The 114,549-nt window shown below is 60.1% G+C and carries 102 protein-coding genes, 1 tRNA gene, 1 pseudogene and 2 riboswitches (2 of these 106 only partly in view); of the genes and pseudogenes, 54 read left to right on the top strand and 50 right to left on the bottom strand.

Annotated elements, in window-relative coordinates; all coding sequences use genetic code 11:
• From BM267_RS03920 to BM267_RS03910, 3 genes are all read right to left on the bottom strand, one after another.
• Positions 1-648, bottom strand: partial view of a DUF6351 family protein gene (locus BM267_RS03920; RefSeq protein ID WP_083392366.1) — the 5' end (the start) only. The gene continues 1,743 nt to the left of window position 1, outside the view; 648 of the gene's 2,391 nt are visible here — the first part of the coding sequence; it begins with the start codon at positions 646-648; its stop codon lies off the left edge, out of view.
• A 114-nt stretch (positions 649-762) separates the two neighbouring features.
• Positions 763-2,211 carry an aminotransferase-like domain-containing protein gene (locus BM267_RS03915; RefSeq protein WP_218144699.1) on the bottom strand — a complete coding sequence of 483 codons (1,449 nt, stop codon included), beginning with the start codon at positions 2,209-2,211 and terminating at the stop codon, positions 763-765.
• An 89-nt stretch (positions 2,212-2,300) separates the two neighbouring features.
• Positions 2,301-2,819, bottom strand: a complete 519-nt coding sequence (locus BM267_RS03910) for a GspH/FimT family pseudopilin (protein ID WP_074777766.1) — start codon at positions 2,817-2,819, stop codon at positions 2,301-2,303.
• 252 nt (positions 2,820-3,071) lie between these two features.
• Here BM267_RS03910 and BM267_RS03905 point away from each other — a divergent pair, with 252 nt between their 5' ends.
• On the top strand, positions 3,072-5,387 hold the full coding sequence (locus BM267_RS03905; RefSeq protein ID WP_074777768.1) for a putative bifunctional diguanylate cyclase/phosphodiesterase: 2,316 nt from the start codon (positions 3,072-3,074) through the stop codon (positions 5,385-5,387).
• Positions 5,384-6,256 (top strand): phosphate/phosphite/phosphonate ABC transporter substrate-binding protein, encoded by an 873-nt coding sequence (locus tag BM267_RS03900; protein ID WP_074777770.1) that lies wholly within the window; start codon positions 5,384-5,386, stop codon positions 6,254-6,256. The genes BM267_RS03905 and BM267_RS03900 overlap by 4 nt, the downstream gene beginning before the upstream one ends.
• Before the next feature lie 4 nt (positions 6,257-6,260).
• Here the strand turns inward: BM267_RS03900 and trmA are convergent.
• Both trmA and BM267_RS03890 read right to left on the bottom strand, forming a co-directional pair.
• A pseudogene (trmA, locus tag BM267_RS03895) lies at positions 6,261-7,343 on the bottom strand (tRNA (uridine(54)-C5)-methyltransferase TrmA); the annotation flags it as partial.
• Positions 7,343-8,635, bottom strand: a complete 1,293-nt coding sequence (locus BM267_RS03890) for an NCS2 family permease (protein WP_036989460.1) — start codon at positions 8,633-8,635, stop codon at positions 7,343-7,345. The pseudogene trmA and the gene BM267_RS03890, both read right to left, overlap by 1 nt.
• Before the next feature lie 181 nt (positions 8,636-8,816).
• Here BM267_RS03890 and BM267_RS03885 point away from each other — a divergent pair, with 181 nt between their 5' ends.
• Positions 8,817-9,431: an FKBP-type peptidyl-prolyl cis-trans isomerase gene (locus BM267_RS03885; RefSeq protein WP_074777774.1), complete on the top strand. Its 615-nt coding sequence runs from the start codon at positions 8,817-8,819 to the stop codon at positions 9,429-9,431.
• A 79-nt stretch (positions 9,432-9,510) separates the two neighbouring features.
• Here the strand turns inward: BM267_RS03885 and BM267_RS03880 are convergent, their stop codons facing one another.
• On the bottom strand, positions 9,511-10,479 hold the full coding sequence (locus BM267_RS03880) for a polyprenyl synthetase family protein (protein ID WP_036989462.1): 969 nt from the start codon (positions 10,477-10,479) through the stop codon (positions 9,511-9,513).
• A gap of 285 nt (positions 10,480-10,764) precedes the next feature.
• Here BM267_RS03880 and rplU point away from each other — a divergent pair, with 285 nt between their 5' ends.
• The 4 genes from rplU (at position 10,765) to proB (ending at position 13,801) form a co-directional block, all read left to right on the top strand.
• Positions 10,765-11,076 carry a 50S ribosomal protein L21 gene (rplU, locus tag BM267_RS03875; RefSeq protein WP_036989463.1) on the top strand — a complete coding sequence of 104 codons (312 nt, stop codon included), beginning with the start codon at positions 10,765-10,767 and terminating at the stop codon, positions 11,074-11,076.
• Positions 11,077-11,095: 19 nt separating this feature from the next.
• Positions 11,096-11,353, top strand: coding sequence for a 50S ribosomal protein L27 (gene rpmA / locus BM267_RS03870; protein WP_036989464.1), 258 nt, complete (start codon positions 11,096-11,098; stop codon positions 11,351-11,353).
• Between the two features lie 104 nt (positions 11,354-11,457).
• Positions 11,458-12,666: an Obg family GTPase CgtA gene (gene cgtA, locus BM267_RS03865; protein ID WP_036989465.1), complete on the top strand. Its 1,209-nt coding sequence runs from the start codon at positions 11,458-11,460 to the stop codon at positions 12,664-12,666.
• A 16-nt stretch (positions 12,667-12,682) separates the two neighbouring features.
• Positions 12,683-13,801, top strand: coding sequence for a glutamate 5-kinase (proB, locus tag BM267_RS03860; RefSeq protein ID WP_036989466.1), 1,119 nt, complete (start codon positions 12,683-12,685; stop codon positions 13,799-13,801).
• 120 nt (positions 13,802-13,921) lie between these two features.
• Here proB and rpsT read toward each other — a convergent pair whose 3' ends face one another.
• Positions 13,922-14,194: a 30S ribosomal protein S20 gene (gene rpsT, locus BM267_RS03855; protein WP_036989467.1), complete on the bottom strand. Its 273-nt coding sequence runs from the start codon at positions 14,192-14,194 to the stop codon at positions 13,922-13,924.
• 360 nt (positions 14,195-14,554) lie between these two features.
• Between rpsT and murJ the strand changes: the two genes are divergently transcribed.
• The 6 genes from murJ (at position 14,555) to ispH (ending at position 22,144) form a co-directional block, all read left to right on the top strand.
• A complete protein-coding gene (gene murJ / locus BM267_RS03850; RefSeq protein ID WP_074777776.1) occupies positions 14,555-16,123 on the top strand; it encodes a murein biosynthesis integral membrane protein MurJ in 1,569 nt (522 codons plus the stop codon).
• A 231-nt stretch (positions 16,124-16,354) separates the two neighbouring features.
• Positions 16,355-17,293 (top strand): bifunctional riboflavin kinase/FAD synthetase, encoded by a 939-nt coding sequence (gene ribF, locus BM267_RS03845; protein ID WP_074777778.1) that lies wholly within the window; start codon positions 16,355-16,357, stop codon positions 17,291-17,293.
• An 11-nt stretch (positions 17,294-17,304) separates the two neighbouring features.
• Entirely contained in the window at positions 17,305-20,136 is a 2,832-nt protein-coding gene (ileS, locus tag BM267_RS03840) for an isoleucine--tRNA ligase (RefSeq protein WP_074778703.1), read from the top strand.
• Complete coding sequence (gene lspA / locus BM267_RS03835; protein WP_074777779.1) at positions 20,129-20,623, top strand: signal peptidase II; 495 nt, start codon at positions 20,129-20,131, stop codon at positions 20,621-20,623. The genes ileS and lspA overlap by 8 nt, the downstream gene beginning before the upstream one ends.
• A gap of 101 nt (positions 20,624-20,724) precedes the next feature.
• Positions 20,725-21,162, top strand: coding sequence for an FKBP-type peptidyl-prolyl cis-trans isomerase (gene fkpB / locus BM267_RS03830; protein ID WP_036990253.1), 438 nt, complete (start codon positions 20,725-20,727; stop codon positions 21,160-21,162).
• 34 nt (positions 21,163-21,196) lie between these two features.
• Positions 21,197-22,144 carry a 4-hydroxy-3-methylbut-2-enyl diphosphate reductase gene (ispH, locus tag BM267_RS03825; protein ID WP_074777781.1) on the top strand — a complete coding sequence of 316 codons (948 nt, stop codon included), beginning with the start codon at positions 21,197-21,199 and terminating at the stop codon, positions 22,142-22,144.
• A 175-nt stretch (positions 22,145-22,319) separates the two neighbouring features.
• Here ispH and BM267_RS03820 read toward each other — a convergent pair whose 3' ends face one another.
• The 6 genes from BM267_RS03820 to pilB form a co-directional block, all read right to left on the bottom strand.
• Positions 22,320-23,342, bottom strand: a complete 1,023-nt coding sequence (locus tag BM267_RS03820) for a Nudix family hydrolase (protein WP_074777783.1) — start codon at positions 23,340-23,342, stop codon at positions 22,320-22,322.
• Between the two features lie 36 nt (positions 23,343-23,378).
• Entirely contained in the window at positions 23,379-23,567 is a 189-nt protein-coding gene (gene yacG, locus BM267_RS03815; protein WP_074777785.1) for a DNA gyrase inhibitor YacG, read from the bottom strand.
• Positions 23,564-24,187, bottom strand: a complete 624-nt coding sequence (gene coaE / locus BM267_RS03810; protein ID WP_074777786.1) for a dephospho-CoA kinase — start codon at positions 24,185-24,187, stop codon at positions 23,564-23,566. Before coaE ends, yacG begins: the two co-directional genes overlap by 4 nt.
• Before the next feature lie 292 nt (positions 24,188-24,479).
• On the bottom strand, positions 24,480-25,352 hold the full coding sequence (locus tag BM267_RS03805) for a prepilin peptidase (protein WP_074777789.1): 873 nt from the start codon (positions 25,350-25,352) through the stop codon (positions 24,480-24,482).
• A 3-nt stretch (positions 25,353-25,355) separates the two neighbouring features.
• Positions 25,356-26,624, bottom strand: coding sequence for a type II secretion system F family protein (locus BM267_RS03800; protein ID WP_083392367.1), 1,269 nt, complete (start codon positions 26,622-26,624; stop codon positions 25,356-25,358).
• A gap of 3 nt (positions 26,625-26,627) precedes the next feature.
• Positions 26,628-28,334, bottom strand: a complete 1,707-nt coding sequence (pilB, locus tag BM267_RS03795; protein WP_074777791.1) for a type IV-A pilus assembly ATPase PilB — start codon at positions 28,332-28,334, stop codon at positions 26,628-26,630.
• Between the two features lie 396 nt (positions 28,335-28,730).
• Here pilB and BM267_RS03790 point away from each other — a divergent pair, with 396 nt between their 5' ends.
• The 3 genes from BM267_RS03790 (at position 28,731) to BM267_RS03780 (ending at position 31,527) form a co-directional block, all read left to right on the top strand.
• The gene (locus BM267_RS03790) at positions 28,731-29,204 is read left to right on the top strand and encodes a pilin (RefSeq protein WP_074777793.1); all 474 of its coding nucleotides are present in this window, start codon (positions 28,731-28,733) and stop codon (positions 29,202-29,204) included.
• A gap of 77 nt (positions 29,205-29,281) precedes the next feature.
• Complete coding sequence (locus tag BM267_RS03785) at positions 29,282-30,481, top strand: serine hydrolase domain-containing protein (protein ID WP_074777795.1); 1,200 nt, start codon at positions 29,282-29,284, stop codon at positions 30,479-30,481.
• Positions 30,478-31,527: an acyltransferase family protein gene (locus BM267_RS03780; RefSeq protein WP_074777797.1), complete on the top strand. Its 1,050-nt coding sequence runs from the start codon at positions 30,478-30,480 to the stop codon at positions 31,525-31,527. Before BM267_RS03785 ends, BM267_RS03780 begins: the two co-directional genes overlap by 4 nt.
• Before the next feature lie 212 nt (positions 31,528-31,739).
• Here BM267_RS03780 and BM267_RS03775 read toward each other — a convergent pair whose 3' ends face one another.
• The 6 genes from BM267_RS03775 to BM267_RS03750 are packed head-to-tail and all read right to left on the bottom strand — an operon-like array spanning position 31,740 to position 38,199.
• Complete coding sequence (locus BM267_RS03775) at positions 31,740-32,147, bottom strand: type IV pilin protein (RefSeq protein ID WP_074777799.1); 408 nt, start codon at positions 32,145-32,147, stop codon at positions 31,740-31,742.
• Entirely contained in the window at positions 32,144-35,833 is a 3,690-nt protein-coding gene (locus BM267_RS03770; RefSeq protein ID WP_143063002.1) for a pilus assembly protein, read from the bottom strand. Before BM267_RS03770 ends, BM267_RS03775 begins: the two co-directional genes overlap by 4 nt.
• Positions 35,834-35,853: 20 nt before the next feature.
• Positions 35,854-36,444, bottom strand: coding sequence for a pilus assembly PilX family protein (locus tag BM267_RS03765; protein WP_074777801.1), 591 nt, complete (start codon positions 36,442-36,444; stop codon positions 35,854-35,856).
• Entirely contained in the window at positions 36,441-37,208 is a 768-nt protein-coding gene (locus BM267_RS03760; RefSeq protein WP_074777803.1) for a prepilin-type N-terminal cleavage/methylation domain-containing protein, read from the bottom strand. Before BM267_RS03760 ends, BM267_RS03765 begins: the two co-directional genes overlap by 4 nt.
• On the bottom strand, positions 37,205-37,714 hold the full coding sequence (pilV, locus tag BM267_RS03755) for a type IV pilus modification protein PilV (protein WP_074777805.1): 510 nt from the start codon (positions 37,712-37,714) through the stop codon (positions 37,205-37,207). Before pilV ends, BM267_RS03760 begins: the two co-directional genes overlap by 4 nt.
• The gene (locus BM267_RS03750; protein ID WP_074777807.1) at positions 37,711-38,199 is read right to left on the bottom strand and encodes a GspH/FimT family pseudopilin; all 489 of its coding nucleotides are present in this window, start codon (positions 38,197-38,199) and stop codon (positions 37,711-37,713) included. Before BM267_RS03750 ends, pilV begins: the two co-directional genes overlap by 4 nt.
• A 291-nt stretch (positions 38,200-38,490) precedes the next feature.
• Between BM267_RS03750 and BM267_RS03745 the strand changes: the two genes are divergently transcribed.
• From BM267_RS03745 to hepT, 4 genes are all read left to right on the top strand, one after another.
• Positions 38,491-40,350, top strand: a complete 1,860-nt coding sequence (locus BM267_RS03745) for a bifunctional metallophosphatase/5'-nucleotidase (RefSeq protein WP_083392369.1) — start codon at positions 38,491-38,493, stop codon at positions 40,348-40,350.
• Between the two features lie 613 nt (positions 40,351-40,963).
• On the top strand, positions 40,964-41,464 hold the full coding sequence (locus BM267_RS03735) for a hypothetical protein (protein WP_074777811.1): 501 nt from the start codon (positions 40,964-40,966) through the stop codon (positions 41,462-41,464).
• 88 nt (positions 41,465-41,552) lie between these two features.
• A complete protein-coding gene (gene mntA / locus BM267_RS03730) occupies positions 41,553-41,945 on the top strand; it encodes a type VII toxin-antitoxin system MntA family adenylyltransferase antitoxin (RefSeq protein ID WP_074777813.1) in 393 nt (130 codons plus the stop codon).
• Positions 41,938-42,360, top strand: a complete 423-nt coding sequence (gene hepT, locus BM267_RS03725) for a type VII toxin-antitoxin system HepT family RNase toxin (RefSeq protein WP_074777815.1) — start codon at positions 41,938-41,940, stop codon at positions 42,358-42,360. The genes mntA and hepT overlap by 8 nt, the downstream gene beginning before the upstream one ends.
• Before the next feature lie 109 nt (positions 42,361-42,469).
• Here the strand turns inward: hepT and BM267_RS03720 are convergent, their stop codons facing one another.
• The gene (locus BM267_RS03720; RefSeq protein WP_074777817.1) at positions 42,470-43,729 is read right to left on the bottom strand and encodes a D-amino acid dehydrogenase; all 1,260 of its coding nucleotides are present in this window, start codon (positions 43,727-43,729) and stop codon (positions 42,470-42,472) included.
• 55 nt (positions 43,730-43,784) lie between these two features.
• A riboswitch (glycine riboswitch) is annotated at positions 43,785-43,889 on the bottom strand.
• Positions 43,890-43,985, bottom strand: a riboswitch (glycine riboswitch).
• 120 nt (positions 43,986-44,105) lie between these two features.
• Positions 44,106-45,284, bottom strand: a complete 1,179-nt coding sequence (locus BM267_RS03715; RefSeq protein WP_235818222.1) for a substrate-binding domain-containing protein — start codon at positions 45,282-45,284, stop codon at positions 44,106-44,108.
• Positions 45,285-45,619: 335 nt separating this feature from the next.
• Between BM267_RS03715 and BM267_RS03710 the strand changes: the two genes are divergently transcribed.
• A complete protein-coding gene (locus BM267_RS03710; protein ID WP_074777821.1) occupies positions 45,620-46,060 on the top strand; it encodes a YtoQ family protein in 441 nt (146 codons plus the stop codon).
• A gap of 23 nt (positions 46,061-46,083) precedes the next feature.
• On the opposite strand, the gene BM267_RS03705 is transcribed toward BM267_RS03710, so the two are convergent.
• Complete coding sequence (locus BM267_RS03705; protein ID WP_074777823.1) at positions 46,084-47,190, bottom strand: glutathione S-transferase family protein; 1,107 nt, start codon at positions 47,188-47,190, stop codon at positions 46,084-46,086.
• 247 nt (positions 47,191-47,437) lie between these two features.
• Between BM267_RS03705 and BM267_RS03700 the strand changes: the two genes are divergently transcribed.
• Positions 47,438-48,178, top strand: a complete 741-nt coding sequence (locus tag BM267_RS03700; protein WP_074777825.1) for a DUF2889 domain-containing protein — start codon at positions 47,438-47,440, stop codon at positions 48,176-48,178.
• Positions 48,179-48,308: 130 nt separating this feature from the next.
• On the top strand, positions 48,309-49,622 hold the full coding sequence (locus BM267_RS03695; protein ID WP_074777827.1) for a serine hydrolase domain-containing protein: 1,314 nt from the start codon (positions 48,309-48,311) through the stop codon (positions 49,620-49,622).
• 108 nt (positions 49,623-49,730) lie between these two features.
• Here BM267_RS03695 and BM267_RS03690 read toward each other — a convergent pair whose 3' ends face one another.
• The 3 genes from BM267_RS03690 to BM267_RS03680 form a co-directional block, all read right to left on the bottom strand.
• Positions 49,731-50,918 carry a sugar transporter gene (locus BM267_RS03690; RefSeq protein ID WP_036988457.1) on the bottom strand — a complete coding sequence of 396 codons (1,188 nt, stop codon included), beginning with the start codon at positions 50,916-50,918 and terminating at the stop codon, positions 49,731-49,733.
• Between the two features lie 121 nt (positions 50,919-51,039).
• Entirely contained in the window at positions 51,040-51,903 is an 864-nt protein-coding gene (locus BM267_RS03685) for a LysR family transcriptional regulator (RefSeq protein WP_036988458.1), read from the bottom strand.
• A 75-nt stretch (positions 51,904-51,978) separates the two neighbouring features.
• Positions 51,979-53,349: a DUF1329 domain-containing protein gene (locus BM267_RS03680; RefSeq protein ID WP_074777829.1), complete on the bottom strand. Its 1,371-nt coding sequence runs from the start codon at positions 53,347-53,349 to the stop codon at positions 51,979-51,981.
• A 166-nt stretch (positions 53,350-53,515) separates the two neighbouring features.
• On the opposite strand from BM267_RS03680, the gene BM267_RS03675 reads away from it, so the two are divergent.
• Positions 53,516-55,309 (top strand): arylsulfatase, encoded by a 1,794-nt coding sequence (locus tag BM267_RS03675; RefSeq protein WP_074777831.1) that lies wholly within the window; start codon positions 53,516-53,518, stop codon positions 55,307-55,309.
• On the opposite strand, the gene BM267_RS03670 is transcribed toward BM267_RS03675, so the two are convergent.
• The 7 genes from BM267_RS03670 to BM267_RS03640 form a co-directional block, all read right to left on the bottom strand.
• Positions 55,248-55,961, bottom strand: coding sequence for a TetR/AcrR family transcriptional regulator (locus BM267_RS03670; RefSeq protein ID WP_074777833.1), 714 nt, complete (start codon positions 55,959-55,961; stop codon positions 55,248-55,250). The genes BM267_RS03675 and BM267_RS03670 overlap by 62 nt on opposite strands.
• A gap of 70 nt (positions 55,962-56,031) precedes the next feature.
• Positions 56,032-57,990: an alkyl/aryl-sulfatase gene (locus BM267_RS03665; protein ID WP_074777835.1), complete on the bottom strand. Its 1,959-nt coding sequence runs from the start codon at positions 57,988-57,990 to the stop codon at positions 56,032-56,034.
• 27 nt (positions 57,991-58,017) lie between these two features.
• On the bottom strand, positions 58,018-59,610 hold the full coding sequence (locus tag BM267_RS03660) for a GMC family oxidoreductase (RefSeq protein WP_074777837.1): 1,593 nt from the start codon (positions 59,608-59,610) through the stop codon (positions 58,018-58,020).
• A 16-nt stretch (positions 59,611-59,626) separates the two neighbouring features.
• Positions 59,627-60,172, bottom strand: coding sequence for a twin-arginine translocation pathway signal protein (locus tag BM267_RS03655; protein ID WP_074777839.1), 546 nt, complete (start codon positions 60,170-60,172; stop codon positions 59,627-59,629).
• Between the two features lie 31 nt (positions 60,173-60,203).
• Positions 60,204-61,622 carry a coniferyl aldehyde dehydrogenase gene (locus tag BM267_RS03650; protein WP_235818223.1) on the bottom strand — a complete coding sequence of 473 codons (1,419 nt, stop codon included), beginning with the start codon at positions 61,620-61,622 and terminating at the stop codon, positions 60,204-60,206.
• A gap of 261 nt (positions 61,623-61,883) precedes the next feature.
• Positions 61,884-62,897, bottom strand: coding sequence for an alpha/beta fold hydrolase (locus tag BM267_RS03645; RefSeq protein ID WP_036988464.1), 1,014 nt, complete (start codon positions 62,895-62,897; stop codon positions 61,884-61,886).
• A 240-nt stretch (positions 62,898-63,137) separates the two neighbouring features.
• A tRNA-Met gene (locus tag BM267_RS03640) sits at positions 63,138-63,214 on the bottom strand.
• A gap of 212 nt (positions 63,215-63,426) precedes the next feature.
• On the opposite strand from BM267_RS03640, the gene BM267_RS03635 reads away from it, so the two are divergent.
• Both BM267_RS03635 and dinB read left to right on the top strand, forming a co-directional pair.
• Positions 63,427-64,608, top strand: a complete 1,182-nt coding sequence (locus BM267_RS03635; protein WP_074777841.1) for a GGDEF domain-containing protein — start codon at positions 63,427-63,429, stop codon at positions 64,606-64,608.
• 31 nt (positions 64,609-64,639) lie between these two features.
• The gene (dinB, locus tag BM267_RS03630; protein WP_036988499.1) at positions 64,640-65,698 is read left to right on the top strand and encodes a DNA polymerase IV; all 1,059 of its coding nucleotides are present in this window, start codon (positions 64,640-64,642) and stop codon (positions 65,696-65,698) included.
• Here dinB and BM267_RS03625 read toward each other — a convergent pair.
• Positions 65,687-66,133 (bottom strand): hypothetical protein, encoded by a 447-nt coding sequence (locus BM267_RS03625; protein ID WP_036988500.1) that lies wholly within the window; start codon positions 66,131-66,133, stop codon positions 65,687-65,689. The two genes, dinB and BM267_RS03625, sit on opposite strands and share 12 nt — an antisense overlap.
• Before the next feature lie 138 nt (positions 66,134-66,271).
• Between BM267_RS03625 and BM267_RS03620 the strand changes: the two genes are divergently transcribed.
• Complete coding sequence (locus BM267_RS03620; protein WP_036988501.1) at positions 66,272-67,054, top strand: SDR family oxidoreductase; 783 nt, start codon at positions 66,272-66,274, stop codon at positions 67,052-67,054.
• On the opposite strand, the gene BM267_RS03615 is transcribed toward BM267_RS03620, so the two are convergent.
• Entirely contained in the window at positions 67,039-67,521 is a 483-nt protein-coding gene (locus tag BM267_RS03615; protein WP_074777843.1) for a DUF2489 domain-containing protein, read from the bottom strand. The genes BM267_RS03620 and BM267_RS03615 overlap by 16 nt on opposite strands.
• Before the next feature lie 11 nt (positions 67,522-67,532).
• The gene (locus tag BM267_RS03610) at positions 67,533-68,009 is read right to left on the bottom strand and encodes an LEA/WHy family protein (protein WP_036988504.1); all 477 of its coding nucleotides are present in this window, start codon (positions 68,007-68,009) and stop codon (positions 67,533-67,535) included.
• A 98-nt stretch (positions 68,010-68,107) separates the two neighbouring features.
• Between BM267_RS03610 and BM267_RS03605 the strand changes: the two genes are divergently transcribed.
• Positions 68,108-68,644 carry a hypothetical protein gene (locus BM267_RS03605; protein ID WP_074777845.1) on the top strand — a complete coding sequence of 179 codons (537 nt, stop codon included), beginning with the start codon at positions 68,108-68,110 and terminating at the stop codon, positions 68,642-68,644.
• Positions 68,645-68,657: 13 nt separating this feature from the next.
• Here the strand turns inward: BM267_RS03605 and BM267_RS03600 are convergent, their stop codons facing one another.
• Positions 68,658-69,134, bottom strand: coding sequence for a YchJ family protein (locus BM267_RS03600; protein WP_074777847.1), 477 nt, complete (start codon positions 69,132-69,134; stop codon positions 68,658-68,660).
• A gap of 77 nt (positions 69,135-69,211) precedes the next feature.
• Between BM267_RS03600 and dinG the strand changes: the two genes are divergently transcribed.
• From dinG to pdxH, 3 genes are all read left to right on the top strand, one after another.
• The gene (gene dinG, locus BM267_RS03595) at positions 69,212-71,344 is read left to right on the top strand and encodes an ATP-dependent DNA helicase DinG (protein WP_036988507.1); all 2,133 of its coding nucleotides are present in this window, start codon (positions 69,212-69,214) and stop codon (positions 71,342-71,344) included.
• 25 nt (positions 71,345-71,369) lie between these two features.
• A complete protein-coding gene (locus BM267_RS03590) occupies positions 71,370-72,542 on the top strand; it encodes a serine hydrolase domain-containing protein (RefSeq protein WP_074777849.1) in 1,173 nt (390 codons plus the stop codon).
• Between the two features lie 66 nt (positions 72,543-72,608).
• Entirely contained in the window at positions 72,609-73,250 is a 642-nt protein-coding gene (gene pdxH / locus BM267_RS03585; protein WP_074777851.1) for a pyridoxamine 5'-phosphate oxidase, read from the top strand.
• A 349-nt stretch (positions 73,251-73,599) separates the two neighbouring features.
• Here the strand turns inward: pdxH and BM267_RS03580 are convergent, their stop codons facing one another.
• Positions 73,600-74,871, bottom strand: a complete 1,272-nt coding sequence (locus tag BM267_RS03580; protein WP_074777853.1) for a TIGR03862 family flavoprotein — start codon at positions 74,869-74,871, stop codon at positions 73,600-73,602.
• Between the two features lie 146 nt (positions 74,872-75,017).
• Between BM267_RS03580 and tesB the strand changes: the two genes are divergently transcribed.
• The 3 genes from tesB to BM267_RS03565 are packed head-to-tail and all read left to right on the top strand — an operon-like array spanning position 75,018 to position 78,562.
• The gene (tesB, locus tag BM267_RS03575; RefSeq protein WP_036988511.1) at positions 75,018-75,881 is read left to right on the top strand and encodes an acyl-CoA thioesterase II; all 864 of its coding nucleotides are present in this window, start codon (positions 75,018-75,020) and stop codon (positions 75,879-75,881) included.
• Between the two features lies 1 nt (position 75,882).
• On the top strand, positions 75,883-76,482 hold the full coding sequence (locus BM267_RS03570) for an HAD family hydrolase (protein WP_036988512.1): 600 nt from the start codon (positions 75,883-75,885) through the stop codon (positions 76,480-76,482).
• Between the two features lie 43 nt (positions 76,483-76,525).
• The gene (locus BM267_RS03565) at positions 76,526-78,562 is read left to right on the top strand and encodes an LTA synthase family protein (RefSeq protein ID WP_074777855.1); all 2,037 of its coding nucleotides are present in this window, start codon (positions 76,526-76,528) and stop codon (positions 78,560-78,562) included.
• Between the two features lie 65 nt (positions 78,563-78,627).
• Here BM267_RS03565 and nadC read toward each other — a convergent pair whose 3' ends face one another.
• Both nadC and BM267_RS03555 read right to left on the bottom strand, forming a co-directional pair.
• Complete coding sequence (gene nadC, locus BM267_RS03560; RefSeq protein ID WP_074777857.1) at positions 78,628-79,476, bottom strand: carboxylating nicotinate-nucleotide diphosphorylase; 849 nt, start codon at positions 79,474-79,476, stop codon at positions 78,628-78,630.
• Positions 79,477-79,622: 146 nt separating this feature from the next.
• On the bottom strand, positions 79,623-80,990 hold the full coding sequence (locus tag BM267_RS03555) for an alanine/glycine:cation symporter family protein (protein ID WP_036990001.1): 1,368 nt from the start codon (positions 80,988-80,990) through the stop codon (positions 79,623-79,625).
• Positions 80,991-81,179: 189 nt separating this feature from the next.
• On the opposite strand from BM267_RS03555, the gene BM267_RS03550 reads away from it, so the two are divergent.
• From BM267_RS03550 to BM267_RS03535, 4 genes are all read left to right on the top strand, one after another.
• Positions 81,180-83,495, top strand: coding sequence for a DUF1631 domain-containing protein (locus tag BM267_RS03550; protein ID WP_074777859.1), 2,316 nt, complete (start codon positions 81,180-81,182; stop codon positions 83,493-83,495).
• Between the two features lie 53 nt (positions 83,496-83,548).
• On the top strand, positions 83,549-84,127 hold the full coding sequence (ampD, locus tag BM267_RS03545) for a 1,6-anhydro-N-acetylmuramyl-L-alanine amidase AmpD (protein WP_074777861.1): 579 nt from the start codon (positions 83,549-83,551) through the stop codon (positions 84,125-84,127).
• The gene (gene ampE / locus BM267_RS03540; protein WP_074777863.1) at positions 84,124-84,951 is read left to right on the top strand and encodes a regulatory signaling modulator protein AmpE; all 828 of its coding nucleotides are present in this window, start codon (positions 84,124-84,126) and stop codon (positions 84,949-84,951) included. Before ampD ends, ampE begins: the two co-directional genes overlap by 4 nt.
• A 153-nt stretch (positions 84,952-85,104) precedes the next feature.
• The gene (locus BM267_RS03535) at positions 85,105-87,120 is read left to right on the top strand and encodes a methyl-accepting chemotaxis protein (RefSeq protein ID WP_074777865.1); all 2,016 of its coding nucleotides are present in this window, start codon (positions 85,105-85,107) and stop codon (positions 87,118-87,120) included.
• Positions 87,121-87,152: 32 nt separating this feature from the next.
• Here BM267_RS03535 and BM267_RS03530 read toward each other — a convergent pair whose 3' ends face one another.
• The 3 genes from BM267_RS03530 to BM267_RS03520 form a co-directional block, all read right to left on the bottom strand.
• Positions 87,153-87,719, bottom strand: a complete 567-nt coding sequence (locus BM267_RS03530; RefSeq protein WP_074777867.1) for a cob(I)yrinic acid a,c-diamide adenosyltransferase — start codon at positions 87,717-87,719, stop codon at positions 87,153-87,155.
• 210 nt (positions 87,720-87,929) lie between these two features.
• Positions 87,930-88,856 (bottom strand): 2-dehydropantoate 2-reductase, encoded by a 927-nt coding sequence (locus BM267_RS03525; RefSeq protein ID WP_074777869.1) that lies wholly within the window; start codon positions 88,854-88,856, stop codon positions 87,930-87,932.
• On the bottom strand, positions 88,849-89,814 hold the full coding sequence (locus BM267_RS03520) for a GGDEF domain-containing response regulator (protein ID WP_074777871.1): 966 nt from the start codon (positions 89,812-89,814) through the stop codon (positions 88,849-88,851). The genes BM267_RS03525 and BM267_RS03520 overlap by 8 nt, the downstream gene beginning before the upstream one ends.
• Before the next feature lie 111 nt (positions 89,815-89,925).
• Here BM267_RS03520 and BM267_RS03515 point away from each other — a divergent pair, with 111 nt between their 5' ends.
• The gene (locus tag BM267_RS03515; RefSeq protein ID WP_074777873.1) at positions 89,926-90,411 is read left to right on the top strand and encodes a YajQ family cyclic di-GMP-binding protein; all 486 of its coding nucleotides are present in this window, start codon (positions 89,926-89,928) and stop codon (positions 90,409-90,411) included.
• Positions 90,412-90,423: 12 nt separating this feature from the next.
• Positions 90,424-91,257 carry a mechanosensitive ion channel family protein gene (locus tag BM267_RS03510; RefSeq protein ID WP_074777875.1) on the top strand — a complete coding sequence of 278 codons (834 nt, stop codon included), beginning with the start codon at positions 90,424-90,426 and terminating at the stop codon, positions 91,255-91,257.
• Positions 91,258-91,304: 47 nt separating this feature from the next.
• On the opposite strand, the gene BM267_RS03505 is transcribed toward BM267_RS03510, so the two are convergent.
• Together BM267_RS03505 and BM267_RS03500 are read right to left on the bottom strand one after the other, a co-directional pair.
• Positions 91,305-92,666, bottom strand: coding sequence for an AmpG family muropeptide MFS transporter (locus BM267_RS03505; RefSeq protein WP_074777877.1), 1,362 nt, complete (start codon positions 92,664-92,666; stop codon positions 91,305-91,307).
• A 7-nt stretch (positions 92,667-92,673) separates the two neighbouring features.
• On the bottom strand, positions 92,674-93,036 hold the full coding sequence (locus tag BM267_RS03500) for an MGMT family protein (protein WP_074777879.1): 363 nt from the start codon (positions 93,034-93,036) through the stop codon (positions 92,674-92,676).
• A gap of 48 nt (positions 93,037-93,084) precedes the next feature.
• Here BM267_RS03500 and BM267_RS03495 point away from each other — a divergent pair, with 48 nt between their 5' ends.
• Positions 93,085-94,095: a DUF481 domain-containing protein gene (locus tag BM267_RS03495; RefSeq protein ID WP_074777881.1), complete on the top strand. Its 1,011-nt coding sequence runs from the start codon at positions 93,085-93,087 to the stop codon at positions 94,093-94,095.
• Between the two features lie 33 nt (positions 94,096-94,128).
• Here BM267_RS03495 and BM267_RS03490 read toward each other — a convergent pair whose 3' ends face one another.
• Positions 94,129-94,887, bottom strand: coding sequence for an SDR family oxidoreductase (locus BM267_RS03490; protein ID WP_074777883.1), 759 nt, complete (start codon positions 94,885-94,887; stop codon positions 94,129-94,131).
• 191 nt (positions 94,888-95,078) lie between these two features.
• Between BM267_RS03490 and BM267_RS03485 the strand changes: the two genes are divergently transcribed.
• The 4 genes from BM267_RS03485 (at position 95,079) to BM267_RS03470 (ending at position 99,687) form a co-directional block, all read left to right on the top strand.
• On the top strand, positions 95,079-95,531 hold the full coding sequence (locus tag BM267_RS03485; protein WP_177173373.1) for an FxsA family protein: 453 nt from the start codon (positions 95,079-95,081) through the stop codon (positions 95,529-95,531).
• Positions 95,532-95,721: 190 nt separating this feature from the next.
• Complete coding sequence (locus tag BM267_RS03480; RefSeq protein WP_036988527.1) at positions 95,722-96,015, top strand: co-chaperone GroES; 294 nt, start codon at positions 95,722-95,724, stop codon at positions 96,013-96,015.
• A 49-nt stretch (positions 96,016-96,064) separates the two neighbouring features.
• Positions 96,065-97,708 carry a chaperonin GroEL gene (groL, locus tag BM267_RS03475; protein ID WP_074777887.1) on the top strand — a complete coding sequence of 548 codons (1,644 nt, stop codon included), beginning with the start codon at positions 96,065-96,067 and terminating at the stop codon, positions 97,706-97,708.
• 812 nt (positions 97,709-98,520) lie between these two features.
• Complete coding sequence (locus BM267_RS03470) at positions 98,521-99,687, top strand: acyl-CoA dehydrogenase family protein (RefSeq protein WP_036988529.1); 1,167 nt, start codon at positions 98,521-98,523, stop codon at positions 99,685-99,687.
• A 79-nt stretch (positions 99,688-99,766) separates the two neighbouring features.
• Here BM267_RS03470 and fdxA read toward each other — a convergent pair whose 3' ends face one another.
• Both fdxA and mutS read right to left on the bottom strand, forming a co-directional pair.
• Positions 99,767-100,090, bottom strand: coding sequence for a ferredoxin FdxA (fdxA, locus tag BM267_RS03465; protein ID WP_036988530.1), 324 nt, complete (start codon positions 100,088-100,090; stop codon positions 99,767-99,769).
• A 143-nt stretch (positions 100,091-100,233) separates the two neighbouring features.
• A complete protein-coding gene (gene mutS, locus BM267_RS03460) occupies positions 100,234-102,810 on the bottom strand; it encodes a DNA mismatch repair protein MutS (protein WP_235818225.1) in 2,577 nt (858 codons plus the stop codon).
• 87 nt (positions 102,811-102,897) lie between these two features.
• Between mutS and BM267_RS03455 the strand changes: the two genes are divergently transcribed.
• The 3 genes from BM267_RS03455 to BM267_RS03445 all read left to right on the top strand — a co-directional run bounded on the left by BM267_RS03455 (position 102,898) and on the right by BM267_RS03445 (position 105,126).
• A complete protein-coding gene (locus tag BM267_RS03455; protein WP_036988531.1) occupies positions 102,898-103,410 on the top strand; it encodes a CinA family protein in 513 nt (170 codons plus the stop codon).
• A gap of 218 nt (positions 103,411-103,628) precedes the next feature.
• The gene (recA, locus tag BM267_RS03450; RefSeq protein WP_036988537.1) at positions 103,629-104,666 is read left to right on the top strand and encodes a recombinase RecA; all 1,038 of its coding nucleotides are present in this window, start codon (positions 103,629-103,631) and stop codon (positions 104,664-104,666) included.
• A gap of 67 nt (positions 104,667-104,733) precedes the next feature.
• Entirely contained in the window at positions 104,734-105,126 is a 393-nt protein-coding gene (locus tag BM267_RS03445) for a regulatory protein RecX (RefSeq protein ID WP_051610695.1), read from the top strand.
• A 33-nt stretch (positions 105,127-105,159) separates the two neighbouring features.
• On the opposite strand, the gene BM267_RS03440 is transcribed toward BM267_RS03445, so the two are convergent.
• On the bottom strand, positions 105,160-105,558 hold the full coding sequence (locus BM267_RS03440) for a PA3611 family quorum-sensing-regulated virulence factor (RefSeq protein ID WP_036988539.1): 399 nt from the start codon (positions 105,556-105,558) through the stop codon (positions 105,160-105,162).
• Positions 105,559-106,003: 445 nt separating this feature from the next.
• On the opposite strand from BM267_RS03440, the gene BM267_RS03435 reads away from it, so the two are divergent.
• The 5 genes from BM267_RS03435 to BM267_RS03415 all read left to right on the top strand — a co-directional run bounded on the left by BM267_RS03435 (position 106,004) and on the right by BM267_RS03415 (position 111,749).
• On the top strand, positions 106,004-106,675 hold the full coding sequence (locus BM267_RS03435; protein ID WP_036988540.1) for a response regulator transcription factor: 672 nt from the start codon (positions 106,004-106,006) through the stop codon (positions 106,673-106,675).
• Position 106,676: 1 nt separating this feature from the next.
• On the top strand, positions 106,677-107,057 hold the full coding sequence (locus tag BM267_RS03430; protein WP_036988541.1) for a diacylglycerol kinase: 381 nt from the start codon (positions 106,677-106,679) through the stop codon (positions 107,055-107,057).
• 94 nt (positions 107,058-107,151) lie between these two features.
• The gene (locus tag BM267_RS03425) at positions 107,152-110,625 is read left to right on the top strand and encodes a hybrid sensor histidine kinase/response regulator (protein WP_036988542.1); all 3,474 of its coding nucleotides are present in this window, start codon (positions 107,152-107,154) and stop codon (positions 110,623-110,625) included.
• A 78-nt stretch (positions 110,626-110,703) separates the two neighbouring features.
• Complete coding sequence (locus tag BM267_RS03420; RefSeq protein ID WP_074777891.1) at positions 110,704-111,426, top strand: AzlC family ABC transporter permease; 723 nt, start codon at positions 110,704-110,706, stop codon at positions 111,424-111,426.
• Positions 111,423-111,749: an AzlD domain-containing protein gene (locus tag BM267_RS03415; RefSeq protein ID WP_036988543.1), complete on the top strand. Its 327-nt coding sequence runs from the start codon at positions 111,423-111,425 to the stop codon at positions 111,747-111,749. Before BM267_RS03420 ends, BM267_RS03415 begins: the two co-directional genes overlap by 4 nt.
• Here BM267_RS03415 and BM267_RS03410 read toward each other — a convergent pair.
• Positions 111,740-112,954 (bottom strand): MFS transporter, encoded by a 1,215-nt coding sequence (locus tag BM267_RS03410; RefSeq protein WP_074777893.1) that lies wholly within the window; start codon positions 112,952-112,954, stop codon positions 111,740-111,742. The two genes, BM267_RS03415 and BM267_RS03410, sit on opposite strands and share 10 nt — an antisense overlap.
• Positions 112,955-113,188: 234 nt before the next feature.
• On the opposite strand from BM267_RS03410, the gene BM267_RS03405 reads away from it, so the two are divergent.
• Complete coding sequence (locus tag BM267_RS03405; protein WP_218157169.1) at positions 113,189-114,265, top strand: AI-2E family transporter; 1,077 nt, start codon at positions 113,189-113,191, stop codon at positions 114,263-114,265.
• A gap of 21 nt (positions 114,266-114,286) precedes the next feature.
• Here BM267_RS03405 and BM267_RS03400 read toward each other — a convergent pair whose 3' ends face one another.
• Positions 114,287-114,549: the 3' portion of a metal-dependent hydrolase gene (locus BM267_RS03400; protein WP_036988547.1), read on the bottom strand. It continues 802 nt past the right edge of the window; only the last 263 of its 1,065 coding nucleotides appear in the window; the start codon falls outside the window, past its right edge; the stop codon is at positions 114,287-114,289.

Genomic DNA, 114,549 nt, shown 5'->3' with positions numbered 1-114,549 from the left:
CGTGGTGGTGGCCATATCAGCGGGGCGCGAACCATCTGCTGGCAAGGGTCGATAGGTAGGGTTGGTGGCATTGGTCCGGTAGAGAAACACCACGTAGGGCTCAATCGAGCAATCCTTGCTCAAGCCGATCTGCGTACCATTGTCGTCGTACACCGGGAATCCAGCGTCACCCTCGGTATCCACCAGCGGCTGCCTACCCAACTCGGAAACCGAGGTGCAGACAAAAGGATACTGCTGCGGCCCGGAGAAGATCGGTCCGGTGATTGGATGATTGGTCAGGGTAAGGTCATGCAATGGGCCATGCTTGGCATGGTGCAACTCCAGTTGGTTCTCTCCCTGCGCCAACCCTTCAAGCAGGATTTCCAGACGATCGTTGCGGCGGCTCAGACGCGCGGGCTGCACTTCCTGATCATTGATCCAGAACTCGAGCTGATCCAGCTCCTCGTCGATTTGAGCAGCATCGCCTTCCAGCGTAACCAGAACGCTGCCGCCGCTGACCTGGTCTGCTGCGCTGGACAACACGTTCAGCTGCAGGTCAGGGGCATTGTCGGAGCGGGAGCTTGAGCCTCCGGAACTCAGGCATCCCGTCAAGGCGATCGCTAGCAGGCTGGCTGCGCCGGGCAGCCAATAGAATTTTGCAGGTTTCATAATGGCTCGCTCTGTCTTCTTATTATGGAGTCTTGATCCTATGCCTCCCACTGGGGGGAAAACAGGTACAGATTGTCCGATCTGACTGAAACAGCGCGACGAATGAGACGGGGATTAGCCGTCAGAGGTCGGCCCCTCCGTGGGGCTGCCAGTCCGTCGGGCGATCTCCCCCAATCGGCGCACGGCTTGCAATACAGCTGAGTTTACTGGCCTTCCGACATTCAAGCGCAGGCAGTGGGCGTATCGTTGTCCGGGAGAAAAAACGCTCCCTGGGAAAATATGAATTCCGCTTCGTAGAGCTTCTTCAAATAATGAGTGGGAATTCATATGCGAGGGTAGAACTACCCATAGCACACAGCCGCCGCTGGGTTGCTGTACCGAGGTGCCCGGTGGGAACCATTCCAGTACCGCCTGGCGTACTCGATCAGCCTGGGCCGCCAGTTGCTGGCGCAGCGAGACCAGATGCTGGGCATAGAATCCGCTTTCCATCAGTCGAGCCAGCAGCAGTTGTGGAGCCGATGCAGTGGTAATGCTGCTCACCAGTTTCAATTCGCGCAACCGATGGTGAAAGCGGCCGGGGGCCACCCAGCCCAGCCGGATACCCGGTATCAGGGACTTGGAGAAAGAATGGCAATACAGAACCATCCCGGCATGGTCATAGGCCTTGGCCGGCATAGCTCCGTCGGAGTAGAGGGTATCGCCCCAGACATCATTCTCGATGATGGGAATATTGTAATGGGTGGCCAGCTCAACCAGTTTCTGTTTGTTTTCCTCTGACATGGTGAACCCAAGTGGGTTCTGCGCGTTGGGCGAAACCAGGCAGGCGCTGACGCGACGATGCTTGAATGCCAGCTCAAGTGTTGACAGGCAAATGCCGTGGCTCGGACTGGTAGGAATTTCCAGTACCTTGCGCCGCAGCACCTCCAGCGCGAGCAAGGTGCCGTAATAAGTCGGAGACTCAACCGCTACGGTGTCGCCTGGCCGGGTGACCGTGCGCAGGGCAAGATCGATGGCCTCCATGCAGCCGTTGGTGATGATGACATCATCCTGGGAAATCGGATTAGGGTAGTGGAGACTACGTCGGGCAAGCTGGAGCGTAAAACGCTGATGACCCTTCGGGTGGGTATAGTCCCAGACGTCAAGCGGCTGCTTCCGGGTTATATCCCTCAGAGTGTTCATGATGCGCTCCATGGGCATCAATTGCGGATCGGGCAGCGCAATGCCCAGGTGGATCAGATCGAGCTGATGATGGGGTTCCATGTAGTGCAAAATATCATCGCTCAGCGATATCTCGACCGGCAGGAATTCGAACTCAGCAGCTCCCGTGGTAATCGCGGGTGGGCAGGCGGCTACGAAGGTGCCCGAGCGGGCTCTTATTTCGATGTAATTTTCCTGCTCAAGCTGGCGCAGGCACTGGATTATGGTGTTGACGCTGGTATTGAAAAGACGGCTGAGACTGCGCACGGAGGGCAAGCGCTGCCCAGGTCTGTAGCTGCCGCCCTCGATATGGCGACGCAGCTGCAGGCTGATACTCTCGTATAGGTAAAGATCCTGACCCAGCAAGGGAAGCAGTCTCCATGAGGTTTTAGGTTTTTATTTTTCCTCTTAAGCAAGGAGTATAACTGCTCCGATATCGCTGTATAGCTGATGATCTAGCTGGGACAGTTCCCTGCCGGGATCTCCGCCGCTTGCAGCCGCGCCCGCCCGATTCGGTTGATGATCACTTGTCGCCCCTTGGCACCTGCCTCATTGGGACAGAATGAAAATGTTCCTGACTGAAAACCACCGTTCAACAGTTCCGACTCGCCTTGGGCGTTATAGCGCAGGTAACTGGCGAGCGGTGAGTTGACATGCACGTGGTGGACGCGGGCGGGTTGTTCTTCATGCAGCACGGTCTCGCCGACATCGAGCGCGCCGTTGTTATTGGCATCGATGAAAATGCTCCAGCCATTGCTCCAGTCCCCTGACAATGGCGCCATGGTGACGTGGCGGTTGCGGCGGGTGGCTTCTGTGCGGGTTTGGTTGATGCTGCGCAGCAGGCTGTTGACGCTGCTATCCATGCGCTGGTTGTCGATCAGGCTGCCGAAGGCGGGCAGGCCGATGGACAACAGGATGGCCAGTACGGCGATCGCTACCATGATTTCAATCAAGGTAAATCCACGACAACGCATGGCGTAGTCCTCCCTGGTATAGGGGCTACTGCCTATGCTGCCCGTTTAAATGGATATGGTCTGGTATCTCACGATGCTGCCAGTGTATTGCAGAGCACTGTTCATCGCAGAAGTAATGGCGTGATCTGGGAGAGGGTTCACGTTGCCGTAGCCGGCGGCGGGTCGGCAGCAGGAACACAGCCTTGCAATCTTTGTGTAATGCCTTTGTGCTATCATTCTGGTCGAGAGTGCCCCTTCCCAATCGGTACACCCATGATCAGTCATCGCGGTTCGTCTATTTCCATCGTTCTTGTTCAGTACGCGGTCATAGTGCTGGGTACGCTATACGTGCTGTTCCTGTGGCTGATGTTCTACTATCACAACGATCGGACCCATGATGAGCGCCTGAAAGCCGAGGCGGCGGAGCACTTGAACCTGTCGGTTATCATCGCGGAGAACCTGCGGCAGTTGGCTGACCGGGCCAAAGCTGCGGGGGCTATCTACAGTAGCGAGCAACAGCAGGGAGGCGAGGTAGCCGAGCGCTTGTCCAGGTTGCTGGCAAGCGATCCGGTGTTCAACCGTTTGAGTGTGTTCGATGGGCGGGGCCAACAACTGTTTGCCAGTCACGGTGATGGGTTGGAAAGTTTGCCGGTGCCCTGGCTGGAGAGGTTGCATGAGGCGACTGACGTTCAGGTCAACCAGCCTTTCATTCCTCTGGCCTTGAACGCCGCCGAGGGACAATGGCCGCTTCCCAACTGGCGCCTGCCGTTTCTTGTACCCCTGGCCGGCAGTGATGGGCAGGCTATGCTGATTGAGATGGATATCGGCTATCTGGTCGGCCTCTATCACTACATCGATCTCGGCCAAACGGGGTTTATCCAACTGTTGGATGTCAGCGGTAGGGAGCGGGTGCGGGCTGACTCCAGTGGCGTCATACTCGGTGGCGAAACCCTGACTCCGGCACCTGGTGGCGGCACCCGCGCGGTGTATACCTCGCAGGCAGGCAGCAAGCTATATCAGAGCGCTTTCCATAGCATGCCGCAGCATGGCTTCACCGTGGTCATCAGCAAGCAGTACGACGAGATACTGCAGTCATTTCGCGCCGGCCAATCGCGCCAGTTGTTGTTCAATGGCGTCATGACCCTGGCGGTGTTGATCTGCGTATTCTGGATGGTCAGGATGCTGCACGGCCAACAGGCGGCACTGCGCACCTTGCAGCAATCGCAGGGGGAGAACCAGCAGTTGATCGCCCGCCTGGAAAGCGAACATGAGCGCAGCAGCCGCGCCGCTTCCACCGACCACCTCAGCGGGCTGTTCAATCGTCGGCAATTCATTGAAGTGGCCAGCCGGCAACTGGTTGAGCAGCGCAGCAGGCGACGGCTCCTGGCCGTGTTGTTCATCGACCTGGACCGTTTCAAATCCATCAACGATACCCTCGGTCATCGCATCGGTGACTTGCTGTTGCAGGCAGTTGCCGGGCGCATCACCCGCCTGCTTGAGCCGGGTGACGAGGCGGCCCGTTTCGGTGGAGATGAGTTCGTGGTGCTATTGGCAGGTAGTCGCACCGAGCAGCAGATCATCAGTTGGGTGGACCAATTGACGCAGCGGCTGTCAGCGCCCTATCAATTGGAAGATAGCGAGGTGAATACCAGCCCGAGTATCGGTATCAGCATCTGCCCGCGTGATGGTCAGGATGTGGACAGCTTGATTCGCCATGCGGATGCGGCCATGTACTCGGCCAAACGGGCAGGCCGGGGTCGATATCGCTTCTTCGATCCGTCATTGAACGTGGCCGATGTGCAGGAATTCTATCTGGAGCAGGCCTTCGGCGAGGCGCTGGCAAAGCACCAGTTCGTATTGCACTATCAGCCGCAGATCGACCTGGATTCGATGTCGGTCACCGGTTACGAAGCGCTGGTGCGCTGGAAGCATCCTGATTTCGGACTGATCTACCCGGACCGCTTCATTTCCATTGCCGAACGCAGCGGCTTTATCATCGGGCTGGGTGAGGAGGTTATTGCACTTGCTTGCCGGCAGTTGGCCGCTTGGGGCGATGAAGGGCTCGATACCCGGGTGGCGGTAAATGTGTCGGCGATACAGCTGAGTCAGCCGCATTTCAGCAGTATGGTGTTGCGGCAACTGGCTGAGACGGGGGTGGAAACGTGGCGGTTGGAGTTGGAAATTACCGAAACCGCCATCCTTGAGAAGGAAAGCATGGCTATTGCCAGCCTGGAAACGCTGCGCGCTGCCGGGCTGGGAGTAAGCCTGGACGATTTCGGTAGCGGCTACGCCGGTTTCGCGCACCTACAATCACTGCCCGTGAACAAACTGAAGATTGACCGTGGCCTGATCGCCCAGTTATCCAACAGCCACGATGACAGCCTGATCGTGTCCTTCACCATTACTCTGGCCAAGCGGCTGTCGCTGCGGGTGGTGGCCGAGGGAGTGGAAACGGCAGAACAACTGGTTTATCTCCGTCTTGCCGGCTGTGACCTGGTGCAGGGATATCACTTCAGCCGGCCCATGCCCGCTGAACAGGTGGCCGAATTCGAACGTGGTTTCCATGCCACCAAGGTTAATGCCGAATGAGAGTCCTGTTGTGTGGTCTGGTGTTTCTGCTGTCGCTGCAGGCTCCTGTTGTTCTGGCTGACGCTGCGCACTGCCGCCAGGTTGGACTGAGCATCGCTACGGTGCCAGTGAAGAACATCGACCAACTTATCGAGGAATATCAGCCACTGGCCGAGTGGCTGAGCGAGGGGCTGGATATGCCGGTACAGATACTGCGCTCCAGCTCCTATGAAAGCGTAATTGATGCCATCGTCTCCGGTGGTGCGGATATCGCCTTGCTCGGTCCGGCCTCCTATCTCACAGCGCACCGGCAGAACGACGGCATTGAGGCTTTTGCCTCCATGGCCATGCAGGGTGGTTATTTTTCGTCGGCGGGGGACTATTACCAGTCCATTCTGGTGGTGCGGGCCGACAGTGGTATGGATAGCCTGGTGGATATCCGCGGCCAGCGTCTGGCGCTGAGCGATCCTGCGAGTACTTCGGGAGCACTGATCCCCCACCGCGAATTCCCCGTCAGTGGTGGCAGCCCTTTGCATCAGCACTTCGATCGGCAGATCTATGCCGGATCACACGACAAGGCGTTGGATGCACTGTTGCTGGGGCGGGTTGGGGCAGCTTTCGTATCCAGCGTACGTGCCGATGAATATCTCCGGCGCGGGCTTATCACCACCGATTCGCTACGGGTGCTCTGGCGCTCGGCACCCATTCACTATGATCCCTTCGTCTTCAGCAGCGAACTGTGTCAGGACTTGAAAACCCAGATTCGCGAACTGATGCTCGCGCGTTCGCCAGCGATGCAGGTCTTTCTGCAATCGCAGCGGGCGGCGCGGATCATTCCGGTCGCCCACCGGGTCTACGAGCCGCTGCTGCAGTTGATGACGCCGCGCTGAATCCGCGGCGCTCCAGCAGCACTCCCGATTCCATGTGATGGGTATAGGGGAACTGGTCGAACAGGGCGCAGCGGACGACACGGTGCGTCTCATGCAGTTCGTCCAGGTTGGCCGCCAGGGTCTGCGGGTTGCAGGAGATATACAGGATACGTTGGTAGCCCTTGACCAGCTCGAGGGTGGCCGGGTCCAGTCCGGCGCGGGGCGGATCGACGAATACAGTGCCGAAGTCATAGCCGCTCAGGTCGATACCCTGCAGCCGCCGGAACTCGCGCACGCCGGTCAAGGCCTGGGTGACTTCCTCGCTGGACAGGCGCACCAGGGTGACGTTGTCCACCTGGTTCAGGGCGATGTTCTCCAGCGCCGAGCGCACCGAGCTCTTTGACAGTTCGGTCGCCAGCACCCGGCGAAAGCGGGTGGACAGCGGCAGGGTAAAGTTGCCGTTGCCGCAATAGAGCTCCAGCAGGTCATCGGCATTATCACCGGCCACCTCTTGCGCCCAGGCGAGCATATGCTGGTTAACCTGGCCGTTGGGCTGGGTGAAGCCGCCTTCGGTCTGCTGGTAATGCCAGGTGCGGCCGTTGACGCTCAGCGCCTCCAGCACGTGATCACGCTGCAGCACCCGTTTGCGCCCGCGGCTGCGGCCGATCAACAGGATGTCCAGCTGTTGCGCCAGAGCCGTGGCTGCCGCATCCCATTCTTCATCAATGGGGCGGTGGTAGCACAGAGTGACCAGTGCCTCACCGGTCAGCGTGGTGAGAAACTCGATCTGGAACAGCTTGCGGCCCAGCAGCGGATCGGCCTTGCAGGCTTCCAGCAAGGGCATCATCAATTCGTTGATGCGTTTACTGGCGATCGGTAGTTGCTCGATCAGGATCGGCCGGCGGTTGTCGCCCGGCTCGAACATGGCGTAGTGGGGCTGGCCCTGCTCGTACCACAGGCGAAACTCTGCGCGCAGACGAAAATGTTCGCGCGGCGAGGTGAATACCTCCGGCTCGGGTGCGGCGAAGGGCTGCAGCAGCGACATCAGTCGCTGGCGCTTTTCCTCAAGCTGCTGGTCATAGCCAGCGGGATCGAATGCCGTACCCATCAGCTGAAGAACCCGAGTTTCACGATAAACAGGGCCGACAATATATACAGGCTCGGATTCAGCTCACGCCAGCGGCCAGACAACAGCTTGATCGCGGTCCAAGAAATGAAACCCAGGGCGATGCCGTTGGCGATGGAGAAGGTCAGCGGCATGACCAGCGCGGTTACCACCACGGGCGCTGCTTCGGTCAGGTCTTCCCAGTCGACCTGCACCAGACCGCTGGTCATCAACACGGCAACGAAGAACAGTGCCGGTGCGGTAGCGAAGGCGGGTACGGCGCCAGCCAGCGGAGAAAGGAACAGGCTCAGCAGGAAGAGTGCAGCGACCACGCAAGCGGTCAGGCCGGTGCGGCCACCGGCGGCGGTGCCGGCGGTGGATTCGACATAACTGGTGGTGGTGGACGTACCCAGCATGGAGCCGGCCATGGTTGCGGTGCTGTCGGCCATCAATGCCCGCCCCAGGCGTGGCAGTTTGCCTTCCTTATCCACCAGCCCAGCCTTTTGCGCTACTCCGATGAGGGTGCCTGAGGTGTCGAACAGGTCGACGAACAGAAAGGCGAAGATCACGCTGATCAGGCCCACTTCCATGGCGCCGGCGATATCCAGCTGCAGCAGAGTGGGAGTGAGGCTCGGCGGTGCGGAAACGAAACCCGTAGCACTGGTCAGGCCCAGCGCCAGGCTGATGAGGGTGACCAGCAGGATGCCGATCATTACCGCACCGGTCACCCGGCGGTAGGCCAGTGCGACGATGACGGCAAAGCCCAGGGAAGCGAGCAGCGGCCCGGGTTGCGTCATGTCGCCGGCGCCCACCAGAGTAGCTGGATTGTCCACCACGATGCCGGCGCTCTTCAGGGCGATCAAGGCCAGGAACAGGCCGATACCCGCAGCGATGGCCGAGCGTAGCGGCAGGGGAATGCTGTTGATCACCCACTCGCGGATCTTGAAGATGCTCAGTAGGAAGAAAATAAAGCCGGAAATGAACACTGCCCCCAATGCCACTTGCCAGCTGTAGCCCATCGAACCGACCACGGTGTAGCTGAAGAAGGCGTTGAGCCCCATGCCCGGTGCCAGGGCGATGGGATAGTTGGCCCACAACCCCATGATCAGCGAGCCGATGGCGGCCGCGATGCAGGTGGCAACGAAGGCCGCACCCGGATCAATGCCCGCATCCGCCATCATCACCGGGTTGACGAAGATGATGTAAGCCATGGTCAGAAAGGTGGTGACACCGGCAATAATCTCGGTGCGCACAGTGGTGCCATGGGCTTTGAGTTGGAACAATTTATCCAGCATGACGGGGTCTCGGTTGGGATTGGGGGCGAAAAGGGCGGCATTTTAGCCTATTCGATCGCCCAGCGCAGCATTGTCGGTACCCGCTGGGCCGCCAGTCGTCGCGGTAAGGTTCGGCAGCGCAGAGGGTGAATTTTTACCGACGTTGTGTCAGGCTTTACGGTCATTTTTCCGGAGAGCCGTCATGAGCAATACTTTCGAAACCGACGAACAGCGTGTGAGCTACGGCATTGGCCGTCAAATGGGCGACCAGCTGCTGTCGAGCAATATCCCCGATCTGGTGATCGAGCTGGTCATGGACGGCGTGCGGGATGCTTACACTCAGCAGGCCAGCCCGGTTGACGAAGCAGCCATGCAGGCGGCTTTCCAGACGCTGCAGGGCAAGATGCAGGCGCTGGCCGAGGAATCTGCTCGCGCCGCCGGCAAGGCTGGCCTGGAATTCCTCGAGCGCAACGCCGCCCGCGACGGTGTGGTAACGCTGCCGTCCGGCCTGCAGTACGAAGTGATCGCAGCCGGTAACGGCGCGACGCCGACCGCCAGCTCCACTGTGCGCACCCACTACGAAGGCACGCTGATCAGCGGCGAAGTGTTCGATAGCTCCTACAAGCGTGGTCAGCCTGCCGAGTTCCCGGTGGGTGGTGTGATCGCTGGCTGGACAGAGGCGCTGCAACTGATGCAGGAAGGGGCCAAATGGCGTCTGTATATTCCTTCCAACCTGGCCTACGGCGAGCGTGCCGCCGGCAGCATCCCGCCGCACAGCACACTGATCTTCGATATCGAGTTGATCCAGGTTTTGTAAGGCGTTTCAGCGGGGCGACCTTGCGGTTGCCCCGTGCTGGATGGTCTGGTCGGATTGCTGCTGGAGCGATTGCTTCAAATCAGAACTGACGATCTACCGCAAACCGTGCCAGCTGCTCCAGCGCATCCCGGTAGACTGACGGCGGCAGGGTCTGCAGCAGGCTGATCGCCTCATCCGCATGCTGGCGCGCCAGATTGGCGGTGTATTCCAGAGCGCCACTGTTTTCCACGGCTTCACGGATAACCGCGATGTCGTCGGTTCCGCCTTTCTGGATCGCCTTGCGCACCAGGCTGGCCTGTTCCGGCGTGCCTTCGCGCATGGTGTAGATCAGCGGCAGGGTGGGTTTGCCTTCGGCCAGGTCGTCGCCGACATTCTTGCCCATGGCTTCGGCATCGCCGTTGTAGTCCAGCAGGTCGTCTATCAACTGGAAAGCGATACCCAGCGCGTCCCCATAGCGACGCAGCGCCTCGGTTTGTTCGGCCGGTGCGTCGGCGAGCAGGGCGGCGGTATGGGTGGAAGCCTCGAACAGCATGGCAGTCTTGCTGCGGATAACTTCCATATAGGTGGCTTCATCGGTGCTGGCGTCGCGAATCTTGGACAGCTGCAACACTTCGCCTTCGGCAATCACGTTGGTAGCGCCGGCCAACACGCGCATGATGCGCATGTCATTGAGTTCGACCATCAATTCGAAAGAGCGCGAATAAAGGAAATCACCTACCAATACGCTGGCAGCATTACCCCACAGAGCATTGGCAGTGGAACGGCCGCGGCGCAGGTCGGAAGTATCGACCACATCGTCGTGCAGCAGCGTCGAGGTATGCATGAACTCGATGATCGCCGCCAGGGTGTGTGGCCGTTCGTCGGTCAGGCCGCAGGCGCGGGCGCCAAGCAAGACCACAAGAGGGCGCAATCGCTTGCCGCCGGCGCTGATGATGTAGCTACCGATTTTCTCAACAAGCGGGACGCGGGAATGCAGTTGACGCATGATCAACTGGTTTACAGCTTCGAAGTCATCAGTGACCGCAGTGTAAAAGGGCAGGGTGGTCATCTACAGCACGCTTTCAGAAGGGTTGCGCGGCATGCTAGGCGGCGGCCAGCGTGCTGTCAAGAAAGCGAGTGGCGCGGTCTGCGCAGTCGCACGCATAAACAGCCGCCCGCGCATTGCGTTGCACAGGATAAGTCGGTAGAATCCCCGCCCCTGAAAACCCGATTTACAGCATCCCTGTTTTGACAATGGCAAGCTCGGGCCCGATAGGCGGGTTCACTTGCAGCCATGCCGGCCACTAACCATTATTCCCAAGCGCCGGGTGAGCAGGATTACGGAGAAAGCAACATGTACGCAGTAATTGTTACTGGTGGTAAGCAGTACAAGGTCGCCGAAGGCGAATTCCTGAGAGTAGAGAAGCTGGAAGCCGAAACCGGTTCCACTATCGAATTTGATCGCGTACTGCTGGTTGGTAACGGTGACGACGTCACTATCGGTGCACCGGTTGTTGATGGCGCCAAGGTGACTGCAGAAATCAGCGCTCATGGTCGTGGCGAGAAGGTTCGTATCATCAAGTTCCGTCGTCGTAAGCACCACATGAAGCGTCAGGGCCACCGTCAGTGGTACACCGAAATCAAAATCACCGGCATCTCTGCCTAAGCATTGAGGAGATAAACTCATGGCACACAAAAAAGCAGGCGGTTCCACACGTAACGGTCGCGATTCAGAAGCCAAACGACTTGGTGTGAAACTGTACGGTGGCCAGCAGGCTACTGCCGGCAACATCATCGTTCGTCAGCGCGGCACCGAGTTCCACGCCGGCAAGAACGTTGGTATGGGCAAGGATCACACTCTGTTCGCCAAGGCTGACGGCGTGATCAAGTTTGAAGTCAAGGGTGAGTTCAACCGTCGCTACGTAAGTGTCGTAGCCGGCTGATAGCATCCCGGTTTCAAAAAGCCCTGTCTTGCGACGGGGCTTTTTTGTTTGTAGCTTAGGGCTTGTTCAATGGCCCCTCAATCAACCCCTTCAGGGGGAGCGCAATGAAATTCGTAGATGAAGTATCCATCACGGTAAAGGCTGGTGATGGCGGCAATGGGTGCATGAGTTTCCGGCGGGAGAAGTTCATCCCCAAGGGTGGTCCTGACGGTGGCGACGGTGGTGATGGCGGTTCCATCTTCCTGGAAGCCGATCCCAACCTGAACACTCTGGTCGATTATCGTTATACCCGTCGTTTCAACGCCAAGCGTGGTGAGAATGGTCGGGGTTCCGACTGCACGGGTGCCAAGGGTGAAGACATGGTTCTGCCGGTCCCTGTGGGTACCACTGTGGTCGATGCCGGCACCCAGGAAATCATCGGCGACCTGACCGAGCCAGGCCAGCGTCTGCTGGTGGCTCAGGGCGGCTTCCATGGCCTGGGCAATACGCGCTACAAGTCCAGCGTCAACCGCGCTCCCCGGCAGACATCCAACGGTAGTCTGGGTGAGTTGCGCGATCTCAAGCTGGAGCTGAAGGTGTTGGCGGACGTCGGTCTGCTGGGCCTGCCCAATGCTGGCAAGAGTACTTTCATCCGCTCGGTCTCGGCGGCTACGCCCAAGGTCGCCGATTATCCCTTTACCACCATGGTGCCCAACCTGGGTGTGGTGGACGTGGGTCAGTTGCGCAGTTTCGTCATTGCCGACATCCCCGGGGTGATTGCCGGTGCCGCCGAAGGCGCCGGGCTGGGTACGCGTTTTCTCAAGCACCTGTCGCGCACTCGGCTGCTGTTGCACCTGGTGGACATGGCACCGCTGGATCAGAGCGATCCGGTGGAAGCGATCGAGACCATTATCCATGAGCTCGGCAAGTTCAGTCCGGCGCTGACCCTGCGCGAGCGCTGGCTGGTGCTGAACAAGTGCGATCAGTTGCTGGAAGACGAGCAGCAGGCGATTCTCGATGATGTGGTCGAGCGGCTGGAATGGGAAGGTCCGGTATTCGTCATTTCCGCGGCTGAGCGCGAAGGCACTCAGGAGCTGGCCAAGGCAGTCATGAACTGGCTGGATGAGCGCGTGCTGCGTATGCAGGAAGATGAGGAATATGCTGCTGAGGTCGCCGAGCTGGACCAGCGCATCGAAGATGAGGCGCGGGCGCATATCCAGGAGCTGGATGATCGTAAGGCGCGGCGCAAGGCTGGCATCACCGATGACGAAGAGGATTTCGACGACGATGATGAAGATGGCGAAGATGGCCCGGAAATTATCTACGTTCGCTGAGCGGAGCTGAAATTGCATGCGTGACAAGGTGACTGCCGCCCGGCGTTGGGTGATCAAGATTGGCAGTGCATTGCTGACCGGTGATGGTCGTGGCCTGGATCGCCAGGCCATGGCCGTGTGGGTGCAGCAGATGGCGGCCCTGCGTGAGAGTGGGGTGGACGTGGTGCTGGTGTCCTCCGGTGCCGTAGCGGCGGGCATGACCCGGCTGGGTTGGAGTGAGCGACCGAAAAGCATCCATCAGTTGCAGGCTGCCGCGGCAGTGGGGCAGATGGATCTGGTGCAGGCTTGGGAGAGCAGCTTTGAGGAGTTCGGGCTGACCACTGCCCAGGTACTGGTCACTCATGATGACCTGTCCGACCGCAAGCGCTATCTGAATGCTCGAAGCACTCTGCGTGGCTTGTTGGACTTGGGGGTGATCCCGGTCATCAATGAAAACGATACCGTTGTTACCGACGAGATCCGTTTTGGTGACAACGATACTCTGGGTGCGCTGGTAACCAATCTGGTTGAAGCTGATCTGTTGGTGATTCTTACTGATCGTGATGGCCTGTACACCGCTGACCCACGCAGCAACCCTGAAGCTGAGCTGATTTCCCAGGCCATGGCAGATGATCCGACGCTGGATGCCATGGCTGGCGGCAGTGCCGGTGCGCTGGGTCGTGGCGGGATGCAAACCAAGTTGCGCGCGTCGCGGCTGGCGGCTCGTTCCGGGGCCAGCACCATTATTGTTGGTGGGCGCATCAAACAGGTGGTTGCCCGGCTGAAGGCGGGAGAGCAGCTGGGTACCTTGTTGTTGCCCGAAAAAGGCATGCTGGCGGCGCGCAAGCAATGGCTGGCTGGGCATCTGCAGACGCGTGGGCGTCTGGTTCTCGACGAAGGCGCAGTGCGGGCCTTGGAAGGCGGGTGTTCCAGTCTGCTGCCGGTGGGGGTCAAGGCGGTCGAGGGTAATTTCCGGCGTGGCGAGATGGTTGTCTGCGCCGGTCTGGATGGCCGAGAAGTTGCCCGGGGACTGGTCAACTATGGGGCGCAGGAAGCAATGCGCATCATTGGTCGGTCCAGCGAGGAAATTGTCAGTGTGCTCGGCTATGTTGATGAGCCGGAGCTGGTCCATCGGGATAACCTGGTATTGGTCTAGGCATCTGGCGGGCCGCAAGGCCCGCATCGCCGGCTTTTCGGTAGGTGAGCGGGCTCTTTTATTCCAGGCACAAAAAAACCGGCTCAATGAGCCGGTTTTTGTATCAACGCAGAACGCGAATCAAGCGGCGGTAGCCATGGCCTTGATGTGTGCGTTCAGGCGGCTCTTGTGACGAGCGGCCTTGTTCTTGTTGATGATGCCCTTGTCAGCCATGCGGTCGATGACCGGAACGGCAGCAGTGTAGGCAGCTTGTGCTTTTTCCAGATCTTTGGCGTCGATTGCCTTGATCACGTTCTTGATGTAGGTACGAACCATGGAGCGCAGGCTTGCATTGTGATTGCGGCGCTTCTCGGCCTGCTTGGCGCGTTTCTTGGCTTGAGGTGAGTTGGCCACCGTCTTGCTCCTCAGAAAATCTAGTGAATTAGGGTATAAATAAGGTCGCGTACTGTGCCGTAGAGCGTGACCAATGTCAAGGGAGAGGCCGCTGAATTGTTCAGTGTCCTCTATTCGATACCGGGCTGGCGCAGTGAAGTGTCCAAGTATATCCGGTTAGCGCTATCATCGCGCTCTTTAGGACGACTCCAGGCCTCGAATGATGATAACGCAATGTTCTTTATTGCGCCGTCGCTCTTTCGCGAAGGGTCCTCCGGAACCCCGGAGCCGGACCACAATCTGCATTCCCGGCCAGTGCCGAAAATGACGGAGTAGTGGATGTCGCTCTTGCTTATCCAACCAGACCTATTGATGTGATACATGACTGATACTGTTCCACCGGTTAAGCCTGCCGATAAGGCCCCCAGCCTGCTGCGCTCCGGCATGGTAGTCAGCATCATGACCATGCTGTCCCGTGTGCTGGGTATGGTGCGGGATGTGGTGGTAGCTGCCTATTTCGGCTCCCAGTCCGAGGCGGACGCCTTTTTCATCGCTTTCAAGATCCCCAATTTTTTGCGTCGGCTGTTCGCCGAAGGGGCCTTTGCCCAGGCGTTCGTACCGGTGTTGTCGGAGTACCGCACCCGGTTCACCCTGGCCGAGGTGCAGAATCTGGTCAACCGCGTGACCGGTACCCTGGGGCTGACGCTGGCGGGCATCACGCTGCTGGGGGTGGCTGGTGCGCCGGTGCTGATCACGCTGTTCGCCCCCGGCTTTCATGGGCAGACGGAAAAGCTCGCGCTGGCCACCGACATGTTGCGCATCACCTTTCCCTATCTGTTCCTGATTTCCCTGACGGCGCTGTGCGGGTCGATCCTCAACAGCTACGGTCGTTTCGCTGTGCCGGCCTTCACGCCGGTACTGCTCAACCTGTGCATGATCGGCGCAACCCTGTTCATGACGCCGTACTTCGATCAGCCGATCATGGCGCTGGCCTGGGGGGTATTCATTGCCGGGGTGGCGCAGTTGCTGTTCCAGTTGCCATTCCTGGCGCAGATCAAGCTGCTGCCGGTGCCGCGCCCGGATCGTCATCATGAAGGCGTGAAGCGCATCATGACCTTGATGGTGCCGGCACTGTTCGGCGTGTCGGTCAGCCAGATCAACCTGCTATTGGATACGGTGCTGGCGTCCTTCCTGCAGACCGGCAGTATCTCCTGGCTATATTACGCGGACCGCCTGTCGGAACTGCCGCTGGGGGCGTTCGGCATCGCTATCGGAACGGTGATCCTGCCGGCGCTATCGCGCCAGCATGCCGGGGAAGACCCGAAAGCCTTTGCTGCCACCTTGGACTGGGCGGTGCGCATGGTGCTGCTGGTCGGTGTGCCGGCGGCCCTGGCGCTGTTGCTGCTGGCCGAGCCGCTGATCGCCACGTTGTTTCATTATGGTGCCATGACCGAGCGTGACGTGGTGCAGGCCGCCAATGCATTGCGGGCCTATGCCGTAGGGGTGATGACCTTCATGCTGATCAAGGTGCTGGCCCCTGGATATTTCGCCCGGCAGGACATGAAGACCCCGGTCAAGATCGCCATGATCTGCATGGGCGCCAATATGGTGTTCAACCTGATCCTGGTCTGGCCGCTGGATCACGTCGGTCTGGCGCTGGCGACTTCGCTGTCGGCGCTGCTCAATGCCGGCATGCTGTGGTGGGGATTGCGCCAGGCGGGTATCTACCAGCCGCAGCCGGGCTGGCCGCTGTTCATCATTCGGCTGGTGTTGGCCTGTGCGGCGCTGGCGGCAGTAGTGTTGTGGCTGGCGCCCGGGGTGGAGCAGTGGTTTGCCTGGGGCTGGCAGCAGAAGGCCTGGCAGATGACTATTCTGGTGGTGGCGGGTATCGGGGTGTTTGTGGCTACGTTGGTGGCCACCGGTTTGCGGATGCGGCACCTGCGGCGCTGATCCTGCCGAGCCCTGGGACGGTCGAGCACCGGCTCGACCTGCGATGGCGCCTGAGACGCCGTTGTCGAGCTGGTGCTCGACAATCCCAGGAAACCCGCTCCTGCCGGCAATGGCCCGGCAATCAGCCAGGGCAAGGTTCAGCCATGATTGTCCATAGCCCTCCCCGATGACGCCGCACCCCCTAACCCTGTATACTTTCCGGCTTTGACCCATCTGCCGATAACGAGCGCTATGGAACTGGTCCGCGGCTTGCACAATCTGCGTCCCCATCATCGTGGGTGCGTGGCAACAATTGGTAATTTCGACGGTGTACATGCCGGGCATCAGGCGATTCTCAAGCGTCTGAGTCGTCATGCTGCGCGTCTGGGGTTGCCCGGTTGCGTGGTGATCTTCGAGCCGCAGCCCAGGGAGTATTTCGCCCCCCATAGCGCACCGCCGCGCCTGACCCGCCTGCGCGACAAGCTCGCGCTGCTGGAAGAGCAGGGCGTCGACCGAGTACTGTGCCTGGCATTCAATCGCCGCCTGCGCGAGCTGAGCGCGGATGAATTCATCCAGCAGGTGCTGATCGATGGGCTGGGCGTAAAACACCTGGAAGTGGGCGATGATTTCCGCTTCGGTTGCGATCGTGCCGGTGACTTTGCCTTGCTGCAGGCGCGTGGCCAGCAGCAAGGGTTCACTGTCGAGTCCGCCAGCACCGTGGCCGAAAGCGGCGAGCGCATCAGCAGCACCCGAGTGCGTCAGGTTCTGGCGGAGGGAGACTTCCCCCAGGCCGAGCGCCTGTTGGGTCGCCCGTTCAGCATTACCGGGCGAGTACTGCATGGCCAGAAGCTGGGCCGGACCCTGGGTGCGCCGACTGCCAATGTGCAGCTCAAGCGCATCAGTGCGCCGCTCAATGGGGTGTACCGGGTCAGCGTCGAGCTGGACGGCACACGGCACCTCGGTGCCGCCAATATTGGCACCCGTCCCACGGTGAACGGGGATGGCCAGGCGCATCTGGAAGTCCATCTGCTGGATTTCGACGGTGACCTCTACGGTCGCCGCATTACCGTGGTATTTCATGAAAAACTGCGTGACGAACGCAAGTTCGACTCGCTGGACGAGTTGCAGGCCGCCATCAAGGCTGATTTCGCCACCGCACGGGCCCAATGGGCCGCCGAATTGAACAAGTGAGCCAGGACAAGATGACTGATTACAAAGCGACGCTGAACCTGCCCGCAACAGATTTCCCGATGAAGGCCGGCCTGCCGGCCCGCGAGCCGGAAACCCTGAAACGTCTGGACAGTATCGGTCTCTACCAGCGAATTCGCGAGGTCAGCCAAGGCCGTCCCCAGTTCGTGCTGCACGACGGCCCGCCCTACGCCAACGGCAGCATTCATATCGGTCACGCGGTGAACAAGATCATCAAGGACATGATCGTGCGCTCGCGCACCCTGTCCGGCTTCGACGCGCCCTATGTACCGGGTTGGGATTGCCACGGCCTGCCGATCGAGCACAAGGTCGAGACCACCTTCGGCAAAAACCAGCCGGCGGACCAGACCCGCGAGCGCTGCCGCCATTATGCCGCTGAGCAGATCGAAGGCCAGAAAAATGACTTCATCCGCCTGGGCGTGCTGGGCGACTGGGATAATCCCTACAAGACCATGGAGTTCCCCAACGAAGCGGGCGAGATCCGTGCGCTGGCGAAGATGGTCGAGGGCGGCTTCGTCTTCAAGGGTCTGAAGCCGGTCAACTGGTGCTTTGACTGTGGCTCGGCACTGGCCGAAGCCGAGGTGGAATACCAGGACAAGAAGTCCGATGCCATCGACGTGGCTTTTGTTGTCGAAGATGCGGACAAGCTGGCGGCTGCCTTTGGCCTAGCGGAATTGGCCAAGCCCGCCAGCATCGTCATCTGGACCACCACCCCCTGGACCATCCCGGCCAACCAGGCGCTGAACGTCCATCCTGACTTCATCTATGCGCTGGTCGATACTGGCGATCAACTGCTGGTACTGGCCGAAGAACTGGCCGAGTCCAGCCTGCAGCGTTACGGCAAGCAGGGCGAGATCATTGCCCGGTGCGAAGGTCGTGCGCTGGAAAACATCCGCTTTCGCCACCCGTTCTACGAGCGCTTCTCCCCGGTGTACCTGGCGGAATACGTCGAGACCGGCGCCGGTACTGGTATCGTCCACTCGGCCCCGGCCTACGGCGAAGATGACTTCCGTACCTGCAAGCACTACGGCATGGAGAATGACGACATTCTAACCCCGGTGCAGAGCAATGGCGTCTATGTCAGTGACCTGCCGTTCTTCGGCGGCCAGTTCATCTGGAAGGCCAACGCCAATATCGTCGCCAAACTCGACGAAGTCGGCGCGCTGCTCAAGCACGAGCCGATCCAGCACAGCTACATGCACTGCTGGCGGCACAAGACTCCGCTGATCTACCGCGCTACGGCCCAGTGGTTTGTCGGTATGGACAAGGTGGTTCACGACGGTAGCTCCCTGCGCCGCCGCGCCCTGGACGCCATCGAGCAGACCCAGTTCGTCCCCGCCTGGGGGCAGGCGCGCTTGCATGGCATGATCGCCGGGCGCCCGGACTGGTGTATCTCCCGTCAGCGCAACTGGGGTGTGCCGATCCCGTTCTTCCTGCACAAGGAAAGCGGTGAGCTGCATCCGCGCACCGTCGAGCTGATGGAAGAAGTGGCCAAGCGCGTCGAGCAAGAGGGCATCGAAGCCTGGTTCAAGCTGGACGCCGCCGAACTGCTCGGCGAAGAAGCCGCCCAGTACGACAAGATCAGCGACACCCTGGACGTGTGGTTCGACTCCGGCACCACCCACTGGCACGTGATGCGCGGCTCGCACCCGATGGGTCATGAAGAAGGTCCGCGTGCCGACCTCTATCTGGAAGGCTCCGACCAGCACCGCGGCTGGTTCCACTCATCCTTGCTGACCGCTTGTGCCATCGACGGTCACGCACCGTACCGCGGTCTGCTGACCCACGGCTTCGTGGTTGACGAGAACGGTCGCAAGATGTCCAAGTCGCTGGGCAACGTGGTCGCCCCGCAGGAAGTGAACGACAGCCTGGGTGCCGATATCCTGCGCCTGTGGGTGTCCTCCACTGACTACTCCGGTGAAATGGCCGTCTCCAAGCAGATCCTGCAACGCAGCGCCGATGCCTATCGCCGCATCCGTAATACCACGCGCTTTTTGCTGTCGAACCTCAACGGTTTTGACCCGAAGCAGCATGCTCTGCCCCCGGAGCAGATGCTCGACCTGGACCGCTGGGCCGTGGATCGCGCGCTGCTGCTGCAACAGGAAATCAGCGAAGCCTACGACACCTACAAGTTCTGGAACGTCTACCAGAAGGTGCATAACTTCTGCGTGCAGGAGCTGGGCGGTTTCTATCTGGACATCATCAAGGACCGCCAGTACACCACCGGTGCCGACAGCACTGCACGGCGCTCCTGTCAGACCGCCATGTACCACATCGCCGAGGCGCTGGTGCGCTGGATCGCGCCGATCCTGGCCTTTACCTCTGAGGAAATCTGGCAGTACCTGCCGGGCGAACGCAACGAATCGGTCATGCTCAACACCTGGTATGACGGTCTGACGGCGCTGCCGGCAGACATTGAACTGGACCGGGCCTTCTGGGAGCAGGTACTGGCGGTGAAGATCGCGGTGAACAAGGAACTGGAAAACCTGCGCAACGCCAAGGTCCTCGGCGGTAATCTGCAGGCGGAAGTTACCCTGTACGCCGACGAGCAGGTCAGCGCCACGCTGAACAAGCTGGGCGACGAGCTGCGCTTCGTGCTGATCACCTCCGCCGCGCGCATCGCGCCGCTGGCCGACGCGGATGACAGTGCCGTCGCCACCGAGGTATCCGGCCTGAAGCTGAGCATCGTCAAATCGGGGCACAGCAAGTGCGTCCGTTGCTGGCATTTCCTGCCGGACGTGGGTAGCCATGCTGCGCATCCCGAGATCTGCGGCCGCTGCGTCGAGAACATCGAAGGCCAGGGCGAGGTGCGCAAGCATGCCTGACCTGCGTCGCAGCGGACTGGTCTGGTTGTGGCTCAGCGTCGTGGTCATTGCGCTGGACCTGCTGACCAAGTGGGTGGCGGAGTCCAGCCTGAGACTGTACCAGCAGGTTCCGGTGATCGATGGTCTGTTCAGCTTCACCCTGGCCTATAATACCGGGGCTGCGTTCAGCTTCCTGTCGGACGCCGGCGGCTGGCAGCGCTGGTTTTTCATCGCCATTGCCGTGGGCGTAAGCGTCATGCTGCTGGTCTGGTTATCGCGTCTGGCCCGGGATAAATGGCTGGAAGCGCTGGCGCTGGCGCTGATTCTTGGCGGCGCGCTCGGTAATTTGTACGATCGCATCGTGCATGGCCATGTGGTGGATTTCATCCTGGTGCATTGGCAGCAGAGCTGGTTCTTCCCGGCCTTCAATATCGCTGACAGCGCCATCACCGTAGGCGCGGCGCTGATGATTCTGGATATGTTTCGGCCGGGAAAAAAGGACAGCTGACCGACTCCTGCAGAAGCGGCGCTCTCGCCGCGATGGTCCGCAAAGCGGGCCCGGGTTTCTCCGGCAGCTATACCCTGCCATTCAACGTATTTGAGACAGACATGACCGACATCCGCATCAACCACGACACTGAAGTCACCCTGCACTTCACCCTGAAACTGCCCAGCGGCGACGTAGTTGATTCCACCGTGGGCAAAGCTCCGGCCACCTTCAAAGTCGGTGACGGCAGCCTGCTGCCCGGCTTCGAAGCCAGCCTGTTCGGTCTCAAGGCCGGCGACAAGCGCAGCTTTGAAGTTGAGCCCGAGCGTGGCTTTGGCCCCGGCAACCCACAGAACATCCAGACCGTGCCCCGCGACCAGTTCAGCGAAATGGAACTGGAGCCCGGCTTGCTGGTCATCTTCCGGGACGCCGCCGGCGGCGAAATGCCCGGCGTGGTCAAGACCATTCACGATACTGTGGTAGAAGTGGACTTCAACCACCCGCTGGCTGGCAAGGTCATCACCTTCGAGGTGGAAATCATCGAGGTGAAGGCGGCCTGAGCCGCCATTGACCATGACTCAATCGAGGCTTCCCATGCAGATCAAACTGGCCAACCCGCGCGGCTTCTGTGCCGGCGTCGACCGCGCCATCGAAATCGTCAACCGCGCGCTGGAAGTGTTCGGCCCCCCGATCTATGTGCGCCATGAAGTGGTGCACAACAAATTTGTCGTCGAAGACCTGCGTAACCGCGGTGCGGTCTTTGTCGATGAACTGGATGAGATTCCCGACGACGTCATCGTCATCTTCAGCGCCCACGGTGTATCCAAGGCCGTGCGTGACGACGCCGATGCCCGCGGTCTGAAAGTGTTCGACGCCACCTGCCCGCTGGTGACCAAGGTGCATATGGAAGTGGTGCGCTACAGCCGTGATGGCCGCGAATGCATCCTTATCGGCCACGCCGGGCACCCGGAAGTGGAAGGCACCATGGGACAGTACGATGGCAGCAACGGTGGCGCTATCTATCTGGTGGAAAACGAGGACGATGTCGCCCGGCTGCAGGTGAAAGATCCCTCGCGCCTGGCCTTCGTCACTCAGACCACGCTATCCATGGACGACACCGCACGTGTCATCGACGCCCTGCGCAAGCATTTCCCGGCTATCGAAGGCCCGCGCAAGGACGACATCTGCTACGCCACCCAGAACCGCCAGGATGCGGTCAAGCAGCTGGCCAGTGAGTGTGATCTGGTATTGGTGGTCGGCAGCCCCAACAGCTCCAACTCCAACCGCCTGCGTGAGCTGTCGGATCGCATGGGCACACCTGCCTACCTGATCGATGGCGCCGACGAGATCCGCCCGGAATGGCTAGAAGGCGTTACCAATATCGGCGTCACCGCCGGCGCCTCCGCCCCCGATGTGCTGGTGCAGCAGGTTATTCAACACCTGCGCGACAGCGGCGCCACCGGCGTGCAGGAACTGGACGGCCGGGAAGAGAACATCGTCTTCAGCATGCCCAAGGAATTGCGGGTAGTGGAAATTACCTGACGCTCGTTGCACGGCACACCATACCGCTATATGAGGCCATGGACGACCGATGGCAGCCGCGCCGGCTTCCATCCCGGCCAGCGGCGTATCAGGAAACTGCGTTGGTCGAGATGGTACTCGATCTTCCATAGATCGCCCCCTGGGACCGTCGAGCACCAGCTCGATGATGGTGTTCTCAAGAAGCTACGTTGCTTGAGATGGAGCTCGACCTTCCCCAGAGCTGCCGTATCCCAGCCACACCCTGTGCCCCGGCCTCGAAGGCCTCTGGCAGCTCATTAGCCGATAGCCCGCCCAGCAAGTACACCGGCATATTCACCGAGTCGATCAGCTCTCTGACTCGCTCCCAGCCGAGGGGTTGGACATCAGGATGGCTGGCGGTAGAGTTGATGGGGGAAAGCGTCACAAAATCGGCTCCTAGATCGGCGGCCATCTTCAACTCTTCCGCATTGTGGCAGGAGGCGGCGAGCAGAGCTGGGGAACTAAAGGAATCCTCGTCTTGTAGGAGGCCCGCCCCCGAGCCGATGGTAGCCCCAGGCTGCCCCTGAGTTTGCCTGGTCCACATCGCACGCAACTGTCGACTGGTCAGGTGCCAGCCTGCACCCGGCCATACAGGTGACGTATCGCCTTTCAGCATCCACTGAAAGTCGCCGCCAAACTTTTCCAACACTCGCTGTGCCAATGCCTGATACGCCGCGTCGTCCAGCCCGGTCTGCCGCAACTGCACCATTCTGATACCCGCGTCCCGAGCCCGTTCCAGCCCAGAAAACAGCTCCGCCTCGTCCGCCACATCGGGGGTAATCAGATACTGCTCCGGCAACTGCGCCGCTCGCACGATAGGCGCATTGGCGGCAGGAAACGCATACTCATCCAGCTCCGCAGCCGCCACCCAGCGCACCGGCTGCCCCTCAGCGCCGTGGGCCTCGCCATCAAACCCCGTCACCAGCCATACATCCAGTCGCACTGACTTGTCGGGATAGTCATGGCGAATATCCAGCAGCGGGCGGGCCTCGGTAACGGCAATGCCCAGCTCTTCCAGCAGCTCCCGGCCCAGCCCGTCGCGGCGGGTCTCGGCTTCTTCAACCTTGCCACCGGGAAACTCCCACAACCCACCCTGATGCGCATGGTCAGGACGTTTGGCAATCAGAATACGGTTCTGAGCGTCGCGGATGACGGCGGCGATGACATGGATACGGCGCATGTATTTCTCGGAGTCGGTGACAGGTGAAGGGTAAAATTACTGCCTGGGGACATCTTCAGAAAACAGATCCTGCTCCAGCTCATCGCCGGGAATCACATGTTCCTCGGCTGCCCAAGCGCCCAGATCGATCAGGCGGCAGCGGGGGGAGCAGAACGGGCGGTCCGGAGAGCTTGCGTCCCAGGTGACGGGGGCCTTGCAGGTAGGGCATTCAACAGTAGTGGTCATGGCTTGGCTCCTGTACTCAGCGCCAGATAGAACTGGTGCAATTGATCAACCTGGCGGTGCAGTGCCGCCAGGTCCTGGTCATTGGTGATGACGTCATCAGCGTGGCGCAACCGGTCTTCACGTTGCGCCTGGGCCTGGAGAATGGCACGCACCTGCGCCTCTGGCACCTGGTCACGGGCGGTGGTGCGGGCGATTTGCAGCGCCTCGGGCACATCGACCACCAACACTCGTTGGGTCATCTGATACTGCCCTGACTCCACCAGCAGCGGTGACACCAGTAGCGCATAAGGCGACTGGGCAGAAGCCAGGTCACGGACGATCTCCTCACGGATCAGCGGGTGCAACAACTGCTCCAGCCAGCGGCGCTCGTCGGCTATCTGAAAAACCCGCTCGCGCAGGGCTGCTCGATTCAACGAACCATCCGCCTGCAGCACCGCATCACCAAAACGGTCGACAATCTGCTGCAGCGCCGGCCGGCCCGGCTCCACCACCACCCGCGACTTGATATCAGCATCCACCACATGAATATCATGCGCCTCGGCAAACCGCGCAGCTGCCGCGCTCTTGCCGCTGCCGATGCCGCCGGTGAGACCGATGATGAAAGGATTGGAGATGCTCATGCAATATCAGCGCCTTGCGTCTATATCGAAGGCGCCCAGTATACGTAGATTGGATGGGTCTGTGGACCGGTCAGAGAAAGGGGATGTGAGCAGACCTGGATCCCAGGCGGAGTCAGGTTAGTAAGCATCAGCAAGGCATTTGTGAGCGCGACCTCGGCCGCGAAGCCTTTCCATCCAGCCCATTCGCAAGCAAGCCAGCCCCCGCCACCGGTTTACCTGGGAGGGTCGAACACCAGCTCGACCAGCAAAGCCGCCTGAATCACCGCTGGCCGGGATGGAACCCGGCCGTGATTCAAAACCCCGCAAACCGCAAATACGTTCCGGTAATCCAATCCCCCCAGATAATCGCAATCCACCCGGCAATGGCCAAATAAGGTCCGAAGGGCAGGGGGGTGGAATTCGAGTCGCCGCGAGTCTTCAGAATAATGATCCCGAGAATCGCACCCACCAGCGAGGACAGCAAGATGGTCAACGGCAACACCTGCCAACCACCCCAGGCTCCGAGCATGGCCAGCAGCTTGAAGTCACCAAAGCCCATGCCTTCCTTGCCGGTGATCAGTTTGAACAGCCAATACACCGACCACAGGCTAAGATAGCCGAACACTGCGCCCCAGAGCGCCGAATGCATATCGGTGAACAACCCGAAGCTATTGGCAATCAACCCCAGCCACAACATCGGCAGCACAATGGCATCCGGCAGCAATTGGGTATCGGCATCGATCAGGCTGAGGGCAATCAGCGTCCAGGTCAGTAGCAGCATCCCGGCGGCCGGCCAGCCGAAGCCGAACTGCCAGGCCACCACGATACTCAGCACGGCGGTGAGCAGCTCCACCAGCGGATAGCGTGGACTGATACGCTCCCGACAGCTGCCACAGCGGCCACGCAACAGCGCATAGCTGATTAACGGCAGATTCTGCCAGGGTTTGATCTCGGTCTGGCAATGCGGGCAGTGGGAGTGAGGCAGGATCAGGTTGTACACCGGCTGCTCGGTCTGCGGCTGCTCCGGCTGCAACATCTCCCGGGCCTGTTGCAGCCAGTCGCGCTCCATCATCTTCGGCAAGCGATGAATCACCACATTGAGAAAGCTGCCAACTACCAACCCCAACAGCCCGGCGACTACAACAAAGGCCAGCAGGTGGCTGGCCAAATAATCAAGTAAGGTCATGGTTCAGACAACGGCGCCCAGCTGGAAGATTGGCAAGTACATGGCAATGATCAGGCCACCAATCAGCACACCCAGCACCGACATGATCATCGGTTCGAGCAGGGTAGTGAGGTTGTCCACCTTGTTGTCCACTTCGGCTTCGTAGAAGTCCGCCACCTTCTCCAGCATGCCGTCGAGGTTACCCGACTCCTCACCAATACCGGCCATCTGTACAGCCAAGGTGGGAAACACATTGGTGGTACGCATGGCGAAGTTGAGCTGGGTACCGGCAGATACATCCTGCTTGATATTGTTTACGGCGTTGTAGAACACCACGTTGCCCGCCGCCCCGGCCACGGAGTCCAGTGCCTGTACCAGCGGTACACCGGCCGCGAAGGTGGTGGACAGAGTGCGTGCATAACGGGCTACTGCCGCTTCATAGATGATCTGCCCCACGATCGGTACCTTGAGCAGGGTCCGATCTTGGGCATCACGGAATGACTTGGAGCGTCGATGGGCCTGACGATACCCCAACCCCAGCAGTATCAGTCCGACCAATATGATGAACCACCATGACTGCAGCCATTCCGATAAACCGATCACCATCAGCGTAAAGGCCGGAAGATCGGCACCGAAGCTGGAGAACACGTCCTTGAACTGCGGCACCACCTTGAGCAACAGGATCGCCGTCACGATCACCGCCACCACTACCACCGCGATGGGGTAGGTCATAGCCTTCTTGATCTTGGCCTTCAGCGCCTCGGTCTTTTCTTTATAGGTGGCAATACGGTCCAGCAGCGATTCCAGCCGGCCCGATTGTTCGCCGGACTCCACCAGGTTGCAGAACAGATCGTCGAAGTATTGCGGATGCTTGGCCAATGACGCCGCCAGGGTATTACCCGAGGCCACATCGGTCTTGATCTCGTTGATCAGCTTGGCGAAATTGGGGTTGGCAGCGCCCTCGGCAATAATCTCGAACGCCTGCACGATGGGCACGCCCGACGCCATCATGGTCGCCAATTGGCGAGTGAAGAAGGCAATATCCAGCGGCTTGATCTTCTTGGCGCGCGGGCCGAACAGGGAGGACTTCTTGTGGATCTTGGTGACCAGCACGCCTTGCTTGCGCAGTTGCGCTTTCACCAGAGCCTGGTTAGTGCCCTGTATCTCACCGGACAGCTTGACGCCCTTGCGATCCTTGCCTTCCCACTTGAACGGGTAGACCTTCTCAACCTTGGCTTTCTTCGCGGGTTTCGCGACCGGCCTGGTCCTTTTCACTGCTGCTTGCTGGGCCATGACTTAATCCTTGGTCACTCGGTTCACTTCCGCCAGGCTGGTGACACCCTGTTCCGCCTTCATCAGCGCGGATTGGCGCAAGCTTCTGAATCCTTCATTCTGGGCTACGTCGGAAATCTGCATGGAGTTACCGTCTTCCATGATGATGCGCTGGATGGCCGGCGTGATTCTGACCACTTCATAAATCCCGACACGCCCTTTATAACCGTCCTGACAATTTTCGCAACCCACCGGCCCGTAAATCGTTAACCCGCTAGCAATTTTTTCTTCAGAGTAGCCTTCCTCGCGCAGCGTCTCGCGGGGAATATCCATCGGCTTCTTGCAGTGTGAACACAGCCGCCGCGCCAGGCGCTGAGCAATGATCAGGTTTACCGAGGTGGCGATATTGAATGAGGCCACACCCATGTTGCGCAGGCGGGTAAGGGTTTCTGCCGCGCTGTTGGTGTGCAGAGTGGACATGACCATGTGACCGGTCTGCGCCGCCTTGATAGCAATCTCGGCCGTCTCCAGGTCACGAATCTCACCGACCATGATGATGTCCGGATCCTGGCGCAGGAAGGCACGCAGAGCCTGGGCAAAATCCAATCCCTGCTTGGGGTTCACGTTGACCTGGTTGATCCCCTCCAGATTGATCTCCACCGGGTCTTCTGCGGTGGAGATGTTGCGCTCCATGGTGTTGAGAATGTTCAGACCGGTATACAGGGACACCGTCTTACCGGAGCCGGTTGGGCCGGTAACCAGAATCATGCCCTGGGGCTTGCTTAGCGCATCCAGGTACATCTGCTTCTGGTCATCCTCATAACCCAGCGCATCAATACCCATCTTGGCACTGTCCGCATCGAGAATACGCAGCACCACTTTCTCGCCCCACAGCGTCGGCAGGGTGTTGACCCGGAAGTCGATGGCCTTGTTCTTGGAGATCTTCAGCTTGATGCGACCATCCTGTGGCTTGCGACGTTCGGCCAGGTCCATTGAAGACATCACCTTCAAACGCGCAGCAATCTTCACCCCCAATTGCACCGGCGGCTTGGAGACCTCATGCAACACGCCGTCGGTACGAAAACGCACCCGGTAGGTCTTCTCGTAGGGCTCGAAGTGCAAGTCCGAGGAGCCTTTCTTCACCGCATCCAACAGCATCTTGTTGACGAAGCGCACCACGGGTGCGTCTTCCGTGTCGCCAGCCGCATCCTTGCGCTTATCGTCATCGGCAGCGCTTTCGACTTCCAGGCCGTCGAGGTCGCCATCGTCCATATCACCCAGGCCACCGGTAGCGCTCTCCAGATACTTATCGATAGCCGTACGCAGTTTGTCGTCCTCGACAATCACCGCATCGGTCATCAAACCAGTGTTGAACTGGATATCGCTCAGCGCCTGCTGATTGGTCGGGTCGGAGAGCGCCAGATACAGCCGCGAACCGCGCTTATATAAGGGCATCACACAATGCTGGCGGATCAGCTTCTCGCTGACCAGGCTGACCTCTGGTTGACTGTCGCGGTCCAGCGCCGTCAGATCCAGATAGGAATAGCCGAACTCCTCGGCACATACCATGGCCAGATCACGCGCCTTGGCCAGCTTGTTCTGCACCAGATAGGTAATGAGGGGAATCTTGTCCTGGCTGGCCTGTTGACTGGCCTTGCCAGCCGCCTGCGCATCCAGCAGTTCTTCCTGAACAATCCGCCGGGCCAGGCCGGAGAGAGCGGGGGTATCCATATAGTCTTCCCGGTACGTAATGAGACAGTGCAACCTATAGTACAGCACCGCGCTGACACACCAAAAGTGCAGCGACCAAATGTGCAACGTAGCCCTAGCTACACCTGACAAAAATCGTCAATTTCCGCCAATCCCTGCCGGCCCATCAGCTGTTGATGGCCAGCTAGCAGCGTGCTTTTGCGAGTGGAGCGGCCTTGGCCGCGAACAACCCCCACACCCTAAGCACTATCCTCCAACCCCATAGGAGCCGCGCCCCGCCGCAATCACCCACCTCGCAAACGCCCCTGCCTCCGCCCCATCTTCCACCTCAGAACCCCAAGCCAGCCCACCTTGGCACACAAGCTGCAATAACTCCACCAGCCCAACGGCTATCTCACATACAAATGGAGTTGAGAAATGAAAGCTCAAATGCAGAAAGGTTTTACTCTTATTGAACTGATGATCGTGGTTGCGATCATTGGGATTTTGGCGGCGATTGCGATTCCGCAGTATCAGAATTACGTAGCCAAATCCCAAGTGAGCCGCGTAATGGCTGAGACTGGCTCGCTGAGAACTGCTATTGAAAGCTGTTTGCTGGATGGGAAAGAGGCCGCTGATTGTCATGTAGGCTGGACTGTGAGTAACCTGATTGGAGAGGGCGGTATCGATCTTGGTGACCAAGATGGTTTGGACATCGAATATGATCGCGATACGGGAGTAGTTGAAATCGCCGCAACCTTTGGTGCTAGCGCCGCAACCCCGATCCGTACTGAAACTTTGACTTGGACTCGTGCTGGCAATGATGAAGATAACTCTGGCTCTTGGAGCTGCGAGACTTCAGTAGAAGATAAGTATGCTCCGGCTGGTTGCCCGGCTGCTTCTGACGAATAATACTCGCTATCTGTATAGCCTAAAAAACCCCGCCAGCTGGCGGGGTTTCTTTTATTTGAAGTATCCAAGGAATCAGGATGCGTCGTTTTACCCGATTGCTTACAGCCATCGTCGCGGGCGCATTGCTACTGGGCATCCCGACCTACTTCTGGATTGGCGAACGCTCGATGGTGCTACGTGCACTTTACCCGGTATCGGTGGCTCTTGCGGCTCCGACCCTGCACTGCTCCCCGAATGCACCTGAATGGATGAGCAGCGCCTCCAAATATTCACTCTGGGATAACGCGTCCCCAGCGGGACAATTGGCTTACATATCAACGGATGGGGTTATTCATGAGTGCCATTACGGATGGACGGGTACTCCCTTGACGTCTCCGCTCGTAAGTTCTCATACTCGTTTTCGCTACGCCAGCATGACCAAGCTGTTGACAGCACACCTGGTGCTGCGGGAAGTTCAGGTTGGTCGTCTGGCGCTGGATGACCTGATACTGCATCGCCTGAGCGTGGCAGCCGAACCACAGGATGAGCGCCTCAGTCAGATAACCGTTGAGCATCTCTTACGCCATAGCGCTGGTTTTGATCGGTTGAAGACAACGGACTCCATGGTGGTGCGCAACAGAAAGCCCTGGTGTCCATATGTAACAGACCCGCTGAGTACGCTGCGGCTGGATTTCACCCCAGGCAGCCGTTACGCCTATTCCAATCTCAATTATTGTTTGCTGGGCATGGTACTGGAGCGCGGGGCTTCCGAGCTACGCGACTTTCGTGCGCTAATGGAGCAGGAATACGACCTGGCCGCACGGGGTATTCGGTTTATTGATGGGCCTTATCTGGAAGATGAGGTGATCTATGACTTTCGACATTCCGGGTTCTATGGCGAAGATTACTGGCGTTATTTTGATTTCAAGGCGCTTTCCTCTGCTGCCGGGCTATCCGGTAGTGCTATGGCTCTGGCGGAATTGCTGTCATCATTGCGGACAGATGGTCAGTTTCCAGTGACACAGGCTCCGGCAGAGGAAATATGCCGAGAAGACCTGTTCCGAGGTTGCTACGGTTATGGCGTCTTCTCCTATCAGTCGGCAGCAGAGCAACTGCGTATACACGTTCAGCCCGGTCTGCTTTACGGGGCGCCCTCGCTGGCCATTCTCGACGGTCAGGGCGGTGTGACTGTATGGGTGGGGAGCGGAACCAGGGCCTTCGGCAGCTCGACTGACGCCATGCTTGAGCAACTGTATGCAGCGCTGGATGCATATTACTCTGGCGCGGCCTCACCGTGAAACCTGTTGCCCCCGTAACATATAGCCCGGCGCTTGACGGGATTCGTGCGCTGGCAGCGCTGGTTGTGGTGGTGCACCACGCTCGTGTGCCCGGTTCGCCCGGAGGCTTCTTCGGTGTTGATGTGTTTTTTGTGTTATCCGGCTATCTGATTACCCGGCTGCTGATTGTGGAGCATGAGCGGGAAGGGTGCCTGCGGCTGGGTCACTTCCTCATCCGCCGTTTGCGTCGGCTGCTGCCTGCACTGCTGCTGATGTTGGCGGCCTATCTCTTGCTGGCGCCCTGGGTATTTCCGGATGTCATGTTCAGCAAGCACCTCCGGGATGCCGTACTGACGGCGTTTTATGTCGTGAACTATGCTCCTCATCTCGGTGGATATGTTTCTGAGCTAGCTCATGTATGGAGCCTGGCGGTGGAAATGCACTTTTATCTTCTTTGGCCTATTGTATTGCTGGGGTTGTTGCGCCTGCCTGGCTCTCTGGCGATTGCAATCATCGCAATGCTTTATATATTTGCTACCGCGTGGCGCTGGTGGGGAGCAGAAAACTTCGCAACTCCTTGGGCCTTCTATGTGCGTACTGACACTCACTGTAGCGGTCTACTGCTTGGGTGTCTGCTGGGCTACTTGAATGTAACTATTCACCGCTACTGGGCGCTTGCTGGCTTATTGCTGTTAGCGTTTGCAATTACCTTCTTCAGCACCATGTGGATGCCCACCGTACGCTACGGCTTCACGATTGCTGAAATTGGAGCCGCTTTGTTACTGCTGGCCCAGCCGTCCTGGTTGGGCTGGGGTTTGCTGGCCTGGCTGGGACGCATGTCCTACGGGCTATACCTTTGGCACTACCCAGTCATGCGGGCTCTGCGCGACTGGGTAGGGAGTGAGCACTGGCTATTTATTCTGATCGTCGGCGGTGGGCTTGGTTTGCTGGGCGCCGTCATGAGTTATTACTTCGTCGAGCGTCGCTTTTATGTACCAGGCTTTGCCCGACTGCGGAGTAGCGCTCCGGCCCGTTCAGCCTCTCGTGAAGCTTCCATCCCGCCCTGAAAGCATTCCTCCGCTCTTCAGCACATCAACTCAACGCTGCGTGGGATAGGGGCGTCAGGCGCTAACAGAGGCCCACGCTAGATCGTTAGCTAAACCGCAAACGCCCGCGGATAATACCGGTGCCGTCAATGAGTCGTTGTCACAAAAATGGGAACCGGCGATGCGCCTGGACCTTGGCGCTCCGTTGCCCGACTTGACTATTTATCCAGCTATTATCTCCAGCAGTGTCCTAGCCCCTTACCCCCATTCACCTTTCTCTCGCCCTTGGTATCCAAGGTAAAGTTGCCGCAGTCGGTATCACTGAAAGTCGGTGTGGCGGTCAGAGTATATTCCGTACCGTCCCCGCTCACGCCAAGGTTGTATTTGCCGGTTTCTGACGTCTTGGTCCCGCCGTACAGCTCTGTTGCCGACTTAGCGTAGACATTATTCTGAACTCGATACCGCTCCTGCCGCGCTGCGGCTGTAGTCAATAACGCCTGGCCTTCAGCCCTGTTACCGCGGAGCACGTACTCGCGGTAACTGGGCAGGGCGATTGAGGCGAGAATGCCTACGATCACCACGACAATCACTACTTCTATCAGTGTGAAGCCCTTGCTGTTTCGCATCATTGGCTGACTCATTCTTCCTCTGCCTCCAGTGGCATGGTTTGCCAGCTATCGCGACCAGCAGGCTCTCCGGTAAAACTGATACCTACGCCGCCACTGATATCAATACCAATGCCGTCGTTTGTGACGGTAATCGGGGAGTCGGTCGAGAAGCCGCTGGGGGCCGTGCCGTCATCGGTGTCCTTGCGGTCGTGTACCCCGTCTCGGTTGAAGTCGAACATCGGGTGTTTGGTTCTGGCGCCGGTATGGGCATTGATCCCGTAGGCCCAATAGCCTGCACCATCCGCGCAGGGGTCTTCGTTGGGTGTCAGGGTGCTGAACAGCAGGGTGTCGCCGCGGGCGGACATCCTCTGGATCATCATCTCACCCTTTTTGCTCGAGCCGACTTCCAGATCGACGTACCAACCCCAGGTCTGGACTCGGCTGCTCAGGTCTTCCTCGGCCACGCTTGTACCGTCCTTATACCATCCAACGGGATTATCCGTGAGGTAACGCAGGGTCCAGCTCGTCGACCCGGTATCACCCGAGAAGCTGGTGATTTTCTCTTCCACAATGCGCTGCTGCTGCAGGTTGGCCCTGGTTAGGTTGCCGGGGCTGACCGATGTGGTAGCCTGGCCGCGCGTAAGCCTATCCCAGACGGCATAGACGCTGTGTGCCTTGGTGGTGTCCGGGGCAGCGTCGTCGGTCTCAAAGTATTTGCCGGTGCCGACAATTGCCAGATAACCCCGTCTTGTCGGATGTCTGACAAGCGAAGGTGGAGCCGTTATCGGCTGGATATTGCCGTTCGAGTAAGCCGCCTGATACAGGGGCTTGCCACCGTAGGAGACCTTGTAATCACCAGTGCTGACACCGGTTTGTTTTGAACGGGCGAAGGGGTCACCGTCTGTCGCGCTTACTGGCCTGGAGAGGTCGAACCGCCACAGATTCCCCTGGAGGTCACCAGCATAAGCGTAATCCACAATCCCGTCGCCGTTGTTGTCCGCGCCACGGACTCCGGACAATCCGTTCGCTCCGCTTTCACCATTCTCTGCTACGACCTCCTTGATCAGGTTGCCATCGGCTATATCAATGATGAACAGTGAGGCGACGCCATCTGCACTCTCATACCCGTTGGCCTGGAGTACCGCCCATTCGCCGCTATGCAGCCTTACGATTTCCGGCTCAGGAAAGCTGTATCCCAGATTCTCGTAATCCGGGCTGGCGTCCGTGATTTCCCACAGCAGCTTGACGCCGCTGCCGTCTGTACCCGGCTCGGTGATATCCAGCGCGAAGACCGACTTGCCTCCCGCACGGAGGGTGCCAACGAGTACTGTGCGCCATTCGTTGTTGATGTATACATCTCGGACAATGGGTGAGCCGTCCACGAAGAACCGGTGGCCGCCGCCGGCGTAAGTCTGACCGGCCAGCTTGGGCATATGCTGCAGTACCGCTGACGGAACGAATGCAAACACTTCTGCACCCGTATCTGCGGAAAGGGCATGCAACATGCCGTCGTTGGCGCCCACATAAATGAGCTCCCGTCTGTTGGGGCTCTCGGCACTTGTAGAATATTTTTGCTGGAATCGCAGGTAGTCGCCGGGGTTACCGTCAATCTTGTCTGCTAGATAGGGCAGATAGGCAGGGGTGCCTACGACCGCAGGTTGGGAGTTGATAATGTCGCCCAGCAGCGAGGTCCTGCGCCTGAATTGATTGCTCGCAGAGCCCTCGGCCGCGCGGCTACCTTTGATGTATGCCACACGATCTGCCCCGCGGCTGTCTGTGGAGCTGCCGAGGCTATCGGGGTTTCTGTCGAAGATGGTCTTGAGCGTGTTGCTCAGATTGTTGTAGGTGAACTCTCTGAGGTCGGTTGTGCCGGTATCGCCTGCCATGTAGATGTTCCGTGTCCCCTGGGTGTTCATCACGTCGCTAGCGGACCAGCCCAGGGTGCGCGAGTGGGTGCCGTCCGGCAGGCGTGTGATGGTCGCCTGCTTCACGTCACCCGACCAGTCTTCGCTGTTGTACTCGGGAAAGTAGGCTTTGGTTTTGGTGGTGAAGCTGAGCGGCTGGTCCGGTTCGTTGTCGATGGTGGACGGCGCCGACCCAGCCGCCGCGGCTGTGGCGGTACGCTCTGCAATACGATTAATAATGTCATTGAAGGCCTGGATCATGTCTTCCGGCCGGTCGACGCTGAAGAACTCGCCCCGCGAGTTGATGGCTGCGTGCCAAAGGTCATATACGTTGTTGCCACTGTCTGCCGCTGCGGCTGGCCACGAGCGGCTGCCGTTTACGAGGTTCTCGTATCCGCCACTGAAAGTATCGCCTTCCCAGGTCAACCCGTTTTGGGTAAGACTCTGACTGAGGCCCAGACCCATGGTGTAATTCACCATATGCTGCCAGGTAGCGGGGTTATTGCGAGGGTCCCAGTTCTCGTTAGGGCCTTTGAAAGGCATATAAGGTTTTACGTCATTGTCCAGGGTGGGGCGAAGGTCCGTCGCCCAGTAGTGCATGGCAAGGTCAGCCAGTGTGTTGGTGGTGCTGTCGCCATAGGGGCGCCTGGATGACGTGTAGTTGCCTATGCCGGGCAATGAGAAGCTGCTGTGGTCCGCACGCAAGGTGCCGCTCGGATCGCCATTCGCACCATTCCACATACCATCAGACATCATGACGTGGAAAGAAGGACGACAGGAATATTCGGGTGACTGCACCGTTGAGCCTCTGCCACCTGCTGATGTCATGGGGTTGGGATTGTATGCCCACGCATCGTTCGTGCGGAGAAACTTGCCCGCGTCGTCCAGAGCTTTTCTCAGGGGCGTGCTGGTGCTGAAATCCACATTGGCAAGCCATTTGAAGAAGTTACCTTTATGTCGGTCAGTAAAGGTGCGGAAATAGTTGTTCTCGCAGTTGCTGTCGTTAAGCTGGCACCTGTCGAGGTCCTGCCATGTAAAACGGATGGATGACGGTAGATCGTTAAATGCAAGGTTAGCAGCCGTCAGGGTTGCCAGCGCGCGAGTGCGGTAGAACGAATACCAGATTGCAAAGTTCTGGCGCTCGCTCGTATTGACATCTACCTTTCGATAGCAGCTGTCATTATCAATGCTGTTATCGCAGCCGCTGCGGGATTCGTCGTAAACGTAGTAGTAGGCAGGAACTCCGGTTCGTGTGCGGTTGCTGCTCCAGGTGTTGAAATCACTTGCAGGGTTTTCCGCAAGGTTGTAAACATGACCCGTTGAGCCGCGATAGTCGGTTGTGCTGTTGTAGCTATAGTTCGGGCTGCTGTTGATATCCCAGTTCCAGGCGACACGATAACTATTGCTGAGATTGACGGAGCCATGGGAAGTTTGGTACCCGTTATGGTAAGCGTTCGTAAAGCTCGTAGTATAGCCAGAGGCGGCCGGGGTTCCATCATTGTTCAGCTTGACCGGTAAGCGATAGGTCACCTCAGGGTTGTAATAAAGCGGGTTGAACGTCGACGACTTGGCCCTGCGGCTGTTACGTAGCGCGTTCTGGCTACTGTTGGCATTGTTGATACCGATATTGTCCGGGGCGAATGCCCAGCGCATGCTTCCTGAACTATCCAAGGTGAATATCAGATTCGGGGCTACTGACTCAACGAGCATGAGGGGTTGCTGGCTGACAGCAGCCTGGGTCAGTCCTGCATGGCAGATCAGAGAGAAGGCGCTTGCACTGAGCAGCACCTTCATAATAGGAGAGGCCGGCTTCATGTCGTCATCCTTGATTCGAATTAGTTGTAGATACGATAAATAGTTGAGCGCAGGCGCACTACGCCATCTCCGTGCGTGGCCTGGCTGTTGATCTCATATCGGAAGGTGCCGACCCCCATCATCATGTTGCCATACTCGGGGTTCTCGCTTTCACCGGCATTTGCTCCGCCGGGTGCTGGTATAGCATACCAATTGATGCTCTCGTCGAACTCGGTGGTGTCATCCGGCGCGTATCGCTTTCTCTTGGCGGCGTCGGTGAAGTCCTGCTGAAACCTGGGATCCTCCAGAAGCAAACATGGATCCTTGAAGTCGGTATTTGCACAGGTAGCGGTGGCGTTCAGCGGCCGTAGGGCCGTCGCCAGACTGTATTCCCCTGGAATTTTGACCTTGGTGCCGATTGTTCGATACTGGCCATCGGTCAGGCCTGCCTCTGCTGCGTTGAACAGCCTTTTATGATCGATGAGGTTGCTGGTGATACGTGAATCCAGAGCAACTTCTCGCATGCTTGTCACTGCGAGAGTGGTGATGATCAACAGGAAAACCAGAGCAACAAGAAGGACGGCCCCGTTCTGTCTGTTAGGGGAGAAAGAACCTTTTTTTTGATTTTTCATTTGGCCAGGTTCCTCAATGCAATTGTATTTTCGGTTGAAAAATAGAGGGCGCGGTCCGGGGCGACGGCCCCGCTTTCGGAATACCATTTATCGCGCCAAGCGCTGTATATTCGACTGTTGTCGTCGGTAAGGTTTTCCGAGCGGCTTTTCAGTAGCGCTGCGTAACGGACAGAGCGTATACGCTCATTGGTAGCCGGCACGTCGGTGAACTTCTGGGTTTCCCTGGTGAGATCATCACTGACCCCAAACATGAGTTTTATATCCATCATGTTGTTGATCAGCGGCACGCCATTGCAATGCAGCGAGTTGCCCGAGATTGTCAGCTCTACCGTAACGGGGGGGGCGTCAGCTTGATACGGGTCTGCCAAGCCAGGGACTACTTCGCCAGAGCAAACAGTGAGCTGGGGAAGAGACGGCTGATACCGAATGCATATGCGTTGGTCTTCCACATCAAAATTGATGACTTCGCCGGCAGCGAACGAGCAATTTGCTGATGCGTTGGGGGCGGCACGAAATGCGTTCTCGAAGCCGTAATCCGCGCTGGCTTGGTAGCCTGTGCGATATAGTTCTTCTTCAAAAAGCATGAGCGCGTAACGAGCATTTTCCAGATTATCGGACTGGCCTTGCTGAAAGGCATAGTTTCTCTTGTTGTTGATATATACCTGGGTAATACCAAGAATAAGCAGCGTGCTAAGTAACAAGGCGACCAGCAGCTCGATCAGAGAGAGCCCGCGGTGCCGATCTATTAGGGAGTTCGCTTTCATATTTGGCTCCTGAACGTAAATGTACAGAGGCTATTCTCGACATCGCCCGCTGTAAGGCAGCCTTCGCCAGTTGCATTCCATGCCAGACGAATTTCCACGGCGGCGCCGTTGTTGTCGCATACGCCCGGCTCATTGGAGATACACGAGACGAAGTTTTCGCCAAGGGAGTCGGCTCCCGGCAGTAGAGTGCGTGCCTTGGTAGCCCAGCAGGCTACTTGGGTTTCCATCAATTTGTTCTCTATGTTGAGACAGGCATCGCTAGTGCTGGCCGGTAGCGAGTCGAACAGGGGCGAGCCATCGGTGCTCAGGAGACTGCTGGGCGTGGCGCGTATAATTTCGAGAAGCTCATTTGCCAGCATGGCTGCCTGGGTGCGCTCCACTGAGTCTTGGGTGTACTGGATCGCCTTGCCCTGCATCGCGACCATGCCCAAGATGCCTACAGCCGTCAGTAGGATGGTTATCAGTACTTCAAGAAGGCTGAAACCGCCGGATCTTGCATGTGTCATAACGTGCAGCTCCCCAGATTGGCGCCGTTGGCTTTCTTGCCCTTGTTATGCAGGGTGGTAGTGCCGCTGCCGGCAATGGTTACGAGCCTTGCGTTATCGACGTTACCGTCGCCGCAGAGCACTGCTTCGAAGCCGGGCACGGTGGTAGTGCCATTAGGGCGGTAGCCGGCGGTGGTGGCGCTGACGTCGAGACTGATGATGGTGGGATCAAAGGATGACGTCCGCAGTAAATCGCCATGCACGCTTGAAGCGAACACTTCAATTTCGCCTTTGCTGGGATCGATGACAACGAAAGTATCTATCTTGCGGATCACTGCTTCACTACGGGCGAACTGAAACAGTGCGTTGAGGGTTTCTGCCTGGGCTTCAGTGCGGTTATCTCTTATAAGTGTGGTGAAGCTTGGCACTGCGATAAGAGCGACGACGGCCAAGATAGTTAGTATCACCATCAACTCTATTAGCGTAAATCCCTTATAACGATTCATCCAGAATCCTCCTTCTAGTCGGTGCACTATATGCTGGCCAGATGGCAAGGGGGTGGCCATGGCGATGACCGGTCATTTCTTATGGATGAAGTGTCTTGCAGAGCGACGGAATACCTTGCGGGCGTGAGGCGCGGTGAAGCGAAAAATAGCTTTCGCTAGAAAGCACTTCTGCAACGACAGCGTTCTAGGCCATAGTCACCGACCTGTAATCAATTGTTTTTTTGACGTCATTGCTGCGTCACGCTGAGCCCATAGTTTGTACGGGAATCCAACTCTCATGGACGCCCCGTCATGCCCAGTATGCAATGGAAAAGCTTCAGCCTTCTGGCAACCTGTATCGCCCTGGCCGCCTGTAACAGCGACAGTGACTCATCCTCCGATAACGCAGACAGCGGCCAGCCGCTGGTGCTGAATATTGCCCATATCAACGACCATCATTCCAATCTGGAGCCGCTCGAGCTGACGCTGCAGCTGGATGGTCAGCCCACGACGGTCGAGGTGGGGGGCTTTCCGCGGATAACCCGTTTGTTCAACGAGGCGGAAGCCGAGCACGCGAATCTGCTCAAGTTGCACGCCGGCGACGCCGTTACCGGATCCCTGTATTACACCTTCTACGAAGGCCGGGCGGATGCCGAGCTGATGAACACGGTGTGTTTTGACGCCTTTGCCCTGGGTAACCACGAGTTTGACGATGGCGACGCTCAACTGAAAGCGTTCTTGGATTATCTGGCCGACGGCAGCTGTAATACCCCCGCACTGGCGGCCAACGTCAAGCCCGCCGTAGGCACGCCGCTGGCCCCATCCGCAGTGGATGACTACATCAAGGCACATGTGGTGACCGAGGTGGATGGTGTTCAGGTGGGCATCGTGGGTATCGATATTGCCGGCAAGACGCAGAACTCATCCCGCCCGTTGCCCACCACGGTATTCGAAGACGAGGTCACTGCCGCCCAGCGCAACATCGACGAGCTGCAGGAGCAGGGCGTCGAGCATATCGTGCTGCTCACGCATCAGGGCTATCAGAATGATGTCGACATGGCTGCCCGGTTGAGTGGGGTGGATGTGATCATCGGCGGTGACTCTCATACGCTGGTCGGGGATTTCCGCAATCTGGGCCTGCAAGGCCCCGGCGAGACGCCGCTGGCTTATCCGACTGTGGTGACCAACCGTGATGGCGAGATGGTCTGCATCGGACAAGCCTGGGAATACACCAAGGTGTTCGGTCTGATGACTGTCAACTTCAATGCCGAGGGTGCGGTGGAAAGCTGTGGTGGTCAGGCGTCGCTGGTTATCGGCGACGAGTTCCAGCGCGATGGCGCGCCCTTGAACGAGACGGAAACAGCGGCGCTGCTGCAGGTGCTCGCCGAGCAGCCGGAAGTAGCAGTGGCCCAGCCGGACCCGGATGCCCAGAGTATTCTCGACCGTTATCAGGCTCAACTGGACTCTGCCCGGCAGGAGCAGATTGGTTCTGCCGAGGTTCCCTTCTGTCTGGTGCGAGTGCCAGGTACCACTCGCAGTGGCGGGGTTCCCGGTTGTGAGATGGCAGATCAGCTGGCCCAGGGCAGCGACGCGGCGCAGTTGGTGGCCGAGGCCTTCCTTGAAGCCAGCAAGCGGGCTGACTTCTCCCTGCAGAACGCCGGTGGTGTGAGAACACCCATGGCGGCAGGTGTCATCACCTTCGATACTGCTGCTACCATGCTGCCGTTCACCAACGTGCTGGTCGAGCTGGATATAACTGGTGCGGAGACGGTTGCCGCCCTGGAAGATGCCGTGTGGAGCCATGTGGAAAATGGCGGTGGTGACGGTTCACATCCTTACGCTGCAGCGCTGCGCTGGGATCTGGATATGTCGCAGCCACGCGGTAGCCGCTTCAGCAACGTCGAAGTGAAAGGTGCGGATGGCTTGTGGGCACCCATCAACCCGACCCAGACCTACGTCATGGTCACCAATGATTTTCTCGGTGAAGGGCGCGATGGGTATCTAACTCTGGGCGAGGTGACCGCAGATGGCCGGTCGATCAACACCGGCTTGTTATACACGCAGAGCCTGGTGGATTATCTGAAGGCCCGTCCCTCGGTTGGCACCATCCCGCGGGACGAGTATTCCCATCAGCGGGTGATTACTGTCAGCGGCACTGAGCTGATTTACTGATACGGTAACCGGCTTGGGTGGCAAGTTGATACGTCATCCAACCGCTATAAAGCGCCAGCGAGACCTCACCAGTCTCGCTGTTTTGTTGGTAAACATGTGTCATTTGGCCCGGTTGCGGCTCAATCCCGTTTAGTCAAAGTGGTTAAGACATTAGGCGTGGCTGCGTCACCCGGTAAACTGTGACAGCGCGCTCATTATCAGGACGTTACCAGCGTAGCGGCAAGACAATTGAAACGACTATCGGTAGGGTTCCTTGAGATTATCGGAAAGGAGTCTGCTTGTGCGATGCCCTCCCATACATGGGCTACGGTTTGACCAGAGCGATATCGCTGCATTGAGGCATCTCAGAGGTTTACCAAGAAGCCGTAAGCTGCTGGAAACCGCCCTCCCAACCGGCGTCATGGCTACGATTTTTCTAGGTAATAACGCTGCCCAGGTGGGGCATAATATCGCCAGTACTGATTGGTACATGCTAGCCCAAGCCATGGCCTCGGTTTCTGCGATTGAACGGAATGTTTTTATCCAAACTGCTCGCTTGCAGCAATTGAGCGGATCGACGCATGAGCAACGTCTTTTCTGGCGAGCGGTCGAAGACGGCTGTCAAGGGTTTTGAATGAAAAAACTAATTGCATTATCAATCGTGACCTTTGGATTGCTATGTTCTGGGGCCTCTGCCGAAGGCTCTTTGGCGTTCGTGTATCTGGAAGAAAAAGTCGCCGTTTATGAACGTCGACTTCAAGAATGTCTGCTCATGGGCCGTAACGCTAGTTTACCCTCCGAGTCAGTGCTGACAGCGTTGAAAGCCTACCCTCAAAAGGATATGGAAGGGTTCCTGCTCGTCCGGGCTACACTGGCTGAGGAAAAATGTTCTTCCACGGAGCTGGGTGAACTGGCTGCCGCGCTGCTTGTTATCGAGGCAGGTGAGAGCCCAGTTCCCGAGGATGCGGCTACTTTGGTTGAGCAAATCAAGCCAGCTGCTTTTCCTTCTACCCGATGGGCGTTGCAACGGCATTACTTGTCTTTACCGGCCGAGATGAGGGTTCACTTGGAAGGTTTTGAAGTATTCCAACGTCCATTCAATTCGCTTCTGATCAGAGAATATCTGTTCGATTAACGTGGCCCCAGCCACGGTTTCCGCACTGCCTACGAATCTGGTTGTATTGTCTTGCGCAGACAACCAGAATTGAGTGCAAGGAGCCGATATGAACCTACAACCGATTCTTGATGCCCTACGCAAGGCCATCCCCAGCCTGTCAGCGCTGTATCTTTTTGGTAGTCAGGCCAGTGGCGATGCCGGACCTGAAAGCGATCTGGATCTGGCCATTCTGGCAGACTCGCCACCGGATGCCGTTGCCCTGTGGGAGCTGTCAGGTCAACTGGCAACGATGGCTGGTTGTTCTGTGGACTTGGTCAACCTGAGGGCTGCATCGACCGTGATGCAATACCGTATTCTTACCACGGGCAAGCGAGTCTGGGTTCGAGATAGCGACGTCTCGTTGTATGAGAGTTTTATACTCAGCGACAAGACCTCACTGGATGAAGCGCGCGCAGATCTTTTGAAAGACATTCGCCGCACGGGGACCATTTATGGCTGATGATGTATTGATCAACAAGGCCGCGACCATCGAACGCTGTGTGACACGTGCGCGGGAGGAGTACGAGAAAGGGCCGGAGAGTTTTGCCTCGGACCACACCCGTCAGGATGCTGCGATATTGAATATCCAGCGAGCCTGCGAGGCTGCTCTGGATATGGGACAATATCTGATCCGCCGTGAGCGTCTGGGGGTGCCTCAGAGTTCGCGTGATGTGTTTGCGCTATTGGACGGTGCCGGCTGGATTGACACGGGCTTGGTCAAGCCACTGCAGAATATGGTCGGTTTTCGCAACATTGCCGTGCATGACTACCAGACGTTGCAAATACCCATCGTAGTGGCCGTGATAACCCAGCACCTGACTGATTTCACCGAGTACAGCCGCCAGTTGTTGTTACGTGATTCGGGTAAGAGTTAAGGGAAGTAAGTTCCGTTCTGTCAGAGCGAGTTGAGTAGGCTCTCATGTGCCGCCGAGCAGCTATAAAGCGACAGCGAGACCTCACCAGTCTCGCTGTCTTGCCCCGGGTTTACGCGTGAGCCGGCTGCGGGGAAGCAACCTTCGCATTACTTCCCAACGCCTGTTCCACCACCCCACCAATCATATCCGCCGTAACGGCGCTCAGTGTCCAACCCAAATGGCCATGCCCGGTGTTGTAGAACACGCAGGGCGACTTGCCGCGCCCGACCTTGGGCATCATGTTCGGCATCATCGGGCGTAAGCCGGCCCAGGGCACGACACTGCGGGTGTTGACGCCGGGGAAGCATTCATTCACCCAATCCACCAGCGGACGAATGCGGTCGGCGCGAATGTCGCGGTTGTAGCCATTGAACTCGGCGGTGCCGGCCACGCGGAAGCGGTCATTGCCCAGGCGGCTGGTGACCAGTTTGGTTTCATCGTCGAGCAAGCTGACGGTGGGTGCTGAGGCGCGGCTGATCTCGTCGGTGAGGTTGACGGTGATGGAGTAGCCTTTGACCGGGTAGATGTTTACCCTGTCGCCCAGCTGGGCGGCCAGGTCGCGGCTGGCGGTACCAGCGCAGACCACTACGCCGTCAAAATGCTGCGTCTCATCGCCGGCATTGCTGGTCGTGGTCACGCTGGCGCGTTTGCCGTCGGTGGCGACCGCTTTCACGTCCTGGTTGTAAAGGCAACGCACGCCGAGCCGATCGATAGCCGCCGCCAGGCCGTTGGTGAACTTGTGGATGTCGCCAGTGGAGTCGCATTCGGTGAAATAACCGCCGTAATACTGGCCGGCCAGGGTGGGCTCGATGCTGCGCATTTCTTCGGGCGTTACGCTGCGGCGGGGTAGGCCCCCTTTGGCCAGCAACTGGGATACCCGTCCGGCGTGGTCGAAACCTGCCTTGTCGCGGTAAATGTGCAGGATGCCTTTTTTCTTCAGGTCGAAGTCGATGCCTTCCGCTTCAGCCCAGGCAAACAAATGCTCACGCGCGGCTACTGCCAGGCGTGCGGTTTCGATGGTGTTCTGGTTGTAGCTGGGGATCGAGGCGATGAATTCGGCGAACCAGGAAAGCTTGTGCCAGCTGGGCTTGGGGTTGACCAGTAGCGGTGCATCGCTCTTGAGCATCCATTTCAGGCCCTTGACGATGGTCGACCAGTGGTTCCAGACCTCGGCATTGGAGGCTGACAACTGGCCGCCATTGGCGAAGGAAGTTTCCATGGCGGCGTAGCGGTGTTTTTCGAACAGGGTAACGGCGAAGCCGCGTTTGCTCAGGGCGTAGGCGGTGGTGATACCGGTGATCCCGCCACCAACGACAGCGATTGTTTTCATTGTTGTAGCTCCAGTAACGTCAGGGGATTGAGGCCCGTGCGCACCATGCGCGGCGAGCGCCCCCTCTGTTCTGGACCTGAGAGTTTCACGGCGGCGCCATGCGCTGCCGCTTGCTCCTTCGGTGCGCCCGACGACGTAACGGGCGGCTCTTCAGAGTTTACCGGTGATAGCGGTCCGTTTGCCTGAGAGTTTCCGGGGCGGTTGCTCCTTCGGCGCTGCGGCGGATCAAGCCGGCAGTCTCTCCCGATATCACATTGACCCGCCCCGGGTGCGCAATCTGGCGACGCGGTGCGGAGTCATGGGCGCTACATTGCCAGAAAATGCAATCGTTGTAACCCTGATTATGCGCGGTTCTGCCAACTTGATGCCGGGCGGCTCAGTACACCCAGAGTTCCACGCGCCGGTTCTTGTTTCGACCATCATCATGGGTATTGGCAGCCACCGGCAGGTCATCGCCGATGCCCATAACGTCCTTGACGAAGATGCCGCGGCCGGCCAGCGCGGCGCTGACCGTTCTGGCTCGCAAGCGCGACAGTAGTTCGGCGCCTCTGCTTCTTGGGTCGCCAAAGCCTACCAGGACCACCTTGTACTCGGTCTTGTTTTCAGTCTGCAGATATTCGAGCAGGCGGTCGATGTCCTGCCAGGCCTTGTTATCCAGTCGGGCGCTGCCTTCACTGAAGCGGATATTGACCGACAGGCGGTGCGCTTCTTCGGCCAGTTTGCGGTAGTCGTCCGGCATATAGGGCTGCGGCGCGATCCGAGCGGCTGTGATGTTCTGGCCGACAAAGCCCACCTGGTCCACGATATCCTGCCCGGCCTTGCTCTGGGTGAAGGCAATTAACCCCAGTGCCAGCGGGTTGGTTTCCTCGGGGCTGATGTACATATACAGCCGGCGGGCCAGTGGGTAATCCTCTGTGGCTACCAGCGCTTTGCTGGGGTACATGGGGCGGGAGTCACCAGCGGTGATGGACAGCGCCTTGGCTTCCTGTATATAGGCCAGGCCAACAAAGCCGACAGCATTGCGATCACTGCTGACGGCCCGGGACAGGTCTGCGTTGGATTCGTAGCGGTGGGCATCTGCGAGCAGATCCACCTGATTGGGTTTCAGCACCAGATCCCTGAAGGTCTCCCAGGTCCCCGAGTTACCGTCCCTGGCGTGTACCTTGATTTTACCCTGGCGCCCGCCTAGCTGCGCCCAATCGGAGACCTGGCCGGAAAATATCCGGGCAATCTGTTCGACATTGAGGCTATCGAGCGGGTTTTCCGGGTGCATGATGACCGCCAGGCCATCCAGGCCGATGACCTGCTCTGCTTCCTTGCTGAGCATGTTTCCGGCATTTTTCAGTGCTGTGACTTCACTGTCCTTGATCGGCCGGGACGATGCTGCGATCTGCCCTGTGCGGTCGATCAGCCCGGTAAAGCCTGTGGTAGAGCCATGTGCGTTCAGACTGATTTCGATCGATTCGCCCTGAGCGCTGACGGCGGTGATGCGGTGTTCCTGCGGTTCGGCATCGAGCTGTATATCAATATCCGTAGCGCCTGACTCTTTCAACATGCCTTCAACCAGCAGGGGTGCCAACTGAGCGCCTATGGTGTTGGAGCCATTGATCTGTAGTTGCAGTGGTGCGGCGATGCTTGGAAAAGAAAGGCAGACAAGCCCGGCAAGCGATAACTTTACTAATCGGGCTCGCAGCCCTGAGGTGGTTTTCAACGTGTAACTCCCTGTAATGGCGGAACAGCCCTCCACTGGATGGAGGTTTGCTGATAGATGATGCCCTGCGTCTGTTAAGAAATTTTTGCGCCGTGCGAATAATGGATTCACAAGCAGGCCGCTGTTTTGCCTTTGCCGGTGCCTCTGGTATGGTCGGGCCTTTTGCTAGCGGAGGCTCCATGTCCTTTTACGTTTATCTTTCCGGCGAAATTCATACCGATTGGCGCGATGAGATTCAGCGCGGCGCTGAGGCCAAGGGCCTGGATGTCGTTTTCACTTCGGCGGTGATCAATCACGACGCCAGCGACGCGGCGGGTGACCATCTGGGTGCGGAAGACAATGCCTTCTGGCGCGACCACAAATCAGCCAAGGTCAACGCGATCCGCACCAAGACGTTGATCGAGCAGAGCGATCTGGTGGTGGTGCGCTTTGGAGATAAATACAAGCAGTGGAATGCCGCCTTCGATGCCGGTTACTGCGCTGCGCTGGGTACACCCTACGTCACCCTGCATGCCGAGGACATTGTCCACCCGCTGAAAGAAGTTGATGCTGCGGCGATGGCCTGGGCGACGACCACGGAGCAGGTGGTGGAGATTCTGGCTTACGTGCTGAAAGGCTGAAAGTCATCGGCAAACGGGGCAGCTTACTGCCCCGATTCTGTATGGCGCTTCAGTTTGTTATTCCGCCGCTGTAACCGAACGGACAACGGAGTGGCGAGAGCATGGATCTGCGCGTCGTTAAGTATCGCAGTTATCCCCGCGCGATGATCGCCAGTGAGTTCGCCATAGAAATCATGGGCGCGCTGCCACATCCATAGGTTATACGGAAACACCAGTCGCTCTTCCTCCATGTCACCCAGCCGATAGCGCAGCGTACCGATAGCGCGGGGAATATCCTCGGCGTCGGGGTTGGCCTCGGTCCATTCTTTCAGTTGCCGAGCGGTTTCCAGCAGTACGGGTACCTGTTCATCGAACATCCGGTTGATGATGGGCAATAGCGTTTCCGGTACCTGATCATTCGGCAGAAAGCCGCCGTCATGGCTGCTTGCGTCCGGACTGATCATGCGCTCAACCCAGCACGCTACCTGCGGCGCGCGCTCGCGCATCAAGCATCCGGAAGCAGGGTCGCGATAGAGGTGGGCATACAGGGGGCCAATCAGGCCGAAGTCGCCGATGCAGGGCTGATCGCCGAGTAGATAGTCATGATCGCTGAAGTGGATGTTCAGTTCATCGAGCAGCGACAGATAACTTTGCTCGATGGCAGCGCGGGAATGATCGGTGATGCCCAGACGGGGTAGGGCGCCGGCAAAGGGGCCGGATGCCTCCAGTCCAGCGGCATATTGCTCTTCCGCGCTGGCGCCGGGCAGGCGAGTGCGACCGAATTCCTGAATGGCAAACTCGCGGTTTTCCTCGATCTTCCAGCGATAGAGCATGGCGGGATTAACCAGCCATTCATCACCGTAAACTTCCAGCAGCAGCGCAACCAGCCGCTGACAAGGACCGGCTGGGTACACTGACCTGTTTGAGAAATGATGTTCCAGATGGTCGATGATTTCGGTGGAGTCCTGAATTACCTGGTCATCCGGCGTCACCAGCACCGGAATATAACGCACCCCGGTTCGGGGAATGATCAACTCCTTGAAAATCTGCGGCGTGGACAAAACTTCTTCAAAGCTGATGCCCTTGAATTGCAGATAGCAGCGTACCTTGCCGGTATAAAGTGAAACTGGCGCGCCGATCAGTTTATGCATGCTTGTTCTCCGTGATGTCTGCATGGATTGTCGGTTACTCGGCAGTGCTGAACCAGACCCGAATGAGTGATTGTATAGATAGAAACACGCCAGAAGACGACCGAAGCTGTAGGGATTGTTCTGTTTTTGTAAGGTATTGATGTGGCGAATCAGCCTTCTGGACTAGTCGATAAACGGGTAGGCTGTCTATGACTGAGACATTCTGGGCGACAATGCCGACCAATAAAAACAGACATTGAGGCGTGCCATGCAAGAGCTGGACTCCCCCCACGTTTTCTTCCGCCGGGTGATTTTTGATGCAAGCCCGACCGAATGCCGGGTTGCCATGGAGGATGAGCACCATTATTTCGTGTTACAGCTGGGTCACGATGGTGAGTGCATCACCTCAGTGGCCAGCACCGCCCGACGTACGCCCTGGACCCTCTGCCCTGAGGCAGAGCGGCAACTGCAGGCCTTCGTTGGTCAGCCCCTGCGCCAACGCATCGCCATCAACCTGCCGGATATCGACAGCAAGCAGCAATGCACGCATCAATATGACCTGCTGATGGTGGCCCTCTCCCAGGCACTGCGACCGGGGAGGCGGGAATACGTCGCCAAGGTGGTCGGCGCGATGCACGAGTACCGTCACGCCCAGCTCTGGCTGGATGATGAAAAATTACTCGACTGGCGCCTGCGTGGCACGGTAATCGACAGCGAGGATCAGTGTAATCAACAAGACCTGCGCAGCGTCATGCCGTGGGCGGACGAGCACCTGGATGACCAGATGCTGGAAGCCCTGTTCGTACAGCGACGGGCGGTGATGGTGGCGGCGAGCAAGGGGTTTGACCTGGACCTGATCCCCAACGCGGGGGTAGCCATGCGGGCACGCGCTGGGGCTTGTTTTGTGTTTCAGCCGGAGCGGGCGGCGCAGGCGGTGCGGGTGATAGGGAGTACGCGGCAGGATGTAAGGGGGACGGGGGATCTGTTGGTGGGATGGAGTGGCGTCTGAGTTCGCTCCTTCGCATAGCTCTTCAATCAGCCGATATTCACGAGTCGAATGTAATCACTGGCGTTGGTAGTAGCGTGTTTACTTGGATAGTCTCTGAGAAAGAAAAATAATTAATTAAACGAGTTACGTCATGAAAAAATCAGCGATATTGGGGGTGACATTGACCACTGTATTATTGTCTGCACAGGGTATTGCAGCCGACCTGCCCGATCCCAAGTCAGTACGTACCGACCACCTGCAATTGATGCAGGGCTTCCCGCCAGCCGCCGATAAGCAGATAACCCAGGCGGGTTTCATGCGGCCTTACCCCAATCCGCGGTGGAGTTTCCATCATGCGCGGGAGCTGTTTCCTTCGCGGCGGGTGGCGCGTGGTCATGAAGCTGTTTCCGTGTTGCCGCAGGCCGAGGGGATGGAGCAGCAGATTGCCGATCTGACTTTCACCGGCCCTGATGGTGAACAGATGAGCTTCGGGCAATATCTGGATTCGACCTATGTTGATGGCGTGCTGATCATGCAGCACGGCAAGGTCCTGTTTGAGCGCTATCAAGCGGGCGTGCCCGAGGATGAGCCGCATATTCTCTGGTCGGTGACCAAGTCCTTTGTGGGGCTGCTGGCTACACAGTTGATCGAAGAAGGCGAGCTGGATCCTGCGGCGCTGGTCACGGGCTATCTGCCAGAGCTGGAAAACAGCGGTTGGCGTGGGGCGACGGTGCAGCAGGTGCTGGATATGACTGCGGATATCGATTACAGCGAGGTTTATGCTGATCGCAATTCCGATGTAGTCAAGTATTCGCTGGCCGCGGGTATGGGGCCGGTGCCCCATGACTACCCGGGCGCGCGGGACCTGTACAGTTATCTGCCCACCATTGCTGCCGGTGTGGATGAACATGGGCAATCGTTTCGCTATCGCACCACCCACACCGAGGTGCTGGGCTGGATTCTGCGGCGGGTGACTGGCATGTCCACCGCTGCGTTGATTGAGCAACGTCTGTGGCGCAAGCTGGGGACTGAAGAGGATGCGTATATGCTGCTCGACTCCAAGGGGGCCGAGTGGGCGGGCGCGGGTCTGAACGTGACGTTGCGGGATCTGGCGCGGTTTGCGGAGATGGTCAGGCTGGGCGGTGAATTCAACGGCCAGCAGATCATCAGCGCCGCGGCAATCGAAAAGATCCGTGAGGGTGGCGACCGGGATAAGTTCAAGGCGGCCGGCCGCGATTTCCAGCCGGGGTATTCCTATCGCAACCAGTGGTGGATCAGCCACAACCCGGATGGCGCCTTTGAAGCGCTGGGTGTGCATGGCCAGATGATCCACATCAACCCGACGGTGGGGATGGTGATGGTGCGGCTGTCCTCGCATCCGATTGCCAGCAGTGCGCAGACGATGCCGTTGAGTATTCCGGCTTTGGCGGCGTTGGCGGACTTGTTGCGAGGGCGGGAGGAGTAGGTTAGGACGTAGAACCTGGGCTCGCTCGACCTTCCAAGGTCTTGCGTATTCTGAAAGGCAAAGGGCGTCGGCAGCGCTGGGCCGCCGGCGCCAAAAATCCGCGTCGGCTTATGCCGCCTGGGTCACCGGCATCTGCGGCGGCAGGCGCCACAGGGCGGTGAGGCAGATGAGCAGGCCGCCGAGGCCCAGCACGCCGCCGACCAAGCCGACATTTGCCAGGCCCATATGCGTGGTCACCTGGCTGCCAAGCAGCGCGCCAGCGCCGATGCCCAGATTGTACAGGCCGGAAAACAGCGACATGGCCACATCAGTAGCATCCGAGGCGATGCGCAGAACGCGGGATTGCAATGCCAGCGTCAATCCGAGAATAGCCGCACCCCATACGAAGCACAGAATACCCAGGGTCCAGATATTCGTGGCCGACGCCAACAGCAGCAACAGGCAGAAGGTCAGGGCGAACATGCTGCCGACCAGCACGCTGCGCGGATAGAAGGGGCTGCAGCGACTGAAGATCAGCGCGCCGAACAGACCGGCACCACCGAATACCAGCAGCAACCCGGTGATCTGGTTGCCGAACAGACCGGCAATGTCCCGGGCAAAGGGTTCTATGTAGCTGTAGGCGGTGAACTGGGCGGTTACACAGATGACTACCAGGCCATAGACCACCATCAGTGCCGGGCGCTTGATCAATACCGGCAGGCTGCTGAGCGAACCGCTGTTCTGGCTCGGCAGCAACGGCAGCATGCGCGCCAGGGCGACCATGGTCAGCAGGGCGATCATGGCGACGCCCAGGAAGGTGACTCGCCAGCCGACCATTTCACCGACCAGTCGACCCAACGGGATGCCCAGCACCATGGCCAGGGTGGTGCCTGTGGCTAGCAGTCCCAGGGCTTGCGCTTCCCGTCCCGGCGGGGCGACGCGAACCGCCAGCGAAGCGGTGATACTCCAGAACACGGCATGGGCCAGGGCAATCCCGACGCGGCTGATCACCAGCACCTCGTAGCTCCAGGCCACGAATGACAGCAGATGGCTGATGATGAACAGAATGAAGACTCCCATCAGCAGCCGGCGACGCTCGATATTGCGCGTCAGCAGCATCAGCGGCAGCGACATCAGTGCGACCAGCCAGGCGTAGATGGTGAGGATCAGGCCGACCTGTTCGGGTTGCATCCCGAAGCTGGCGCCGATGTCGCTGAGCAGCGCCACCGGGGCGAATTCGGTGGTATTGAATATGAATGCAGCCAGGGCCAGCGCAACAACGCTGAGCCAGCTGCCCTGGTGGGCGGTATTCGACATTGTCATGAAAAGCAGAACCAGATGGGGAAGGAGGCCGGCGGGCTAGAGGGAGTTAGCCTGCTGCGGGCGAGGCGTATTCTAGGTCTGTTATTGGCTCATCGCAAGCTGCGGCAAGCCAGGTTCAGATCATCGGATCCCAGCGCTGGGACCAATCCTGATTGGTATGGGCGAGGGAGCGCAGCAGTTTCAGCGCCTGGTCGAGGATGGCCGATTCCCGCTGGCGCGAATACACCAGATAAGTCGGAAAGCTGAACTCCGGCGCCATGTTGACCGGCTCCAACAAACCATTGTCGATATAGCTCTGGACAACCCGACTGCGGAAGTAGCCCGAGCCGCCGGCTTCAAGGATGTATTGCAATGCCAGCGGGCCCAGGTTGAAGGCGACCGGGGCGCGGGCCTTGTCGGGCAGGGCGGCGTCGTGCTGGCGCCGGAAGCCTTCGCCCCAGTCGATGTAGACGTAGGGCTCCGGCTGGCCGGGCAGGCTCACCTGGATGAGCTTTTCTTCCAGCAGTTCTTCCACCTGCAGGCCGGGCAGGTACTCCGGTTGATACACCAGCGCCGCATCCAGCGAGCCCTGTTCGACGCGTTGCATAAGGGTGCTGCTGTCGCCGATCTCGGCGCGCACCGAATGTTCTGGAATTTCCCGGCGCAGCGCACGCACCCAATCCAGAATCAGTGGCGTACACAGACTGGCCTCACCACCAATGTGCAGCACATCACTGAAACCTTTCAGCAGCGGCAGGTCGCGCTGGGCATTGTCCCAGGCCTGGATCATCTGCGTGGCATGGGTAATGAACGCCTCGCCGTCGACCGTCAGCCTGGCGCCGGAGCGGTTGCGGATGAATAGGGTGCAGTTGAGCTGGCTTTCCAGGCTCTGGATGCGCGAGGTGATGGCAGCCTGGGTGACATGCAACCGCTCCGCTGCCGCGACAAAGCTGCCGCAGCGGACGATCTCCAGAAAGGTGCGGGCCAGACTGATATCCATGTGCCGATTCCCGGGATGAAAGGAGCCTATTCTAGCAAGTCGGCGGATCATCCGGGGAATACGACCCCCGGTCGATCAGCGTACGCCGGCAGCGCGCAAGGCAGCAGGGGTAAATTGGTTGTAAGTGGGCGGTGTGCCGTCGAGTTGTGGGGCAGAGGCTTCCTCGGTGTACATGCCAAGGGCTATGTAGCGGCCGGCAATAATGTCATACAGGGTTTCCAGGGCATAACCGGGAATCTGGTACTGGTAATTGAAGCTGAGGTGTCCTTCAGCCACACGCCATAGCGCGCCCCGGCCATCATAGTGATCCGCCAGGCCAATCATCCATGAATCCTCGTCGATGAAGAAATTTCGCTGGCTGTAGATGTGCCGCTGTCCGTCCTTCACGTTGCCCTGTACTTCCCAGACGCGATGCAGCTCGAAGCGCGCATGCTCCGGATTGATGTGTCCGGCCTTGATGACGTCTGCGTATTTCAGGCCCGGAGTGGTCAGTTTGGCGGAGTTATACGGAAGATAGACTTCCTTCTTGCCGACCAGCGTCCAGTTGTACCGGTCGGGTGCGCCGTTATACATGGAGAAGTTGTCCACGGTACGCATGCCATCGGAGGCGCTGCCCGGGCCATCATAAGACACCTGCGGAGCGCGGCGTACACGCCGCTGGCCGGCATTGTAAACCCAGGCCATGCGCGGCTCTTTCAGCTGATCCAGCGTATCGTGAACCAGCAGGACATTACCGGCCAGGCGCGCGGGTGCGTTGATCTGCTGCTTGAAGAACAGCAGGGTGTTGGGCATGGTCGTGGGGTCGATATCCGGCATCTGTTCGGGGTAGCCGATATTCTCTTCCAGCTTGATCAAGGTGTACGAACCGTTGGTTTGCGGCATCACCTGCATGTACCAGCGGTGCGCATTCAAACGATAGCGGGTCATATGGTTCCAGATCACTTCGCCACCTGACTTGGGCAGCGGAAATATGAAAGACGAGCCCGGCCTGACGTTTTCCACACCGTCGCCACCATTCAGCAACCTGGCCTGTCCGGCGGTCTCTTTGACCTGATCGTAGACCGCCTGCGGGTAACCGACGGTACGTCTGGACGGATAGATGGGCATGCGGAAGGAGTCGGGATAGCGCTCGAACAGCGCCACCTGACCGGGTGTCAGTTGGTCTTTATATTGCTGGTAGTTGCTCGCGGTGATCACAAACTCGGACTGTTCATCCTGGAAGGGGTTTTCCAGGAAGTGATTGGGCAGAGGTTGGCCCGCGTCCTGCGGCAACCCGCCCGTCCACTCCGGGATGGTGCCGTCAGCATTGCCGGCCTTTTCCGCACCAATGGGGGTAAGGTTGGTGCTCAGCTGATCTATCTCCGACTGGCTGAGGCTCTGGGCTGCTGCCCCGGTCGCCAGCATGCTCAGGGCAACGCCGTAGAGCCGCGCTTTTGTCTTATGCATTTCTTTCTCCAATTGCTGTTGTTTTTGGACTTGCGTTGGAGCCTTGATCAAGCACTTGCAGCTATCCGCCGAGCGGGTTGGTCAGCCGGCTTGTTTACAAAGTAGAGTAATTGCTCTATATAATCAAGAACACGGATAACAACTACGACAGACGAGATCGCACACCATGCTCAGACTTCCTCCCCTGGCCCTGCTGTTGGGCACGCTTGCGTTGCTCGCGCCGCTATACGGTCAGGCTGACACCCGCCCCAATATTCTGTTGATCGTCGCCGACGACATGGGGTTTTCCGATCCTGGCGTCTACGGCGGTGAGATCAGTACACCGAATATCGATACCTTGGCTGCCGAAGGTATCCAGTTCAGCAACTTCAACGTGGCCGCGACCTGCTCCCCGACGCGGGCGATGCTGATGACCGGCGTGACCAGCCACAAGGTCGGCATGGGCAACATGAAGGAGATCATGGCCGACAACCAGAAAGGCCAGCCCGGTTACGAAACCTGGCTCAATGATCAGGCCGTGACCTTGCCGACCCTGCTGCGAGATGCCGGCTACCGCACTTATATGGCCGGCAAATGGCATCTGGGCTCACGGCCGGAGAGCTTGCCCAACGCCAGGGGATTTGATCGTTCGGTGGCCCTGCTTGAAAGCGGGGCTGACAACTGGGAAGCCAAGCACTACCTGCCCGCCGGCACGGCGACCTGGGTTGAAGATGGTCAGCCGATCAGTCTGCCGGATGATTTCTATTCGTCGTTCTACTATGCCGACAAGCTGATCGAATACCTGAGCAGTGAGCAGGGCAGTGAGAAGCCATTTTTTGCCTACCTCGCATTCCAGGCCGTGCACGCGCCGCATCATGCGCCCGAAGCCTATGTGGAAAAATACGCCGATACCTACCAGGGTGGCTGGGATGTGCTTCGCCAGCAGCGCTATGAACGGCTGACCGCCATGGGATTGCTGCCCCGCACTGCCGAGTCGGTCATCAGCAACGACTGGGGCACTTTTTATGATACCCAGCCAATCGACTGGGACGGCCTCAGCGACGAAGAGCGCGCCTATCGCGCCCGGCAGATGGCGGTCTACGCAGGCATGGCCGAAGCCATGGACGAAAGCATCGGCCGGGTCATCAGTCACCTCAAGGCCAGTGGCGATTATGACAACACGCTGATTGTCTTCATGAGCGACAATGGCGCCGAGTCCACGGTACTGACCGAAATAGCGCCGCTGTTCTACCGCTTGCGCTACGATCAGGACTATGCGGACCTGGGCCGCCCCGGCAGCTGGAGCGAATATGGTCCCGGTTGGGGCTATGCCGCCAACACGCCGTTCTACTCCTACAAGGGCTCGCCTTTCAATGGCGGGCTGCGGGTGCCGATGATCGTGCGGTATCCGGGGGTGATCGAGCCGGGCTCGCGCACCTCAGCCTTCGGTTATGTGACTGATATCGCCCCCACGCTGCTGGAGCTGAGTAACACCGCGGTGCCGGACGGTGAGTATCAGGGACGCGAGGTGCATCGCATCATGGGCACCAGCATGGCGCCGCTACTGCGTGGAGAGAGTGACCGCATTCATGCAGACGACGAGGTGGTTGTCTACGAACTGGCCGGCGGCATAGCCATCTGGCAGGGCGACTATAAACTGGTGGTATCGAATTCCAGCGCCATTGCTTCACGTGCCGGCATGCTGTTGTTCAACATGCAGGATGATCCACTGGAGCGTAACGACCTGTCAGCTCAGCAGCCCGAACGTGTCGCTGCGCTGATGGAGGCTTATCACAGTTTCGTGGCCGAGCATGGGCTCGTCGAGGTGCCGGAGGACTACAACGCCTGGGAACAGCTGAACCGCAACGCCCGTGAACAGTTGCTTGACCGTCATGGCCACCAGCTGCTGCTGGGTGCGGTCATTCTGGTGCTGCTGCTTGGCTGGTGGCTGCGGACGCGACTGCGTCGTCGCCGTCGCTGATCTCTCCCAGCGGCACATAGAGGCGGTCGCGCAGGGCGCTGACCGCCTCTTGGTACTCGGGTGCCACATACCCTTCTTCCAGAACCAGTATCTGATAGATGCCGCGGCGCATGAGCTGCTCATCCAGATCGGACTGGATACCCCGGGTGGTCGTCAGAAACTGCATCCAGGAACTCAGCACGATCCACACATTGATACTCAGGGACTCCGCCTGCTGCGGGCTCAGCAACAGGATGCCCGCGTCGGCAAAGGCCTGATAGATGTGCTGGGTGCTGCGCAAGCTGCGCTGGGCGAACTGCCGATAGCGGGTGGCCAGTTCGGGGTCGGCTTCGAGCAGGTATTCCAGGCCCTGATGCATGAAGCGAAACTGCCACAGCAGGTCCAGCAGGCTTTCCAGATACCAAGCCTTGTCTTCCAGGGTGACGCTGGCCTCTGCTGGCAAGGTAAAGAAAACCTCCATCTTGCTTTCGAACTCGTTGAAGAGTTCGGCAACGATCATGGGTTTGTTGCGAAAGTGGTAATAGAGGTTGCCGGGTGACATGCCCAGGTGGCTGGCGATGTGGTTGGTGGTAATGTTGCGCTCGCCCTGGGTATTGAACAGGTGCAGGCTGGCTTGCAGGATACGGTCGCGGGTGCTTGGCTTTGCAGCCATAGTCAGGTCTCTCATTGTTTCGCTGGGCAGCTCCCCTCAGTCACTGGAGAAGTGACCGAGGGGCTGTCGCTTAGTCGGTGATCGGCTCGATCAGCGCGAAGTCCGGGGTGAAGTTATCCATCAGGCTCAGCAACTCGAGAAAGACTTGCGGATTGCCTTCGATGCGGATATCTCCGGACTTGATGGCCGCTGGAAAGCTGTTCTGTTGCGTCAGGATAGCATTGAGCGTTGCCCGGGTCATAGTGATGCTGGCGTCGGCATCCGGCGCGCTGCGCTCGGGCAGCCAGGTCAGCGTGGCGTTCTGCAGGTTGAGGCGGAACTGTTCGTCCGTGTCAGTGAAGCTCCAGTTCAGTAGCATCTGCTTGCCTTCGGCCCTGGGACCATTCAGGCGTACGCCGAGCAGATCGAAGAACATGCCGGAGTCCAGCGCCTGCAGCAGATCGGTGGCAATGGCACCGGCAGACTGTTGTGCCGTCCCGTTGCGCAACTCCATGGCACCGGACAGGTAGACATTGCGCCAGGGGCCGGATTCGGCCTGGTAGCCGAGTTGTTCAAGCGCTGCGGCATTCAGTTGCCGGGCAGCCTGATTATCCGGTTCGGCGAACACCGCCTGGCTCATGACCGAGGCTACCCAGCGGTACTCGCCGCGGTCGAAGTCCTGCCGGGCGCGGGAAACTACCTGCTCGATACCACCCATGTACTCCATGGCCTTGCGTGCTGCTTCCTGCGTCGGCAGAGGGTTGAGGTTGGCCGGGTTGGCGTCATACCAGCCCAGGTACTTCTGGTAAATGGCGCGGGCGTTATGGCGCAGGGTGCCGTAATAGTCGCGGGCGATCCATTCCTTCGCCAGGCTGGCGGGCAGCGTGAGCTGCTCGGCAATTTCGTCGGGGCGGTAGCCCTGGTTCATCAGCCGTACGCTCTGGTCGTGAATGAACTTGTACAGATCGCGTTGCACGGCGAGAAAGTGCCGGGCATCGTCCTGATTCCAGACCGGCCAGTGGTGCTGGGCCATCAGAATGTCGGTGCGCGGCCCGTATTTCTCCAGAACCTCATCGATATAGCGTGACCAGAGGCTGGCGTCGCGCACTTCGGCGCCGCGCAGGGTATAGATATTGTGCAGCTGATGAGAGGTGACTTCGGCGGTGTTGAGCACCCTGGCTGCGGGAAAATACATCATCATCTCCGCGGGTGCTTCACTGCCCTGGGCCAGGTGAAATTCGACCTCGACCCCGTCGATCACCTTGGTTCCATTGGCGGTAATGATGTCGGTGGGCGGAATGAGTGCCAGCGCGCCATGGCTCAGTGCCTTGCCCAGGCCATTGTCGACATGCCCGGTAGCGCTGGCGTCCAGTTCGGTACCGTACATGTACATGGCGCGACGGGTCATGGCGTTGCCGGCAATCACGTTCTCGCTTACCGCGTGCTCCATGAAGCCTTCTGGCGCGTAGATGCGCACGCGCTGCTGTTGGATGTCCTCATCGCTGACGATGCCGCGCACCCCGGCAAAATGATCCACATGGCTGTGGGTGTTCACCGCCACCACCGGTTTGCTGGGGCGGTGTTCGAGATAGAGGTTCAGGGCGGCTCTGGCGGTGGTGGGCGACAGCAGTGGGTCGATGATGATCAGCCCGGTCTGACCTTCGATGACGGTCATGTTGGCCAGATCCATGCCGCGAATCTGGTAGATCCCGTCGGTGACCTTGAACAACCCATGGATGCCATTCAGTTGAGCCTGACGCCACAGGCTGGGGTTCACCGTGTCTGGAGCTTCTCCTTCAACGAAGGCATAGGCGCTCATATCCCAGGCGGTGCTGCCATCCGGATTGCGTAGCGGGCCGTCTGCCGGGGCGGCGATAAAACCGCGGTGGGCATCTTCGAAGGCCTTGCGGTCACTGAAGTCCAGTTGCTGCAATACGGCTGCGTTGGCCTCTACGGTGGTGGGTTCTGCTGGTTGGCCATTGGCAGATGCGATAAGTGGCAGGCACAGGCTGGCAGCCAGCAAGCCTATGGCATAACGTTGTTTGTTCATTATTGTTCTCCGTTTTCAAGAGTGCAGCTAACCGGCTAACCGCTCGGCGAGCAGGCTGGATAACCTGGCTGTCAGCCCATAGATCGACAGCTGCGGGTTGGCGCCGATGCTGGTAGGGAACAGCGAGCCGTCGTGAATCGACAGGTTCTCCAGCTGGTGGTGCCGGCCAAGGCTGTCGGTGACGGCGCGACTGGCGTCTTCACCCATGGCGCAGCCACCCATGACATGGGCACTGCCTAGACGGGCCTTGAAGCGGCGCAGGTCGAGCGCATCGATCATCTCCCGCGCCTCGGCCAAGTTGCTTGCCGGGCGAGCATCATTGTGCACCGGTGTCACGGTGCGGGCGCCGGCGGCAAACTGGATCTCGGCCATGCTCTGATAGGTGCGCCGCACGGCCTCCCAGGTGTAATCGGTCAACTGGTAATCCAGCACCGGGGAACCATCGCTGCGCAGCTGCACTTCACCTTGTGAACTGTCCGGGTGAAAGCCATCGCGCAGCAGGGCAATCATCATGTTGGCGTTGGGCAGCTGTTGCATCAGCTCGCTATTGACCACGCCAGTGCCGCCCAGGACCGTGGCGCTGAAGCCGGGCTGCATGGGCGGCACCTCCAGTTTGTAGCCCATCGGGCCGGTGGCACCGTCCTGCCACTGGAAATGGTCGGAATAAATGGACTGGGGAGCGCCATAGAAGGGATTGATCTGCTGATCGAACTGCGCCCAGGAAAAGGTCGTGAGGTGCAGGAAGGTGCGCTTGCCGAGAATGCCATGCGGATCGGGCGCTTCGGAGCGCAGCAGCAAACCTGGGGTATTAATGCTGCCGCCGGCCAGGATGTAATGCCGGGCATGAACCTGGATCCGCCGACCGGTCGGCGCGACGCAGCGCTCATCCATGGCTACGCACTCGAGCCCGGTTACACGACCACCGTCCAGTTGCAGACGCTCGGCCCGGGCGAGATAGATCAGCTCGCCGCCATTATCCAGCAGCGCCGGGATGCTGGTGACCAGCATGGACTGCTTGGCGTTGGTTGGGCAGCCGAGGCCGCAATAGCCAAGATTCCAGCAGCCGCGCACGTTGCGTGGGATGACCTGCCAATGCAGTCCGAGCTTCTCGCAACCACGGCGCAGCACGTCGTTGTTGGCATTGGGCGGCATGGCCCAGGGGCTGATGCCCAGGCGCTCTTCGATGCGAGCGAACCAGGGTGCCAGCTCTTCTACGCTGTGCCCAAGTACTTCATGCTCACTGGCCCAATGCGCCAGGGTGGGCTCGGGCGTGCGGAAGCAGGACGTCCAGTTGACCAGGGTAGTGCCGCCGACGGCACGGCCCTGCAGGATGGTAATGGCGCCGTCCTTCGACATGCGCCCCAGCCCTTCCTGATACAGGTCGGGGTAGGCCTCATGTTCCTGCAGCTTGAAATCACTGCTGGTGAACAGGCCGCCTTCCTCTATCAGCAAGACCTTGAATCCAGCCGCGCTGAGTATTTCCGCGCTGGTGGCACCGCCGGCGCCGCTGCCGACGATGGCGATATCCGCTTCCAGGGTCAGGTCTTGCTCCAGTTGTGCAGCGTTGGTCACTTTCCAGTCGCGCTTGAGTCCTTCGGTGAACAGATCCGGAATGGGCATGCAGGGGCTCTCCTGTTCAGATGCGCGGTGGGCCCGGATAGCCGCATTGCGGCCATGACGCCGGGGTGCTGTAGCAGGACAGCAGAATCAGATTGGTCAGAGCGTTCTGACCCTGTTGCAGCAAGGCGAAGGAGCTGTTTTCCCAGCGCTTGAGGAAGGCTTGCACCGCCTCGTCGTTGGCATTCTCCCAAGAGCCCCAGATGCCGGTTACTGCGCCGCGCGTGACGCCCAGAGTCAGCAGATCGAACAGCTGCAACAGCTGGGTGTTGAGGCTGGGTGACAACTGATTCAGGTTGTTGTCGAGCGCCAGCAGAACGCCTTCTACAATGGCGGCCTGTTGCTCTGCCGGGAGCGCGCCAACCAGCACCACTGGGATTACCCGACGCAACATGGGCAGATCATCCTTGCGCAGTTGCTGGAAACCCTGCGCGGGGGTATCGGCCGAGCAACCGCCAAGGCTGGCGATGCCGCCGACGGTAGTCAGGACGGCGGTGCCGAATAATCCCAATTTGAGCAACTGGCGACGATTTATGCCGGGGGCGTCTGCAGTGGTGTCGGGCATTATTATTGTTGTCCTTGGCCGGGTGAGTTGGTCAGCGAATCAGCAGCTTGCGCAATAACTTCTGTATGGCGCTGCCGTAGGGCGGATACAGCACCCGCGTGGCATTGAAGCGCGGCTTGCGCAATACCCCCTTGGCCTTGCTGAAGGTCAGAAAACCCTCATGACCATGGTAATGGCCCATGCCGGAAGGCCCGATACCGCCAAAGGGCAGGTCGCATACCGCGACATGCAGCAGGGTCTCGTTCAGGCCCACGCCGCCGGAATGGGTCTGCTCCATTACCCGCTGTTGCTCACCCCGGTCGTAGCCAAAATAGTAGAGCGCCAGCGGGCGCGGACGGGCATTGATATAGGCGATGGCGTCGTCGATCTGCCGGTAGGGCACGATCGGCAGCAATGGGCCGAATATCTCATCCTGCATCACCAGCATGTCATCGCTGACATCCAGCAGCAGGGTAGGGGGCAGGCATTGCTCCTGGCTTGCGGCGAACAAGGGGAGCAGTCGGGCACCCTTGGTCTGGGCGTCCTCCAGATAGCTGTTCAATCGCGCCTGCTGGCGCGGATTGATGATGCTGGTGTAGTCGGGGCTATCACTGAGCTGCGGATAGAACCGGTTGATCACCTTGCGGTAAGCCTCGACAAATGCGTCCACCCGCGCTTCCGGTACCAGTACATAGTCCGGCGCCACGCAGGTCTGCCCGGCATTCATGGTCTTGCCGAAGGCGATGCGTTCGGCAGCATCGTCCAACGGTACCGTTGCCGAGACAATGGCCGGTGATTTGCCACCCAGTTCCAGCGTTACCGGGGTCAGGTTATCCGCCGCTGCGTGCAGAATATGCCGGGCAATGCTGGTGGCGCCGGTGAATAAAAGGTGATCGAAGGGCAGGCGTGAAAAAGCTGCACCCACATCAGCCTCGCCCAGCACCACAGCAACCTGATCCTCTGGAAAGGCCCTGGCCAACAGCTCCTTGACCAGTTGGGACGTAGCCGGGGTTGATTCACTCATCTTGATCATTACCCGGTTACCCGCCGCCAGCGCACCGAGCAGCGGGCCGATGGCCAGAAAGATCGGATAATTCCAGGGCACTATCACCCCGACTACGCCCAGCGGTTGATAGAACACCTGAGCCGAGCCCGGTTGAAAGGCGATGCCCAGCGGGCGTCGTGACGGTTTCATCCAGCGGCGCAGATGTTTGCAGACGTGATCGATGGATTGCAGGCTGGGCAGTATCTCGGCAAACAGCGTCTCATCCCGCGAGCGGTTACCGAAATCCCGACTCACCGCCTCAGCCAACGCTTCCTGTTCATCTACCAGAACTGTGCGCAGCCGTTTCAGCCAACTCAGCCGAGTTGCCAGCGAAGGCATGGGATCGGCCTGAAAAGCATTGCGCTGCTGCTTCAGTAACGAAGCCAGAGGCGCCTCGATGTCGCTAAGGGAAGGGCTACTATCCACTGAAAAAGCTCCGGGCGGGATTGGAGTAATTATTCTAATCTTTGTAAAGCAATGCCGCAGCAGGGTCAAGAAGGATTTCAAGCCCCGTCATCCTCGGCATAGGTCGGATCCATCCTTCCTAAGGTGTTTGGTAAAGCGGGCATGAGGCATACCCGCACGTTGACCTGTGGCAACGCGCAGGGCCGGTTCGCGGCAGGCAATGAGCTTCGGTAGCGAATGAGGCGCACCAGGCGCCTCATTGTTGAACGGCTGAGGAAGGAGCTACTTGTTCAGTTGGGCAAGACCTTTTAGCAAAGCCTCATGAAACTGCTCCGGTGCCTCCACCTGCGGTGAGTGTCCCAACTCGGGAAACTCCACCAGTGTTGCGTTGGGAATGGCCTCGGCGGTTGCCTGGCCTAGTTGGGGATACTGGCCCAGCTGCTCGGCAACGGCCTCGGGCGCGCGATTGGCACCAGGGGCGGTGCGATCCTTGCCGCCAATCAACAGCAGGGTCGGCGCCTGAATGTTCGGGAACTCATGGACTACCGGTTGGGTGAACAGCATCTCGGCGGTCTGCGCCTGATTCCAGGCGACGATTTCCTTGCCGGGGCCGGCGTACATGCCGTATGCCATCTCGACCCAGCGGTCGTATTCGGGCTTCCACTCGCCGTTATAGTAGTACTTCAACTGGTAGTTCTTGATGCCTTCATAGGTGGTTTTCAGCTGCCCTTGATAGAGCTGGTCGATGGTGGCGTAGGGCACGCCCTTTTGCTGCCAGTCTTCCAGGCCGATCGGGTTGACGAGTACCAGTTGCTCGACCTGTTCAGGGAACTGCAGCGCGAAGCGTGCGGCCAGCATGCCGCCCATGGAGTGGCCGACAACGGTGGTCTTGTGCGTACCCAGCTCCTCAAGCAGAGCGTGTGTATTGTCGGCCAGTTGCGCAAAGCTGAACTGGTAGCCGCGCGGTTTGCTGGAGCTGCAGAAGCCGATCTGATCCGGCGCGATGACGCGATAACCCGCCTGGCTCAGCTCCTTGATGCTCTGTTCCCAGGTGGCGCCGCAGAAGTTTTTGCCGTGCAGTAACACCACCGTCCGCCCATTGGCCTCGGTAGTCGGTTTGACGTCCATGTAGGCCATTTCCAGCGATTGTTGCTGGGAGGTAAAGGCAAAGTGCTCGACGGGGTAAGGGTATTCAAAGCCCTGCAATTCCGGGCCATATTCGACGGAGGTATCGGCCTGCAGGCTGGCGACGGACAGCAGGCTCGCGCAGGCGGTAAGGATGACGGTTTTTTTCACATAGAACTCCCGGCTTGATCGACAACGTCCCGATACTGCTGCGTTGGTGCTAAGTCCTGCGGTAGACGGGGCAAGGCTATGGAGTATAGCAATGGATACCGGCGATAGAGGTGCCGGTGAGTTTCCGGATGTCACTTGGCAACCAGGGCAGCTTTACTGCTATGAAACGAGGGGGAAAAGGAGCAGAGCGCAGATGCAAAAATGCCTCGGATGGGTGACCATCCGAGGCATTTTCTGTGTTGGTTGCGGGGGCAGGATTTGAACCTACGACCTTCGGGTTATGAGCCCGACGAGCTACCAGACTGCTCCACCCCGCGTCTGAGGTGGCTCATTCTACGGATTTAAGAAGGGCTGTCAAGCAATTGATGCAAAAAGAATTTTCAGGGGGCGAGTGGGGCGGCTATATCATTCTCATAAGACAGTTTGATGTCGTTATGATATCATTCATTTGCTTCGGCCGGGAGGTGATGGGAGACTTCCGTGACGGGATCAGGCGTGCTATATGGCTTGAAAGAATAAAGGGATGTCTATGAACGATTCCACTAAGCCCTACCAGATTTCTGCATTCTCGGCGGAATTCACCGATCCGTCGGAAGAGCAGGCCTTTCGAGCTTATATCCGGCCCTTGGCGGCGCGCAGTTTGCGGGTAGCGCTGATTGTCTGGGGTAGCTTGCTGCTGTTATTTGTCGGGCAGGATTGGCTAAGCCTCGGCTGGTCTGATGATTTCGTGACGTTGCTGGTCTGCCGAGTGCTGCAAGCCGGCATGTTGTTCATCTTTGTCTTCATGCTGGGCCGCAAGCCGCAGTTGGTTTCCAGCGGGCGTGTGGTTACCGTGCTGGAGATTACCGGTTTCTTTTTATTCATGCCGGTGTACTTTCTGCTGCCGGAGGTGGCCGCTTTTACCATCGGCGTCATCGGCCTGATGTTGCTGTCGATGTTCCTGTTCGTACCCAACCGCCTGCTGCTGACTTTACTGGCTGCTGTGACTGGCGTGGTGCTGACGCTCAGCTGCATGGCCTGGAACGGGCGCAGTGTGGACATTCTCTTTGGCGCGTTCTTTATTCTGATGTTACCCGTGGCCACCGGCTATTTCGGCGCGCAACAGTTGCAGATGGTACAGCGCCGGCAGTATGCGATGTTCAATCAGGCGAAGGAGGCCAACCTCGCGCTGGAGGAGGAAGTGGAGCGCCGCAAGTTGCTGGAGCAGGAACTCAAGCGCCAGGCGACGACAGATCCACTGACCGGGCTGTTCAATCGCCGCCAGTATGAAATGCTGTTTCGCCGCGAGCGTGAGCGGTGTCGGCGTCAGGGTACGGCCATCTGCGTGGCCATGGTCGATCTGGATTATTTCAAGGCGTTGAATGATGAACTGGGCCATGACTGTGGCGATATGGCGTTGAAGCATGTTGCCACGCTGTTCACCAACCAGCTCCGGGAAGGGGATGTGGTGGGGCGTTTCGGCGGAGAGGAGTTCATCATTCTGCTGCCGGATACGGGGCCGGCGGAGGCTGAGCGGGTCATCGAGCGGCTCAGGCAGACGCTGGAAAATACGCCGGTGAGTTTGCAGGGTGAGCCGCGGCGGCTCACAGCGACCTTTTCCATTTCGGCGGTGCTGGATGATGAGACGGACATCAGCGAGACGCTGCGCCGGGTGGATAGAGGATTGTATCGGGGCAAGCGTGCCGGGCGTAATCGGGTGGTGATGGTCTGATGTACAATGTCCGGCAAACCCGGCCGGACGGATTACCTTGCGCAAGATCATCCACATCGACTGCGATTGCTTCTACGCGGCCATAGAGATGCGTGATGACCCGCGCCTGCGCAACCGGCCCCTGGCGGTCGGCGGCGATCCGGGCAAGCGCGGGGTCATCGCCACCTGCAATTACGAGGCGCGCGCTTATGGCGTGCACTCGGCCATGGCCTCGGCCTATGCAAAGAAGCTCTGCCCGGATCTGCTGATCGTGCCCGGTCGGATGCAGGTCTATAAAGAGGTTTCCGTGGCCATTCAGGCCATTTTTCATGAATACACGCCGCTGGTGCAGCCGCTGTCGCTGGACGAGGCGTTTCTCGATGTGACCGATTCGTCGGCATGCCAGGGCAGTGCGACCCTGATCGCCCGGCAAATTCGCCAACGGGTCCAGGACAGTCAGGGCATTACCGTCTCCGCCGGCGTGGCGCCGAACAAGTTTCTGGCCAAGATCGCCAGTGACTGGAACAAGCCCGATGGCCTGAAAGTCATTTTGCCCGAGGAGGTGGATGACTTTGTACTGGCGCTGCCGGTAAACCAGCTGCATGGGGTGGGCAAGGTAACGGCGGCGCGTCTGCACAAGCTCGGTGTGGATACCTGCGGTGAGCTGCGCCAATGGCGCAAACAGGATCTGGCCCGTCAGTTCGGCAGTTTTGGTGAGCGTCTGTGGGAGCTGGCGCGGGGTATTGATAACCGCCCGGTAGTGGTGGAGCGGGTGCGGCAATCGGTGAGTGTGGAGAATACCTATGAACACGACCTGCCGGATTTGCAGTCATGCCTCGGTGCCTTGCCACCGCTGCTGGACAAGCTGGCCCAGCGCCTGGGACGGCTGGACGGTGGCTATCGGGTGAGCAAACCCTTCATCAAGCTCAAGTTCCACGATTTCACCCAGACCACCCTGGAACAGGCCGGGGCGCCAATCACGCCCCAGGGGTTCGCCGATCTTTGCAGCCAGGCCTTTGCCCGGGGTGGTCGGCCGGTGCGGCTGATCGGCGTTGGTGTACGGCTGGATAATGCCCACAGCCCGCTGGGTGAGCAGTTGCTACTGTTCTGAACGGGCAGCCTTGCTGCACTGCGGGCACAGATGGTTGTCGTCCCGAGGCGTCCAGCCAAGTTCGCTGATCCGCTGCACCGCCTTGCGGGTGCGCTGGGGCAGGTCATCTTTCTCCGCGGCGAGAAATTCGAACGCCTGCTCCTTGCTGCACTCATCACACTTGATCGACCAGCCCAACACCATCTGACCGCGCAGGTCCGGACCGTTGGCGGTGGCGGTCCACTGCCCGGCCGGGTTGATCAGATAACGCACCTTGCCCACCACCAGAGGCAGTGGCAGGTCCTTGCTGCCCTTGACCGTGCAGATCAGCGTATCACCCGGCTGGATGCCACCGCCCTGGCCGGTGACCTGATACAGTCCGCCGGCCAGCGTGCGGCATTCGATCAGAGTGTGGGAGGGGTTGAGCGCAGTGCGCCGGAAGTCGTGTTCAGCCATGGAAGCTCCGTTTTCAAGAGGGCACATGATAACACCGGTGCAGGGTGACATATCACTGAGCTCACTGATGGTCTGTCTCAGCCGTGGCGGGCGCTATGATCACTGGCCTGACTGGCGATTAAAACAAGAGGATTCATCATGAGTGTAATGCAGTTGTTCGATCTGACCGGCAAGGTTGCCCTGATCACTGGCGGAACCAAGGGCCTGGGTTTGCAGATGGCCGAGGCGCTGGGCGAGCAGGGAGCGAAGATTTTCCTCAACGCGCGTAACCCCGCCGAGGTTGAAGAGGTGGTGGCGCAATTGAATGCACGGGGCATCGAGGCCGGCGGCATCGCCTGTGACCTGGGCAAGCCCGAGGGTAACCCGGTTGCTACCCTGGTCGACGCGGCCGAGGCGCGCTTCGGCACTGTGGATATCTTGATCAACAATGCCGGCACCACCTGGGGTCAGCCTGCGGCCGAACACAGCTATGCCGGTTGGCAGAAGGTGATGGGCCTGAACGTGGATGTCTGCTTTTTGATGGCCCAGGAAGTGGCGCGCCGGTTCATGATTCCCCAGCGCTCGGGCAAGATCATCAACATCGCCTCGATCGCCGGTCTCAAGGGCAATGGCCCCAATACCGGTGTGTTCACCGTCGCGTACAACACCAGCAAGGCCGCAGCCATCAACCTGACGCGGGCGCTGGCAGGCGAGTGGGGTGCCCATGGTATCCACGTCAATGCCATCTGCCCGGGCTACTTCCCCACCAAACTGGCGAAGGGGCTGGATCACGTATCCGAGACGATCATCCGCAACACGCCTTTGGGGCGCGTTGGTGGTGAGGATGATATCAAGGGGCTGGCGCTGTTCTTCGCCAGTGACGCCTCGCGCCACGTGACCGGCCAGGCGGTGGCAGTGGATGGCGGTTATTCGGCCGTCTGATCCTTGCCGGCTGCGCCTGGCGTAGCCGGGCGCACACCGCTGCTCAGCACCCTGGCGATCTGTACCACTTCGCTGCGGTGCTGGGCTTCCAGGGTTTCCATCTGCCGCTCGTGCAGCCGGCGCTGGGCCTTGGGCAGTTCCGTCCATGCTTGATGAGTGGGGATATGCGCGGTGGCATCGTAGATGGTCTCGAACACCTGTAGATCCACATCGGCCCGCCGTTGCCCGCTGTAATTATCCAGCAGGACCTTGATGCGGATCGCACCCTCGATCAGCGGCAACTGACCGCTGAGCAGACTTTGCGCCAATATCCTGATGTCGCCCTCCAGCCGGGCATTGCGTTCCTGCTCCTGCTTGGCCAGGCGCTGTTGATTGCGCCACACCCGGCGCCAGAGGATCACGGCATACAGCGCCAGGGCGAAGATGGTGATCAGGCCGAGAATGATCAGCCAGTCATTGATTGTCATGGGACGAGACCTTAAAAGCTCATGTCTGAAGGGTTAATGGTACCTTCTTCCCGCAGGGTCAGCTTGGGCGAGAGGAACAGTCCGGTGCTGATGTGTCCTTCGATCCGGTAATCGATCGGTTTCTGGTGCTCCACCAGCTTCAGCAGGTCGCTCAGATGGCGCCAGATATTCGAACGCACCGTCACATCGAAATATTCCGTGCCGTAGGCCGGTACGTCGAAAGCCCGGTCGGTCACCCCGGTGGCCAGGCGCATATTGTTCAGATAGACCTGGTAGTGCATGCCACGCACTGGCAGGTTGCGGTCGTTGGGGTTATCCACTCGCAGCCGCAGGCGGAAGGATTGCTCCCAGAGATTGGATTTGAGCATCTCTACATTGGCCAGGTGGACTTCCGGTTCGGTATAGGAGCGATCGAAGACGGCGCAGCCATTGAGGCTGAACAAACCGGTCAGCAGTACCGTCAGCATCAAACCATATGAACGAATCATCAAATGGAACCCCCTCCGTTTTAACCGCATGCCATTATTTGAAAAGTTATCGGCGTTCGGCAGATACTAACCCCTAATCTAGGCAAGGGAGTGACAAGATGGCAGTTTTCGAGGTGGTTTTCCATGGTCAGGTGCGTGCGGATGTCGCGCCTGAACAGGCTCGGGCGCGTATCGGTCAGCTGTTTCAGGTAGGTGACCGGCAACTGGAGATGCTGTTCTCGGGGCGCCGGATCGTCATCAAGCAGGGGTTGGATCAGGCCGCTGCGGAGAAATACCGCCAAGCCATCGAGCGGGCGGGTGCGCTCTGTGATATCTGCCCCATGGCAGATAGTCCGGCCGAGCCGTCGCCTGCCGCAACGCCCCCACCGGTTGCTTCACCCCAACGGCAACAGCGGGCTGCGGTTCAACCGCGGGATGAATACATGGCAGCGTTCAAGGATGTCGATGCGCCGGATCTGCCAATCGCGCCTCTGGGTGCGGATATGCAGGACAGCTACGCCGACCCCGTGCCGCCGGATCTCGACCTGTCCGCCCTGAGCCTGGCGCCGCCCGGCAGTGATCTGGAGCAGGTGAGGGCGCCGCCGCCTCCCGCTGCACCGGACACCGGCCATCTGCGCCTGGCCGACGAAGGCTGAGCCAGCGGCGGAATCAGTAACGACAGCACTGCTTGAATTTGCGACCTGAGCCGCAGGGGCAGGGATCGTTGCGGCCGATATCCAGCGAATGATTGGGATCGATGAAATACCAACGCTCGCCGAGCTTGCAGAAATCCGAACATTCCTGGTGACTGTGCTGACTGCCATCAGGGTCGGCCCAGCGGGCAGTGAAGGTGACCTGTGCGCGGTTGGCGCTGGGCTCGGAATCTTCCTGCTCGACGCTCAGGCCCAGCCAGTGGCTGTTGCGACTCCACTCGGTCATGGCCTGGCGCTCCAGCCGCGATTGCTGGGCGGGTAGGGTAGTGGCGACCAGGTAGTCGATCAATCCCAGCGCATAAGCGCTGTAGCGCGAACGCATCAGCCGTCCGGCGGTTGCCGCTGGCTGGCCCTGATGCAACGGCTGACAGCATTCGGCATAGGCTTTGCTGTCACCGCAGGGGCAGGCGGTCATGGTTGAACTCTGTGGCATTTTTCGTCACCTGTCTGGTCTACCGGGCTGATAATCGCCGCAAGATGGTATCATCCGCGCTCTGCTTCGGAGACCCCATGCTCAACGATGATCTCAAAGGCCAGATCCAGACGGCCTACCGCACCTTCCTCGAAAACAAGTCGCTCAAGCCGCGTTATGGCCAACGGGTGATGATTGCCGAGGTGGCGAAGTTGTTCGGCGGCGTCGCGCTGGACGACGAGGGGCATCGCGATGGCGAACCAGCCGTGGCGGTGGTGGAAGCGGGCACCGGTACCGGCAAGACGGTGGCCTATTGTCTGGCTGGAATTCCCATCGCCAAGCACCTGGGCAAGCCGCTGGTCATCTCCACCGCCACGGTGGCGCTGCAGGAGCAGATCGTGCTCAAGGATCTGCCGGATATCCAGCGCAACGCCGGGCTGAACTTTCATTTCGCGCTGGCCAAGGGCCGTGGGCGCTATGTCTGCCTGTCCAAGCTGGATCAGTTGCTGCAGGATAACCAATCGCTGGCCGCCCAGCAGCAGGGCTTTGCCGAGGAAGGTTTCCGCATCGACGTGGATGAGGCCGGGCTCAAGCTGTACACCCGCATGGTCGAGGCGCTGGGTACCAACAAATGGGATGGCGAGCGCGACTCCTGGCCCGAGGCGCTGGAGGACCAGGACTGGTCGCGGCTGACCACTGACCATATCCAGTGCACCAACCGCCGCTGCGGTCATTTCAACCAGTGTGTGTTCTACAAGGCCCGCGAGGGCATCCAGAAGATCGATGTGATCGTCACCAACCACGATCTGGTGCTGGCCGACCTGGCGCTGGGGGGCGGAGCGATCCTGCCGGACCCGCGTGAATGTCTCTATATATTCGATGAAGGCCACCACTTGCCGGACAAGGCCATAGCCCACTTCGCCCATCACACGCGCATGGCAGCCACCGCCGACTGGCTGGATCAGTTGGACAAGAACCTGGGCAAATTGCTGGCGCAGCATCCGCTGCCGGGTGATTTCGGCCGGCTGCTGGAGCAGGTGCCGCAGCAGGCGCGCGAACTAAAGCCGCATCAGCAATTCATGAGCCAGGCGCTGGGCGAGGTGGCGGACTTTGCCAGCGCCGAAGACTTTTCCGGCCAAGTGCGGCCGCAGCATCGCTTTGAACATGGCGTGGTACCCGAGCATCTGCGCGAAATGTCGCTGGAGCTCAAGGCTGGCTTCGGGCGTATCAGCGATCTGTTGCAGCGCATGGTCGACACGCTCAAGGAGGCCATGGATGGTGAGGTGGTGGGCGTGCACCAGACCCAGGCCGAGGAATGGTATCCGCTGTTCGGCGCATTGCAGGCGCGGGCCGAGGGCAACTGGACGCTGTGGACCCAGTTCAGCCTGGTAGATCCGGAAGACAAGCCGCCGACCGCGCGCTGGCTGACCCTGACCGAGCAGAACGATCTGGAAGTCCACGTCAGCCCGATCCTGGCCGCTGACACCCTGCGCCAGTATCTCTGGCACAGCGCCTTCGCCGCGCTGGTCACCTCGGCCACCATCACCGCCCTCGGCCGCTTCGACCGTTACAGTCATCGCGCCGGTTTGCCGAAGAGCGCGGTATGCACCCTGGCGCCGAGCCCGTTCCGGTATGCCGAAAGCGGTGTGCTGCGGGTACCGAACCATGGTGCCGACCCGCGGGACAACGCCGGCCACAGCGCGTCGATCATCGAACATCTACCGACCATGCTGGAGCACGAGCGCGGCAGCCTGGTGCTGTTTTCCTCCCGCCGGCAGATGCTGGAGGTATATGCCGGCCTGCCGGCGGACTTCCGCGAGCGTGTGCTGGTGCAGGGTGATCTGTCCAAGCAGGAGCTGATTCGCCAGCACCGCGGCCGGATCGATAAGGGCGAGCAGAGTGTCATCTTCGGTCTGGCCAGCTTCGCCGAAGGCGTCGACCTGCCCGGCAAGTACTGCGAGCATGTGGTGATCGCCAAGATTCCCTTCGCGGTGCCGGATGATCCGGTCGAGGCGGCGTTGTCGGAATGGATCGAGCGCAACGGCGGTAATCCCTTCATGGAAATTGCCGTGCCCGATGCCAGCCTGCGATTGATCCAGGCCTGCGGCCGGCTGCTGCGTACCGAACAGGATACCGGCACGGTGACGCTGCTGGATCGGCGCCTGGTCACCCAGCGCTACGGCAAGGCAATCCTCAATGCATTACCCCCGTTCCGCCGGGAAATCGACTGATTCAGACAACAAGAAGAGAGCACGCATGACCCAGGTCCAAGGTTATTTTGATCCCCGCTTTGAATCCGTACGTGAGCTGTTCGCCCAGCAGCAGGCCGACCCGCAGGCGCGGGGCTCGGCGCTGTGCGTCACTGTCGGTGGTGACACCGTGCTGGACCTCTGGCAGGGCGTGATGGACAAGGACAACAGCCGGGTCTGGGAGCAGGACACGCTGATCAATGTGTTTTCCTGCACCAAGCCGCTGGGCGCGGTGGCGCTGCTGCAGCAGGTCGAGGCCGGGCGCATCGGCCTGGATGACCGGGTGGCGGATATCTGGCCGGAATTTGCCCAGGCCGGCAAGGCGCAGATAACCCTGCGCCAATTGCTCAGCCATCGGGCTGGCCTCTCCGCCATCAGCGCGCCGCTGGAACCCGAGGCGCTGTTCGACTGGCAGGCGATGACCGATGCGGTCGTGGCCCAGGAGCCCTGGTGGACGCCCGGCGAGATGCACGGCTACGCCCCGCTGACCTATGCCTGGTTGATCGGCGAGCCCCTGCGCCGGCTGACCGCACAGATGCCCGGTGATTATCTGCGCGAGCATATTTGCGCTCCGCTGGGCATGGACTTCCATGTCGGCGTGGCCGACCAGGACCTGTCGCGTATTGCCCATGTTTCCCGGTTGCGCAATCAGCACGGTGATCAGTATGCCCGAGATCTGTTTGCCGCCATGGGGGATCCACAGGGGCTGGCCTGGAAAGCCTTCGGCAACCCGACCAGTCTGCAGACCAGTACCAACAAACCGGCATGGCAACAGGCCCAGATCCTGTCCGCCAATGGCACCGGCAACGCCCGCTCACTGGCGCGGTTCTGGCAAGTGCTGGCCCACGGCGGCAGCCTGGACGGTGTGCATGTGCTCGATGCGGAGCTGGTTGCGCTGCTGCGCCGGGAGCACAGTGTCGGCATGGATCGCACCCTGCGTTGCCCGACTCGCTTTGGCCTCGGTGTCATGCTGGAGCAGGAGTGGCAGGGCGGCAGTTTCGGCATGGGCGCCAACGCCTTCGGTCACCCGGGCGCCGGTGGCGCGCTGGGGTTTGCCGATCCGGATGCCCAGGTCGGTTTTGGCTATGTCACCAATACCATGGGGCCCTACGTGCTGACCGATCCGCGGGCCGGCGAGCTGAGCCGGGCGGTGTATCGCTGCCTGCGTGAGCAGGATTGAGCTAGGTCAATGGTCGTTGCCCGGCCGCGGTGCTAGGCTAGCCTTATCATTTTCAGGAGTACGTGAATGAAGCTCAGCATTGCCGATATGCGCCGCAACTACACCCGGGACGGGCTGCTGGAAAGCCAGGCACCGGCAGATCCCTTTGCCCTGTTCGGCACCTGGTTCAGCCAGGCGGTGGAGGTGGAGTCCACTGAACCGAACGCCATGATGCTGGCCACGGTGGATGCCGAGGGGCAACCGCACCTGCGTACCTTGCTGCTCAAGGGCTTCGATGAGCGTGGGTTCGTGTTCTATACCAATTACCAGAGTGCCAAGGGTCAGCAGTTGCTAGCCCACCCGAAGGCGGCCATGACCTTCTGGTGGCCGGACCTGGAGCGGCAGGTGCGCATTGAGGGTGCGGTCGAGGTAGTGACGGATGAGGAATCCGATATCTATTATCACAGCCGGCCCTTGGGCAGTCGCCTGGGCGCCTGGACCTCGCCGCAGAGCGAGGTAATCAGCGGGCGCGAGGTGCTGGAGCAGCGGCTTGCCGAGGTCGAAGCACAATACGCCGCCGCGCCACCGCCGCGCCCACCGCACTGGGGCGGCTTCCGCGTGGTGCCGCAGATGATCGAATTCTGGCAGGGGCGGCCGAGTCGCTTGCATGATCGGCTGCGCTTTTGCCGGGATGGGGATGATTGGCGACGGGAGCGGTTGGCGCCCTGATTCTTCCTGCCGCTCCGTTGGTCGAGCTGGTGCTCGACCCTCCCAGGGGCCATCTATCCGAACTACCAGCCTCAACCAAACGCGCTCCCGGGATTGTCGAGCACCAGCTCGACAGCTTTTCCTGCAAGTCACTCCGCCACCGCCGGGTTTCATCGCGGCCGGCGTAGTGACAGGCGTTACCGTTGGTTGAGCTGGTGCTCGACCGGGTCGCGATCGACCCTCCCAGGGGCCATCCGTCCGAACTACCAGCCTCAACGAAACTCGCTTCTGGGATTGTCGAGCACCAGCTCGACAGCTTTCCCTGCAAGTCACTCCGCCACCGCCGGGTTTCATCGCGGCCAGCGCAGTGTCAGGCGTTACCGTTGGTCGAGGCAGAACGCGACGCTCCCAGCCACTCGATTACCCCTTCCGCCGCCACCAGCCCACTGGCAAAACACGCGGTGAGCAGGTAACCGCCAGTGGGAGCTTCCCAGTCGAGCATTTCGCCGGCACAGAATATGCCCGGCAGACTCTTCAGCATCAAGCGCTCATCCAGCGCCTGGGCGCTAACGCCGCCGGCGCTGCTGATGGCTTCGTCCAGCGGCCGGGTGCCGGTCAGCCGAACGGGCAAAGCCTTGATGCCGGTGGCCAGGCGCTGTGGATCGGCCAGTTGCTCCTTGCCCAGGCACTCATGCAACAACGCGGTTTTCAATGGGTCGAGTCCGGCGCGCTTGCGCAGCACCGCCGCCAGGCTCTGCCCTTTGCGCGGCTGGGCCAGCAGGCTGGCCAACTGCGACTGGCTGCGGTCGGGAGCAAGATCGAGCTGTAGTTCAGCCTGACCCTGACGCTCGATAAGCCCACGCAGCTCGGCCGACAAGGCATAGATCAGACTGCCTTCCAGGCCATCCTCGGTCACTATGCATTCGCCGCGGCGTTCATGGGATTGGCCATCGACAGCAACCACGCGGGCGATGACCTGTTTCAGCGGCTGGCCGGCAAAGCGCTGGCGCAGATGGTCGCTCCAGACCGTGATGAATCCGCAATTGGCCGGGCGCAGATCGCGCACCTCGACGCCCCGTTCGCTCAACCAAGGCACCCAGGCGCCATCCGAACCCAGGCGCGCCCAGCTGCTACCTCCCAGGGCCAGCACCACGGCATCGGCCGTTATCGGTAGCGGGCCTTCCGGCGTGTCGAACAGCAGTTGTTGCTGCGCATCCCAACCCAGCCAGCGGTGGCGCGGATGCAGGGTTACGCCGGACTCGCGCAAGCGTTTGAGCCAGGCGCGCAGCAGCGGAGCGGCCTTCATATCGGTGGGAAACACCCGGCCGGAGGAGCCGATGAAGGTATCGATACCCAGCCCGTGAATCCACTCGCGCAGGGCCGGGCCATCCAGTCGTCGCAACCACTCGCCGACCCAGGAGGCAGCCGTGCGGTAGCGGCCGACGAACGGCTCGGCGGGTTCGGAATGGGTAATATTCATACCGCCGATACCAGCCAGCAGAAATTTGCGGCCCACCGACGGCATGGCGTCGTAAACTCGCACAGTCAGTCCGGCCTGAGCCAGACGCTCGGCGGCCATCAGTCCGGCGGGGCCGCCACCGATGACCGCGACGACGGGAGTGGAGGGCGAAGTAGGGAGCATGCTGAATTCCGCGCTGAAAATCCGCGAAGTTTAACGCGAAATGTCGGGTTCCGAGCAAAAGGCTGTAACAATTGCCCGCTCAGGTTTAAAATCCTCAGCCTTTTGGTGCGTCGTTCTGTCGCCGGGTCACACGTTGAGGAGTCCCTATGAGCCAATTGCTGGATAATCTGGTCAGTTTGCTGGCGTTGGAGAAAATCGAGGAAAACCTGTTTCGCGGCCGGAGCGAAGATCTGGGCTTCCGTCAGCTGTTCGGTGGGCAGGTATTGGGCCAGGCACTGTCGGCGGCCAGCCAGACGGTCGACCCGGCGCGCAAGGTGCATTCGGTGCACGGCTATTTTCTGCGCCCCGGCGACGCCAGCATGCCGATCGTCTATCAGGTCGAGATGCCGCGCGACGGGGGCAGTTTCACCACCCGTACGGTCAGTGCAATCCAGAAGGGGCGAGCGATCTTCACGTTGATGGCTTCCTTCCATGGCGAAGAGCGGGGCGTATCGCATCAGTCGCCAATGCCGGAGGTGCCGGGTCCGGAAGGCTTGAAGAGCGAGCTGGAAATCTGCCTGGAGAACCAGCACCTGCTGCCTGACGCAGTGCGTGACAGTGTACTTTGCCCCAAGCCCATCGAAATTCGTCGGATCAACGGCTATAACCCCTTCAAACCGAAGGCCTCTGAGCCCCAGCAGTACATCTGGTTCCGTGCCGATGGACAATTGCCGGATGACGATCACCTGCATCGCTATCTCTTTGCCTACGCGTCGGATTTCAATCTGCTGAGCACCGCCGCCTTGCCTCACGGCATCTCGACCTGGTCGCCGCACATGCAGGTCGCCAGCCTGGACCACGCGGTCTGGTTCCACCGTCCGCTGCGCATGGATGACTGGCTGCTGTATGCCATGGACAGCCCCTCTGCCGATGGCGCCCGGGGTTTCTCCCGTGGCCTGGTCTATAACCGCGCCGGTGAACTGGTGGCGTCGGTGGCCCAGGAATCGCTGATGCGCGATCGGCGCGGCTGATATGCAGCAAATACGCGGCTGGATCTTCGATCTCGACGGCACCCTGACGGTCGCTCAGCATGACTTTCCGGCGATTCGCCGAGAGCTGGGCATTCCCGCCGACGAGGACATCCTCACTCACCTCGGGCGCCTGCCCATTGCCGAGCGTCAGCGCCTGAACGATCAGCTCGACGCCATCGAACTGCGCCTGGCTGCCGATGTGGCGCCGGCACCCGGCGCGGCCGAATTGGTCCGCGCACTGCATGCCGGCGGCCAGCGCCTGGGTATTCTCACGCGCAACCTGCGTAGCGTGGCGATGGCATCGCTGGAGCGTATCGGGGTGCTCGACTGTTTTACCCCGGAGCACATTATCGGGCGTGACGAAGCGCCGCCGAAACCGGCGCCGGATGGCATTCATCGACTGCTGGCCGACTGGCAGTTGAGCGAGGCCGAGGCGGTGATGGTCGGCGACTTCCGCTTCGACCTGGAGGCAGGCCGGGCGGCCGGCTGTCGGACTTGCCTGGTGTTTTCCGAAAACGCCTGGCCGGAGATGACCGACCTGCACGTGCCCGACTGTCAATCGCTGTTGGCCCGGTTACGGGCCATGGATTACCTGACATGAGTGGTCGCGGCCACCAACCCAACATCTTCAAAGGAGTATCCCTATGAGCTGGCTGCAATCCCGACGCCTGCATTATTTCCTGGGCGGGGTAGCCATTCTGTTCGGGCTGCTGGTCGCGCTGCGGATGGTGTTTCTGTTCGGCTTTTCTTCGGTTACCGGTGGCGAGAGTCACCCCTGGGCATTGGTGCTCGAAACCCTCGGTATTGGTGTCCGCTTCGATCTGCGGTTGGCCGTGCTGCTGATGTTGCCGGCGATGCTGCTGGCCTGGCTGCCCCGCTGGAACAGTGTGCGTAGCGGGTTGCTGCGCGGCGTCAGCCGGATCTGGTTCCTGCTGGCGCTGGCCGTGGTGCTACTGATGTACTTCATCGACTTCGGCCACTACGCCTACCTCGGCGTACGGCTGAATGCCTCGGCGCTGAAATTCCTCGGTGATGTGCAGATTTCCCAGCAGATGCTCTGGGAGAGCTACCCGGTGGTCTGGATCACCCTCGGCTGGCTGGCTCTGCTGGGGTTGTCGGTATTCGCGTTGTTTCGTCTGGAGCGCGTCACTTTCGATCGGCAGGTGCGGCCCATCGGGCTCTGGGCGCGTGTCTGGGGCAGTGCGGCGATGGTAGTGGTGGTGTTTTTCGTACTTATCGGCCGCACCAGCAACGTCAACCTGGAGAACCCCGTTCCGCTGCGCTGGAACGATGCCTTCTTTGCCGGTGATAGCCAGCTGGGCGCGCTGGGCCTCAACCCGGTGCTGTTTTTCTATGACACCTTGAAGGTGCCGCAGGAGCGCTACGACGAGGCGCAGGTGCGCGAGTACTATCCCCAGATCAGCGCTTATCTGGGTGTTGATGCCCCTGATGCCGAGCAGCTCGATTTCTCGCGTCGTGTACCGGCGCAGCCACACCGGCTGGCCGGCGCGGCTCCGAATATCGTTTTCATCATGCTGGAATCCCTGGGCACTACCGCGGTGGGCGCCTATGGCAACCCGTTGAACCCGACGCCGAACCTGGATCGTCTGGCCGAGCAGAGCTGGTTCTTCCAGCACTTCTACGTGCCGGTGACGGGCACGGCGAAAACCGTCTGGGCGAGCATCTCCGGTGTGCCCGATGTGTCACGCTCGGAAACCGCTACCCGCAACCCGTTGATCACCAACCAGCATACTCTGATCAACGAATTGCAGGACTATCACAAGCTGTACACCATTGGCGGCAACTCCGGCTGGGCCAATATGAACGCCCTGGTGCGTCAGAGCATCGATGGCATCAAGCTCTACGAAGAAGGCTACTGGCAGTCGAAGAACGTCGATGTCTGGGGTATCTCCGACCTTGATCTGTTCAAGGAGACCGACCAGCTGTTGCGTGACCTGCCGCAGGACAAACCCTTCTTTGCCTATATCCAGACCGCAGGCAACCATCGCCCGTTCACCATCCCCAAGGAAAATGATGGCTTCGAGGCCATCGATCGGTCGTTGGAAGAGGTGCAGGCGGCGGGCTCGCGCAGTGTCGAGCAATACAATGCAGTACGGCTGCTGGATTTCAATATTGGCCGCTTCATGGAGATGGCCAAGGCGAGCGGTTACTACGACAACACCATCTTCGTGATGTTTGGTGATCACAATACGCGCATTGCCAATATCGACTACATGAAGCCGGCCTTTGACCAGTTGGGGCTGGAGAGCAACAACGTGCCGCTGTTGATTCATGCGCCCGCGCTGCTGGGCGCGCGGAAGTTCGATGAGGCGGTCGGGTTGACCGATCTGCTGCCGACCATGGCCGGGCTGCTGGGTATCGAATATGAGACCCGCAGCATGGGGCGCGACCTGTTGACCACGCCGCCGGAAGGGGAGCGAGTGGTGCCGCTGGTGCTGCGTGAGGGTACCTTCCCGCTGATCGGCGCGGTCACCAAGGACTTTCTGCTGCAGATGAACCACGACGGCAGCGAGCCGAGCCTGCATGACCTGCATTCGGACACGCCGCTGGACAACGTTGCCGAGCAGTATCCCGAGGAGTATCAGCGTTTGCTGCCACTGACCCGCGGCCTGCATGAAACGGCGCGCTATATGCTTTACGACAACGTTCGGGAGCAGTAGGGCAGAAGCGCGTACCGAGAAGCTGCCAGCCTGTATCGAGCACCAGCTCGACACAGGCTGGCAGATCACATGCTCAGGCGCATGGACAGGTCTACAGCCTTGACGTCCTTGGTCAGGCTGCCGATGGAGATGTAATCGACCCCGGTCTTGGCGACGGCGCGCAGAGTGCTTTCGTTGATGCCGCCGGAGGCTTCGAGCTTGGCCTTGCCGGCAGTGATTTGCACCGCAGTGCGCATATCGTCGTTGCTCAGCTCATCGAGCATGATGATATCGGCGCCGGCTTCCAGCGCCTGGCGCAGCTCATCCAGACTTTCCACTTCGACTTCCACCGGCTTGCCGGGACTGATGACGCGGGCCTGGGCCACGGCGGCGTTGATCCCGCCGCACGCGGCGATGTGGTTTTCCTTGATCAGGAAAGCATCGAACAGACCGATGCGGTGATTGTGGCAACCGCCACAGGTGACTGCATATTTCTGTGCCAGGCGTAGGCCGGGCAGGGTCTTGCGGGTATCCAGCAGCTTGACGCCGGTGCCTTCCACCAGGTCAGCGAAATGCTGACTGCGGGTCGCCGTGGCGGACAGCGTCTGGATGAAGTTCAGCGCACAGCGCTCGCCCGTCAGCAGGCCACGGGCTGGGCCGCTCATTCTGCAGAAGGGTTGATTGGGCATTAACCGGTCGCCATCGGCGGCCAGCCACTCGATCTTGATCTGTGGATCTACCTGCCGGAATACCTCATCAGCCCAGGCCGTACCGCAGAGAATCGCCGGCTCGCGGGAGATGATGGTTGCCTGTGCCTGCCGATCCGCTGGTATCAGGGCTGCAGTGATATCGCCATCGCCGACATCCTCGGCAAGGGCGCGGCGCACTTGATCCTGAATGGAGGATTGCATACTGTCCAGGGTGATATTCGGCATGGGTTGCTCCGCTGAGGATCGGATGGAAACCCCGAAGTATACCCGATAGAGGCCTTCCTCGGATTGTCCGAAACGCTGAGCCGAGGGAAGTTGCGCCCGCCCCGGCAGTGGATGACTACCGGGGCGGGCGTCTTGGTTAACGCTGCTTAGTCAGCATCGCGCACTGTGCTGGGCTGACTGAAGTAGATCCGTGTGAGCTTGAACACGACCGGGCTCAGCAGCAGCAGGGCGATCAGGTTGGGAATGGCCATCATCGCATTGAGCGTATCGGCGACCAGCCACAGGGCGCCCAGGTTGATCATCGGCAACGTGCCCAGTGGGACGGCGATGATCCAGACGATACGAAACGGCATGATCGCCCGCTCGCCGAACAGGAACTGGGTACATTTCTCGCTGTAGAAGCTCCAGCCCAGAATGGTCGTGAAGGCGAAGGTAGCCAACCCGATGCTGACAATATATTCGCCCCAGCCGGGCAGTCCCTGGTTGAATGCATGTACCGACAGGGATGCGCCGTTCTCACCGCTCTGCCAGGCGCCGGTGACGATAATTACCAGGCCGGTGATGGTGCAGATGATGATAGTGTCGATGAAGGTGCCGAGCATGGCTACGGTACCCTGACGGATCGGATTGTTGGTCTTGGCAGTGGCGTGGGCGATCGGCGCACTGCCCAGGCCGGCCTCGTTGGAGAACACGCCGCGGGCCACACCAAAGCGTATGGCGGCCCAGACCGTGGCGCCGGCGAAGCCGCCAGCCGCAGAAGCCGGGTTGAATGCGTGATGCAGAATCAGCCCGAACGCCGCAGGAATTTCTGCTGCGTTGATGATCAGGATGATCAGGCCGCCGCCGACGTAGAAGAGCGCCATCAGCGGCACCAGCTTGCCTGCTACCTCACCGATACGCTTGATGCCGCCGATCAGAACCAATGCCACCAATACGCCGATCACCACCCCGGTGACCACCGGATTGATGTTGAAGGTGCTCTGCATGGCATCGGCTACGGAGTTGGACTGGATGGTGTTGCCGATGCCGAAGCCGGCAAGCATGCCGAAGATGGCGAACAACACGCCTAGCCATTTCCAGTTCTTGCCAAGGCCATTGCGGATGTAGTACATCGGGCCGCCGACATAGTTGCCGAACGCATCCTTCTCGCGAAAGTGTACTGCCAACACCGCTTCGCTGAACTTGGTGGCCATGCCGATCAGGGCAATCAACCACATCCAGAACAAAGCGCCAGGCCCACCGAAGAAGATGGCGGTGGCGACACCGGCGATGTTACCGGTACCCACAGTTGCCGAGAGCGCTGTCATCAACGCGTTGAAAGGGCTGAGATCACCGTCTGCCTTGGTGTCTTTACGACCGCGCCAGAGCATGTTGAAGCCGTAGGCCAACTTGCGCTGGGGAATGAGTTTCAGGCCCAGCGCCAGATAGATCCCCGTGCCGGCAAGCAACGCCAGCATGAAGGGCCCCCACACCACCCCGTTGATTGCATTGATCACATCGATCAGATTATCCATCTGCTTCTCCATGTTTTGCCGATTGGTTTTTATTTTCTGTTTCCTTGTATTGCAAAACTGTGAGGTCTAGCAAGGAAAAAGGTTACGGAAGCTGCCGGATTGTCTAAATTATGTATACTTGCAGTAATTTGACGCCAGAAACTCGTCAGAGACGGGTTTAAACGACGGAACGATTCCCGGAGAGTTGGCATGTCCCAGGATTACAAGGTAGTTTCACTTGCCTCTGCTGCCGCTGGCAGGCAACGAGCCGAGTTCGAGCGCGGCGGCCTATTGCCAGCTCCCCTGGCTGCAGTGCGGGATCGTGCGCTGACCTTTCTGCGGGTCGGCCTGAGTGAACTCTTCGATAATGCTGACGATACGCTGTTCGAAAAGGCCGACCGGGCCAGCAGCAACGCTGACCAGAGCCTGTTCTTCGATGCCATGCGCCTGCTGCGATTGCAGCGCCACGCCATCGAGAAAAGCTGCTGTGATGGTTTGGAACGGCAATTTTCCTCACTGCAGAGCGGCCGCTCCAGCGCCCCCCAGAATGGCCAACCCTTCGATGTGGATACCCTCAGCCTGGTCCAGCCGGATGAGCTCGAGCAAACGGTCGCCCTGGATGGCATGGTAGGCCGGGTCAATGCGCGCAATCAGTTGCCGCTGGCCCATCTGGCTCTGCGCCTCGGCAGCCTGGTTGGGCGCCCGGTGGATGGAGCGGACAATCCGCTGGCTCCCAGTTGCCTGGTGCAATTGTTTTCCGACAGCTGCGCGCCGCTGGGTCTGGATATCAAGGTACGCCTGATCATTCTCAAGATGTTCGAGCGGCACGTATTCAACTCTATTGATTCGCTGTACCTCGATGCGAACGGGCTATTGAAGAACGCCGGTATTCTCCCTGATCTGAAGCAGGACGGCCTGCCGATGCGCCCGCGAGGGCCCGCAGCAGCAGGGCGGACATCTGCTGGTACTGCTGGCACCTCAGAGGCCGCCGATCCCCAGGTGCTGACCCTGTTCAGCGAACTGATCAGCAGCTGGCGCCATGCCAGTGGTGATGTTGCCCTGAGTGCGCTGGGCGCGCCGTCGGCGCCACCGGTGCGCAGCGACGAACTGCTCGGCATGCTCAACAGCTTTGCCGACCGACAGCATGCCGGACCCAACACGACGCTCCACGATCTGCGCGGGCATATCAATCGCCAACTCAGCGAGCAGCTCCGGCAGACCGGAGAAGTACGCAAGCTCGACCGGGTGGATGATGACGTCATCAGCCTGGTGTCGATGTTGTTCGACTTCGTGCTGGATGATGCGCAACTGCCAGCGGCACTGAAAGCCTTGATCGCCCGTATGCAATTGCCCATCCTGCGCGTTGCCATTGCCGACAAGAGCCTGTTCAATCGCGCCTCTCACCCGGCCCGGCGTCTACTCAACGAACTGGCACGGGCAACCATGGGTTGGAGCGATCACGATGATCTGCGACGTGACCAGTTGCACAGTTTGCTGGAACGCATGGTCGACCGGCTGCTCGGGGAGCAGCAGGCCGACACCGCCTTCTTCGAACAGATGCATGAAGAGCTGGCCGGCTTCGTGCGCATCGAACAACGTCGCGCTGAACGTCTGGAGCAGCGTACCCGGGATGCCGAAGAAGGGCGGGCCCGGGTTGATGCGGCGCGCCATCAGACGGCGCAAGTACTCAATACGCTGTTGCTGGGGCGGACCTTGCCGGTATTCGCCGTGGACCTGCTGCGCGATACCTGGAGTCAGGTCTTGCAGATGGTTTATCTGCGTGAAGGCGGTAATTCGACTGCCTGGCGCGAGGCGGTCGATACCGCCGAGCGGCTGGTGCAGAGCGTTGAGCCACCGGCGGCGGCCGAACTGGCGCAACGTCCGGAGTTCAATGTCAGCGTTTGCCGAGCTCTGTGCGACGGTCTGCGCCTGATCGGTGAGGAGCATCCGCAAGATCTACCCAGCATGGCGCAGTTGCAAGCGTTGCAGGGCAGCGTACTGCAGCGTGCAGCCCGCGCCCAGGCAACTCGACTGCCTTCGGGGGAGCGCGCGGCGGATGAAGATGCCATGGCCGCCGAAGTAGTGCAGGAGCCCGCAGCGCCCTACCAGGCGGCTGCCGAGGCATTGCCGGATGACGGCATACCGGTGCTGACCGAGACAGTGCTGGTGGATGAGACGTTGTTGCCCATGCCCGCCAGTGATGAACAGGTTGAGCTGGTGGATGATCTGCCGGGCGCCGCTGCCATCAGTTGGGTGGAAAGCCTGCATGCGGGCAGCTGGTTCGAACTGGCCGCGGTCGCTGAGCAGCCTGCTCAGCGGTGCAAGCTGGCGGCAATCATCAGCTTCAGCGGTAAGTACATCTTCATCAACCGGGCCGGCATGAAGGTTGCGGAATTCACCAGCGCAGCGCTGGCGCATCATTACGAGCGCCAACAGATCCGCCTGCTCGCCGATGACCAGCTGTTTGACCGGGCGTTGGAGTCGGTCATCGACAATCTGCGCCAACTGCGTACCCGCAGGGATTGACTCCCGCCCTACAGAAGCCCCTATCATAGTGGTTTTGCTGTCAGGGTGGATTCATGCAGATTGACACGGCCAGTGGTTGGCTCAGGGGGATTCGGCATTGTCCATCGGCGCACTTCAATGCGCGCCCCGAGGGAGCCGACATTTCACTACTGGTGATCCACAACATCAGTCTGCCGCCGGGCCAGTTCGGTACCGGCTGTGTCCAGCAGTTCTTCTCCGGTACCCTTGACCGTCAGGCTCATCCCTATTTTGCCGAGATCGCCGAGCTGCGGGTATCGGCGCATTTTCTTATCGAGCGCGATGGCGCCGTGACCCAGTTCGTTTCCTGTTGGGACCGGGCTTGGCATGCCGGTCAATCATGCTTCGGTGGTCGCGAAAACTGCAACGATTTCTCCCTCGGTATCGAGCTGGAAGGCACCGATGATGAGCCTTTTGCCGAGGCCCAGTACGCCAGCCTGATAGCGCTTACCCGTGTCCTGCAGCAGGCTTTTCCCCGCATCACCCGTACGCGGATTACCGGCCATGAACACATTGCCCCGGGGCGCAAGACCGACCCGGGTCCCTGCTTCGACTGGCCCCATTATCTTGATCAATTGACTGATACCGCACCGACGGATGAGGGTTGCACATGACATTTCTGGTACTGCTGTTGGTGGCGTTGATTCTGCTCTGGACGCCTTGGCGCATCGGTTATCCGAAGGAAGTGCTCGCGCCCTGGGTGAACTGGGCAGGCCGCCGCGGGCGCGATTGGCTGGCGCTGCTGGCAATCTTCTCTTTGCTGGTGCCCCTGGGGCTGCTGCTGTGGGGCGTACAGAGCCTGTTCTATGGACTGCTCACGCTGATTCTGCATGTCGCCCTGTTACTGTTGTGCGTTGGCCGGCACGACCCGCTGGGGCGCATGATCCAAGACTGCCATGCGGCATGGCAACGGGGTGACCACGCCGCGGCGGGGCTGATAGCCGAGCAGCAGCTCGGTGTGGTACCCGCCGATGAGACCGAAACACTGCCCGTGGCGGTGCAAAGCCGGCTGGTGGCCGTGACGCTGCAAGATTATTTCGTGCCGGCCTTCTGGTACCTGCTGCTCGGCCCGCTGGGTGCGGTGGCCTGGCGGCTGTTGTGGTTGGCCGCGCAACGGCCGACACTGCCTGCCGCCCGTCCCGCTGCCATGCTTGCCCATGCACTGGAGTGGATACCAGCCCGTCTGCTTGGGCTCAGCCTGGCGTTGGTCGGCCATTTTGAGATCACCCTGCGTACGCTGCGTGACCTGGCGGGCGACTGGGATCTGCCGGGTGGCGAACTGGCCTCCCGCTGCGCCAGGGCGGCGTTGAGCGGGAGCACGGTCGAGCTGGCGGCCGCGGAGCAGCAGAACGATATTCTCATCGAGACCCGTCAGTTGATGATCCGCGCATTGCTCACCTGGGCCGTGATCATTGCCTTCTTGTCGATGCTGGGCTGAATACCCACCGCTAAAGAAAAAATCCATTGTGCCGATAGGGAAGGGACATGCTGCCCCGCCGGTGTTGCGGGCTGGCAATAAAAAATAAGTGAGCCGACGCAAGGGGCCGTGATGCAGCACGGAGCTGGAGCGCAATCGGACAAGGAGAATAATGTGAACACCCTACTGGCACCCGCCATGGCCCTGATGAATCGTCTCGGCTATGCGATGAAATTCTGTCTGATCAGCGCCCTGTGTTTCGTGCCATTGATTGTGGTCAGCGGGATGCTGGTGAACCAGGCGTGGGACCGGGTACAAGTCTCTCATCACGCGCTGGATTCCATGGAGCTACTGGAACGGGTTTCCGGGCTGCTGGTCGATGCCGAGAATCTGCGTGGTCTCGATATCATTGCCTTTCATCTGGGTGCCGGCGAACACGGGGAGGAGCTGGAACGGCGCAGCAGCGAGGCATTGCAACGCCTGGTCAGCGGCCTGGAGAACCTGCCACTGAACGCAGCCGACCCCGACGCGGCTGAGCTGATCGGCAAGCGTGACGAGTTGCTGGCCGAATACCGCAGGATCGATGGCGCCTCGCTGCGCAACCGTGGGCAGATGTCGACCCAGGCCCATGTGGGGATGGTGACGCTGCTGAACTTCAGCGCGGCGTACAGCGGGTTGGCTCATGATTATGAGCGCAACGTACGTCAATTGACCGATCTTCTGGTCGAACACGCCCCGCAGATCACCTCGGTATTGGGGTTCGGTCGTGCGACGGGCGCCTACTCCATGGGCCTGGGCTACCTGAATTCCGATGCCAGCCGGGACATGGACCGCCTGTTGGAGGAAACCCAGCGCCTGGGTGTCAACTACAGCCAGGCGCAGTCCTTTTTGCAGCAGCCGGAGCTGGAGTCGCTACGGGCCGCGGCGCAGTCCAGCAATGCGTCGCTGGAACGGGCACAGGCGATCTTCGAAGACGAGATCATCCTTGCCGCCACCTATAACGATACCTGGGATGGGTATTTCCAGCGGATGAGCACCGAGATGGGCCACACCCACGCCTTCAGCCGCGAAATCCTGCAGTTTCTCAAGCAGGGGCTGGCCGAACGCCTGAGCCATGGCAACCGGGCGATGCTGATACTGGTGGTGGCGCTGGCGGTTATCCTGGTGCTGATCATCTGGCTGTATCTGGGCTTCTACATGGCGACCCGACGTACTATCCAGACGCTGTCTGACACCATGGCGAAGGTGGCGGTCGGTGACATGACGGCGCGGGTAACCCTGTCCAGCCGTGACGAGCTGGGCAAGCTGGCGGGAGAATTCAACGGCAGCATCGAGCGCATCCAGGGGCTGATCCGCCATGTCAGCCAGACGTCGGGGCTGGTCGGTGATCAATCGCGCCAGGTGATCGGCATCTCCAGCGAAAGCAGTCAGGCGGTGGAGAGCCAGCGGACCCAGATCGAACAGGTGGCCACGGCGATGAATGAGATGGCTGCCACCTCTCAGGAAGTGGCGCGTAGCGCGGCCTTGGCGGTGACCAACGCCGAACAGGTCAACAGCGAGACAATCACGGGTCGGCGTATGGTCGAGTCCTCGGTTGATGGCATCGAGAAGCTGGCCGTGGAAATCGAGAACTCGGTGAAGGTGATCAATAACCTGGCCGATGACAGCGCCTCTATCAGCCGCGTGCTGGATGTGATCAAGGGCGTGGCGGAGCAAACCAACCTGCTGGCGCTCAATGCCGCAATCGAAGCGGCTCGGGCCGGCGAGCAGGGTCGCGGCTTCGCGGTAGTGGCCGATGAGGTGCGCACGCTGGCGCAGCGTACCCAGCAGTCGACCCAGGAGATCGAGCAGATGATCGACCGTTTGCAGGGCGGGGTCGGGGCGGCCGTGAAGGCGATGGGCATGAGCCACAGCATGACTGGTGAAGCGGTGGATTCGTCAATCAAGGTCCAGTCGGCGCTGGACAATATTCTGCGGGCGGTCACCCAGATCGTTGACCAGAGTCAGCAGATTGCCGCAGCGGCTGAGCAGCAGACTGCGGTAAGCCACGATATTGACCAGAACATCGTGCAGATCAACCAATCCGGCGAACGCACCGCAGATGGTGCGCGGCGCACGGAGGAGGCCAGTGGCCGGATGGGCGAGCTGGTCGCGGAGCTGCAGAAGATCATCAGCGCCTTCCGGGTGTGAGGCGGGCGCTGATTCATGGCCTGCTACAGCCTTCACTCAGCCGGCTTGGGCTTCGGCTGCCATAGCACCTCGGGGGTATTTTCCAGCCGGGCAACGCTTCGGGCCAACACGAACAGCAGGTCGGACAGCCGGTTGAGGTAGGCCAGCGCCTGGGGATTGATGGCCTGTTGCGCGGCCAGGGTCTGATAGCGGCGTTCAGCGCGGCGGCACACGCTGCGGGCCAGATGAGCCTGGGCGATCAACAGTGAGCCGCCGGGCAGGATGAACTCTTTCAGCGGCGGTACCTGGGCATTGAATTCGTCGATCAGGGTCTCCAGCTCGGCAACGTCATCGGCGCTGATGATCAGCGCATCAGGTATGGCCAGTTCCCCACCGACATCGAACAGGCGATGCTGTACCGGTGCCAGGGCGATCTGCACCGGGGCCAGCGCCTCGCTGGTCAGCCCAGCCAGCAACACGCCGATACAGCTGTTCAGCTCATCCACCGCACCCATGGCCTCAATGCGTGGGCTGTCCTTGGCTACGCGGCTGCCATCGGCCAGGCCGGTGGTGCCGGCATCACCGGTGCGGGTATAGAGTTTGCTCAAGCGGTAGCCCATGTCGATCTCCTGCAGAAAAGGGAGCGCCAGCCTAGCCCGAACATTCTGATGGTACAAGAAGCTGAAGTCTGGGCTGTGGCTCAAGGAGTGGAGCTCCTGGGAGGTTCGAGCACCAGCTCGTACCAAGGCTGGCCGGCAGCATCTTGATACCAGGCAGCTCCGCTCATCGAGTCGAGTGCGACCCGTAGGCCCGACGCCCCCGCTCCCCGTTCAGGCGGGCGGCAGGCCGAGGTTTATCAGGTGGTCCTGCAGCTGTTGATGCAATGAATCGAGCACCGGTGTGGCCAGCCCAGCGAGGCGGGCGGTGCGGCAGGCGTGGCCGAGGATAAAGTTGATCTCGGTACGCCGGCCGGCGTGTACGTCCTGGCGCATGGACGAGCTGTTGGCGGCGGTAGCCTGGATGACGCTGTGCACGCGCTGGGTCAGTTCTGTGAGACTCAGCTGCACGCCCTGGCTGCCGAGCAGAGTGTGCAGCTCGGCCAGCAGCGGGGCGAACAGCGGACCGGCCCGCTCGGGCACCTCGCCGTTGGGGCAGTCGTGCAATGCGGTAATCGGGTTGATGGCGCAGTTGATCGCCAGCTTCAGCCAGAGCACCGGCAGGATGTCCTGCTCCCAGCGCCAGTCGATTCCCGCCTGGCTCAGCAGCGCCAGCCACTCCGGGGCCGGCTGCTGTCGCGGGTCGCCCAGCAGCGTCTGGCCGATACCGGCCCAGACCACATGATTGGCGGCGCGCTTCCAGGCGCCATCGGTGGTGCTGGCGTACAGCACTCGCTGGCTGGGGAAACGCTGGCTGGTTGCCTGCTGGCTGCCCAACCCGTTCTGCAGCAGCACCAGTTGACTGTCAGCCTGCAACCGTGACGCGATACTTTCCAGTGCGCCGGCGACAGCCCAGGCTTTGGTGGCGATGATCAGATGACGGATGGGCTCATTGCTGCTGTCAGCCAGCTCAACGGTGACCGGCAGGCTCTCTATCGTTTCCTGGCGCTCCAGCAGCAGGACGCTGTCACGGTCCAGCCATTCGCGCAGGGCGGCTGGGTTGCGCAGGATCAGCCGACAATCGATGCCGGCGCGGGCGCAACGCGCTGCCCACAGCAGGCCGAGGCTACCTGCGCCGAGAATATGCAGTGGCTCAGACAACTTGCGGCATCCGCACTTCAGTGATCAGGTTGGTGGCGTAGGCCTGACTGAGATGCTGCTCGGTCTGCTGCAGCATGGTGTCGGCGTTGGCGCCCTGATCATTGCGGTCCACCGTGCTGACGGATATGCCGGCACGTACCGAGAGGTAACCTTCGCTGGTCTTGAACGCCTTGAGGTTGAGGCCATCATGCAGGCGGCGGAAGCTGTTGGGTTTGCAGTCATCGGCGCTGTCGCCAACGGTGCAGATGGCGAATGTGTTGGCGCCAATACGCGAGATCACATCCATTGGCCGGACCAGTTGCTGCAAGCGCCGGGCGATGCCCCGCAGCAGTTCCTGCTGTACTGTTTCACCGAAGCGGCTGCCCATTTCGTCGAAGTTCTGAATGCCCAGCACCAGCAGGGAACAGAAGCCACCTCGGGACTCGACTTGCTGCAAGGCATCCTCCAGCCGTTGCAGCAGGTAACGGCGGTTGCCCAGTGCGGTCAGGCTGTCGACCAGATTGTGCTCTTCAAGCTGGGCATTGTTGCTGGCCAGCAGGCGGTTTTCATCGAGCAGACGATTGATCAGTTGGGTGATCCGATCGGCCGCATAGATGCGCGGTAGCAATTGTTCATTCATCGCCGACTTGCTGATGAAGTCATCCACACCCCGATCAAAGGCCTCGCCCAGCACGTTGTCGCCTTCCCGGGCGGTCAACAGCATGACGTAGGTGTAGTGATTGGTCTGTTCATCGCGTTGGCGAATGCGCGTGGTCAGTTGCAATCCGTCCATCTCCGGCATCAGCCAGTCGGCGACCATGACGCTGGCGGCGCGCTCCTCATGCATGGCCAGGGCGGCCATGGCGGAGCTGGCGAAGCGGATATCCGTATAGCCCGCTTGGGACAAGGTGTGGCCTATGACGGCACTGCTGAACTTGGTATCGTCCACCACCATGATGCTGAGTTGGGGGTTGGGCATGTCTGAGCTCCCTGCTGCATGTTTTTTAACTGACGTCGGTATAATGCCATGATGTCAGGGCAATGTTCTGCCGCCCCGTTCACAAATATCAGGTTTATTTGAGGTCAAGCCATGCCGTCTTTTGATGTGGTGTCCGAACTGGACAAGCATGAGGTAACCAACGCTGTCGATAATGCCATGAAAGAATTGGATCGCCGCTACGATCTGAAGGGCAAGGGCAGCTTCGAATTCAAGGAAAAGGAACTCACGGTCACCATTACCGCCGATGCGGAATTCCAGCTCGAACAGTTGCTGGATATCCTGCGGTTGAGCCTGACCAAGCGCAAGATCGACATCCAGTGCATGGAGGTGAAGGATGCCTATGCCTCGGGTAAGCAGATGAAACAGGACGCGGTGCTGCGCGAGGGGATCGACCAGGCACTGGCGAAGAAGATCGTCGCCAAGATCAAGGAGTCCAAGGTCAAGGTTCAGGCGGCTATCCAGGGTGAGCAAGTGCGGGTCACCGGCAAGAAGCGGGACGACTTGCAGGAAACCATGGCACTGTTACGGGCGGCAGAGCTCGACATGCCATTGCAATTCAATAACTTTCGCGACTGATCAGAGGTAAGAATGGAAGAATTAGTGAACGGGCTGGATGGTTTTCAGGATCAATGGCTGCCATTGGTGGTGACTTATGGCAGTCAGGTGCTGTTGGCGCTGGTTACCCTGCTGGTCGGCTGGTGGATTGTCGGGCGGGTTACCCGCGCGGCGCAGGCCATGCTGCAGCGTCGTAATGTCGACCCGACCCTGCATAGTTTTATCGGTACCCTGGTCAATATCGGCCTCAAGGCACTGCTGCTGATCAGCGTCGCCGGCATGGTGGGTGTCGAGACCACTTCCTTCATTGCGCTGATCGGTGCCGCCGGTCTGGCCGTGGGGCTGGCGCTGCAGGGCAGCCTGGCCAACTTCGCTGGCGGCATCCTGATTCTGGTGCTGCGTCCGATCCGGGTTGGCGAATATATCCAGGCCCAGGGCGTGGAGGGGACGGTCGACAATATCCAGATCTTCCATACCATTCTCAAGACTGCCGACAACAAGACGGTGGTTGTGCCCAACGGCACCCTGTCCAACGGCAGCATCACCAACTTCTCGCGGCAGCCGACCCGCCGGGTGAGCGTGGATCTGCGGATCAGCTATCAGGATAACGTCAAGCACGCGCGCAAGCTGCTGCTGGAACTGGCACATGCCGACAGCCGGGTGCTGAAGGACCCGGAGCCCGCCGTCTGGCTGGCGGCGCTGGGTGAAAGCTCGGTGGACCTGTCCCTGCGGGTGTGGACCAAGACCGATGATTACTGGGGCGTATTCTGGGGGCTGCAGGAGCAGGCCAAGGAAGTCTTCGAACTGGAAGGCATCACCATACCTTATCCGCAGCGCACCATGCATCAGGTTGCGCCACAGGCCTAAGGGCGCGCTGGCGGGGCAATGGGCCGCTGCGGCGGCCCATTGCTGGGTCAATCGACTCCGGGCCGCTGCATCCGGTCCGGATGTGCAAACTTCAACAGCATGGCAGCCAGGATGATCGCTGGTAGCCCGGTCAGCGCCGTGGTCATGAAAAAGCTCACCCATCCCACATTTGCCGCGAGTACGCCAGTGAAGCCTGCCGCAAACTGCCCGGGCAAGGTCATCAGCGAACTGAACAACGCATATTGCGTGGCGGTATAAGCGGTGTTGGTAAGACTGGACAGATAGGCGATGAACACCGAAATGGCCAGCCCGCCGGTGATATTGTCGGCCACGATCGCCAGGACCAGCCCGTAGGTTTCCGGGCCGATGAAGGCCAGCCAGGCGAAGGCCAGGTTGGTGATCGGTGCCATGAACGCGGTCAACAGCAGGATCGGCGCAATGCCGAAGCGGGCCACCAGCAGACCACCCAGTCCTGCTCCGAGCAATGTCATCCCCAAACCGAAGGCTGCGGCAATATTGGCGATCTGCGCCTTGCTGAACCCCAGATCCAGATAGAAGGGGTTGGCCATCACGCCCATGAAGATGTCACTAATCCGAAAGGTGGCGATGAATGCCAGAATCAGCAGCGACGCTTTGCCGTAGCGTTGAAAGAATTCGGCGAAGGGGCAAACCATGGCGCCGATGAACCAGGCGGTGAGGTTACGGCGCCAGCCAGCGTGGCTGGTTTGGGCCAGATAGTCGGCTACCCGCTGTTCAAAGTGCAGGGTTGAACTAGTCACAGTGACCGTCGGTTCGGCGATGATCAGCGTGGTCACTATACCCACGCCCATCAGTAGCGCCATGGCGCTGTAGGCCAGAGTCCAGCTGTCGATGGACGCCAGGTGCAGGGCACCGGCGCCGGCGGCAAGAATGGCCACCCGATAACCAGTAACGTAGGTGGCGGCCATGGCAGCCTGGCGGTGGCGGGCCTCGGCTTCGACCCGGTAGGCGTCGATGGCCACATCCTGGGTGGCGGAGCCGAAGGCGGCCAGTACCGCCCATAGAGCGACCAGACCCAGATGTTCCCGCGGGTCGGTCAGTGCCATACCCAGCAGCGCGGCGGCGATCACCAACTGCGCCAGCAGCATCCAGGCCCGGCGTCGACCGAGCAGGCGGCTGAGCAAGGGGACCGGCGCACGGTCGATCAGCGGCGCCCACAACACCTTGATCGAATGGGCCATGCCGACCCAGCTGAGAAAGCCGATGGCGGCCAACTCGATACCCAGGTCGCGCAGCCAGGCGCTGAAGGTGCCCCCTACCAGCAGCAGCGGCAGGCCGGCAGAGAATCCGAGAAACAGCATGCCCAGTACCCGGGGCTTGAGATAGACCTTCCAGCCTTCGCGTGCCTGGGTTGTCGTGGTGTCGTTCATTGTGTGATCACTTGTCGCTTGTACTCTCATCCGGCCAGCCGAAACGGGCCATGTTCACCCGCCGGTTGCGAATGATGACACCTTCGGCCATCAGCCGCTGATATTGTTCCTGCCCGGAGGGGCTGTCCGGTGGCAATGAGAGCTGGCCCTGACTATTCAGCACCCGATGCCAGGGCAAGGTGGTGCCGTCCGGCAATTGCCCCAGCCAGCGTCCGACCAGGCGTGCACCACGGCCCAGACCGGCCAGTTGTGCCAGCCGCCCGTAGCTGGTTACCCGCCCCGGAGGAATGGCGGCGAGTACTTGCCAGAACATTTGCTTGCGATCATCCGGAGAGGCAGCCGAAGCAGATGCCGGGGAACCTTCTCTCATGGATAATGCCTCTCTCTTTGTCTCTGTCGATTGCCCAGGCTGGTTTTCATGTTCAAGTCGCGCTATCTGCTGTTGTTGTCCCTGCTGTTCGCATTACCTGTGTCTGCCGATACCCTCTGGCTGGATAACGGTGACCGGCTGACCGGTCGTATCGAAGTCATGGAGGGCAACAAGCTGGTCATCCAGACCGATTTTGCCGGCCAGGTGGCAGTCAATGTCAATCGCATCCTCACGCTGGAAAGTGACCGCCAGCTGTTGATCAAGACCAGCGACAATACGCAGCACGCCCGGCGTATTCAACCATCTGAGCAGGCCGGGGAAATTTTCCTGGTCAACGGCGAGCCCGAACCTCAGCCGCTGCAGATTGCCCAGCTGCGGCAAATGATGGAGCCGCAGCCGGTGATCGAGGACTGGGTCTGGGATGGCCGGGTGGATCTGTCGCTGGAACTGGAGAACACCGATTCGAAGAAACGTGATCTGGACATCGATGTTTCCACTGAAGCGCGCCACGGTGACTGGCGGCATGCCTTCACCGGTGACTTTGAACGCGATTACCGGGACGACATCAAGACCCGGCACTTCTGGGAGTCGGACTATACCCTGAGCTGGTTCTTTGCCGAGAAATGGTTCTGGCAGAATCGGGTCAGCTATCAGCGCGACCATCTGGGCGAGGTGAAGCGCCAGATCCAGGTGGGTTCCGGTCCGGGTTATGAGTGGTGGAACAATGCGCTAGGCCGCTTCGAGACCTCCGCTCGCTTCGAGCATCTGCGCATGGATGCCCGGGACGGGTCGGACACTCGCAACAATGGCTTGGGTCTGGCCTGGGATTACCGGCGATACCTGCTCGGCAAGCGTTTCCAGCTGGTGCACAACACGGAAACCCTGATCCCCAACGATGACGAGGTGAACTACATCGTCGATACGGAACTGGGGTTACGCTATCTGCTCAACAGCTGGGCCTCGCTGAGCCTGATGACCGAGTGGGATTACACCAGCAGCTCGGACGAGAAGAGTCGCAACGAGACCCGCTACAAGGTTGGCCTTGGCGTCAACTGGTGACGCCGAGGCAACGGGTGGCGGGCCGTTATTGCATTACAACCGCAGACCGCCGTCCAGCTCCAGAATCCGGCCGCTGTAGTAATCGTTCTCGAACAGATAGGCGGCCGAATGGGCGATTTCCTCCGGCTTGCCCATGCGCCGCAGCGGAATACCGGCGGTCATCTTTTCCAGTGCCTCGGGCTTCATGCCGCCGGTCATCTCGGTCTCGATGAAACCGGGAGCGATGCCAGCCACGCGGATGCCGTAGCGCGCCAGTTCCTTGGCCCAGACCACGGTCAGCGCGGCCACGCCCGCCTTGGCGGCAGAATAATTGGACTGGCCCATGTTGCCGGCGCGGGAGATCGACGAGATGTTGATGATCAGGCCCTTGCTACCCAACTCCACCATCTTCGCCGCCACCTCGCGGGTACCGAGGAACACGCCGGTCAGGTTGACATCGATCACCGACTGCCACTGGCTCAGGCTCATCTTCTGGATCTGTCCGTCCTTGGCCTTGAGCAACAGGCCGTCGCGCAGGATGCCGGCATTGTTGATCAAGCCGTTGATGGTACCGAAATCATCCGCCACCTGATTGACCATGGCGCTGACCTGATCTTCATTGGCAACGTTGCAGACATAGGCGCGGGCATCGCCGCCGGCTGCCTTGCAGGCATTGACTGCCTCGTCCAGGCGAGCCTGGTCCAGGTCCACCAGCGCCAGGCGCGCGCCGCGCCCTGCCAGGTATTCCGCCATTGCCCGGCCCAGGCCCTGGCCGCCGCCGGTCACGATGATCACGCTGTCTTTCAGTTGCATGTTATTGATCCTCTGGTTAGTTGTTGGTTTCGGCCGCAAGAATGCAACAAGCCTTGCGCATTATGAATACCTTTCTGAAAATTCAGTCATCCATTGACCTGGTCGGCGGTTGCCGTGCTGGTCGCGGGCCGGGCTTGAAACTGATCTCGCCAGCCCCATATAGGAACTTTGTCACCATTCACGAGGTTGTCATGCCCTTGTTGCGCATACTGCTGTTGGCATTACCGCTGATCGAACTGACGAGCCTGATTCTGCTCGGCCAGGAGGTCGGGGTGGGTTGGACGTTATTGTGGGTGCTGTTTAGCGGTGTCGTCGGTCTGATGCTGATTCAGCGCAACGGCTGGGGCATGCTGCAGCGGTTGCAGCAGCAGATGGCCACCAATCGTAGCCCGTTCAACGTCCTCAAATCGGGCATGTGGGGCGTACTGGCCGGAGTGCTCATCGCGTTTCCGGGGTTGGTCAGCGATGTGCTGGCGATTCCCTGTCTGATCATGGCGCTGATGCACCGCGGTGGCGGTTCCGGGCCGGATGACCAGAACGGACCACGCATGTACCGACGCGGTGAACACACCATCATCGAAGGGGAGTGGGAAGCGGGACAGCCCACGCCAGCCGATGACGACCAGCGTTTGAACCGGCCTTGAAAAATTTGCGTCCGGCCCCTTGAAATGGATTGGCCGGGCCCCATAAACAAGGCACCAGTTTTACAGGCGCCCATTGCGGGAGCCTGTGTTGGATAGGGACGCAGCTCAGGCACGTCCTTCAGGCCCAGGCCTGATTAACTTGAAATGCCGGCAAGCCGGCCTTTGACATTCATTTGGGAGACTCACAACGATGAAAATCCGTCCGTTACACGATCGCGTAGTCGTTCGTCGCAGCGAAGAAGAAACAAAAACCGCTGGCGGTATCGTTCTGCCTGGCTCTGCAGCAGAAAAACCGAATACCGGCGTGGTCCTTGCTGTTGGTACCGGGCGTCTGCTGGACAATGGTGAAGTGCGTCCGCTGGCCGTCAAAGAAGGCGACAAGGTTGTTTTCGGACCCTATTCCGGCAGCAGCACCATCAAGATCGATGGTGAAGAGCTGCTGATGATGAGCGAATCCGAAATCTACGGTGTCCTGGAAGGCTAAGGCCGCACCAGTCCGATCCCTGAACGAATTCATTTGAAGGAAAGTGAAAATGGCTGCTAAAGAAGTATTGTTCGACGTTGCCGCGCGCAACAGAATGCTGGAAGGCGTCAATGTCCTGGCCGACGCTGTCAAATCCACCCTGGGTCCGAAGGGCCGCAACGTCCTGATCGAGCGCAGCTTCGGCGCGCCGCTGATCACCAAGGACGGCGTTTCCGTCGCCAAGGAAATCGAGCTGAAAGATCGCTTCGAAAACATGGGCGCCCAGCTGGTCAAAGACGTTGCCTCCCGTGCCAACGACGATGCTGGTGACGGTACTACCACCGCGACCGTACTGGCCCAGGCCATCGTTACCGAAGGTCTGAAAGCCGTTGCTGCCGGCATGAACCCGATGGACCTCAAGCGCGGCATCGACAAGGCCACCGTGGCTGTGGTTGCCGAGCTGAAGAACCTGGCCAAGCCCTGTGCCGACTCCAAGGCCATCGCCCAGGTAGGCACCATCTCCGCCAACTCCGACGACTCCATCGGCAAGATCATTGCCGAAGCCATGGATCGCGTTGGCAAGGAAGGCGTGATCACCGTTGAGGAAGGTTCCGGTCTGGACAACGAGCTGTCCGTCGTTGAAGGCATGCAGTTCGACCGCGGTTACCTGTCCCCCTACTTCGTCAACAAGCCGGAAACCATGTCCGCCGAGCTGGACAACCCGTACATCCTGCTGGTTGACAAGAAGATCTCCAACATCCGCGAAATGCTGCCGGTACTGGAAGCTGTCGCCAAGGCCGGTCGTCCGCTGATGATCGTTGCTGAAGACGTTGAAGGCGAAGCGCTGGCTACTCTGGTAGTCAACAACATGCGCGGCATCGTCAAGGTTGCTGCGGTCAAGGCGCCTGGCTTCGGCGATCGCCGCAAGGCCATGCTGGAAGACATCTCCATCCTCACCGGTGGTACCGTCATCAGCGAAGAAGTCGGCATGAGCCTGGAAACCACTGGTCTGGAGCACCTGGGTCAGGCCAAGCGCGTGCAGATCAACAAGGACAACTCCACCATCATCGATGGTGCCGGTTCCCAGACTGATATCGAAGCCCGCGTTGCCCAGATCCGCAAGCAGGTTGAAGAAACCACTTCCGACTACGACAAGGAAAAACTGCAGGAGCGTCTGGCCAAGCTGGCTGGCGGTGTTGCGGTCATCAAGGTCGGCGCCGCTACCGAAGTGGAAATGAAAGAGAAGAAGCACCGCGTTGAAGACGCGCTGCACGCGACCCGTGCCGCCGTTGAAGAAGGCGTGGTACCTGGCGGTGGTGTTGCCCTGGTGCGCACCCTGGTGGCTTTCGAGAACCTGGTTGGTGACAACGAAGACCAGAACGTCGGTATCAAGCTGCTGCGTCGCGCCATCGAAGCGCCGCTGCGCCAGATCGTCACCAACGCTGGTGAAGAAGCCGCTGTGGTATTGCAGGCTGTGCGTGCCGGTGAAGGCAACTATGGCTACAACGCTGCTACCGGTGAGTACGGCGACATGATCGAAATGGGTATCCTCGATCCGGCCAAGGTAACCCGTAGCGCGCTGCAAGCCGCTGCTTCCGTTGCCAGCCTGATGATCACTACCCAGGCGATGATTGCCGAGCTGCCGGAAGACAAGCCGGCCATGCCCGACATGAGCGGTATGGGTGGCATGGGCGGTATGGGCGGCATGATGTAAGTCGCTCCCCGCGCAGCACCGAAACCCGCCCCTGATTCAGGGGCGGGTTTTTTTGTTTCTGTCTCCTGAGCGAGCTGGCGAAGAAGGCCTCGTGTAAGACATTGGCTATGTTCTGTGTAAGTCTTATCAGTCACTTGTCGTGAGCGGAATAGGATTTTTGTCTGTGGAAAAATAGTAACCAATTGAAATTAATCATAAATATCTACCATAGCCCTAACGGGTGAGACGATTTTTGATATTGATCAGGGATCGTTTCCGGGTACTATGTGTCCATGCGCGACGGACTGCGCTGCTCGGCAGGGAGCTTGAGCTAAGGGAGCATCAGGAAGGTGACAGTCAGGACGACTGGGTCAGGGAAGGCAGTAGGGATAGAAAAAAGTGGGGGGCGGATTATTCCGCCCCCTTTTTTTGTCTTGAATATCTCTGACCTGATCGCTTATTCCTTGCTTCATGCTTCTCGTCTGATCAGACGATGCCAGCCTGCGTTGAACTTTCCAGAATCGATGACATTGATACCGCTGCAACCGCTGCGTAACCATGATGTACACCGAAGGCGGCACCAGCTGCGTGCTGGGTGGGCCGGGCGATGCGGTGCTCAACCGGATGCCGGCGGCAGTGCGTTGCCAGGGACTGAGCATCTTGGTCAGCAAATTGAAGCAGGGCGCCACCCAAGAACTCCGTGGGTAGCCACGCGGCTGGTATGGTCACCCTGGTTCTGCCCGCATAGCGGAGATGAATAATGTATTGCTTTCGGGCAAGGCCGCGACTGATGGCCTAGGCGCCACCGAATTTTCCAAGAAATCCGGCTGCACATGTTTGTCGATCTGACCGCGGAACAGAAGAAACTGCGTCTAGAGGTACGGGATTATTTCAATAACCTGATGACCGATGAGCTGCGCCGCGAGCTGCGCGGCGCGGAGGGCTCGGACACGTCGAACCGGCTGGTTCGGCAAATGGGTCAGGATGGCTGGCTGGCGGTGGGGTGGCCAAAGGAGCACGGCGGACAGGGCTACGGCCCCACCGAGCAGCTGATCTTCTTCGAGGAGGCCAACATCGCCGGTGCGCCGCTGCCTTTCGTCACCATCAGCACCGTGGGACCGGCGTTGATGGCTCACGGCACGCCTGAGCAGAAAGAAAGCTTCCTGCCGGGCATCGCTGCCGGAGAAATCCATTTCGCCATCGGCTACTCCGAGCCGGGCGCCGGATCAGACCTGGCGACGCTGAAGACCACGGCGCGGGTTGAAGAGGATGGCTTTGTCGTCAATGGCAACAAGCTGTGGACCTCAGGTGCCCATTCCGCCGATTACATCTGGCTGGCTGCACGCACCAACCCGGAAGAGGCGCGGCATAAAGGCATCTCCATCCTCATTGTCGATACTAAGACCGAGGGCTTTTCCCATACCCTGATCCCGACCTGCAGCAACCCTACCGCAGCCACCTACTATGACAATGTGTTCGTGCCGAACAACCGTCTGGTCGGTGAGCTGAACAAGGGCTGGCAACTGGTTACTGCCCAGCTCAACCATGAGCGGCTGGGGCTGGGTTCCTGGTCAGACCGGGTGGTGGGTATTTTCCGCAAGGTCTATTTGTGGGCGCGGGCGGAGGATGAACAGGGCCGGTGCGCTGCGGACCAGGCCTGGGTACGCAGTCTGCTTGCGGAGTGTTATGCCAAGATCGAGGCCATGCGCCTGATCAACTTCCGTATTGCTGCCGACCTGGATCAGGGGCGGATGGATGTGGCGTTGGCCTCGACCACCAAGGTATTTGGTTCGGAGGCGGTGGTTGATATCCTGCGCAAGCTCAGCGAGGTGGTTGGCGCCAATGGGCTGGTCCGCGAGGGCAGTGCGGCGGCTTTCCTGCAGGGTGAGCTGGAATACGATGTACGCGCTTCTGTCACGCTGACCTTCGGTGGCGGTACCAACGAGATTCAGCGGGAGTTGATTGCGCAATTTGGCCTGGGCATGCCGCGCTCGCGTTGAGCGGCGGGGTAAGCCAACAGGCGCCATAAAAAAAGGCTGATCGGATGATCAGCCTTTTTCACACCATGGGGCCCGGAACTCAGCGCTCCAGCTGCTCCAGTTTGTCCGCCACACCATCCCATTCTTCGGCGTCGGGCAGGGCGTCCTTCTTCTCGGTGATATTCGGCCACACGTCGGCCAGTTCGGCGTTCAGCTCGATGAAGGCCTGCTGATTCTCCGGCACCTCATCTTCGGCAAAAATCGCATTGGCCGGGCACTCGGGCTCGCACAGGGCGCAATCGATGCACTCATCGGGATGAATGACCAGGAAGTTCGGACCTTCGTAGAAACAGTCGACAGGACATACCTCAACGCAATCGGTGTACTTGCATTTGATGCAGTTGTCGGTCACAACAAAGGTCATGGTAGGTCTCCCAAAAGGCATGCCAAAAGATGGCGCGTATTCTAGCAGCAAATTTCCCGGTGGGGCACTTCGCTGGATGTTTTTTACCCGCTTGCGTCATTTGGCTGCAGCTTTAATGATAATAGCTATCATTTGATGCTATTTCAGCCCAACTCCGTCTTCCACTGATACAACAGCTCGAGTGCCTGGCGCGGACTCAATTCGTCCGGTTTGAGGCGCTGGAGAGCCTCCACCAGCGGATGCGGCGCCGCGGCGAACAGATCATTCTGAAGCGGCATGCTGTCCCGTACCGATCCGCTCGCCGTCTGGTGCAGGCTCTGCTGTTCCAGGTCCGCCAGATGCTGCCGCGCCCGGTCGATCACCGGGCGCGGTACGCCGGCCAGTTGAGCGACCTGCAAGCCGTAGCTCTGGCTCGCCGGGCCCGGCAGAACGGTATGCAAGAACACGATGCGCTCGTTGTGTTCAGTGGCGTTCAGATGCACGTTGGCGACCCCCGGATCGCTATCGGCCAGCGCGGTCAGTTCGAAGTAATGGGTGGCGAACAGGGTGAATGCCCGCACCTGGGCCAGGTATTCGGCGGCGGACCAAGCCAGCGACAGGCCATCGAAGGTGCTGGTGCCGCGGCCCACCTCGTCCATCAGCACCAGGCTGCAGTCAGTGGCGTTATGCAGGATATTGGCCGTTTCGCTCATCTCGACCATGAAGGTCGAGCGGCCACCGGCCAGATCATCGCTGGAGCCGATGCGGGTGAAGATGCGATCGACTGGCGACAGCTCAACTTTCGCCGCCGGTACGAAGGCGCCGATATGAGCCAGCAGTACGATCAATGCCGTCTGGCGCATATAGGTGGATTTACCACCCATGTTGGGGCCGGTGATGACCAGCATGCGGGTATCGGCGGTGAGTTGCAGGTCGTTGGCCACGAAGGGGCCGTCGAGCACCTTTTCCACCACCGGGTGGCGGCCCTGTTCGATGCACAGCTGGCTGCTGCCGGGCACAAAGGTCGGTCGGCAGTAATCCAGGCTGGCGGCGCGCTCCGCCAGGCAGGTCAGCACATCCAGCTCGGCCAGGCTGGCGGCGCTGTCCTGCAGGTGGGCCAGATCATCATTCAGTCGATCAAGCAGCTCATCGTACAGTTGCTTTTCCCGGGCCAGGGCACGGCTGCGTGCCGACAGGGCCTTGTCTTCAAACTCCTTGAGTTCGGGGGTGATGAAACGCTCGGCGCCCTTGAGCGTCTGCCGGCGGATATAGTCGGCCGGGGCCTCGGCCGACTGGCCGCGGGACAGCTCGATGAAATAGCCATGCACGCGGTTGTAGCCGACCTTGAGGGTGGACAGGCCGGTGCGCTCGCGCTCGCGGGTTTCCAGGTCGATCAGGTACTGACCGGCGTTCTCGCTGATGTTCTGCAGTTCATCCAGTTCGCTGTCATAACCGGTCTTGATCACGCCACCATCGCGGATTACCGCCGGCGGGTTGTCGATGATCGCCCGCTGCAGCAGCTCGGCAAGTTCCGGATAGGTAGATACGATCCTCGCCAGCTGCCCTATGTGCGGGGTGGCTACCGGCTCCAGCGTGGCCTGTAGCTCCGGCAGGGTGGCCAGCGCATCGCGCAGGCGCGCCAGGTCCCGCGGACGGGCCGAGCGCAGGGCAACGCGGGCGAGAATGCGCTCGATATCGCCAATGCCCTTGAGTACCGGGTGGATGGTCTCGTAATGGTAGCCATCGATCAGCCCGGCAATACTGTCCTGGCGCGCCTGCAGCACCGTCATGTCGCGCAGCGGGCGGTTCAGCCAGCGGGCCAGCAGACGGCTGCCCATGGCGGTGGCGCTGTGGTCCAGCACATCGAGCAGGGTGTTGTCGCGGCTGCCGCCCAGGTTGCAGTCAATCTCCAGATTGCGTCGGCTGGCGCTGTCGATCACGACGCTGTCCTCGAAGCGCTCCTGGGTAATGCTGCGCAGGTGCGGCAGGGCAGTGCGCTGGGTTTCCTTGGCGTAGCAAAGCAGCGCACCGGCGGCGCCGAGGCCCAGGGTCAGGTCGGCGCAACCGAAACCGACCAGATCCTTGGTGGCGAACTGCTGGGTCAGGGTCTTGAAAGCGCTGTCCTGGTCGAATTCCCAGGGCGCGCGGCGGCGCACCGAGCGGCGCCGCTCGATCGGCGTATTGGCTTCCCAGTCGTCGGGAATCAGCAGTTCCGCCGGCGCCAGGCGCTCCAGTTCGCCGAGCAGCGTTTCCCAGCCGCCCAGCTCCATGGCGGTGAAGCGGCCACTGTTGATATCCAGGGTGGCCAGGCCGAAGCGTCGCTCGTTGCCCACCAGCGCGGCGAGCAGATTGTCGCGGCGCTCATCCAGCAATGCTTCGTCGCTTACGGTGCCGGGAGTGAGGATGCGCACCACCTGCCGCTCGACCGGCCCCTTGCTGGTAGCCGGGTCGCCGATCTGCTCACAGATGACCACCGACTCACCGAGCTTGACCAGCTTGGCCAGATAGCCCTCGGCGGCGTGAAAGGGAATGCCGGCCATAGGGATCGGCTGGCCGGCGGAATTACCCCTGGCGGTGAGGGTAATATCCAGCAGCCGCGCGGCTTTTTTCGCGTCATCGTGGAACAACTCGTAGAAATCACCCATCCGATAGAACAGCAACTGATCGGGATGCTGCTGCTTTATGCCAAAGTACTGCTGCATCATCGGCGTGTGGGTAACGGATTTCTCGGTGCGGCTCATGAAGGTCCCTGATCGATAGTTCTGCAAGAAAAGGGCATAGTCTAACAAACGGTGCCGTCTTTTAAGCGTAAGAATGAGGAGCATGCGATGTCGCAATATGATCCCCTGATCGATTCCGCCGCCGCCCGACTGGGCAATGCATTGCGTCAGCAGGGCCTGCGTGTGACCGCGGCCGAATCCTGTACCGGCGGCGGAATTGCCGAGGCGATAACCCGGGTCAGCGGCAGTTCCGGCTGGTTCGATACCGGCTTCGTCACCTATGCCAATCACAGCAAGGTGCGCTGGCTCGATGTGAGTGAAGAGGACCTGCTGCAGTTCGGCGCAGTCAGCGAGCCGGTAGTGCGGGCCATGGCGGAGGGAGCGCTGGAGGCTGCCGGGGCGGATCTGGCGGTGGCGGTGAGCGGGATTGCCGGGCCCGAGGGCGGCACGCCGGACAAGCCCGTGGGTACCGTCTGGTTTGGCTGGGCTGTCCGTGATCGAGGTGTGCTCAGTCAATGTCGGCGCATCCAGGGCAGCCGCCGGGACGTGCGCGCCCAGGCGGTGTTGCATGGCCTGGAGGGGCTGATTATGGAGCTGGAGAAGTTGGCGAGAGCGCGATAGCGTTGCTCGGCACCCATTCGCGGGCAAGCCGCTCCCTAAGGTGTCTGTAGATGTCGTTGCAGGGGCGAAGCAGAAGGCGTTGCCAATCGCCGCACAGTCTCGATGAAAGGGGGTAGGCGATTCCGGACAACTGTGGAATAATCACTGACCATACATACAGTGTTTTGATTTTCCATTTTTCCGGGGCGCTCGCGTACCCCCATACCAGAGGATGCACAATGGACGACAACAAGAAGAAGGCGCTTTCAGCGGCTTTGAGTCAGATTGAACGTCAATTTGGCAAGGGTGCGGTCATGCGCATGGGCGACCACGAGCGTCAGGCGATCCCGTCGATCTCCACCGGCTCGCTGGGCCTGGATATCGCCCTGGGCCTGGGCGGTCTGCCCAAGGGCCGGATCGTCGAGATCTACGGTCCGGAATCATCCGGTAAAACCACGCTGACCTTGTCGGTTATTGCCCAGGCGCAGAAAAGCGGCGCCACCTGCGCCTTCGTCGATGCCGAGCACGCGCTCGATCCGGAGTACGCCGGCAAGCTGGGCGTGAATGTGGATGACCTCCTGGTGTCCCAGCCGGATACCGGTGAGCAGGCACTGGAAATCACCGATATGCTGGTGCGCTCCAACGCCGTGGACGTGATCATCGTCGACTCCGTGGCGGCACTGGTGCCCAAGGCCGAAATCGAAGGCGACATGGGTGACCACCACGTCGGCGTGCAGGCTCGTCTGATGTCCCAGGCGCTGCGCAAGATTACCGGTAACATCAAGAACGCCAACTGTCTGGTGATCTTCATCAACCAGATTCGCATGAAGATCGGTGTCATGTTCGGCAACCCGGAAACCACCACCGGCGGTAACGCGCTGAAGTTCTACTCCTCGGTGCGTCTGGATATTCGCCGCACCGGTGCGGTGAAGGAAGGCGACGAGGTGATCGGCAGCGAAACCCGGGTCAAGGTAGTGAAGAACAAGGTGGCGCCGCCGTTCCGTCAGGCTGAGTTCCAGATTCTGTATGGCACCGGTATCTACCATAATGCCGAGATCATCGACCTGGGCGTGCAGATCGGTCAGATCGAGAAATCCGGCGCCTGGTACAGCTACAAGGGCAACAAGATCGGGCAGGGCAAGGCCAATGCGGCCAAGTTCCTGGCTGACAACCCGCAGATCGCCGATGAGATCGAAAAGGCCATCCGTGATGAGTTGCTTCCCAAGGCCAGCAGCAAGACGGCTGCGGTCGAAGAGAATGCCGATCTCGACGGCTGATATCGGCAACTGACGCGTGTTAGGTAAACAGAGCCTGGATACCCCGGCGGCTATCCGCCGCTCGGCGATGGATCTGCTGGCCCGGCGCGAACACAGCTACGCCGAGCTAGTGCGCAAGCTGCGCCAGCGGGGCGCAGCAACCGAGATGGCGGAAGTGGAGCTGGATCGGTTGCAGGAGCAGGGGCTGCTCAGCGATGAGCGCTTCTGCGAGGCTTACGTCTATTCCCGCAGCCAGCGCGGTTATGGCCCGGTCCGGCTGCGCGAAGAGCTACGCCAGCGCGGCGTGGCCGAGCGGCTGATCGACGAAGTACTGCGTGATGGTGCCTGGGATTGGGCCGCTCTGGCCCAGATGGCCTTCGCGAAACGCTTCCCTGAAGGTCCGGCCAGTGACCTCAAGGAGCGAGCGAGGCAGCAACGCTTCATGCAATATCGCGGCTTCGGTGGCTACTTCTCGAACTGACTCCATGTGGGGCTACTTTGATCCCGACGTGACTTACATGGCCTGGCAGTGATCGGCCACGAAACTCTGGGTCAGCACCGGCTGGTTGGAGTCAGCCAGCACGAAGTGGTAAGTCAACGTGGCACCCATGTCCAGCAGACGGCGAAAGCGCTGGTCGGCACAAACACTGCTTTGCAGCTGGCTGCGCACTACCAGTGGGTCACTCTGCATGCGCGAGGCATAAGCAGGGTCCACGGTCAGGTGATTGATGAGCTCCTGCCCTTCGGCAGTGAAGCCTTCATCCACAATATTGGCATTGACCTGCCGCGGGGTACCCTTGCTGCTTTGCTGAGCGACACTCTTCAACGTCGCTTCCAGACGGGTTTCGCGCAAAGATGCGGCCTGGCTGGGCAGGGCGATCAACAGGGCAATCATGACGATAAGGTAACGCATAGGTTCTCCACCGGGCTGTGTTCATATCTGCGAGCGTACATCTGTGACCTTCATCGCTCCTACTGGTTCTGAGGGGGCATGAATTTTCCTCAGTGGTGGTCGGCTGGCTCCTGCTGAACAGCGGCCGGACCTTGGCGGTGTTGCCGATACAGCGGATGGCATCAGGGTCGATACTCTCGAACCGCAGCGCCAGTGCCAGGCTAGCCAGGGCGCAGATGTTGAACTGAATAAAGGATACGCGAATCGGATCATATCGTATGGCCAGTATGCCGGCCAGCAACACATGGATTGCCCAGCAGGCGGCACCCGCCAGCAGCGCAACCGGAGAAAGACACCGCGTGTGCTGTTGGGTTCCGGTAAACAAATTGACGGATGCTGTCTCCAATGTCAGGCTGTGTCGCTGCGCGATGACATATCCGGACACACAACACAGGCAGGAAGCGGCATGGGGCCTATCTACGAGATTCTGATTGCGGACGATCATCCATTGTTTCGCAGCGCTCTGTTTCAGGCGCTGAGCAGTGGCCTGAGTGCCGAGATCAAGCTGACCGAGGCCGGTTCGATTGCCGAGTTGCAGGCCCTGCTCGACCAGCGCAGTAGTTGGGATCTGGTGCTGCTCGACCTGAACATGCCGGGCGCCCACGGTTTTTCCGGCCTGGTATTGCTGCGTAGCCATTATCCTCATGTCCCGGTGATCGTCATATCAGCCCAGGAAGAGGCCGCGGTGGTCAAGCGTGCGCGGGACTTCGGCGCAAGTGGTTTTATCCCCAAATCCTCCAGTCTGGAGAATATCCAGAAATCGGTGCAGGACGTGCTCGATGGCGATGTCTGCTGGCCGGCACAGGTTGATGAGAATGTCGCTCCGCTGAGTGCGGAGGAGGAAGCCATCAGTACCCAGCTGGCCAGCCTGACGCCGCAGCAGTTCCGGGTGCTCAGCATGGTGTGCGATGGTTTGCTGAACAAGCAGATAGCCTATGAACTGAGCGTTTCCGAAGCGACCATCAAGGCGCATGTAACGGCTATTTTCCGCAAGCTGGGTGTACGCACCCGTACCCAGGCGGCCTTGGCGCTGCAGCATATGGAGCTGGCCAGGTCGGGCCGCCAGTCGCACTCCTGACATGGAGCCGCCGGAAAACCCCTACAAAGGCATCACAGGCGTCAGGCGCATCTGGCTTGCCTGCGGCTATTCGCTGGATGGGCTCAAGGTGGCCTACCAGGGGGAGGCGGCCTTCCGGCAGTTGGTCTGGCTGGCGATGGTATTGGTCCCAATCGCTTGTGTACTGCCGGTCTCGGCGCCAGCCAGAGCACTGCTGATCGCCTGTGTGGTGCTGTCACTGGTGGTGGAGCTGTTGAATTCCGCCATCGAAGCGGCTATCGATCGCATTTCCCTGGAACGCCATCCCTTGTCCAAGGCGTCCAAGGATATGGGCAGCGCCGCGCAGATGTTGAGCCTGTTTCTGATCGCGGTGGTCTGGGCGCTGGTGTTGCTGAGCAATTGAAGTCTACTTCGACTTAGGTATGAGGCGCCGCTTCTGGGCAAAGCGGTCGCTGCCTGCCAGACTACGCACTCTCCATTTCCGAGATTGACCGTCAATGATGCTTTCCGGCGGACTGGTTGCGTCCACCTTCCTGATCTATATGGCTTGCCTGTTTGCTATCGCCTTCTGGGGTGATCGGCAGACCGACGAGTTCAGCCCGCGTGTGCGGGTCTGGGTCTATAGCTTGTCGTTGGCGGTGTGGTGTACCAGCTGGACCTTCTTCGGTGCGGTTGGAATGGCGGCGGGCCAGATCTGGGATTTTTTGCCTATCTATATCGGTCCGGTGATCCTGTTCATGCTGGGCTGGCGGCTGTACGCCCGCATGCTGGCGATCAGTAAACAGGAAAATATCACTTCCATCGCCGACTTCATCGCCTCGCGCTACGGCAAGTCCCAGGGGCTGGGCGTGGTGGTTGCGCTACTGTGCCTGGTCAGCGTGCTGCCTTATATCGCCCTGCAGCTCAAGGGCATCGTGTTGGGTTTTACCCTGCTGACCGGGCAGGGCCCGGCCCTGGCCGAGGGCGCGCAGGGAGCGGAGGATACTGCGCTGGTGGTAACCTTCCTGCTGGCGCTGTTCACCATTTTGTTCGGTACCCGCAGTCTGGATGCTACCGAGCATCATCGCGGCATGATGCTGGCGATTGCCTTTGAATCAGTGGTCAAGCTGCTGGCGTTTCTTGCGGTGGGGGTCTTCGTCACCTTCGGGTTGTTTGGTGGTTTTGCCGACCTGCTGGAGCGGGCGGGCAACAGCACAGAGCTGGCCGAGTACTGGCAGCGCGAAACCATGCACACCAACCTGCTGTTCCAGACTTTCATCGCGATCCTGGCATTCCTCTGCCTGCCCCGGCAGTTCCAGGTGACGGTGGTGGAGAATATCAAGTCGTCGGATCTGCGCATGGCGCGTTGGGTGTTTCCAGCCTATCTGGTGTTGGCCGGCTTGTTCGTCGTGCCGATTAGTCTGGCCGGGCAATTGAGCTTTGGCGCGGCCCACTCCCCTGACTCCTACGTGATCAATCTGCCGCTGATGGAAGGCCAGCCGGTACTGGCATTGCTGGCCTTCCTGGGGGGCGCTTCGGCGGCCACCGGGATGGTGATCGTGGCAGCCATTGCCCTGAGTACCATGGTGTCCAATGACGTGGTATTGCCGTTGCTGCTGCGCAACCAGAAGCAGTCGGAACGCTCTTATGAAGAGTTTCGTGGCTGGCTGCTGAATATTCGCCGCAGCAGTATCCTGATCATCCTGCTGCTGGCCTATGTGGTTTATCGCATGATCGGTAGCGCCGGCAGTCTGGCCAATACCGGGCAGATTGCCTTTGCTGCCATCGTTCAACTGGCGCCGGCGATGTTCGGCGCGCTGTTCTGGAAGCAGGCCAACCGCACTGGCGTGTTCGCCGGGCTGGTGGTCGGTATCGCACTGTGGCTGTATCTGTTGATATTGCCGGTGCTGGGCATTAATGGCACTGCGGACTGGCCCTTGCTCGCTGAAATCTACAGCAACGCCTTCGGCTTGCCGGTCGATGGCCTGACGCTGGGCAGCATGATCGCGCTGGGCTGCAACTTTGCCGTATTCGTGGTGGTATCCACATTCAGCCGCACCCGGGTGCTGGAACATTGGCAGGCCAGCCGCTTCGTCAGCCTGGACGGCGACCAGTGGGCCGATGGCCCCAGCCGAGCCATGCTGCGGGTTACCGTGGATGATCTGCTGACTCTAGCGGCACGCTTTGTGGGTGACGAGCGCGCCCGCGCCGGCTTTGAGCGCTTTGCCGAGGCGCAGGATGTAGCCTTCATCCCGAATCAGGTCGCCGACAGCGGCTGGATTACCCAGACTGAACGTCTGCTGGCGGGGGTACTGGGTGCCTCGTCGGCGCGGGTGGTGGTGAAGGCGGCCATTGAAGGACGCGACATGCACTTCGAGGATGTGGTGCGCATCGTCGACGAGGCCTCCGAGGTGTTGCAGTTCAACCGCGGATTGTTGCAGGGTGCCATCGAGAATATCACCCAGGGTATCAGCGTGGTGGACAAGGAGCTGCGCCTGGTAGCCTGGAATCACCGCTACCTGGAGATGTTCCAGTATCCGGAGGGGCTGATCACCATCGGCCGGCCGATCGCCGACCTTATCCTGTGCAATGCCCGGCGTGGCTTGTGTGGTCCGGGCAATCCGCAGATGCATGTGGACAAGCGGGTCAACTGGATGCGTCGGGGCACCGCCCATCGCTCGGAGCGGTTGTTTCCCAATGGGCGGGTGATCGAGATTATTGGCAATCCGATGCCCGGCGGCGGCTTTGTCATGAGTTTTACCGATATTACCGCGTTCCGCGAAGCCGAGAAGGGGCTCAAGGAGTCCAACGAGGGGCTGGAACAGCGGGTCGTCGAGCGTACCCGGGAACTGTCCGAGTTGAACCAGGCGCTGATCCAGGCCAAGGCGCAGACCGAGCAGGCCAGCCAGTCCAAAGGGCGGTTCCTCACCGCCGTGAGCCATGATCTGATGCAGCCGATGAATGCGGCACGCCTGTTCTCCGCCTCCCTGGCGCATCAGCCCAACCTGCCACAGGAAGCCCAGGAACTGGTACGGCATCTGGACACCTCACTGCGCTCAGCCGAGGATCTGATTTCCGATCTGCTGGACCTGTCGCGGTTGGAGTCCGACCGCATTACCCCGGAATGGAGCAGCTTCCAGCTCACCGAGCTGATCGAGCCGCTGCGTATCGAATTCGGTGCGCTGGCGGCGGAGCAGGGCGTCGACCTGCGGGTTTACGGCAGCCGTTTGCGGGTGCGCAGTGATATCCGGCTGCTGCGCCGGGTGCTGCAGAACTTTCTCACCAACGCCTTCCGTTACGCGGCCAATTCCCGGGTGGTACTGGGCATGCGCCGGTTGCCAGGCAAGGTGCGCATCGAGGTCTGGGACCAGGGGCCGGGTATCCCGCGGGACAAACTGCAAACCATCTTCGAGGAATTCCAGCGGCTGGACAACCATCGCACTCAGGCTGAGAAGGGACTGGGTCTCGGGCTCGCCATCGCCGATGGCCTGTGCCGGGTGCTGGGTCATGAGCTGGCGGTGCGCTCCTGGCCGGGCCATGGCAGTGTATTCAGCGTGACGGTGCCGGTGGACAGCTATGATCGTCGGACCCGCACACCCCACGCGCAAAGCGCGCCGGCACTGAGCGGTGCCCAGGTGCTGTGCATCGATAACGAGCCGAATATCCTCACCGGCATGAACAGCCTGCTGAGCCGCTGGCAATGCAATGTCGCGGTGGCCCGCGATCGTGGGGAAGTGCAGCAGTTGCTGGACTCGGGTTTCTGCCCCGAGCTGGTCCTGGTCGATTACCACCTGGATGATGGCGATACCGGTATCGAGCTGATGAGCTGGCTGCGAGAGCTGTCCGCCACCACGCTGCCGGGTGTGGTGATCAGCGCCGACGGGCGCGATGAGCTGATCATGCGTATCCGCCTCAATGGCCTGGATTACCTGCCCAAACCGGTGAAGCCGGCGGCGTTGCGAGCGCTGATCAGTCGCTACGTCAATCTCTGACGCGGCGGACGAGCAAGCTGATAGAATCCGATGACGCCCCCTCGGGTGTCTCCTTCCGTACCAACAATCGAGATCATGATGTCACGTTCGAGAGAGCTGCTGCTCGGCATGCGCGATACCATTCCCATGCTGGTTGGCGCGTTGCCGTTCGGTATCGTCTTCGGCACCCTTGCCGTCTCCTCCGGCCTGTCGATCAGTGCGACGCTGGCCATGTCCGCGCTGGTGTTCGCCGGCTCCGCCCAGTTCGTCGCTGCCAGTCTGGTGGCGTCTGGTGCGGGGCTGGTGGTGATTCTGCTGACTACCTTGATCGTCAACCTGCGCCATGCGCTGTACAGCGCCAGTCTGCTGCCCCATGTGCGGCACCTGCCGCAACGCTGGCGGGTGCCGCTGGCGTTCTGGCTGACCGATGAAAGCTTTGCCGTGGTACACCGGCACTACCTGCTCGACAAGGGGCCGCTGGAACACAAGCACTGGTATTTTCTGGGCTCCTGCCTGGCCATGTACAGCGTGTGGTTTGTCTGCACCCTCGTCGGCGTGTTGCTCGGTCAGGCGCTGCCGGGGCTGGCTGATTGGGGGCTGGATTTCGCCATGGTGGCCACCTTCATCGGCATTGTCGTGCCCCTGCTGCGCAATCGGCCGATGATCATCGCCGCCCTGGTGGCGGGCGGTACTGCGGTGCTGGCCCATGGGCTGCCGTACCAGTTGGGCCTGATGCTGGCGGCGCTGCTCGGAGTTGTGGCCGGGGTATTGGCTGAGCATGCAGCGGGGCGAGAGCGCCTGACTGTGCCGGAGGTCGAATGAGCAGCTTCGAGATTGCCCTGATCCTGGGTATGGCGGTCATCACCTTCGTCATCCGCTACACCCTGTTCGCCGTCGGCCACCGGGTGCGTTTCAATCCGCTGGTGGCGCGGGCGCTGACCTATGTGCCGGTGGCGGTGCTGACGGCCATTGTTGCGCCGATCATGCTCATGCCGGACGGTGATGGCCTGCAATTGACCCTGGATAATGCTTACCTGGTCGGCGGGGTTGCCGCCATCCTCATTGCCGCCCGCTGGCGTAATCTGCTGGCGACCATCGCCGGCGGCATGCTGTGCTTCTTCCTCTGGCGCTGGTTCTATGGCTGAAGCCGGTGGCGCAACAGCATGATGCTCAGCGCCGCGCAGCAGATCAGCCCGATAAAGCCGAGCATGCTGTTCACCAGGCCGATCTGATCACTGGCAAAACCGATGCTCAGCACCACGGTGGCCATGGTCAGGTAGGCGGCCAGATAGAAGGCCGAGGTCGTTGCGCCCCGTTCGGCAGGGGGCGCCGCGCGGGCGATCGACACGGTAGCAACCACACCAATGGCACCGGCAGCCATACCCGTGATCAGGGTTGCCGCGATGAACAGCCAGACCGATGCCTGCCACACGGCGCCGCCCAGTGCGAGCAGGCCGGTGATCAGCAGGAGTGGGCCGGCGATGATCAGCCGATTGAGCGGCTGGCGCTGGGCGGCAAACTGGCTCAGCCCGGCCACCAGCTGCCACGCTGCCGCGAACAACCCGGCCATGGCCAGATCATCGATGCCGATCAGCTCCCGTGCCAGGGTCGGCCCCAGCGACGAATACAGGCTGCCGGTGGACCAGGCCAGGGAAATGGCCGCAGCAGCGAACAGGAAGATACCCAGCAGCGCACGCGGCACCTTGATCGGCGTGGGTCGCCAGGCGCGCAGGCGAAAGCCCTGCTGGCGCTGTCCCAGGTGGGCAGGCCAGGGCGCGCTTATCAGCATGATCAGAGTGGTGATACACAGCGCCACGGCCACCAGAAACGGCCACACATCGCCATGGTCGGTCCAGCGCAACATCAGTGAGCTGACTGTCGGGCCGGTAGCGGCGCCTAGAGTGAAGGCCAGTGCCGTGAGAATCGCGCCCCGGGCCCAGTTGCCATCCGGTTCGAGTTCCACCACGGCCGCCGTTGCCGCGCCGGTGACCATGCCGGTGCCGATACCGGTGAGCAGGCGCGCCAGGGCCAGCTCATAGATATCCCCGGCCAGCATGAAGATAATCGAGCCGGACAGGATGAACAGCAAGCCCGGTACCAGGACCTGCCGCCGGCCAAGCTGGTCCGACAGCGAGCCCAAGGTCAGCAGGGTGATGACCACGCCCAGCACATACACCGAGAAGACTGCAGTCAGCGCCGTGGCGGAAAAACCCCAGCTCTGCTGCCAGACAGCATACAGAGGGGTGGGCATGTGGCTGGCAAGAATGGTGGTGAACAGCGCCAGCATGCAAGCGGCAATGGGCAGGGTATTTCTGCTGTTCAGGGCGGAAGGCGCCTCCGGGCTGGGCATTCAGGATATCTCGCGGGCGGAAAACCGCATCATTATCGCAGATGGGGCGATAGGATGGGCGCCACATCGTGTATCAATCGGACTTATGCGGCATCCATCGGATAACAGCTGGTAAAAGTATTCCCGCTGCCGCTCCGCGTCCTGCTGTTATGATGGTTGGGCGATCGTGGAATCGACCCGGCCATTAACGGACAACGAAGGGAGCCTATGAGTACAACGCCACCCCCATCTATCATGCCGTCGAATACTGCGGCACGCTGGCTATTGCTACTGGTAATCATCGCCGGGATCTATTTCTTCCACGGTTTTATTGTCCCGGTCCTGGCCGCGCTGATCATCGCCTTTGCCAGTTGGCCGTTGTTCCAGCGACTGCTGCGGCTATGTGGCGGTAGTCGAACGCTGGCTGCGACAGTCGCCATTCTGCTGATTCTCGGGGTACTGATCGTGCCGTTGACCATGGCGTTTTCCTTCGCCCTGGAAGAGGCGCAGGTGTGGATGGCCTGGTTGGTGGAGGCCAACCGTGAAGGGACCGATGTGCCTGGCTGGATCGCCGCACTGCCACTGGTCGGCTCCTGGCTGGCCGAGCAATGGGACGAGTATCTGAATCATCCCCACGCCATCAGTGAAATCATCCAGATGGCCAGTGGTCAACACCTGGGCAACATCTCCCGTGTGATCATGGCCATGAGCGGCATGGCTTTTTCCCTGGCTCTGGCGCTGCTGTTCATGCTGATTACGCTGTTCTTTCTGTACCGTGATGGCTACGTGCTGGTTAGGCAGGTCGACCGGATCGGTGAGGAAGTGCTGCCAGCACGCTGGCAGCGCTTCTCGCGCATGGTGCCGGCGACAGTTACCTCGACAGTCATCGGCATGGGCCTGATCGCCATCGGCGAAGGCATCATCCTTGGCATCGCCTACTGGGTCGCTGGTGTGCCATCGCCGGTAGCGCTGGGGTTGATCACCGGGGTCATGGCGCTGATTCCCGGAGGCGCGCCGCTCGCCTTCACCCTGGTGTCGCTGTACCTGATCGGCAGTGGCGACACTGTGGCGGGGGTGGGCCTGTTCATCTGGGGTTCGGTGGAGTTGTTCATTGTCGACAAGACCATCCGTCCCTCGCTGGTCGGTGGCCCGATCAAGCTGCCGTTCCTGCTGACATTCTTTGGCCTGATCGGCGGGGTCACCACCATGGGGCTGGTCGGCCTGTTCATTGGCCCGGTGTTGATGGCGTTGCTGCTGGCCATCTGGCGGGAGTGGGTGCACGAAGAAGATACCGCAGCGGTACTGGTCGCCGATTATCAGGAGTCACGCTAAGCGCCGCCTTGAGTGGTGGGCTCAAGGCAGCGTGGGCGGCAATGTCAGCGGTTCGGCCAGGCGTACCAGGGAGACCGGGTAATGCTCATCCAGCGCGCGCCGCTGCAGCCAGGACAGTGCCTGCAGCTCGGCACTCGGCGCTGGCCATAGCTCGGCGAACTCGATCAGTTCGGCATCCTGCCCGTCTGGCCCAACCGTAGCCAGGGCGAAGCGGAATGGATGGTAGCCGGTCATCCCCAACCGCAGGTCGGTGACTACCCACTGGTCATCGATCAGGTCATAGC

It is taken from the genome of Halopseudomonas bauzanensis (assembly GCF_900114735.1).
GTDB lineage: Bacteria > Pseudomonadota > Gammaproteobacteria > Pseudomonadales > Pseudomonadaceae > Halopseudomonas > Halopseudomonas bauzanensis.
The sequence above is the reverse complement of the archived record's forward strand: the minus strand, read 5'-3'. Positions and strand labels throughout refer to the sequence as shown.

Excerpts from the sequence above, each read along its gene's own strand:
- proB (WP_036989466.1), top strand. The coding sequence starts at position 12,683 with ATGCGTGACAAGGTGACTGCCGCCCGGCGTTGGGTGATCAAGATTGGC.
- BM267_RS03570 (WP_036988512.1), top strand. The coding sequence starts at position 75,883 with ATGCAGCAAATACGCGGCTGGATCTTCGATCTCGACGGCACCCTGACG.
- BM267_RS03520 (WP_074777871.1), bottom strand. The coding sequence starts at position 89,814 with ATGCCCAACCCCCAACTCAGCATCATGGTGGTGGACGATACCAAGTTC.
- BM267_RS03805 (WP_074777789.1), bottom strand. The coding sequence starts at position 25,352 with ATGACCTTACTTGATTATTTGGCCAGCCACCTGCTGGCCTTTGTTGTA.
- nadC (WP_074777857.1), bottom strand. The coding sequence starts at position 79,476 with ATGCCGAATATCACCCTGGACAGTATGCAATCCTCCATTCAGGATCAA.
- yacG (WP_074777785.1), bottom strand. The coding sequence starts at position 23,567 with ATGACCACTACTGTTGAATGCCCTACCTGCAAGGCCCCCGTCACCTGG.
- BM267_RS03715 (WP_235818222.1), bottom strand. The coding sequence starts at position 45,284 with ATGTTGAAAGAGTCAGGCGCTACGGATATTGATATACAGCTCGATGCC.
- BM267_RS03470 (WP_036988529.1), top strand. The coding sequence starts at position 98,521 with ATGTTTGTCGATCTGACCGCGGAACAGAAGAAACTGCGTCTAGAGGTA.
- rpmA (WP_036989464.1), top strand. The coding sequence starts at position 11,096 with ATGGCACACAAAAAAGCAGGCGGTTCCACACGTAACGGTCGCGATTCA.
- BM267_RS03505 (WP_074777877.1), bottom strand. The coding sequence starts at position 92,666 with ATGAACGACACCACGACAACCCAGGCACGCGAAGGCTGGAAGGTCTAT.
- BM267_RS03405 (WP_218157169.1), top strand. The coding sequence starts at position 113,189 with ATGCCGTCGAATACTGCGGCACGCTGGCTATTGCTACTGGTAATCATC.
- BM267_RS03620 (WP_036988501.1), top strand. The coding sequence starts at position 66,272 with ATGAGTGTAATGCAGTTGTTCGATCTGACCGGCAAGGTTGCCCTGATC.
- BM267_RS03685 (WP_036988458.1), bottom strand. The coding sequence starts at position 51,903 with ATGGATATCAGTCTGGCCCGCACCTTTCTGGAGATCGTCCGCTGCGGC.
- groL (WP_074777887.1), top strand. The coding sequence starts at position 96,065 with ATGGCTGCTAAAGAAGTATTGTTCGACGTTGCCGCGCGCAACAGAATG.
- BM267_RS03660 (WP_074777837.1), bottom strand. The coding sequence starts at position 59,610 with ATGCCCATTCCGGATCTGTTCACCGAAGGACTCAAGCGCGACTGGAAA.
- BM267_RS03885 (WP_074777774.1), top strand. The coding sequence starts at position 8,817 with ATGAGCAATACTTTCGAAACCGACGAACAGCGTGTGAGCTACGGCATT.
- dinG (WP_036988507.1), top strand. The coding sequence starts at position 69,212 with ATGCTCAACGATGATCTCAAAGGCCAGATCCAGACGGCCTACCGCACC.
- ampD (WP_074777861.1), top strand. The coding sequence starts at position 83,549 with ATGCAGATTGACACGGCCAGTGGTTGGCTCAGGGGGATTCGGCATTGT.
- BM267_RS03440 (WP_036988539.1), bottom strand. The coding sequence starts at position 105,558 with ATGCGTTACCTTATCGTCATGATTGCCCTGTTGATCGCCCTGCCCAGC.
- BM267_RS03765 (WP_074777801.1), bottom strand. The coding sequence starts at position 36,444 with ATGAAAAATCAAAAAAAAGGTTCTTTCTCCCCTAACAGACAGAACGGG.
- BM267_RS03445 (WP_051610695.1), top strand. The coding sequence starts at position 104,734 with ATGGATCTGCTGGCCCGGCGCGAACACAGCTACGCCGAGCTAGTGCGC.
- BM267_RS03565 (WP_074777855.1), top strand. The coding sequence starts at position 76,526 with ATGAGCTGGCTGCAATCCCGACGCCTGCATTATTTCCTGGGCGGGGTA.
- BM267_RS03655 (WP_074777839.1), bottom strand. The coding sequence starts at position 60,172 with ATGCCCGACACCACTGCAGACGCCCCCGGCATAAATCGTCGCCAGTTG.
- BM267_RS03800 (WP_083392367.1), bottom strand. The coding sequence starts at position 26,624 with ATGGCCCAGCAAGCAGCAGTGAAAAGGACCAGGCCGGTCGCGAAACCC.
- BM267_RS03420 (WP_074777891.1), top strand. The coding sequence starts at position 110,704 with ATGTCACGTTCGAGAGAGCTGCTGCTCGGCATGCGCGATACCATTCCC.
- ispH (WP_074777781.1), top strand. The coding sequence starts at position 21,197 with ATGCAGATCAAACTGGCCAACCCGCGCGGCTTCTGTGCCGGCGTCGAC.
- BM267_RS03485 (WP_177173373.1), top strand. The coding sequence starts at position 95,079 with ATGCCCTTGTTGCGCATACTGCTGTTGGCATTACCGCTGATCGAACTG.
- BM267_RS03590 (WP_074777849.1), top strand. The coding sequence starts at position 71,370 with ATGACCCAGGTCCAAGGTTATTTTGATCCCCGCTTTGAATCCGTACGT.
- BM267_RS03790 (WP_074777793.1), top strand. The coding sequence starts at position 28,731 with ATGAAAGCTCAAATGCAGAAAGGTTTTACTCTTATTGAACTGATGATC.
- BM267_RS03670 (WP_074777833.1), bottom strand. The coding sequence starts at position 55,961 with ATGGCTGCAAAGCCAAGCACCCGCGACCGTATCCTGCAAGCCAGCCTG.
- BM267_RS03720 (WP_074777817.1), bottom strand. The coding sequence starts at position 43,729 with ATGAAAACAATCGCTGTCGTTGGTGGCGGGATCACCGGTATCACCACC.
- BM267_RS03880 (WP_036989462.1), bottom strand. The coding sequence starts at position 10,479 with ATGACCACCCTGCCCTTTTACACTGCGGTCACTGATGACTTCGAAGCT.
- ileS (WP_074778703.1), top strand. The coding sequence starts at position 17,305 with ATGACTGATTACAAAGCGACGCTGAACCTGCCCGCAACAGATTTCCCG.
- BM267_RS03705 (WP_074777823.1), bottom strand. The coding sequence starts at position 47,190 with ATGCATAAACTGATCGGCGCGCCAGTTTCACTTTATACCGGCAAGGTA.
- BM267_RS03495 (WP_074777881.1), top strand. The coding sequence starts at position 93,085 with ATGTTCAAGTCGCGCTATCTGCTGTTGTTGTCCCTGCTGTTCGCATTA.
- pilB (WP_074777791.1), bottom strand. The coding sequence starts at position 28,334 with ATGGATACCCCCGCTCTCTCCGGCCTGGCCCGGCGGATTGTTCAGGAA.
- fdxA (WP_036988530.1), bottom strand. The coding sequence starts at position 100,090 with ATGACCTTTGTTGTGACCGACAACTGCATCAAATGCAAGTACACCGAT.
- recA (WP_036988537.1), top strand. The coding sequence starts at position 103,629 with ATGGACGACAACAAGAAGAAGGCGCTTTCAGCGGCTTTGAGTCAGATT.
- BM267_RS03625 (WP_036988500.1), bottom strand. The coding sequence starts at position 66,133 with ATGGCTGAACACGACTTCCGGCGCACTGCGCTCAACCCCTCCCACACT.
- BM267_RS03890 (WP_036989460.1), bottom strand. The coding sequence starts at position 8,635 with ATGCTGGATAAATTGTTCCAACTCAAAGCCCATGGCACCACTGTGCGC.
- ribF (WP_074777778.1), top strand. The coding sequence starts at position 16,355 with ATGGAACTGGTCCGCGGCTTGCACAATCTGCGTCCCCATCATCGTGGG.
- mutS (WP_235818225.1), bottom strand. The coding sequence starts at position 102,810 with ATGAGCCGCACCGAGAAATCCGTTACCCACACGCCGATGATGCAGCAG.
- BM267_RS03710 (WP_074777821.1), top strand. The coding sequence starts at position 45,620 with ATGTCCTTTTACGTTTATCTTTCCGGCGAAATTCATACCGATTGGCGC.
- BM267_RS03690 (WP_036988457.1), bottom strand. The coding sequence starts at position 50,918 with ATGTCGAATACCGCCCACCAGGGCAGCTGGCTCAGCGTTGTTGCGCTG.
- rplU (WP_036989463.1), top strand. The coding sequence starts at position 10,765 with ATGTACGCAGTAATTGTTACTGGTGGTAAGCAGTACAAGGTCGCCGAA.
- BM267_RS03695 (WP_074777827.1), top strand. The coding sequence starts at position 48,309 with ATGAAAAAATCAGCGATATTGGGGGTGACATTGACCACTGTATTATTG.
- BM267_RS03555 (WP_036990001.1), bottom strand. The coding sequence starts at position 80,990 with ATGGATAATCTGATCGATGTGATCAATGCAATCAACGGGGTGGTGTGG.
- BM267_RS03605 (WP_074777845.1), top strand. The coding sequence starts at position 68,108 with ATGGCAGTTTTCGAGGTGGTTTTCCATGGTCAGGTGCGTGCGGATGTC.
- BM267_RS03430 (WP_036988541.1), top strand. The coding sequence starts at position 106,677 with ATGGAGCCGCCGGAAAACCCCTACAAAGGCATCACAGGCGTCAGGCGC.
- BM267_RS03750 (WP_074777807.1), bottom strand. The coding sequence starts at position 38,199 with ATGAATCGTTATAAGGGATTTACGCTAATAGAGTTGATGGTGATACTA.
- BM267_RS03635 (WP_074777841.1), top strand. The coding sequence starts at position 63,427 with ATGAACGATTCCACTAAGCCCTACCAGATTTCTGCATTCTCGGCGGAA.
- pdxH (WP_074777851.1), top strand. The coding sequence starts at position 72,609 with ATGAAGCTCAGCATTGCCGATATGCGCCGCAACTACACCCGGGACGGG.
- fkpB (WP_036990253.1), top strand. The coding sequence starts at position 20,725 with ATGACCGACATCCGCATCAACCACGACACTGAAGTCACCCTGCACTTC.
- BM267_RS03820 (WP_074777783.1), bottom strand. The coding sequence starts at position 23,342 with ATGCGCCGTATCCATGTCATCGCCGCCGTCATCCGCGACGCTCAGAAC.
- BM267_RS03745 (WP_083392369.1), top strand. The coding sequence starts at position 38,491 with ATGCCCAGTATGCAATGGAAAAGCTTCAGCCTTCTGGCAACCTGTATC.
- BM267_RS03905 (WP_074777768.1), top strand. The coding sequence starts at position 3,072 with ATGATCAGTCATCGCGGTTCGTCTATTTCCATCGTTCTTGTTCAGTAC.
- pilV (WP_074777805.1), bottom strand. The coding sequence starts at position 37,714 with ATGACACATGCAAGATCCGGCGGTTTCAGCCTTCTTGAAGTACTGATA.
- murJ (WP_074777776.1), top strand. The coding sequence starts at position 14,555 with ATGACTGATACTGTTCCACCGGTTAAGCCTGCCGATAAGGCCCCCAGC.
- BM267_RS03550 (WP_074777859.1), top strand. The coding sequence starts at position 81,180 with ATGTCCCAGGATTACAAGGTAGTTTCACTTGCCTCTGCTGCCGCTGGC.
- BM267_RS03580 (WP_074777853.1), bottom strand. The coding sequence starts at position 74,871 with ATGCTCCCTACTTCGCCCTCCACTCCCGTCGTCGCGGTCATCGGTGGC.
- BM267_RS03775 (WP_074777799.1), bottom strand. The coding sequence starts at position 32,147 with ATGAGTCAGCCAATGATGCGAAACAGCAAGGGCTTCACACTGATAGAA.
- BM267_RS03910 (WP_074777766.1), bottom strand. The coding sequence starts at position 2,819 with ATGCGTTGTCGTGGATTTACCTTGATTGAAATCATGGTAGCGATCGCC.
- BM267_RS03455 (WP_036988531.1), top strand. The coding sequence starts at position 102,898 with ATGTCGCAATATGATCCCCTGATCGATTCCGCCGCCGCCCGACTGGGC.
- BM267_RS03600 (WP_074777847.1), bottom strand. The coding sequence starts at position 69,134 with ATGCCACAGAGTTCAACCATGACCGCCTGCCCCTGCGGTGACAGCAAA.
- BM267_RS03615 (WP_074777843.1), bottom strand. The coding sequence starts at position 67,521 with ATGACAATCAATGACTGGCTGATCATTCTCGGCCTGATCACCATCTTC.
- BM267_RS03490 (WP_074777883.1), bottom strand. The coding sequence starts at position 94,887 with ATGCAACTGAAAGACAGCGTGATCATCGTGACCGGCGGCGGCCAGGGC.
- BM267_RS03435 (WP_036988540.1), top strand. The coding sequence starts at position 106,004 with ATGGGGCCTATCTACGAGATTCTGATTGCGGACGATCATCCATTGTTT.
- mntA (WP_074777813.1), top strand. The coding sequence starts at position 41,553 with ATGAACCTACAACCGATTCTTGATGCCCTACGCAAGGCCATCCCCAGC.
- cgtA (WP_036989465.1), top strand. The coding sequence starts at position 11,458 with ATGAAATTCGTAGATGAAGTATCCATCACGGTAAAGGCTGGTGATGGC.
- BM267_RS03425 (WP_036988542.1), top strand. The coding sequence starts at position 107,152 with ATGATGCTTTCCGGCGGACTGGTTGCGTCCACCTTCCTGATCTATATG.
- BM267_RS03410 (WP_074777893.1), bottom strand. The coding sequence starts at position 112,954 with ATGCCCAGCCCGGAGGCGCCTTCCGCCCTGAACAGCAGAAATACCCTG.
- BM267_RS03770 (WP_143063002.1), bottom strand. The coding sequence starts at position 35,833 with ATGAAGCCGGCCTCTCCTATTATGAAGGTGCTGCTCAGTGCAAGCGCC.
- BM267_RS03530 (WP_074777867.1), bottom strand. The coding sequence starts at position 87,719 with ATGGGCTACCGCTTGAGCAAACTCTATACCCGCACCGGTGATGCCGGC.
- tesB (WP_036988511.1), top strand. The coding sequence starts at position 75,018 with ATGAGCCAATTGCTGGATAATCTGGTCAGTTTGCTGGCGTTGGAGAAA.
- BM267_RS03415 (WP_036988543.1), top strand. The coding sequence starts at position 111,423 with ATGAGCAGCTTCGAGATTGCCCTGATCCTGGGTATGGCGGTCATCACC.
- BM267_RS03680 (WP_074777829.1), bottom strand. The coding sequence starts at position 53,349 with ATGCATAAGACAAAAGCGCGGCTCTACGGCGTTGCCCTGAGCATGCTG.
- BM267_RS03480 (WP_036988527.1), top strand. The coding sequence starts at position 95,722 with ATGAAAATCCGTCCGTTACACGATCGCGTAGTCGTTCGTCGCAGCGAA.
- ampE (WP_074777863.1), top strand. The coding sequence starts at position 84,124 with ATGACATTTCTGGTACTGCTGTTGGTGGCGTTGATTCTGCTCTGGACG.
- BM267_RS03785 (WP_074777795.1), top strand. The coding sequence starts at position 29,282 with ATGCGTCGTTTTACCCGATTGCTTACAGCCATCGTCGCGGGCGCATTG.
- BM267_RS03610 (WP_036988504.1), bottom strand. The coding sequence starts at position 68,009 with ATGATTCGTTCATATGGTTTGATGCTGACGGTACTGCTGACCGGTTTG.
- BM267_RS03510 (WP_074777875.1), top strand. The coding sequence starts at position 90,424 with ATGGAAGAATTAGTGAACGGGCTGGATGGTTTTCAGGATCAATGGCTG.
- lspA (WP_074777779.1), top strand. The coding sequence starts at position 20,129 with ATGCCTGACCTGCGTCGCAGCGGACTGGTCTGGTTGTGGCTCAGCGTC.
- BM267_RS03735 (WP_074777811.1), top strand. The coding sequence starts at position 40,964 with ATGAAAAAACTAATTGCATTATCAATCGTGACCTTTGGATTGCTATGT.
- coaE (WP_074777786.1), bottom strand. The coding sequence starts at position 24,187 with ATGAGCATCTCCAATCCTTTCATCATCGGTCTCACCGGCGGCATCGGC.
- hepT (WP_074777815.1), top strand. The coding sequence starts at position 41,938 with ATGGCTGATGATGTATTGATCAACAAGGCCGCGACCATCGAACGCTGT.
- BM267_RS03500 (WP_074777879.1), bottom strand. The coding sequence starts at position 93,036 with ATGAGAGAAGGTTCCCCGGCATCTGCTTCGGCTGCCTCTCCGGATGAT.
- BM267_RS03675 (WP_074777831.1), top strand. The coding sequence starts at position 53,516 with ATGCTCAGACTTCCTCCCCTGGCCCTGCTGTTGGGCACGCTTGCGTTG.
- BM267_RS03665 (WP_074777835.1), bottom strand. The coding sequence starts at position 57,990 with ATGAACAAACAACGTTATGCCATAGGCTTGCTGGCTGCCAGCCTGTGC.
- BM267_RS03515 (WP_074777873.1), top strand. The coding sequence starts at position 89,926 with ATGCCGTCTTTTGATGTGGTGTCCGAACTGGACAAGCATGAGGTAACC.
- BM267_RS03700 (WP_074777825.1), top strand. The coding sequence starts at position 47,438 with ATGCAAGAGCTGGACTCCCCCCACGTTTTCTTCCGCCGGGTGATTTTT.
- BM267_RS03900 (WP_074777770.1), top strand. The coding sequence starts at position 5,384 with ATGAGAGTCCTGTTGTGTGGTCTGGTGTTTCTGCTGTCGCTGCAGGCT.
- BM267_RS03760 (WP_074777803.1), bottom strand. The coding sequence starts at position 37,208 with ATGAAAGCGAACTCCCTAATAGATCGGCACCGCGGGCTCTCTCTGATC.